Here is a 115,343-nt window from a genome sequence, read left to right as displayed (position 1 = left end):
GAACGCCGAGCGCAATTCCGGCGGCCGCGAGAACGCCGGCGGTCCTTCCGTACAGATAACTGTTGCGGACGGTCATCGCGAAATCCGCGCCGGGGCTGATGACAGCCAGAATGGTGATGACCGCCACGGCGATGAGCTGACCCATGTTCCCGACTTCCCGCCTTCTCGCTCACGTACTCACTCAAGGGGTGAGCGGGTGGGAGGGTCCGGGTCCGCGCGGACCCCGTCCCTCCCACCCGCCCCTGACATCACGGCTTGTGACGGTAGGTGATGACCAGCACGTCGCGCGAGGCCGGGGCGGCGGGGTCGATCTGCTCGATGGGCGAGACGCCGTGGTAGACGCGCTCGTCGTTGACGAGGGCCACGTCGAGCGGGTCGGTCAGGGAGAACTTCTCGACCGGCTGCTTGTCCAGGTTGAAGACGGTGCTCTCGCCGCCGGTGGCGTTCGAGCGGCCGACCATCGCCATCAGGACGAACGTGACACCGTCGCGGTGCACGCCCTCCGGCGTGGGCAGGCCGACCTCCTCGCCGTCGACCTCGATACGGAACTGGTGGGCCTCGATGTGCCAGCCCGAGTACGGGGCGAGGCGGCCGAAGATGTCGCAGCCGAGGGTGAGCAGGCTGTCCATGGTGCGGCCGCGCAGGATCTGGTCCTCGAACGGCTCGTAGTGCCGGGCCACGCCGCCGTTGAGGGTGTTGTAGTCGAGCCCCTGGTAGTGCGGCTGGTGCGGCTCGATGCGGTAGTCGGAGCTCGCGCGGGGCGCGCTCAGGGTGGCGTGCCGACGACGGCGGTAGCGTCCGCCGTCCGCCATGTAGCTGTCGAGCGGCATCCGCGACCAGCTGTCGCGGAAGGGCTCCAGGTCGTCGAGGGCGGTCTCGGAGCGCCGGTTGAGAAGGTCCTTCACCTTCTCGCCCGAGATCAGGTCGTAGCTCCGGGAGGAAAGTGACTCGGCGATTTCCTCGACACCGGACTGATACGTGGACATGGTTTTCCCCCTGATGAAAGCGTGGTCGTCGGCGAAGTAGATCGTGGTATTCGCGCCAGGGGTGTGTCAAAGTCTTTCGGCTCTGGCCGAATTGCCGTAGCTGCGCTTTCTTCGTGCATAGAGGCGGGGGTAATTGATGAACGGGATGTTACGGGGGGCTGGCGTGGCCCGGACCCGGGTGCTGAGATCGGGCGCATGGACCTCAGGGAACGCTTCGGCGGATACGCGGTACTGATCACGGGCGCGGCGCGCGGCATCGGCGCGGCGACGGCGCGACGGCTCGCGGCGGAGGGGGCGCGGGTCCTGGTCACGGACGGACGAGGCGGCGGCGCGGAAGACGGCGGAGGGGATTCCGGGCGCGGAGCACCGGCACTGCGACGTGGGCGACCAGTCGTCGGTGGACGAGGCGACGGCGTACGCGGTGGAGACCTTCGGGCGCCTGGACGTCCTCGTCAACAACGCGCTCGGCCCGGTGGCGCCCGACCGGGACCGCTTCGAGGACGAGCCGGACGCGGTGTTCACCGTCCAGCACGACGTCACCTTCATGGGCGCGGTCCGCTGCTCCCGGGCGGCGCTGCCGCACCTGGCGGCGGCCGGCGGGCGCGGGGCGATCGTGAACATCGGCTCGGTCAACGCCGAGACGGACTTCGGCAACCACGCCTACAGCGCGGCGAAGGCGGGCCTGGCGTCGCTGACCCGGACGCTCGCGGGTGACGCGGCGGCGCGCGGGGTGCGCGTGAACCAGATCAACCCGGGGACGATCGCGACGACGGCGTGGTCGGGCAAGGACCGCGAGCTGAAGACCCTGGCCGACCGGGTCTACCCCCTGTCGCGGGTGGGCACCCCGGAGGACGTGGCGGCGGCGGTCGCCTTCCTGGCCTCGGCGGACGCGTCCTGGATCACGGGCACGGTCCTGCGCGTGGACGGCGGCCTGCTGGCGGTGAACACGCACTTCGCGGAGGTTCTGGGGGAGTGAGACCGGCACGGCGCGGGCACGGGCGCAGGCAGGCAGGCAGGCACGGCGCGGGCACGGGCGCAGGCAGGCAGGCAGGCAGGCACGGGCGCAGGCGCGGGCAGGCGCGGGCAGGCACGGGCGCGGACGCCGGGCACGGGCCCCCGAGCCCGGCGTCCGCTCCCGTCCGGGCTACAGCCGCCCGGTCCTGACCGCGGCCACGAAGGACGTCCAGGCCCCGCCCCCGAAGGAGAGGTGGGGGCCGGCGGGGGCCGCCTTGCCGTCACGGACGGGGACGGTGCCGTGGGGGTCCTCCGCGACCTCCACGCACTGACCGTTCCCGCTGCTGTAGCTGCTGCTCCGCCACATCGGCTCGGCCGGGTCGTGCTGCACTGCGAACACCCTCTCTCGGTCCTACTCTTCCGCGACCCTGGCCAGCAGCCCCGCGCTGTCGTCCGGCCCGAGGGCCACCGCCTGGAGGTGCTCGAACATCGACTTGTAGCGCCGGATCTCCGTCTCCGACTCGAGGAACAGGTCGCCGGCCGGCGTGTCCAGATAGACCAGCCCGGGATCGTCCGCGTGGGGGAAGTCCATGTGGACGAAGCTGCCCGTCATGCCGGCGTGTGCGCCCTTCTCGAAGGGGATGACCTGGAACGTCACGTGCGGCTCCGCCATCAGTGCGAGCAGGTGCCGTGCCTGGCCGCGCATGACCTCGCGGCCTCCGACCGCGCGCCGCAGGGCCGCCTCGTCCACGATCGCCCGGAGCTGCAGGGGCCGTTCCCCGGTGAGGAGGGCCTGGCGCTCCATGCGCGCCTGGACGCGCTGTGCGACCTCCTTCCGGCTGGCCACCGGGAGGACGCCCCGGACGACCTCGGTGGCGTACTGCTCCGTCTGGGCGAGCCCGGGAACGAACAGCGACTCGTAGTTGCGGACCGTCCGCGCCTCGGCCTCGAAGCCGATGTACGCGGTGTACTCCTCGGGCAGTTCCGAGTGGTACGGCCGCAGCCAGCCCTGGTCGTTCGCCCCGCTCTGCAGGGCCAACAGGTCGGTGCGGTGCGCCTCGTCGGCCCGGTAGGTGTCCAACAGGCTGACCAGGGTGCGTCTTTGGGGTCGGGCCCGCGATCTCTCGATCCGGTAGAGCGTCGCCTCGTTGATCCCGGTCCGCCGCGTGACGTCCTCGCGCGTGAGTCCGGCCTCGGCGCGAAGCCTCCTCAACTCCGCTGCGAGACGCCGGAGTCGGACGGTCGGCGGGTGAGGGCGCTTGGCCGGCATGTGATGCGGTCCCTTCTCTGCCGGGCGGGTGTCCGCGCGAGTGTGCGCGGTCACCGTTCCGGTCCTCAACTCATGGAACGCCAAGGGGGAGTTCGCAAGCCTTGCATTCCTCCGGCGTGCGTGGGCATGCTGTGATGGCGATCACGTGCCGTACCCCGACCGTAACGGTGAGTTGATCTTGCTGGTCCGTACGAGAAACAGCAAGACCCCCGCGACCGCGCGAACGGCCGGGGCGTGGCCACCGCTTCGAAGGAGCGTCGACGTGAGCAACCCTGGCGTCCGCCGTGTCGGCCCGGTCCGCCGGCAGTTACCGCCCCCGCCGGGGCGCCGCCCGGGCGCAGGGGCACGACCGGTCCTGCCGGCCGCAGGCGGGTCGAGGTGAGCGCGGCGGGGGCGTACCACCGGACCGCCCGGCGGCCCCGGCTCTGGGCGTTACGGCCCGACCGGACGGGCAGCGGGACCATCACCGAGGCCGAGTGCACCACCTGCCTCGACGGCTCCGGCGCGGCGGACGACGGGCGGGGGCCCGCCGTCTGGTGCCTCTCCCACGCCCAGGCCACCGGTCACACCGGCTTCCGCCGCATCCGTACCGACTTCTTCCGCGCCTCCTGGGACGGCCCGGCCCCCGGCGCGGGCGTAGGCGTCGGCGTCGGTGGCTGACGCCACCCGCCCGTCACCCGCCCGTCCCCGTCTCACCCGGCGTGCAGCATCAGTCCGATGCCTGCCACCATCAGGCCCGCCGCCGCGACCCGCGGGCCGCCGAAGCGTTCCTTGAAGAACAGGGCTCCGATGGCCGCGCCCACGATGATCGAGGACTCGCGCAGCGCGGCGACCGGGGCCAGCGGCGCCTTCGTCTGGGCCCAGAGCACCAGGCTGTACGCGGCCACCGACAGCACCGCGCCCAGCAGACCCCGCCCCGCGTACGGGCGGAGCTGGGGGAGCAGGGCCGCCCGGCGGGTCCAGAGGGCGTACGCCGGGATCGCCAGGCCCTCCAGGACCATCAGCCACGCGATGTAGCCCAGCGGTGTGCCCGAGGCGCGGACGCCCACACCGTCCACCACCGTGTACAGGGCGATCGACAGGCCCGTCGCGCCCGCCGCGAGCAGCGCCGGCCAGTGGGGGCGCGCCCCCTTTCCCCGGATGCCCCACAGGGCCAGGCCCGTCAGACCCGCGGACGCCACCGCGACGCCCAGCAGCTGCCATCCGTCCGGTATCTCGTCCACGAAGACCGCCGCGAGCGCCGTCACGGCCAGCGGGGCCGTACCGCGCGCGATCGGGTACATCTGGCCGAAGTCGCCCAGCGAGAACGAGCGCATGAGCAGCACCATGTAGCCCACGTGCAGCAGCGCGGACGCCACCAGGTACGGCCACGCCTCCACCGCCGGCAACGGCACGAAGAAGGCCGTGACGAGGCCGATGAGGGCGCCGCCGCCGGATATCAGCGTGAACGAGAGCAGCTGGTCCTTGATGTGGTGCGCCAGCGCGTTCCAGCTCGCGTGCGTGACGGCGGCGACCAGGACGGCCAGGGTGACGAGCGGCGTCACGCCGAGGGCTCGCGGACGTCCACCAGGGTTCCGCCGGCGTGTGCCACCAGCGACTTCGGGTCGAGCGCGAACACCGTGTGCGGGTTGCCCGCCGCCGCCCACACCAGCGTGTGGTCGAGCAGGCCCCGGTCGGCGAGGACCCGGGTCCGGGTGCGGTGCCCGAACGGCGGGACGCCCCCGATCGCGTACCCGGTCGTCTCCCGGACCACCGTCGCGTCCACCCGGGTCACCTTCCCGGCGCCCAGCTCCACCCGTACCCGCTCGACGTCCACCCGCGAGGCGCCGTCCATCAGCACGAGGACCGGGACCCCGTCGGCCGCGAAGACCAGCGACTTCACGATCTCCGACACCTCGCAGCCGATGGCCTCGGCGGCCTGCTGCGCGGTGCGGGTCTCGTCCGGGAAGCGGCGGATCTCGACGTCGAGCCCCAGCTCCCGGAGTGCGGCGGCGAAGCGGGGGTGGGCGAGGGATGTGGTCTCGTCAGCGGTCATGGCCCGCACGCTAGCGGTAGTTGTACGGGCCATGCGACCGGGTTCCGAGGGGTGGGTCAGCCGGCCCGCAGCACCTTCGCCACCACCGGGCCCGCCGCGTCGCCGCCGTGGCCGCCGGACTGGACGACCGCCGCGGCCGCGAGGTCGCCGGAGTAGCCGGTGAACCAGCTGTTGGAGTCTTGCTGGTTGTCGACCTCGGCGGAGCCGGTCTTCGCGCCCTTCGGGGAGGCGAGCCCGGACATCGCGCGGACCGCGGTGCCGTCCGGTGCCGTCGCGGCCGCGTTCATCATCGTGCGCAGCCCCCTGGCGACCTCGCCGGAGAGCGGTTCGGCCTTGGCGAACTCGCGGTCGTCGAGGTCCCGCGCCACCAGGTACGGCTGGAGGAATCCGCCGTTCTTCACGGTCGCGGAGAGCGAGGCGACGTTCAGGGCGCTCATCGTGATCTTGCCCTGGCCGATGTACGAGGCGGGCGTATCGCTGCCGGCCGACTCGGGGACGCTGCCGTCCGCCGCGGTCACGCCCACCTGCCAGACCTGACCGATGCCGAAGGAGTCGCGGGCGGTGTCGCCGAGGGCGGTGTCCGCGATGCCCTTGTCGCTGAGGGTGCTGATCGCCTTGATGAAGGCGGTGTTGCAGGACCGGCGGAACGCCTGGGTGAGGGTGCCGTCGGTGATGCTGAACCTGTCGAGGTTCTCGAAGGTCTGGCCCCTCGACAGGACTTCGGAAGGACACTCGACCTTGGTGTCGGGCGTCGCCAGGCCGTTCTGCAGCATCATCGCCGCAGTGACGATCTTCATCGTCGAGCCGGGGGCCTGGGCTCCCTGGAACGCGACGTTGAACTCGGTGGCCGGGCTGTTGGCGACCGCCCGGATCGCACCCGTCGACGGCTCGATCGCGGCCACCGACGCGCTCCCGTAGGCCTTGACCGCCTTCTCCGCCGCTGCCTGGACGTCCGCGTCGATCGTGGTCTTCAGCGTGCCCGGCTTCCCCTTCGACAGGACGAGGAGAGTGGAGTCGGGCACGGACGCGCTGCCCGAGTCGATCCAGGTCTCGATGCCGCTCTCGCCGCCCGCCTTCGCCCCGTACCGCTGGCGCAGGGTGTCCAGGACGGGTCCCAGCGAGGGATACTTCGCGGCCGTCAGCTCGTCACCGTTCCGGTCGACCGCCTTCACGGGGGCCGTCTTCGCGACGCCCGTACGCAGCGTGGCGTCGGCGGTGAGGAGCTTCGGATGGAGCACGGACGGCGTCCACTTCACCAGCGCCCGGCCGGTGGTCTGCCCCCGGACGACGGTCAGCCGGGAGGTGTACGACCAGGGCTTCGACACGTCCTCGTACGTGAGCGTGGCCTTCACCGTGAACGGCACGGTCGTCCCGACCGGCGTCCCCGGCGTGATCACGGCCTTCGTGATGCCCGCGCCGTCGTGGTAGGCCGCCACGGCCGACCCCGCCGTGACCGGGTCGTTCGTCAGCTGCCCTGCCTTCTCCGGCTCCCCCGCGGCCCAGGCGGCGAGGAAGTCCCGTGCGGCGGTGGTGACTTCCTCATCCGTGACGGGCCCGGTTCTCGGCGCGTCGGCGGAGTTGGACCGCGGTGACGTCTCGCCGCCCATGACGCCGTTCCAGAGGTTGTAGCCCCCGTATCCGACCCCGCCCGCCACGACGACGAACACACCCCCGACGATTGCGACCTTGGCTCCACTGCGCATGGCTGCGCTCCCTCCCCGTGTGAACACACGAGTCAAGCAGCGCCCCATGCGTGTGTCGAGCACGTTCCGGCCTCTCCTTCACGCCGGGAGCCGGGGCGTCAGCCCTGGGGAACCGCGACGTACGCCTCCTTGGGCGTGGTGGTCGGCGTGTAACGGGACGCGGCGGGCGCCGTCGGGACCAGATCCCGGTGGATCACCTTGGCCACGGCCTGGATCGTGTTCACGCCGTAGCTCATCGTGCTGTTGCCGTCGGTGAGCACGGAGACGGTGTAGTCGTGGCCGCCGCCCTGGAACGTGCCGATGCTGTGCACGCGCCAGCCGCGCGTGGCGCGCTGCAGCCAGCCGTTCTTGACGTGCTTGGACACGGAGGAGGGCGCGCCGGCGGGGGTCCCCCACCTCTGCGAGGTGACGACCTGCCCCATGAGCTTGTGGATGTAGGCGCGGGAGTTGTCACTCAGGACGGTGTTCCTGGCGGTGATCAGTGAGAGCAGCCGCTGCTCGTCGGTGACGTTGATCCGGGTGAGCCCCCAGTAGCCGCCGGACCCCGGCACCGTCCGCGTCATGCCGGCAGCCGCCAGGAAGCCCTTCACCTTGGTGACGCCGAGCTGGTTCCACAGGGAGGTGGTGGCCGCGTTGTCGGACTTGGTGATCATGGCGGTGGCGAGGCTGGACTCGCGTGCGGTCAGGTACCGGTTGGTCTTCTTGGCGTCCCAGAGGAGCGTGGCGAGGACGGTCACCTTCACGACGCTGGCCGAGTCGTAGGAGACCGTGGCGCGCAGGGTGCAGGTGGTGTTCGTGGTGCGGTCGCGCAGGCCGACGGCGACGGTACCGGCGCGCGTGGCGAGGGCGGCGGTGATGTCCCGCTGAAGCTTGGCGGCGAGCCCGGCCTTGCCGGACGTGCAGCTGACCTGCGGCGCGGTGGCGGCGGCAGCAGGTGCCGCGCCCGCGACGACGGACACGAGCATTCCGGCGGCGGCCACGGCCGGAAGCACGCGGGCACGCAGAGATATGCGGTGAGTCATGTGGAGTCCCCCTGGAAACGAAACGAACACGCATACGGCGCACTCGTCTTACATGACTCCTGAGCGTGCGGATGGTTGTACGAATCCGGCGGACCGGGGTACGGGGCGCGCCCCGAGCCGGGCCGCCGATGGCCGCCGGCAGCCACTGGCGACAACCCGAGAGGGCGCGACCACCGGTCGCGCCCTCTCGCTGCGATTCCCCTGCTACACCCAGGTGCCGAGCCACATCCGGTGTCGCCATTGGTCAAGTGGAATCGGAGTGCCGGTGTAGATCGGCCAGAAATAGATGAAATTCCAGACGATGAGAAGAACGATGCAGCCCGCCGCCACCGCGCCGAAGGTGCGGCGTCTCTCCGAGGAACCCGCGGGACCGACGATCGCGCCCAGCATCATCGCCACCGCGAGACACAGGAACGGAACGAAGACCACCGCGTAGAAGAGGAAGATGGTGCGCTCCTGGTAGAGGAACCAGGGGACCCAGCCGGCCGCGATGCCGCAGGCGATCGCCCCCGCGCGCCAGTCGCGGCGGAAGGCCCAGCGCCACAGGATGTACAGGATCGCGAAGCAGGCGGCCCACCACAGGAGCGGGGTGCCGAGGGCCAGGACCTCCGCCGCGCACTTCTCCTTCGCGGAGGCCGGGCAGCCGCCGGTGCCGGGCGCGGGCGACTCGTAGAAGTAGGAGACCGGGCGGCCGAGGACGATCCACGACCACGGGTTCGACTCGTACGTGTGGGGCGAGGTGAGGCCCACGTGGAAGCTGTAGACCTCGGACTCGTAGTGCCAGAGGCTGCGCAGCCACTGCGGCAGCCAGCCCCAGGTCCCGCCGCCGTCCAGCTTGTCCTGGTCGGCGGCCCAGTTCCGGAAGTAGCCCTTGTCGCTGACGATCCAGCCGGTCCACGTCACCAGGTACGTGGCGATCGCGACCGGGACGACGGACACGAACGCCGGGACAAGGTCCTTCCTGATCACCGCGAGGTACGGGCGGACCGCGCCGGCCGTCCGGCGCCCGCCGACGTCCCACAGCACCGTCATCAGGCCGAAGCCCACCATGACGTACAGGCCGTTCCACTTGGTCGCCGCCGCGAGGCCCAGCATCACACCGGCCGTGATCCGCCACGGCCGCCACCCCAGGCGCAGCGTCTCCGCGATCTCCGCGTCCGGCCGCAGCACGCCCTCCTCGTCCTCCGGGAGTGCGCCCGCGAGCCGCTTCCGGGCCCGGTCGCGGTCCAGGACCAGACAGCCGAAGGCCGCCAGGACGAAGAACATCAGCACCTGGTCGAGGAGCGCCGTACGGCTCATCACGAAGTGCAGTCCGTCGACGGCGAGCAGCAGACCCGCCAGACAGCCCAGGAACGTGGAGCGGAAGAGACGCCGGCCGATCCGGCACAGCATCAGCACCGACAGCGTGCCGAGCAGCGCCACCATGAAGCGCCAGCCGAACGGCTCGAAGCCGATCAGCTTCTCGCCGACGCCGATGACCCACTTGCCCATCGGGGGATGGACGACATAGCCGGGGTCGGTCGGCACGAGGACCGCGCCGGGGTCGCTGAGGACCGTCTTGTCGATGTCCTTCGGCCACGACCCCTCGTACCCCTGGTTGATCAGGGCCCAGGAGTCCTTGGCGTAGTACGTCTCGTCGAATATCACCGCGTTCGGCTTGCCCAGGTTCCAGAACCTCAGCAGCCCCGCGACCGCTGTGACCAGGAGCGGACCGCCCCAGGCCATCAGCCGCCACAGCCGCTCGGACCGGTCGGGGCCGATGCCGAGCAGCGACATCACGCGCGGGGACGGGCGGACGTACGAGGGGACGAGCCGCTCCCGCAGCCCGATGGGGGCGGCGCTTCCGGCGGGCGGCACATAGCCGAAACGCCGAAGCCGCTGGTGCCACGAAGAGGGCTCTGCCACGGGCTCTGCCATGGGGTGCTGGCCTTCCAGGGCCTCGGGTGCGGTACTGGTCACCGCGCCATCGTAGGGAACGCGCCTGTGCGCGTCGCCTCTCCGGGCTGGGAGGATGGGCCGTGTGACAGGAACGCTGGTACTCGCAGGGACCCCCATCGGCGACATCGCGGACGCTCCGCCCCGACTCGCCACCGAACTGGAGAACGCGGACATCGTGGCCGCCGAGGACACCCGGAGGCTGCGCGGACTGACCCGTGCCCTGGGCATCCACACGACGGGCCGTGTCGTCTCCTACTTCGAGGGGAACGAGTCCGCCCGTACGCCGGAGCTGGTCGAGGCCCTGGTCGGCGGCGCGCGCGTGCTGCTCGTCACCGACGCGGGCATGCCGTCCGTGTCGGACCCCGGCTACCGGCTCGTCGCCGCCGCCGTCGAGCAGGACATCAAGGTGACGGCCGTCCCCGGTCCGTCCGCCGTCCTCACCGCGCTCGCCCTCTCGGGCCTGCCCGTGGACCGCTTCTGCTTCGAGGGCTTCCTGCCCAGGAAGGCGGGCGAGCGCCTCGGCCGGCTCCGTGAGGTCGCCGACGAGCGCCGCACCCTCGTCTACTTCGAGGCCCCGCACCGGCTCGACGACACCCTCGCCGCGATGGCCGAGGTCTTCGGCGCCGAGCGCCGTGCCGCCGTCTGCCGCGAGCTGACCAAGACGTACGAGGAGGTCAAGCGCGGCCCGCTGGCCGAGCTCGCGGCCTGGGCGGCGGAGGGCGTACGGGGCGAGATCACCGTCGTCGTCGAGGGCGCCCCCGAGACGGGACCGGCCGAACTCGACGCCGAGGAGCTGGTGCGCAGGGTGCGGGTGCGCGAGGAGGCGGGCGAGCGGCGCAAGGAGGCGATCGCCGCGGTCGCCGCCGACGCGGGGCTTCCCAAGCGCGAGGTGTTCGATGCCGTCGTGGCGGCAAAGAATGCGGCTGGACCGGGCCCCGGAAACGGTAAAGGACTAACCTGAAAGGCAAAGCCGAACCCGGCGCGGGGACCCAGGACAGGGCTCTTGGCAAGGGAAGTGCCAAATGCCTTCCATGGTTCGACCCGCGCTGATGCGCTCCGGCCCGAAAAGGCGTCCACTGGATCAGTGGAGAGGAGCTGGAATGTCCGAGATCACCGGCACCGGCATATCCGTCGCCCATGAGGCGTACGCCTTTGCCTGCATGCGCTGTGGATACGGCTGGGAGCAGGCGTACGAGATCGAGCACCACATCGACGCCGCAGGCCACAATTTCGTCGTCTACAAGGCTGACGGGGAGCGGGTTCCGTCCCCGCTGTCCAGCCCCACCTGCATGAACTGCGGCGGTCACGTCGTCCGGATCATGCGCGCGGGGCAGGTGTCGTCGGTGCTGGACCTGATCGCCGCGACGGAGAAGCACCGGCGGGGATCGAAGGAGACCAAGCCCGTCTCGCCGGCCGGACCCATCGGCCAGGAGCTGACCGAGGACGACTCCGAACAGCCCCCGGTGCCGCACCACTGGCACCTGTCCGACCTGCTGCACCCCTTCCGGCGTCACCAGTAGCTCCGGAGCGGCTCCGCCCCGGGCCGGCGGCCGGGCCGCCCCGGGCCCGGCATATCCGTGCCGCCCCGGGCCCGGCATATCCGTGCCGCCCCGGGCCCGGCATATCCGCGCGCGCCGGCACTCATGACCCTCGTACGATCGGGGTCATGAGTGCCAAGGACGCCCCGCCGCCGCTGCCCGAACCCCTCCTCGTGGAGGTCGCGGACTCGCACACCCACCTGGACCTCCAGTCCGGGACCGTCGAGGAGGCGCTGGTCAAGGCCGCCGCCGTCGGGGTGACCACGGTCGTGCAGGTCGGCTGCGACGTGAAGGGCTCCCAGTGGGCCGCGGAGACCGCCGCCGCCCACGAGCACGTGCACGCGGCCGTCGCCCTGCACCCCAACGAAGCCCCGCGGATCGTCCTGGGAGACCCCGACGGCTGGTCCCGGCAGGGGGCCCGCGAGGGGGGCGGCGACTCCGCCCTCGACGACGCGCTCTCCGAGATCGACCGGCTCGCCGCCCTCCCGTACGTCCGCGGCGTCGGCGAGACCGGCCTCGACTTCTTCCGTACGGGCCCCGAGGGCATCGCCGCGCAGGAGCGTTCCTTCCGCGCCCACATCGAGATCGCCAAGCGGCACGGCAAGGCGCTCGTCATCCACGACCGCGAGGCCCACGCCGACGTGCTGCGCGTCCTGGACGAGGAGGGCGCCCCCGAGCGGACCGTCTTCCACTGCTACTCCGGCGACGCCGCCATGGCCGAGATCTGCGCCGCCAAGGGCTACTACATGTCCTTCGCCGGCAACGTCACCTTCAAGAACGCCCAGCACCTGCGCGACGCGCTCGCCGTCGCCCCGCTGGAACTCGTCCTCGTCGAGACCGACGCCCCCTTCCTCACCCCGGCGCCCTACCGCGGCCGCCCGAACGCCCCCTACCTGATCCCGGTCACCCTGCGGGCCATGGCGGAGGTGCGCGGCATCGACGAGAACGAGATGGCCGAGGCGATCGCGGTGAACACGGCCCGCGCCTTCGATTACTGATCCATAACGGTTACGTGTCGTAGCCGGATCGAAGCACCGCGTGAGGGGCGCCCGGGTAGGGTCCCGGCCTCGTGAGCACTTCCCAGGGCAGTCACCGCGCCGGACGGCGGGGCGCGCCCCTGCCCGTGCACGATCAGCCGACCCAGGCCGCGCCGCTCGTCGTCCCCGCCCCGGGCGCCGTGCCGGGCCTCGTCCCCGGGCAGGGCTCCCGCGCCGGGTCCCGGCGGGCCGCCCGCCGCCGCAAGGCCTCGGGCCCCGCCGGGGAGGGGCTGCGGCGACTCGTCCCGCAGGCGCTCGTCGTCGCCTTCCTCGCCGGCGGCACCAGCGCCTTCGTCGCCGACGACAAGGCCGTCCGGCTCTCCGTCGACGGCGTCCCGCGCACCCTCCACACCTTCGCCGACGACGTCGAGGAGCTGCTCGCCGACGAGGGCCTGGCCGTCGGCGCCCACGACATCGTCGCGCCCGCCCCCGCCGAGGCCCTGGCCAGCGGCGACGCGATCGTCGTCCGGTACGGCCGCCCCGTCGCCCTCACCCTCGACGGGCAGCGCCGCCAGGTCTGGACGACCGCCAGGACCGTCGAGGGCGCGCTGCGCCAGCTCGGGGTCCGCGCGGAGGGCGCGTACCTCTCGGTCTCCCGCGGCGCCCCCATCTCCCGCGACGGGCTCGCCCTCGACGTACGGACCGAGCGGACGGTCACCTTCCTCGCCGACGGGCGCGAGCGGACCATCCGGACGAACGCCGCCACCGTCCGCGAGGCCCTCGCCGAGGCCGGGATCACCCTCTCCGCGCAGGACGCCACCTCCGTCGTCCCCGAGTCCTTCCCGCGCGACGGCCAGACGGTCACCGTGCTGCGGATCACCGGCTCGAAGGTGACGCGCGAGGAGGCCGTGCCGTACGCCGTCGAGCGGGCCCGCGACCCCGAGCTCTTCGTCGGCACCGAGGTCGTCGACCGGCAGGGCGCGGCCGGCGTCCGCCGTGTCACCTACAGCCTGCGGACGGTCAACGGCGTCAAGCAGAGGCCCCGCCGGATCGGCGAGGAGATCGTCCGCGACCCCGTCAGCCGGCGGGTCCGGGTCGGCACCAGGCCCATGCCGACCTCCGTCGCGGGCGCCGACGGCCTCGACTGGGGCGCGCTCGCCGCCTGCGAGTCCGGCGGCCGCCCGAACGCCGTCGACCCCTCGGGGACGTACGGCGGGCTCTACCAGTTCGACCCCGGCACCTGGCGCTCCCTCGGCGGCAGCGGAGTCGCCCAGAACGCGCCCGCCGCGGAGCAGACCTTCCGCGCGAAGAAGCTGTACGTGCAGCGGGGGGCGAGTCCGTGGCCCCACTGCGGACGGCGGTTGCAGGGGTGAGTCGTAGGAGGGCCCCACGGGTGCCCCGTAGGCTGTACCGGTGAGCACCACCACCGGCCCCGAAAGCCCCGACGCCCTCCTCGGCCCCGCCGACATCCGTGAACTGGCGGCCGCCCTCGGCGTACGCCCCACGAAGCAGAAGGGCCAGAACTTCGTCATCGACGCCAACACCGTCCGGCGGATCGTCCGCACGGCCGGGGTACGGCCCGACGACGTGGTCGTGGAGGTGGGGCCCGGACTCGGCTCCCTCACCCTGGCCCTGCTGGAGGCCGCGGACCGGGTGACGGCCGTCGAGATCGACGACGTGCTCGCCGCCGCGCTGCCCGCCACGATCGCCGCCCGCATGCCCGCCCGCGCCGACCGCTTCGCGCTCGTGCACTCCGACGCGATGCAGGTCCAGGAGCTGCCGGGCCCGGCGCCCACCGCGCTCGTCGCGAACCTGCCGTACAACGTCGCCGTGCCCGTCCTGCTCCACATGCTGGAGCGGTTCCCGAGCATCGAGCGGACCCTCGTCATGGTCCAGGCCGAGGTCGCCGACCGGCTCGCCGCCAACCCGGGCAACAAGGTGTACGGCGTGCCGTCGGTCAAGGCCAACTGGTACGCCGAGGTCAAGCGCGCCGGGTCCATCGGCCGCAACGTCTTCTGGCCCGCGCCGAACGTCGACTCCGGTCTCGTCTCCCTCGTCCGCCGCACCGAGCCGCTGGCGACCACCGCCACCCGGCAGGAGGTCTTCGCGGTCGTCGACGCGGCCTTCGCCCAGCGCCGCAAGACCCTGCGCGCGGCCCTCGCGACGTGGGCGGGTTCGCCCGCGGCGGCGGAGGAGGCCCTGGTGAAGGCCGGGATCTCGCCGCAGGCGCGCGGCGAGGGACTGACGGTGGAGGAGTTCGCCCGGATCGCGGAGGCGAAGGCATGACCGCGAAGAGAAGCGTCACCGTCCGCGTCCCCGCCAAGGTCAATGTCCAGCTCGCGGTGGGCGCTGCCCGCCCCGACGGCTTCCACGACCTGGCCAACGTCTTCCTCGCGGTCTCCCTCCACGACGAGGTCACCGCGACCCCGGCCGACGGGCTGACGGTCAGCTGCGAGGGCCGGGACGCCGACAAGGTGCCGCTGGACCGCACCAACCTGGCCGCGCGCGCCGCAGAGCTGCTCGCCGCCCGGCACGGCATCGCCCCCGACGTGCACCTGCACATCGCCAAGGACATCCCGGTCGCCGGCGGCATGGCCGGCGGCAGCGCGGACGGCGCGGGCGCCCTGCTCGCCTGCGACGCGCTGTGGGGCCTGGACTCCTCCCGCGAGGAACTCCTGGAGATCTGCGCCGAGCTCGGCAGCGACGTGCCGTTCAGCCTGGTCGGCGGGGCGGCGCTCGGTACCGGGCGCGGCGAGAAGCTGACGGAGCTGCCGGTCGGCGGTGGCTTCCACTGGGTGTTCGCCGTCGCCGACGGCGGGCTTTCGACCCCGGTGGTGTTCGGCGAGTTCGACCGGCTCACCGAGGGCGCCGAGGTCCCCGAGCCGGCCGCCTCCCCGGCCCTCCTGGACGCCCTGCGCACCGGCGACACGACCGCGCTCGCGGCCGCCCTCGCCAACGACCTCCAGGCGGCGGCGCTCTCCCTGCGCCCGTCGCTCGCCGAGACGCTGACGGCGGGTACGGAGGCGGGCGCGCTGGCGGCCCTGGTCTCGGGCTCGGGCCCGACGACCGCGTTCCTGGTGAAGGACGCGGAGTCCGCGGAGACGGTCGCCGCCGCCCTGATCGCCTCGGGCACCTGCCGCACGGCGCGGGTGGCGACCTCGCCGGCGCCGGGCGCCACGGTTCTCTAGAGCTTGTTCTTGGAGATCCGGGCCAGGAGCAGGTTCGGGTCCGGGTTCAGCGTGTTGAAGAAGGCCGCGCTGTTCACGTAGACGGTCTTGGCGCGCACCGCCACGGAGGTCGGGTTGTCGAGGCCGTCCGTGCGGGTGAGCACGGTCTTGTGGGTGCCGTCGGGGCGTACGAGCTCCAGCTTGTTGTCCTGGTTCAGCGCGGCGAGGACCGTGTCGCCGTGTCCGGTGAAGGCGAAGTCGTCGATGGACGTGAGCCCGGTCGCGCGGGTCTCGACCGGGCCGGCCGGGTGGTCGGGGCCGGGACCGATCGGGATGCGCAGCAGGGTCGCGCGGCCGGTGTTGGACACCCAGACGGCATCGTGGTGGACCTTGAGGCCGTTGGCGCCGAAGGGGATCTGCGCGGTGGGTTCGAGCGCGGCCCCGGTGGCCCAGGCCGTGGGCGTGCCGCCGGTCACCGGGAGGCTCCACACCGTGCCGAGCTGCGAGTCGGCGGTGTAGAGGGTGCCGCACTTCTCGTCGAGGGCGAGCCCGTTGGGGAAGGCGTCCGCGGGGAAGAACCCGATCTGCTCCGGCTCGCCACCGCCGGGCGCGATGCGCCAGACGCCGGTCTCCTCCGTGCCGGTGACGTAGGTGACGTACAGGGTGCCGTCGTGAGCACGGGCGATGCCCAGCGCGACGGCCCCGCCGACGGGCGTCTGCGCGTCGGGCACCTCGGGCAGGGTGGCGAGGATCGTGGTGTCGCCCTCCTTGGTGACGCGGGCGACCTGATGGGCGAAGGCGAAGGTGATGTCGGCGGAGCCGTCGGGTTCGAGGGCGATGTTCTCCGCGTTCTGCCCGGCGGCGAAGTCGAAGTGGGCGACGACGCGGGGATCGGACACGGTCGGATCGCCGGCGGACGCGGGGCCCGCCGCGAGCACGGCGAGGGCGGCGGTGGCGGTGGCGACGGCGGCGAGGCGTGGGTTTCTCGTCATGGGGGTCTCCTTCGAGGCGGCTTGGGGGCGGTGGCCCGAGGAGAACATGACGGTTCGTCAGCCGTGGGGTCCGGCAGCCGTGGCCGAGGGGTCGCCCACGTGGCCGACGGCATGGGGCCGGTTGGCACTGCGCCGGGGGTCCGGGAGGCGGGTCGGCCGGGCACCGCGCCCGCGTTCGGGACGCGGGTCGGTCGGCGCCGCGCCCGGGGGCCGGGAGGCCCGTACTCACACGCCGGTTGAGTATCAGCGCCCTGTCGGCCGCAGGGCCGCCCGCGGGACCGTACGGGCATGGGAATCAGCGCGCGTGAGCTCGCCGCCGCAACGCCGGCGAGCCGGGACCGGTACGTCGATCTGCTCCGGGTCGCCTCGCTCGCCGTCGTCGTGCTCGGGCACTGGCTGATGGCGGCCGTCACCACCGACGGGCAGGTCGGCAATCTGCTCGCCGTCGTGCCCGAACTCCAGGTGGTGACCTGGCTGTTCCAGGTGATGCCGGTGTTCTTCTTCGTCGGCGGCTTCTCCCACGCCCTCGCCCACCGCTCCCGCCCGCAGTACGCGGCCTTCCTGCGGGCCCGGCTCCAGCGGCTGCTGCGGCCGACGATGGTCTTCGTCGGCGTATGGGGCGCCGCCGCGCTCGTCCTCCAGCTGTCGGGGGCGGACGAGGGCCTCACCGGGGTCGCACTGCGGCTGGTCACCCAGCCGCTCTGGTTCATCGGGATCTATCTGGCGATGGTCGCGTTCACCCCGCCGCTGCTGCGGCTGCACGAGCGCTGGGGCTGGGGCGCGTTCGCGGCGCTCGCGGGCGGCGCGGTCGCGGTGGACGTGCTGCGGTTCGCGGCGGACGTGCCGTTCGTCGAGTTCCTGAACTTCGCCTTCGTGTGGCTGGCGGTCCACCAGCTCGGGTTCCTCCGCGCCGACGGCATGATCCGCCGCCCCGCCCTGCTCGCCGGCGCGGGCCTGCTCGGTGCGACCGCGCTCGTCGCCCTGGGGCCGTACCCGCTGTCGATGGTGGGGCTGCCCGGCGAGAAGGTGTCCAACATGGCCCCGCCGACCCTCGCCCTGCTCTGCCACGGCCTGTGGCTGGTCGGCGCGGTCGAGCTGCTCCGGGGCCCCGGGGCGCGGCTCGTGGCCCGCGCCTCGGTGTGGCGGGCGGTGGTCGCCGCGAACGGGATCGCGATGACGGCGTTCCTCTGGCACCTGACGGCGATGCTCGGGGTGTACGGGGCGATGCTCGGCCTCGGTGCCGAGCTGCCCGCCCCGGCGACGGGCGCCTGGTGGGCGCAGGTCCCCCTCCGCTTCCTCGCGGCGGGCCTCCTCACGGCGCTGCTCGTGGCCGCCTTCCGTCGCTTCGAGGCCCCGGTCCCGGCGGCCCCGGCGACCGGCGAGGGCGGCCCGGTGGCGGCGGTCGGCATCACGCTCGCGCTCTTCGGTGTCCTGGGCCTCTCCCTGACCGGCTTCGCGGGACTCCTCGACGGTCACTCGGCCACGTTGATAGCCGTCCCGGTCACGGCCCCGGCGGCCGTGGGCCTCGCCCTCGTGGGCTGGCTCCTGGTGGAGCGGGCGGGGCGGATCAGATCGCGATGACGGTCGCCCGGCCGCCGCAGAGGACGATGAGGTCCTCCGGGTCCGAGGTGAGCACGGAGACGGGGCCCGGTGCCGCGAGGGCCGTCGCGGCGACCACCGCGCCGATGGCGTGCTTGCGGCCGTGCAGCCCGTTCTCGGCGAGGAGGGCCGCCGCGCGACGCGCGACGGCGTCCGTCACGGGTTCGACGACGAGGCGGGACAGGGTCCATTCCAGGGCCGCGCGATTGATGCGCGGGTGCATCACCTCCACCAGAGTGGCGGCGCTCGTCACGACGCGCAGATCGTCCGCGCCGGCCAGCGTGAGCCAGGTGGTCACCTCGCGGTCACGCAGTACGGCCTTGGCCAGCCCCTCACCGTCGAGGACCAGCGTGCCGCCAGGAGCGGCCCCGAGGCGCGTCACGCCGCACTCGCCCCACTCGCCCCACTCGTTTCCGGGCCGCCCTGCTGCGCGCGGGCCCGGTGCAGCTGCTCGCGTCGTGCCTGGATCTCCGCGTCCGTGACCGGCCCGTGCTCGGCCTCGGCCACCGCGATGAGTTCGTTGAGGTCGTCGCGCTCGATCTGCCGGGCGACCGCAGCCGCCACGTAGGCCGAGAGTCCCGAGGGTCCGCTGCGGGCCCGTGCGGCCTCCGCGATGTCGCGCGGCATGCTGATCGAGTACTTCTGAGTAGGCTCACTCATGCCACTCATGCTACCGCCGGTACTACCCGTCGGCGCGGCGTACGCGGCAACGTACTCTGGGAGATCGATCGATCCCCGGTACAGGAGTCAAAGTGGCCGTCAATCTGGTCAATGTCGAGGCTGTCAGCAAGGTGTACGGCACCCGTGCACTGCTCGACGGCGTCTCGCTCGGCGTCTCCGAGGGCGACCGGATCGGCGTCGTGGGCCGCAACGGCGACGGCAAGACCACCCTCATCCGGATGCTCGCCAGGCTGGAGGAGGCCGACACCGGCCGCGTCACCCACAGCGGCGGGCTGCGCCTCGGCGTGCTCACCCAGCACGACTCGCTCGACCCGAAGGCCACCATCCGGCACGAGGTCATCGGTGTCATGGCCGACCACGAGTGGGCCGGCAGCGCCAAGATCCGCGACGTGCTCACCGGGCTCTTCGGCGGGCTCGACCTGCCCGGCTTCGAGAACGGCCTCGACACCGTCATCGGCCCGCTCTCCGGCGGTGAGCGCCGCCGCATCGCGCTCGCCAAGCTCCTCATCGACGACCAGGACCTGCTCGTCCTCGACGAGCCCACCAACCACCTCGACGTCGAGGGCATCGCCTGGCTCGCCAAGCACCTCCAGGAGCGCCGCTCCGCGCTCGTCTGCGTCACCCACGACCGCTGGTTCCTCGACCAGGTCTGCACCCGCATGTGGGACGTGCAGCGCGGTGACGTCCACGAGTACGAGGGCGGCTACTCCGACTACGTCTTCGCCCGCGCCGAGCGCGAGCGCATCGCCGCCACGGAGGAGTCCAAGCGGCAGAACCTGATGCGCAAGGAGCTGGCCTGGCTGCGGCGCGGCGCCCCCGCCCGTACGTCCAAGCCCCGCTACCGCATCGAGGCCGCCAACGAGCTGATCGCCGACGTGCCGCCGCCGCGCGACACGTCCGAGCTGATGAAGTTCGCCAACGCCCGGCTCGGCAAGACGGTGTTCGACATGGAGGACGTGACCGTCACCGCCGGTCCGAAGACCCTTCTCCAGCACCTCACCTGGCAGCTGGGCCCCGGCGACCGCATCGGCCTCGTCGGCGTCAACGGCGCGGGCAAGACCTCACTCCTGCGCGCACTCGCCGACGCCGCCGTCAGCCAGGGCGAGATCCAGCCCGCGGCCGGCAGCGTCACCGTCGGCAAGACCGTCCGGCTCGCCTACCTCTCGCAGGACGTCACCGAACTCCCCGGCACCCTGCGGGTCCTGGAGGCCGTCCAGCAGATCCGCGACCGGGTCGACCTCGGCAAGGGCCGCGAGATGACCGCCGGGCAGCTCTGCGAGCAGTTCGGCTTCTCCAAGGAGAAGCAGTGGACGCCCGTCGGCGACCTCTCCGGCGGTGAGCGCCGCCGCCTCCAGCTGCTCCGCCTGCTGATGGACGAGCCGAACGTCCTCTTCCTCGACGAGCCCACCAACGACCTCGACATCGAGACCCTCACCCAGCTGGAGGACCTCCTCGACGGCTGGCCGGGCTCCATGGTCGTCATCTCCCACGACCGGTTCTTCATCGAGCGCACCACCGACCGGACGCTCGCGCTGCTCGGTGACCAGACCCTGCGGATGCTGCCCCGCGGCATCGACGAGTACCTGGAGCGGCGCCGGAAGATGATCGAGGCGGCCGTCCCGACGCCCGCCGCCGCGCCCGCGCAGGCGAAGCCGGGCGTCTCAGCGGCCGACAGCCGCGCCGCCAAGAAGGAGCTGCAGAAGGTCGAGCGACAGCTCGACAAGCTCTCCGACAAGGAGGGCAAGCTGCACGCGCGGATCGCCGAGAACGCCACCGATTTCGAACTCGTGGCGAAGCTCGACGCGGAGCTCCGGGAACTCGCGGGCGAACGCGAGGAATTGGAGATGCGCTGGCTCGAACTGGCCGAGGACGCATAACAAGGGCATCACAGGCCGGTCCTCCCTTGGGTACAAGGGGCGGACCGGTCGCTTTTGCGCCGGGGCGCGAGTGGTAGAAAGAAAACCCGCTCACGTCAAGGGGGAACTGCTGATGACCCAGCCGCCCAGCAACCAGCCGCCGGGGGGCTTCGGAGCTCCCCAGGATCCGAACCAGGGCCCGCACCAGGGCACGCCGCCCGTGCCGCCCGTCCCACCGCAGACTCCGCCGCCGCCCGCCGGCCCGCCCGGCGTGCCCCCGGCGCCGCCCGCCGCGCCCGGACCGTACGGCCAGCAGCCGCAGCCCGGTTACGGATACCCGCAGCAGGGCCAGCCCGGTCAGCCGGGTCCGTACGGCCAGCCGGGCCAGCCGGGCCAGCCCGGACCGTACGGCCAGCAGCCCCCGCAGCAGCCGTACGGCTACCCGCAGCAGGGCCAGCAGCCCGGCTACGGCCAGCCGCAGCAGCCGGGACCGTACGGCCAGCAGCAGCAGAACCCCTACGGCGGGTACCCCACCCAGCCGATGTACCAGGGCGCCCCCACCCCGCCGCCCTCCGGCGGCGGCCTCAAGGGCCGCACCGGTCTCGTCGCCGCCGTCGCCGCAGGGGCCGTCCTGGTGGCCGCCGTCACCACCTGGGCCGTCGTCGGCGGAGACGACGACAAGGACCCGATCGCCGGTCCGACCGCCACCGCCAGCTCCTCCTCCAACGCCCCCAAGCCCACCGAGTCGGTGGACAAGGGCGACGGCTCGGGCGACGGATCCAAGGGCGGCGACGACGACCTCAACGCCGGCCGCCAGGCCGGCGAGGCCAAGGTCAACTGGCTGCTCCAGAACGACGTCGACCTGCCCCGCAACGGCGCCGACGTGCTCGGCCCGTGGATCGTCGGCGACACCGTCGTCAAGGCCATGTACAAGGGCGTCTCCGGCTACAACCTGAGCGACGGCGCCCGGAAGTGGCACGTCGACGTGCCGTTCGAGCTGTGCGCCGCGCCCGCGGAACCCTCGGCGAACGGCGTCATGGTCTTCGCCTACGCCGAGAGCGCCAAGGACGGCGCCAAGTGCACCTCGCTCCAGCAGATCGACCTGAAGACCGGCAAGGCCGGCTGGAAGAAGGCCGTACCGAAGCCCAAGGGCCTCTTCGCCTTCTCGGACAACACCCTGGCCATCAGCGGCAACACGCTGACCGTCTCCGGCACCAGCAGCTCCTACGGCTTCTCGCTGATCGACGGCAAGCAGCTCTTCACCGGCGCGACGACCGGCTGCAAGCCCTTCGCGTACGCCGGCGGCAGCAAGCTGATCGCCGCCGTGGACTGCCCGTCGGGCAGCACCACCAAGAAGGTCCAGGGCGTCAGCCAGGTCGACCCGAACACGGGCAAGCCCAAGTGGACCTTCAAGCTGGAGACCGACTGGGAGGTGGACCGGGTCTACTCGATCGACCCGCTGGTCGTCTCCGCCACCCAGCGCGAGCAGAAGAAGTGGACCATCTTCGCGCTCAACCCGAACGGTTCGCTCCGCTCGCAGATCCAGGGCGGCAAGGACAAGTTCGCCCCCTCCTGCGGCGGCGGGTTCGTCATCTTCGGCAAGAACCTCCAGGGCTGCACGGGAGTCGCGGCCGACGCGAACACCTTCTACATGGCCACCGAGACCGCGTACGGCACCCCCAACGAGGTCGTCGCCTTCGACCTGAAGAACGGCAAGGCCAAGTGGCGCTCCAAGGCGCCCGGTGAGCAGTCGATGCTCCCGCTCCGGATGGAGGGCGGCCAGGTCCTGGTCTACGTGGACCCGTCGTACGACAAGGGCGGCGCCGTCGCGACGATCGCCCCCACCGGCGGTGCGCCGAAGATCGTGCTCCAGCACCCGGCGTCGACGGCCCAGGTCGAGAACAACTTCTACAGCCCGGGCTACGCGTACGGCGCCGGCACCTTCGTCGTGACGAGCGGGCGCGTCTCCGCGTCGAACGACAAGGAAGAAAAGCTGGTCAAGACGATGATGGCCTTCAGCAAGTGAGGTACACGGACCGATGACGCAGCCACCCCCACCGCCGCCGAACCAACCCCCCGACCCGCAGGGTGGCTTCGGCGCGCCGACGCCGCAGCAGCCGGAGCCCGGTTACGGCTACCCGCAGCAGGCGCCGCCGCCGCAGGACCCGGGGTACGGGTACCCGCAGCAGGCGCCGGACCCGGGCTACGGCTATCCGCCGGGGGCACCTCCCGGGCCGCAGGGACCAGGGGGACAGCCCTCGGCGACGCCGCCGCAGCAGCCCTACGGCTACCCGGCGCAGCCGCCCACGCAGCCGCAGCAGCCCTACGGCGCCGGCTACCAGCAGCCGGCCCAGCCCCCGTACGGCTATCCGCAGCAGCAGCCCTACGGCGGGTACCAGCAGCCCACCACGGCCGCGGCGCCTGTCGCGGCGCCGGGCGGCGGCAAGAAGCTGTCGGCACAGCTCCAGATCGTCATCGCGGCGGTCGTCGCCGTCGTCCTGATCATCGGCGCCGGCATCTGGTACGCCAACTCCGGTGACGGCGGTGGCAAGGCCGACGAGTCGAAGGGCACCGGCGGCGCCTCGCAGGGTGCCGACGGCGGGACCGGTGGCAGCCAGGGCGTCGGTGGCGACGGCAAGGAGAAGCCGGGCGGGAACACCAAGGCGAAGCCGGCGTTCCAGCTCGACGTGCCCAAGGTCCCCGACACCACGCCCGTCGCCGGCTCGTGGGTCACCGACAAGGTCTTCGTGAAGACCGGCGTCGACTCGGTGGTCGGCTACGACCTCGACAAGGGCACGGTCGTCTGGACCCTGCCGCTGACCGGTCAGGTCTGCGGCGCCTCCCGGTACATGACCGCCGACCACAAGGTGCCGATCCTCTTCGAGGCGGCCAAGCGCGTGGCGCCCCGGTACTACCGGGAGTGCACCGAGGTCGGCGTGGTCGACCTCGACACCGGGAAGCTGGTCTGGTCGACCGCTGTCACCGGTGGCGCGGCGGGCGACGGAAAGGTGCGGTTCGGCGAGGTCACGCTCAGCGGCAAGACGGTCGCGGCCGGCGGCGCCGACGGCGGCGCCGCCTTCGACGTCGCCAACGGCAACCCGCGCTGGAAGCCGCAGGCCAACGACCAGGGCTGCTACGACCTGGGATACGGCGGCGGCGAGGGTCTCGTCGCGGTCCGCAAGTGCGGCACGTTCGACGCCCAGTACGTGATGATCCAGAACCTCGACCCGATGTCGGGCGCCCCGGTCTCGCAGTTCAGGATGCCGACCGGCGTCGAGTACGCGTCCGTGGTCTCCACCAAGCCGCTGGTCGTCGCGGCCGACGTCGGCGACAGCGCCGGCGACGGCAGTGGCATCTCGGACTTCTTCTCCGTCGACGAGAAGACCGGGAAGCTGAAGGCGAAGATCACGGCGGACGCCGACCAGTACGCGGCCCGCTGCCGCTCGACCAAGGTCGAGTCCTGCACGCAGGTGCTCGTCGGCAACGGGCGGCTGTACGTGCCGACCGAGGAGCACGAGGGCTCCACCGGCGAGTTCGGCGACGAGACGAACGAAGTGATCGCCTTCGATCTGGCCACCGGGAGGACGATGCCGGAGAAGGCGGACGCGGGCGACAAGTACACGCTGATCCCGCTCCGCATGGACGGGGGCGACCTGATCGCGTACAAGGAGCCCCCGTACGACAAGGGCGGGCAGATCGTGTCCATCAACGGGGGCACGATGAAGGAGACCCTGCTCCTGGAGAACCCGTCGGACAAGGTGAACCGGGAGAAGGAGAACAGCTTCTCCATCAACGGCGCCGAGTTCCTCTACGAGGCCGGTCGGCTCTTCATCTCGCCGGTGAACGTGAGCAAGACGCGCGAGTCCGACTCGGCGTACGACAAGCGGTACCTCGCGGTGGCGTACAGCACCAAGGGCTGAGGCGCGCCGCGACGGAGACGAGGAGGGCCTCCCCGGGAAACCGGGGAGGCCCTCCTCTCGCGTGTGCGGGGGCGCGGCGGATCAGCGGCCCGAGGCGACGGAGTCGTCGATCGGGTCGTAGGGAGGTTGACGGGCTGTGAGGAGGGGGAGCGTGTAGCTTGCCGGGCGGGGTGGCCGGTGGACGGCGGCCCGGAGGATGGGGGATGACCGGGATGGGCGTACGGCTCGTGGTGGTGGACGATCACCGCCTGCTCGCGGAGGCGCTCGCCTCGGCGCTGAAGCTGCGTGGGCACCGGGTGCTCGCGGCGGCCGCGCCGGTGGCGGGGGCGGCGGAGCTCGTGGTGAGCCGGGCGCCGGAGGTCTGTCTCCTGGGCACGGCCGCCCCGGCCGAGCCGGGGGCCTTCGACGTGGTCGTACGGATCAAGCGCGAGCGGCCGCAGGTGGCCGTGGTGGTGCTCGGCCCGGTGCCCTCGCCGCGCGGGATCGCGGCGGCGTTCGCCGCCGGGGCCTCGGGGTACGTCCGGCACGACGAGCGCATCGAGGGCGTCGAGCGTGCCCTGGTGAAGGCGAGGGCGGGGGAGTCGGCGGTGGCGCCGCAGCTGCTCCAGTCGGCCTTCGCGGAGCTTTTGCACCCCTCGGCGCAGCCGGACGACGAGGGTCAGCGGCTGCTGCGGCTCCTGACGCAGCGGGAGGTGGAGGTCCTCGTCCGGGTCGCGGAGGGGGACGACACCCGGCTGATCGCGGAGGGCATGGGGATCGCGCCGAGCACGGCCCGGACGCATGTGCAGCGGGTCCTGATGAAGCTGGGGGTGGGGTCGCGCCTGGAGGCGGCGGCCCTCGCGGCCCGTACGGGGCTGCTCGACCGCGCGCTGCCGGTGCAGCGGGGTCCGTCCTTCTGACGTTCCGGCCTCCGGCGCTCGGGCCTTCCGGGGCCCGGGCTTTCCGACGTTCGGGCGAAGCCCGGTCCCTTCGTTCGTGGGAGGGGCCGGGCTTCGCCGTTGACGGTGATGTTGGAATGTGATTCCTTGTGCGTGGTTATGTTTGAATCGCCGGAGGGCACCCCGTGAAGAAGACCGTCACCACGCTCGCCGACGGGCGCGAGCTGATCTACTACGACACCCGGGACGACGCCGTCCGCACCGCCGTCGACACCCGGCCGCTCGACCCCGTCACCTCCGCCACCGAGCTCCGGTACGACGTGCTCCTCGGGGACTCCGTCGCCGTCGCCTCGCACCGGCAGGGCCGGACGTACCACCCGCCGGCCGGCGAGTGCCCGCTCTGCCCCTCCGGCGACGGACGGCAGAGCGAGATCCCGGCCCCCGACTACGAGGTCGTCGTCTTCGAGAACCGCTTCCCCACCCTCGCCGGGGAGTCGGGCCGCTGCGAGGTCGTCTGCTTCACCGCCGACCACGAGGCCTCCTTCGCCGACCTCACCCCCGAGCGGGCCGCCCTCGTGCTCGACGCCTGGACCGACCGCACCACCGAACTCGCCGCCCGCCCCGGCGTCGAGCAGGTCTACTGCTTCGAGAACCGCGGCGCCGAGATCGGCGTCACCCTCGCCCACCCCCACGGGCAGATCTACGCCTACCCGTCCGCCACCCCCCGCACGGCCCTCATGCAGCGGCACGCGGCCGAGCACCGGGCCCGCACCGGCGGCAACCTCTTCGACGACGTCGTCGCCAGGGAACGCGCCGACGCCGAGCGGATCGTCCTGGAGACCGAGCACTGGACCGCCTTCGTGCCCTACGCCGCCCACTGGCCGTACGAGGTCCACCTCTACCCGACCCGCCGGGTGCCCGACCTGCGCGCGCTCGACGAGGGAGCCCGCACAGAGTTCCCACAGATCTATCTGGAACTCTTGAGGCGCTTCGACCGGATCTTCGGACCGGAGGAGCCGCCGACGCCGTACATCTCCGCCTGGCACCAGGCGCCGTTCACCGGTGCGGACCGCGAGGAGTTCGCCCTGCACCTGGAACTCTTCACCGTCCGCCGGACGTCCGGCAGGCTCAAGTACCTCGCGGGCACGGAGTCCGGCATGAGCGCGTTCAGCAACGACGTGCCGCCGGAGTCGGCGGCCCGGCGACTCCGAGAGGTGGCAGGCAAGTGACCGAGGCAGTGCAGAGGTACCTGGTGACCGGCGGGGCCGGATACGTGGGCAGCGTCGTCGCCGCCCACCTCCTGGAGCGGGGCCACCGGGTCACCGTCCTCGACGACCTCTCCACCGGCTTCGCCGAAGCCGTCCCGGCGGGCGCCGAGTTCATCGAGGGCCGCATCCAGGACGCCGCGCGGTGGCTGGACGACTCCTACGACGGCGTCCTGCACTTCGCCGCCTTCTCCCAGGTCGGCGAGTCCGTCGCCAAGCCCGAGAAGTACTGGGAGAACAACGTCGGCGGCAGCATGGCCCTGCTCGCCGCCATGCGCTCCGCCGGCGTCCGCAGGCTGGTCTTCTCCTCCACCGCAGCGACCTACGGCGAGCCGGAGACCGTCCCGATCACCGAGACCGCGCCGACCGCCCCCACCAGCCCCTACGGGGCGAGCAAGCTCGCCGTCGACCACATGATCGGCGGGGAGTGCACCGCCCACGGCCTCGCCGCCGTCTCGCTGCGCTACTTCAACGTCGCCGGGGCGTACGGCTCCCTCGGCGAGCGACACGAACCCGAGTCGCACCTCATCCCGCTCGTCCTCCAGGTCGCCCTCGGCGGCCGCGAGGCGATCTCCGTGTACGGCGACGACTACCCGACCCCCGACGGCACCTGCGTCCGCGACTACATCCACGTCGCCGACCTCGCCGAGGCCCACCTCCTGGCGCTGGACGCGATGACCGCGGGCGAGCACCTGATCTGCAACCTCGGCAACGGCAACGGCTTCTCCGTCCGCGAGGTCGTCGAGACCGTACGGAAGGTCACCGGGCACCCGATCCCGGAGATCACCGCCCCGCGCCGGGCCGGCGACCCCGCCGTCCTCGTCGCCTCCGCCGAGGCCGCCCGCGAACGGCTCGGCTGGACGCCGTCCCGCCCGGACCTCGCGGACGTCGTCGCCGACGCCTGGGACTTCGCGCGGGCCCGGCACGAGGGGGGTCTCGCATGAGCGTCGCCGCCGACTTCGAGGCGCTGTACGGCGCCGCTCCCGACGGTGTCTGGGCCGCCCCCGGCCGGGTCAACCTCATCGGCGAGTACACCGACTTCAACGACGGGTTCGTGCTGCCGCTCGCACTGCCGCACACCACCGTCGCCGCCGTCGCCCGCCGCGACGACGGGGTGCTGCGCCTGCACTCCGCCGACATCGACGGCGGCATCGTCCAGCTCGCGGTCGACTCCCTCGAACCGCTCTCCGGCGGCGGCTGGGCCGCCTACCCGGCCGGCGTCGTCTGGGCGCTGCGCGCGGCCGGGCACCCGGTCACCGGCGCGGACGTCCACCTCAGCTCGACCGTGCCGACCGGCGCCGGGCTCTCCTCGTCGGCCGCCCTCGAGGTCGTCACCGCGCTCGCCCTGAACGACCTGTTCGGGCTCGGGCTCTCCCGGCCCGAGCTCGCCCGGCTCGCCCAGCGCGCCGAGAACGCCTTCGTCGGCGTCCCCTGCGGGGTGATGGACCAGATGGCCTCCGCCTGCGCCGAGGAGGGCCACGCCCTGTATCTCGACACCCGGGACCTCTCGTACCGTCAGGTCCCCTTCGACCTGGCGCGGGAGGGGCTGCGGCTGCTCGTCGTCGACACCCGGGTGAAGCACGCGCTCGGCGACGGCGCGTACGCCGAGCGGCGCGCCGGTTGCGAAGCCGGTGCGCGGGCGCTCGGAGCCCGGGCCCTGCGCGACGTGAGCGTCGTGCAACTGCCCGAATCCCTCGCACTGCTGGGCGACGAGACGGTTCTGCGCTATGTGCGGCACGTCGTCACCGACAACGCCCGCGTGGAGCGGACGATCGCGCTGCTCGACGCCGGGGACACCCGGGCCGTCGGTCCCGTCCTCACCGAGGGGCACGCCTCGCTCCGGGACGATCTGCGGGTCTCCTGCCCGGAGCTCGACCTGGTCGTCGAGGCGGCGAACGCCGCCGGGGCGCTCGGTGCCCGGATGACCGGCGGCGGCTTCGGCGGCTCCGCCGTCGTCCTCGTCGACGCCGACCGGGCGGACGCGGTCGCCGCCGCCGTCGAGAAGGCCTTCGCCGAGGCCGGCCACGCGGCCCCCGGCATCTTCCCGGCCGTCCCCTCGGCGGGTGCGCGGCGCCTCTGACCGTCCCGCGGACACTCCCGTACGGTGCCCCGGTCGGCCCGTACGGGGCCGCTGACACCCCCCGTACTCCCGTACGACTTCGGACAGTTCCGTGAATCGGCCCCCGCCGTGACGCCCCGCCCCTACTCTGAGGGGCAGCGCCGGTGGGGGCCGGTGCTGTTCAGGGGGCGAGACCCGGTCGGGTACGGCGCCGGAAGCGGGGGTAACAGTCAACGCACGGCGGCGGCCGCGCGGATGACGGACCCGCCTCCGACGCCGTGCCCGCGTCGGTTTTCCCGTTCCTCGACACTTGGGGGTGTCCGTGGCACGTATCCGTGTCCTCGTGGTGGACGACCACCGCGTCTTCGCCGAATCGCTGGCCGCCGCACTCGCGGCCGAGCCCGATGTCGACGTCGCCGCCGCGGGAAGCGGCCCGGCCGCCCTGCGCTGCCTGGAGCGCGGCGCCGCGGAGGGCCGCAGGTTCGACGTGCTGCTCGTCGACGCCGAGCTGGGCGCCGGTCCCGCGGGGTCCGTGGCGCGCGCGGTGCCGGACGACGCCGAGGGCGTCGTCGACGGGATCTCCCTGGTCGCGGGGGTGCGCAGGGTTCAGCCCGCGGTCCGTACCGTCGTCCTGGCGGAGAAGGACGACCCGCACAGGGCCGCCCTGGCGCTCCAGGCCGGGGCCTCCGGCTGGGTCGCGAAGGACTGCTCGCTCCAGCGCCTCCTCGCGGTGGTCCGCGGGGTGCTGCGGGACGAGACGCATCTGCCGCCCGCGCTGCTCACGGGTGTCCTGCGGGAGCTGACGGCCGCCCGCAAGCACCGCACGGACAGCGAGCGGCTCGTGGAGGCGCTGACCCCGCGCGAGCGGGAGGTGCTGCGCTGCATGGTGGCGGGCCTGGGGCGCAAGGCCGTCGCCGAGCGCCTCTTCCTGTCCCCGCACACCGTCCGTACGCATATGCAGAACGTGCTGGGGAAGCTGGGCGTGCACTCGACCCTGGCGGCGGTCGCCCTGGCCAGGCGGGCGGGGGTGGGGCCGGCCCAGCTGGGCGAGGTGCCGCTGTCCGGACTCTCGGGGGCCGGACTATCCGGGGACGTTGTCGAACGGGGCGGTCAGCTGGCGTAGCAGCGCGGCCAGTTCGCCGCGCTGGCCCCGGGAGAGCTGGGCCAGGATGGCCCGCTCCTGGGCGAGCAGCCCGGCGAGCGCCTCGTCGGCGCGGTCGCGGCCCTCGGGGGTGAGCCGGACCAGGACGCCGCGCCGGTCGCTGGGGTCGGGGAGCCGCTCGACGAGGCCCTTCTTGGTGAGCCGGTCGATGCGGTTGGTCATGGTCCCGGAGGTGACCAGGGTCTGGGTGAGGAGCTGGCCGGGGGAGAGCTGGTACGGGGCTCCGGCGCGGCGCAGGGAGGTGAGGACGTCGAACTCCCAGGGCTCCAGCTGGTGCTCGGAGAAGGCGAGCCGACGGGCGCGGTCGAGGTGCCGGGCGAGCCGCGAGACGCGGCTGAGCACCTCGAGCGGTTCCACGTCGAGGTCGGGGCGCTCGCGGCGCCATGCTGCGACCAGTCGGTCGACCTCGTCCTCCATGACGATCAGTGTAGAGGGTCTGTTGACATAAAGTCTCTTGGGGTCAAGTTTCTCCATGTCGAGTATCTTGGAATCAAGATATATTTCCCTGGACTGTGGGGAAGGGACCCGGCCGGAACTCCGTTCCGCTTCGGCAACTCGTTCCAGCAAGGGGGCTTCGAACATGCATTCCGTGGAATCCGCCGCACCATCCGCGCCGACATGGGATCCACAGCAGTACCTCCGTCACTCGGGCCACCGCACACGGCCCTTCCTCGACCTGCTCACCCGAATACCGCACCTGCCCGCACAGGACCGGCCGGCCCGAATCGCCGACATCGGGTGTGGCCCCGGAAACGTGACGGTCCTCCTCGCCGACCGCTGGGCCGACGCCCACATCAGCGGCTTCGACCTCTCGCCCGACATGCTGCAGCAGGCCGAGAAGGACTGGTCCGGCACCACCCGCGGCGGCGGCTGGATCGACTTCCGGCCCGCCGACGCCGCGCACTGGACCCCCACCGAGCCCTACGACCTGATCGTCTCCAACGCAGCCCTCCAGTGGGTGCCCAACCACCCCGAGTCCTTCGCCGCCTGGATCGACGGACTCCGGCCCGGTGGCACCCTCGCCTTCCAGGTCCCCGGCAACTTCACCTCGCCCAGCCACGCCCTGCTCGGCGAACTCTGCGAGACCCCCGAGTGGCGCGGCCGCCTGGGCGACCAGGGCCGGCGTTTCGTCCACATCCTCGACGCCTCCGACTACCTCACCCGCCTCACCGACCTCGGCTGCGAGACGGATGTCTGGGAGACCACGTACTGCCAGCTGCTCCAGGGCGAGGACCCCGTCCTCGACTGGGTCAAGGGCACGGCCCTGCGGCCCGTCCTCACCACCCTGGGCGACGACCAGGAGGCGATCGACGCCTTCCTCGGCCAGTACCGTGACCTCCTCCGCGAGGCCTACCCCCAGGGTCCGCACGGCACGGTGTTCCCGTTCCGCCGGATCTTCGCCGTCGCCCGCAAGCCGGACTGACCCGCGCGGCCCGGCACGCGCGGCCCGGCGGGAGCGGCCCGTACACGCGGGCCGTACACGCGGGCGCCCCGCACCGGAACTCCGGTGCGGGGCGCCCGCGTCTGCGGTGGGACGGCGCTCACGCCGTCACGGTGCGACGGGTCACGACATGGCGTTGTAGACCTGGAAGCCGTACCCGATCTTGGCCCGGGTGGTGAACTTGCCCGGGCTGGTGTTCAGGTAGCTGTAGAGATCGCCGCCCGAGGTCACCCCCAGGAGGTCGGCCTTGCCGTCGGCGTTCAGGTCGCCCGGGGCGAGCACCTTGGAGTACGCGTTCCAGCCGTAGCCGACCTTCAGCCGCGCCGCGAAGGGCGTGGCCGCGGAGCCGGTGCCCGTGTGCAGGTAGAGGTCGCCGCCCGAGGTCCGGGCCAGGATGTCGGCGCGGCCGTCGCCGGTGTAGTCGCCGGCGCCGAGGATCCTGTCGTAGCCGTTCCAGCCGGCGCCGATCCGGATGCGCGCCGCGAACCCCGTGCCCAGGCCGTTGCCCCGGTGGAGGTACAGCACGCCGGAGCTGTCACGGGCCAGCAGGTCGCCCTTGCCGTCGCCGGTCAGGTCGCCCGGGCCGACGAGCGCGCTGTAGATGTTCCAGCCCGCACCGATGTAGGCGCCGTCGATGTAGAGGCCGTTGTCGAAGATCTGCGCGATGTCGGACGAGCCGTCCGGGTCCAGCGTGGACAGGTGCGTGTAGTTCGCGCCGCGCCAGCCGCCCGCGTCGCCGTACTGGCTGCGCTTGGTGAGCAGACCGGTGGTCCGGCTGCCGTACCAGAACATCGTGCCGGCCGTGTCGCGTGCCAGGACGCCTTCCTTGGTGCCGGCGACCGGGTTGTTGCTCGCCCCGCCGAACTGCGGGACGCCTTCCCAGCCGCCCACCGTGCTGGCCTGCGTACGGCCCGACAGGGTGCCGTTGCCCTTGCCGGTGTAGTACCAGAAGGTGCCCTTCGCGTCGCGGGCGAGGAGCTCACCGTTGCCGTCGCCGTTGTCGTCGCCCACGGGAACGATCGTGTTGTAGGCGTTCCAGCCGGGGCCGAGGGCCACCCGGCTCGGGAACGGCCCGGCCTTGTCGCCGCTGCCCGCGAAGAACCACAGGGTGCCTGCGGTGTCGCGGGCGTACAGGTCGGCCCAGCCGTCGCCGTTGTTGTCGCCGATGCCGACGAGCTGGTCGTAGATGTTCCAGCCGGCGCCGAGGCGCACCCGTGCCGAGAACGGCGCGCTGCGCTTACCGGTGGCGTAGAAGAGGTACAGGTTGCCGCTGGTGTCGCGGGCGAGCAGGTCCGCCAGGTTGTCGTCGTTCACGTCGCCGGGCGAGAAGAGCTTGTTGTAGATCTGGAAGCCCTTGCCCTGCCACGCGTACGCCGCCGAGGTGGGCGTGGCGTCCGCGTACATCGTGAGCGTGCCCTGCCCCGAGAGCATCAGGACCTCGGGGCTGCCGCCGACCGCGTCCTGGTTGCCGATCGGAATGATGTCCTTCGGGGGCTCGTTGTGGCTCCCGTTGAAGGTGCCGCCCCCGCTCGCGGCCAGCGAGGTGTAGACGTTGCCGTCCCAGCCGCGGTAGATCAGGTCGCTCACTCCGTCGCCGTCGAAGTCCGACAGCGGAGCGGGGACCCTGGACCCCTCGGCGGCGGCCGCGGAGGCACGGGCGGAGTCGCCCGCACGGGCCGCGCCGGGCACCGGCCGCGTCAGCGGCGGCGGGGTGAACCCGGCCGTCGGCTTCTCGACGGCGGGGTGCGGCGGTGCGGGCCGCTCGGCCGAGGCCGGGGTCGCGAGCAGCATGCCCGCGGAGAGAACGAGAGCGGTCGCGGCCGCGAGGCGGGCACGCGTGAAGTGCACAGAACGCAAGAGATCCCCCCCAGGGATCAGGTGTCATCGGACCGGGAACAGGGGTCCGCGACACCGCCGCACGGCAGAGAGCGCGTGAGACGGGCGAACACCCCCCGGGATGCTCGGGAGCTTACCGCCCCCGGGTGACAGCGGTTCCTACGCGGAACGCCCCGCACCGAGGTTCCGGTGCGGGGCGCGTCCTGTGGTGCGCGGTACGACTAGTACAGGCCGTTGTAGGCCTGGTAGCCGTAACCGATCTTGACGCGCGGGGCGAAGTAGCTCTTCGCCGCGCCGCCGTCGAAGCGGTACAGGTCGCCGGAGGGCGTGGCCGCGACGAAGTCGCCCTTGCCGTCACCGGTCAGGTCGCCGGTGCCGACGAGCTTGGTGTAGGCGTTGAAGCCCTCGCCCAGCTTGATCCGGCCCTTGAACGGCGCGGTCCGCGAACCCGTTCCCGGGAACAGGTAGAGCGTGCCGGTCGTGGTGCGGGCCAGCAGGTCGCTCCGGCCGTCGTTGGTGTAGTCACCGGCGCCGAAGAACCAGTTGTACGTCTGCCACCCACCGCTCACCAGGGTCCGGGCGTGGAACGAGGTGCCGGTGCGCGTCGTCGGGTACAGGTACAGGTTGCCGGACCGGTCCCGGGCCAGCAGGTCGCCCGTGGCGTCGCCGTTCAGGTCACCGGGGCCGGCGAGCAGGTTGAAGGCGTTCCAGCCGCCGCCCACGTCCTTGCCCTCGACGTACAGGCGGCCGTTCCAGATCTCCACGAGGTCCGCCTCGCCGTTCGGGTCGAACGAGGAGACGTTGGTGATGTTCGCCCCGCCCCAGCCGGTGTCGAGGTGCTGGCGCAGGCTGAGCAGTCCGTTGTTGCGCGCGTAGTACCAGTACAGCGAGCCCGCCTTGTCGATCGCGAGCATCTCCTCCTTGCCGTGGGCGGGCATGTTGCCCGCGCCGCCGAACTGGGAGACCCAGGCCCAGGCGCCGGAGTCGCTGATGTTCTCGCGGGTGTCGTAGCTGCCGGTGCCGGAGCCGCCGTACGCCCGCATCGTGCCGCTCTTCAGGCGCGCCCAGATCTCGGTGTCGCCGTCGCCGTCCTGGTCGTCCACCGGCAGGATCTGGTTGTAGATGTCCCAGCCGAAGCCGATGGACCTCGGAGCCTTGAAGGGCTTGAGCGCGTCGCCGGTGCTGCCGTGGAAGCTGACGTCCCCGGCGGGCGTGCGGGTGAGGACGTCGCCCTTGCCGTCGCCGTCGTTGTCGCCGATGCCGACGATCTGGTCGTAGACCTGCCAGCCGGAGCCGACCTGGACCCGGCCCATGAACGGCGACGTCCGGTCGCCGGTGGCCAGGAACACGAACAGTTCACCGGTGTGAGCGCGGGCCATGAGGTCCGCGCGGCGGTCGCCGTTCACGTCGCCCGGCGAGAAGACCTTGTTGTAGACGTGGAAGCCGCCTCCGATGGCCGTCCAGCGGCGCTGCGCGACCTCGGTCGTGGAGACGTCGCCGAACATCTCCAGGCTTCCGAGCACCGACAGCGTCAGGATCTCCGGCCTGCCGCCGTTCAGATCCTGGTCGCCGATCGGGATGATGTCCTTGGTGAATTCGTCCTTGCCGCCGGTCCGGAGGAACTCCGTCGCCTCGGTCTGCGTGACCAACGACAGCGTGCCGTCGCTCTCGCGGACGACCAGATCGCTCAGGCCGTCGCCGTCGACGTCGGAACGGGGCCCGGCGCCCGCCAGGGCGGCGCCCTCGGTCCCCGCCACCCGGGCGTCGGTCTTCGCGGCGGTGGGAGTGCTCGGCATCAGCGGCTGCTCGGCGGCCGACCGGTCCGTCTCGACACCCGGACGCGGAGCCGGGGAACCGGCCGACGCGGGAGTCGCGAGCAGCATGCCCGCGGAGACGGCGAGAGCCGTGCACGCCGCCAGGCGGCGCGCACGGGTGAAACGCGAAGAGAACAAGATGGATCCCCCCAGGGACCAGAGTGCAGACGGAACCCGGGTCGGGGCTCACGCGAGCGCCGGACGGCGTCAGGGCGCGTGAGGACACGCGCGGAGACGACCTCGCCCGAACGGCGGAAACCCCCCGGATGTTGAACGCGAGTCTACCTGTGGGGAATATCCATGCCAGAGCTTTACTCTCCGGAATTCTCCCGTCAGTTCTTCCGGTGCCCTATCAACCGCGGCTTCGGCTCCAGACCGTCCAGACCGTGCCACGCCAGATTCACCAGATGCGCCGCGACCTCCGCCTTCTTCGGCCTGCGGACGTCCAGCCACCACTGACCCGTCAGCGCCACACTGCCCACCAGCGCCTGCGCATAGAGCGGTGCCAGCTTCGGGTCGAAGCCCCGGGCCTTGAACTCCAGGCCCAGGATGTCCTCCACCTGCGTGGCGATGTCGCTGATCAGCGACGCGAACGTGCCCGTCGACTGCGCCACCGGGGAGTCCCGTACGAGAATCCGGAAACCGTCCGTGTAGTTCTCGATGTAGTCGAGCAGCGCGAACGCCGCCTGCTCCAGGAGCTCCCGCGGATGCCCCGCCGTCAGCGCGCCCGTCACCCCGTCGAGGAGCTGGCGCATCTCCCGGTCGACCACGACCGCGTACAGCCCCTCCTTGCCCCCGAAGTGCTCGTACACCACCGGCTTGGAGACCCCGGCCTTCGCCGCGATCTCCTCCACCGACGTGCCCTCGAAGCCCTTCTCGGCGAAGAGCGTCCGGCCGATGTCCAGCAGCTGCTCCCGGCGCTCCGCGCCCGTCATCCGCACCCGGCGGCCCCGCCGGGGCTTCTGCTCGCCGCTGCCGGTGCCACTGGTCCTGCCGTCGATCGCCACGTCTTCCATCATGCCGCGTCTGCGGGCGCGCTCTGGCGGCGGGCTTCGATGCGCTCCTTCGCCGGCCAGCGCACGTCGTACGCCCAGCCCGCCAGCTCGAACCAGCGGATCAGCCGCGCGCTGGAGTCGACCTGGCCGCGCAGCACCCCGTGCCGCGCCGACGTCGGGTCCGCGTGGTGCAGGTTGTGCCAGGACTCGCCGCAGGACAGCACCGCAAGCCACCACACGTTGCCCGAACGGTCCCGCGACTTGAACGGACGCTTGCCCACCGCGTGACAGATCGAGTTGATCGACCAGGTCACGTGGTGCAGCAGCGCGACCCGCACCAGCGAACCCCAGAAGAACGCGGTGAACGCGCCCCACCAGGACATCGTCACCAGACCGCCCACCAGCGGCGGGATCGCGAGCGACAGCATCGTCCAGAAGATGAAGTCACGGGAGATCCGCCGGATCGCCGGGTCCTTGATCAGATCGGGCGCGTACTTCGCCTGCGGCGTCCGCTCCTCGTCGAACATCCAGCCGATGTGCGCCCACCACAGGCCCTTCATCAGGGCCGGCACCGTCTCACCGAAACGCCACGGCGAGTGCGGGTCGCCCTCCGCGTCCGAGAACTTGTGGTGCTTGCGGTGGTCCGCCACCCAGCGCACCAGCGGACCCTCCACCGCCAGCGAGCCCATGATCGCGAGCGCGATCCGCAGCGGCCGCTTGGCCTTGAACGAACCATGGGTGAAGTAACGGTGGAAGCCGATCGTGATGCCGTGGCAGCCGATGTAGTACATCGCCACCAGCAGACCCAGATCGAGCCACGACACGCCGCCCCGGCTCCAGGCCAGCGGCACCGCCGCGATCAGGGCGATGAAGGGCACCGTGATGAACAGCAGCAGCGTGATCTGCTCGATCGATCGCTTCTTGTCCCCGCCGAGCGTGCCGGAGGGCAGGGGGTCCTGTTCGGTTTCGAGCAACTCAGGGCTGGTGGTCATGGGTGTCCCCTGGGGATGAAGGGATGAGGGATGAAAGGGAGCGGAACGGTATGAAACGAGCGCGAGGCTACGCGTCCGTAACCTACGGCGTCGTAAGTATGGCAGCGCCGGGGCGCGCGGCAAGGGGGCACAAGAGGGGCCTGCCCGCCGACCACAATGTGGACACCTATCCTGGGTGCGTCGGACAGCGCGGTCCGCAAGCCTCCAGTACCCCTCCAGACGTGCTCAAACACTGCAAGGAGCCGCACCTGTGAGCAGTGCCGACCAGACCCCCACCGCCAGCGCCGAGCTGCGCGCCGACATCCGCCGACTGGGCGATCTCCTCGGCGAGACCCTCGTCCGCCAGGAGGGCCACGAGCTCCTCGACCTCGTCGAGCGGGTCCGCAGCCTCACCCGCGAGGACGGCGAGGCCGCCGCCGAGCTGCTCCGCGGCGTCGAACTCGAGACCGCCGCCAAGCTGGTACGCGCCTTCTCCACCTACTTCCACCTCGCGAACGTCACCGAGCAGGTCCACCGCGGCCGCGAGATGCGCGAGAAGCGCGCCGCCGAGGGCGGCCTCCTCGCCCGCACCGCCGACATGCTCAAGGACGGCGACCCCGAGCACGTCCGCGAGACGGTCAAGAACCTCAACGTCCGGCCCGTCTTCACCGCGCACCCCACCGAAGCCGCCCGGCGCTCCGTCCTGAACAAGCTGCGCCGCATCGCCGCGCTCCTGGAGACCCCGGTCATCGAGGCCGACCGGCGCCGCCACGACCTGCGGCTCGCCGAGAACATCGACCTCATCTGGCAGACCGACGAGCTCCGGGTCGTTCGCCCCGAGCCCGCCGACGAGGCCCGCAACGCCATCTACTACCTCGACGAGCTGCACGCCGGCGCCGTCGGCGACGTCCTGGAGGACCTCGCCGCGGAGCTGGAGCGCGTCGGCGTCGAACTCCCGGCCGGCACCCGCCCGCTCACCTTCGGCACCTGGATCGGCGGCGACCGCGACGGCAACCCCAACGTCACCCCCCAGGTGACCAGGGACGTCCTGATCCTCCAGCACGAGCACGGCATCACCGACGCCCTCGAACTCGTCGACTACCTGCGCGGGCTCCTCTCCAACTCCATCCGCTACGCCGGAGCCACCCAGGAGCTCCTGGACTCCCTCCAGCGCGACCTGGAACTCCTCCCGGAGATCAGCCCCCGCTACAAGCGCCTCAACGCCGAGGAGCCGTACCGCCTCAAGGCCACGTGCATCCGGCAGAAGCTCGTCAACACCCGCGAGCGCCTCGCCTCCGGCACCCCCCACCAGGACGGCCGCGACTACCTCGGCACCGCCGAGCTCGTCCACGACCTCACCCTGATCCAGACCTCGCTGCGCGAGCACCGCGGCGCGCTCTTCGCCGACGGCCGGATGGACCGCACCATCCGCACCCTCTCCGCCTTCGGCCTCCAGCTCGCCACCATGGACGTCCGCGAGCACGCCGACGCCCACCACCACGCCCTCGGGCAGCTCTTCGACCGCCTCGGCGAGGAGTCCTGGCGGTACGCCGACATGCCGCGCGACTACCGGCAGAAGCTGCTCGCCAAGGAGCTGCGCTCGCGCCGCCCGCTCGCCCCGACCCCGGCCCCGCTGGACGCCGCCGGCGAGAAGACCCTCGGCGTCTTCCACACCATCAAGCAGGCCTTCGAGCGCTTCGGCCCCGAGGTCATCGAGTCGTACATCATCTCGATGTGCCAGGGCGCCGACGACGTCTTCGCCGCCGCCGTCCTCGCCCGCGAGGCCGGCCTGATCGACCTGCACGCCGGCTGGGCCAAGATCGGCATCGTGCCGCTCCTGGAGACCACCGACGAGCTCAAGGCCGCCGACGTCATCCTGGACGGCATGCTCGCCGACCCCTCCTACCGGCGCCTCGTCTCGCTCCGCGGCGACGTCCAGGAGGTCATGCTCGGCTACTCGGACTCCTCCAAGTTCGGCGGCATCACCACGAGCCAGTGGGAGATCCACCGCGCTCAGCGTCGCCTCCGCGACGTCGCCCACCGCTACGGCGTGCGCCTCCGCCTCTTCCACGGCCGCGGTGGCACCGTCGGCCGCGGCGGCGGCCCCTCGCACACCGCGATCCTCGCCCAGCCCTGGGGCACCCTCGAGGGCGAGATCAAGGTGACCGAGCAGGGCGAGGTCATCTCCGACAAGTACCTGATCCCGTCCCTCGCCCGCGAGAACCTCGAACTGACCGTCGCGGCCACGCTGCAGGCCTCCGCCCTGCACACCTCCCCGCGCCAGTCCGACGAGGCCCTCGCCCGCTGGGACGCGGCCATGGACACCGTCTCGGACGCCGCGCACACCGCCTACCGCAAGCTCGTCGAGGACCCCGGCCTGCCGGCGTACTTCCTCGCCTCCACCCCCGTCGACCAGCTCGCCGACCTGCACCTGGGCTCACGGCCCTCCCGCCGCCCCGGCTCCGGCGTCTCCCTCGACGGACTCCGCGCCATCCCCTGGGTGTTCGGCTGGACCCAGTCCCGCCAGATCGTCCCCGGCTGGTACGGCGTCGGCTCCGGCCTCAAGGCCCTGCGCGAGGCCGGTCTCGCCCCGGTCCTCGGCGAGATGTACGAGAGGTGGGGCTTCTTCGGCAACTTCCTCTCCAACGTCGAGATGACGCTCGCGAAGACCGACCTGCGGATCGCCCGCCACTACGTCGACACCCTGGTCCCCGACGACCTCAAGCACGTCTTCGACACCATCGAGGCCGAGCACGCGCTGACCGTCGCCGAGGTCCTCAAGGTCACCGGCGGCGAGAAGCTCCTGGACTCCAACCCGGTCCTCCAGCAGACCTTCGCCATCCGCGACGCCTACCTGGACCCGATCTCCTACCTCCAGGTCGCCCTCCTCGCCCGCCAGCGCGGCGCCGCCGAGCGCGGCGAGGACCCGGACCCGCTGCTCGCACGGGCCCTGCTCCTCACCGTGAACGGCGTCGCGGCGGGCCTGCGCAACACCGGCTGACGCCCGGCCGTACACAGGAAGGTGCCCCCGTGGAGATTCCTCCACGGGGGCACCTTCATGACGGGGTACGTCGGTACCGCCGGCCCTTAGTGCTGCTGGGCCTTGCGACGGCGGGTCACCAGGAACGCGCCGGCACCCGCGAGGGCCACGGCGACGGCGGCGAGAACGCCGACGGGGGCGCCGGCGCCGGTCTCGGCGAGGTCGCCGCCGGTGCTGCCGGTGCCACCGTTGCCGCCGGTCTCACCCGCGGGGGTGGAGGCGGACGGCGACTCGGTGCCACCGGGGGTCTCCGAGGCGCCGGGGGTCTCGGAGGCACCGGGGGTGGTCTCCGACGGAGCGGGAGTCCCGGTACCCGGGGTCTCCGTGCCGGGCGTCTCGGTGCCGGGGGTCTCCGTGCCCGGGGTCTCCGTACCGGGAGTCTCCGTGCCGGGGGTCTCGGTACCAGGGGTCTCCGTGACGGGAGGGGTGGTCTCGGAGACGGGGGTGGCCGGGCAGGTGTGGGACAGGTTGAACCAGCCCTGCTTGACCGGGGCGGAGACCTCGGCCGAGGCGGAGACCAGCTTGGCGCCCGGCTCGGAGGTCGCGTAGGCGTGCTTGTCGCTCGGCGGGCCGAAGGTCGTGATGGTCTGGATGCCACCCGGCTGGAACTCCACCGTCAGCTTGGTGAAGACGGCGGAGTCGCCCTTGCCGCTGCCCGGCAGCACGAAGTGCCAGCCGTCCTTGCCGGCCGGCACCGTCGGGCAGTCGCCCTTCTCGCCGAACTCCTCGGCGGTCAGGGGAAGGTCTTCGACCTGGTGGAGGGGCAGCGGCGCGGGCTTGGGGGCCTCCGACGCGGAAGCCACCGGGGCCAGGACGAGGGAGCCTGCCATGGCCGCGACAAACGCGGCGGCGGGTATGAGAGAACGTCGCATGTGCAGTCGTCCATCTATGGGATGAGGGATGCCGTGGGGGGTGGCAGGAGGGCAGCCTATCCATCGCTTTATGTCAGCCTTAAGCCAGAGCTCCATAACAATCGCGCCAGGAACTAGTGGAATCCGGCCACAACCCTCAGAGCGCGAAGAACGCCGCCACGAGCAGCGCCGCGCCCGCCCCGGCTGCCGACCACGCCGTCCTCGGCAGCCGCAGACCGCCACCGATCAGCGGCGCCGCGAGCAGTAGCGCCCCGCCCAGCGGCAGCCACGCGTGCAGACCGCCGCCCCAGCCCGTCCGTACGCCCTCGTCCGTGCCCGGCTTCACCACCACCGGGATCGTCACGCCCCGTTCCGCCGCCACCGAACGCGCGATCGTCAGCGTCCGGCGCGTCGAGGAGGCGTCCTCCGGGGCGTACCGGCCGCTGCACGTGTCATCGGTGCAGCCGGTGACCGTCAGCGTGCCGTGCTCCCGCCCCTTGGCGAGCAGGACGTGCTGGGCCGAGTTCCAGGAGGTCCAGGCGCCCGCGACCACGAGAAGGAGGGCGACCAGGGCCATGGCGGCGTTACGGACGTGCGTCATGACCCGCGATCGTACAGTCGTACCGCGAGAGCCCCACCGGCCTCAGGAGTTGTACGCGGACTGCGCCCGCTCCAGACCCTCCGCCACCAGGCACTCCACCGAGTCCGCCGCCCGGTCCACGAACCAGTCCAAGTCCTTGCGCTCCGTCGACGAGAAGTCCTTCAGCACGAAGTCCGCCACCTGCATCCGGCCCGGCGGGCGCCCGATCCCGCACCGCACCCGGTGGTACTCCGCACCCATCGCCTTCGTCATCGACTTCAGACCGTTGTGCCCGTTGTCGCCGCCGCCGATCTTCAGCCGCAGCACCCCGTAGTCGATGTCCAGCTCGTCGTGGATCGCCACGATGTTCGCCGTCGGCACCTTGTAGAAGTCGCGCAGTGCCGTCACCGGGCCGCCCGACAGGTTCATGTACGACATCGGCTTCGCGAGCACCACCCGACGGCTCGCCGGTCCCGGCGGGCCCATCCGGCCCTCGACGACCTGCGCCTGCGCCTTCCCCGCCCGCTTGAACGAGCCCCGCATCCGCTCGGCGAGCAGGTCCACCGCCATGAACCCGATGTTGTGCCGGTTGGCCGCGTACTCCGGCCCGGGATTGCCGAGGCCGACGATCAGCCAGGGCGCGTTCGCGTCATCGGTCATGTGCGTCGGGTCTCCTCGTCCAGATACGTCCAGATACGAAAAACGGGGTGACGGGCCGTGCGGCCCGTCACCCCGTCACGTCAAACAGAGCCTACGGCTCAGGCCTCCGCGCCCGCGGTGGCCTCGGCCTCGGCGGCCGGCTCCTCGGCCTGCGCGGCCAGGACCTGGAGGACGACGGCCTCGGCGTCGGTCACCAGGGTCGAGCCCTTCGGCAGGGTGATGTCACCGGCGAGGACGGAGGAACCGGCCTCCAGGCCCTCCACGGAGACCGTGACGGCCTCGGGGAGGTGGGTGGCCTCGGCCTCGATGGAGAGGGTGCTCAGCACGTGCTCGAGCAGGTTGCCACCGGCGGCGAGCTCGCCCTCGGCCTGGACCGGGATCTCGACCGTGACCTTCTCGCCGCGCTTGACGAGCAGCAGGTCGACGTGGACGAGGTAGCCCTTGATGGCGTCGCGCTGGATGGCCTTCGGGATCGCCAGCTCGTTCTTGCCGTCGACGTCCAGGGAGAGCAGGACGTTCGGCGTACGAAGCGCGAGGGCGAGGTCGTGGGCCGGGAGGGTCACGTGCGCCGGCTCGGAGCCGTGGCCGTAGACGACGGCGGGAACCTGGTTGTTGCGGCGGATCGCCCGGGCGGCGCCCTTGCCGAACTCGGTACGGACGGCAGCGGCGAGCTTGACCTCGGACATGGTGCACTCCTCGTAGAAAGGTGACGAAAAACCTGGGTCACCCGGCCACGACTGGCGATGGCCTGCTACGAAGAGCGCGTCGATAACGGACCGCCGTGACCCTGTACATCCGTACGGGTACGGCCTCCCTCGCCGAGCAACTACGGCAGTCTACCGGCCCGCCGCCCTACCACCCAATTCGATCACCCGAACACGACGGAGGGCCGCTCCCCCGAACGGGGAAACGGCCCTCACGCCCACTGCCTACTGCCTGCCGCTCACTGTGCCGCTACGGCTCAGTGCTCCTCGAAGAGGCTCGTCACCGAACCGTCCTCGAACACCTCGCGCACCGCACGCGCGATCGTCGGCGCGATCGACAGCACCGTGATCTTGTCCAGCTCCAGCGCGCCCGGTACCGGCAGCGTGTCCGTGAACACGAACTCGCTCACCTTGGAGTTCTTCAGGCGGTCCGCCGCCGGACCCGACAGGATGCCGTGCGTGGCCGTCACGATGACGTCCTCCGCGCCGTGCGCGAACAGTGCGTCCGCCGCGGCGCAGATCGTGCCACCGGTGTCGACCATGTCGTCCACCAGGACACAGACGCGGCCCTTCACGTCACCGACGACCTCGTGCACGGTGACCTGGTTGGCGACGTCCTTGTCACGACGCTTGTGCACGATCGCCAGCGGCGCGTCCAGCCGGTCGCACCAGCGGTCGGCGACCCGCACGCGGCCCGCGTCCGGGGAGACGATCGTCAGCTTGGAACGGTCGACCTTCGCGCCCACGTAGTCCGCGAGCACCGGCAGCGCCGACAGGTGGTCCACCGGGCCGTCGAAGAAGCCCTGGATCTGGTCCGTGTGCAGGTCCACCGTCAGGATGCGGTCCGCGCCGGCCGTCTTCAGCATGTCCGCGACCAGACGCGCCGAGATCGGCTCACGGCCGCGGTGCTTCTTGTCCTGACGGGCGTAGCCGTACGACGGGATGATCACGGTGATGCTCCGGGCCGAGGCCCGCTTCAGAGCATCGATCATGATCAGCTGTTCCATGATCCACTTGTTGATCGGAGCCGTGTGGCTCTGGATCAGGAAGCAGTCCGCGCCACGGGCCGACTCCTGGAAGCGGACGTAGATCTCACCGTTGGCGAAGTCGAACGCCTTGGTCGGAACGAGGCCGACGCCCAGCTGGTGCGCGACCTCCTCGGCCAGCTCGGGGTGGGCGCGGCCGGAGAAGAGCATCAGCTTCTTCTCGCCGGTCGTCTTGATCCCGGTCACAGCACTGTCTCCTCAGACGTGTTGTCTGGCCGCGTTCCACGAGCTGTCGTGCGCGTGTGCGAGCCAGCCGAATTTGTGTGCACGTATCACGGTACGCCGAGTTCGACGCACCCGTTTCCGGTCAGCTTTCGCCGGCGGAGTCCTCCGAGGCGGCCTGAGCGGCCTGCGCGGCAGCGCTGCCGGGACGCTTCCGGGCCACCCAACCCTCGATATTCCGCTGCTGGCCCCGGGCGACGGCGAGCGAGCCGGCCGGCACGTCCTTCGTGATCACGGACCCCGCGGCGGTGTACGCGCCGTCCCCGATCGTGATGGGAGCCACAAACATGTTGTCCGACCCGGTCCGGCAGTGCGACCCGATCGTGGTGTGGTGCTTCGCCTCACCGTCGTAGTTCACGAAGACGCTCGCCGCGCCGATGTTCGTGAACTCGCCGATCGTGGCGTCACCCACGTACGACAGATGGGGGACCTTGGTGCCCTCGCCGACCGTCGCGTTCTTCATCTCGACGTACGTGCCGGCCTTGGACTTCCGGCCGAGGTTGGTGCCCGGACGGAGGTACGCGAACGGCCCCACGGAGGCGCTCTCGCCGATGACGGCGGAGTCGGCGACGGTGTTGTCCACCCGGGCGCCCTTGTCGACGCGGGTGTCCTTCAGGCGCGTGTTCGGGCCGACCACGGCGTCCTCGCCGATGTGCGTCGTCCCGAGGAGCTGCGTACCGGGCAGGAGGACGGCGTCGGGCTCGAAGGTCACGGTGACGTCCACGAAGACGGACGCGGGGTCGACCACGGTCACGCCGGCGAGCATGGCCCGCTCGATCAGCCGCCGGTTCAGCAGGGCGCGGGCCTCGGCGAGCTGCACGCGGTTGTTGATCCCGAGGATCTCGCGGTGGTCGTCGGCGACGGAGGCGCCGACGCGGTGTCCGGCCTCGCGCAGAATGCTCAGCACGTCGGTGAGGTACTCCTCGCCCTGGCTGTTGTCCGTCCGGACCTTGCCGAGGGCGTCGGCGAGCAGCTGCCCGTCGAAGGCGAACACGCCGGAGTTGATCTCCCGGATGGCCCGCTGCTCGTCGGAGGCGTCCTTGTGCTCGACGATCTCGGTCACGGCCCCGGTCGCCGGGTCCCGCACGATCCGCCCGTACCCGGTGGAGTCGGGGACCTCGGCGCTCAGCACGGTGACGGCGTTGCCGTCGGCGGCGTGGGTGTCGGCGAGGGCGCGCAGCGTCTCACCGGACAGCAGCGGGGTGTCGCCGCAGACGACGACCACGGTCCCCTCGGGCGCCTGCCCGAGCTCCTCCAGGGCCATCCGTACCGCGTGCCCGGTGCCGTTCTGCTCCTCCTGGACGGCGGTCCGGGTCCCGGCGTAGTGCTCCTCCAGGTGCCCCTTCACCAGTTCGCGGGCGTGCCCGACGACCACGACGAGGTGCTCGGGCTCCAACTCCCGGGCAGCGGACACGACATGCCCGACGAGCGACCGCCCGGCGATCTCGTGGAGGACCTTGGGGGTCTTCGACTTCATACGGGTGCCCTCACCCGCTGCGAGGACGACGACGGCTGCCAAGGGGGCCTCCCCTGTTCGAGCGGAGCCGAGAACTTGGGGGCGGTTGGCGCTCACGGGAATGCCCTTCGGCTTTGGGTGGTGGACGCACGAAGGATACCGGGGGGCAGGGTGGCGGACATGAGTGCGGGTCCTGACCGCGACGGTCAGGACCCGAGTGAAGAAGCTCCCCCGCCAGGACTCGAACCCGGACATAAGGCACCAAAAGCCTCAGTGCTGCCAATTACACCACAGGGGATGGTGTACGGGGTGGAAACGGACAAAGCGTCGGTCTCGTGCCCCGGCGGCCTCCACTATGCCGTACCAAGTGGCTTCGATGCGACGGTGTTCGCCGCGGCGACGCCGGGGCTCGCCCGTAGGGTGGTGGGTATGACCACAACGGGGGCAGACCGGGGCGCCGTGGGCGTCGGGAATTGGTGGTGGTGGGGGAGACGGCGGAGTGCCGTGCTCGATGGGGGGCTCGCCCTCGTGTCCGCCTTGGAGTGCGCGCTCGAAGGGATCGGCTTCGCCGAGAAGGCCTCACTGCCCGTGCCCGTCGGGGTGCTGTTCGGGCTGATGGTCGGCTCCGTACTGCTCGTACGGCGGCGATGGCCCATCGCGGTCGTGCTCGTGTCGATCGCGATGACGCCCGCCGAGATGGGCTTCCTCATGGGGATCGTCGGGCTCTACTCGCTCGCCGCCTCCGAGGTGCCCCGGCGGATCACCGCCCTGCTCGCCGGGATGTCGACGGTCGCCGTGTTCGTCGTGACCGCGGTGCGGATGCGACAGGACCTCGCCCAGGCCGACGTCGGGCAGCCGGACATCGACCCGAGCGGCTGGTACGTGCCGGTCGTCGCGCTCTTCATGACCCTCGGGCTCAACGCGCCGCCGCTGCTCTTCGGCCTCTACATAGGGGCGCGCCGCCGGCTCATGGAGAGTCTGCGGGAACGGGCGGACAGTCTGGAGCAGGAGCTGTCGCTGCTTGCGGACCGGGCGGAGCAGCGGGCGCAGTGGGCGCGGCAGGAGGAGCGGACGCGGATCGCCCGTGAGATGCACGACGTGGTGGCGCACCGGGTGTCGCTGATGGTGGTGCACGCGGCGGCGCTGCAGGCGGTGGCGCTGAAGGACCCGCAGAAGGCCGTGCGGAACGCCGCCCTGGTGGGGGACATGGGGCGGCAGGCGTTGACCGAGCTGCGGGAGATGCTGGGGGTGCTGAGGGAGGGGACCGCTCCGGTGGCCCCCGCTCCCGTGCCGCTGGCGGCCGTCGGTCGGGCCGCCGCCGCTGCCGCCGAGGCCGCCGCCGAGGACGGGCCCTGTCTGGACGCGCTGGAGGGACTGTGCGAGCAGTCCCGGCTCGCGGGGGCGGTGGTGGAGTTCGTCGTCATCGGTGACGCGCGGGCCTATCCGCCGGAGGTGGAGCGCACGGCGTACCGCGTGGTGCAGGAGGCGTTGACCAACGTCCACAAGCACGCGGCGGGTGCCGAGGTCGTGGTGCGGCTCGCGCACCGGGAGGTCGAGGTCGCGATGCAGGTGGAGAACGGTCCGTGTCCTTCGGACGCGGGCGTCGCCGACGTACGGCTGCCGAGCGGCGGGAACGGGCTCGTCGGCATGCGGGAGCGCGTGCTGCGGCTCGGCGGGGTGTTCGTCTCCGGGGCGACCGATGAGGGCGGATTCAAGGTGTCGGCGGTGCTGCCGACGGTCACCCCGCCGTCAGGCGGGTCGGCTGCGCGCCCGTGACGAGGGTCGAGAGCGCCGCGTCGATGTCCTTCCCGAGGTACCAGTCGCCCGCGTGGTCGAGGCTGTAGACCCGCCCCTCCATGTCCATGGCGAGGATCGCCTGGTGGTCGCCCTCCTCGCCGAGCGGCGCGAGCTCGGTGTCCAGGGCGCGGCCGAGGTCCGCGAGGGTGCGGGAGAGATGGAGCCCGGCGAGCGGGTCGAAGCGGACGGCCGCGGGTGCTATCTGGCGGCCGTGGCCGGGCGCGGTGATCCGCAGCCCGCCGAATTCGGCCCAGGCCTCGACGACGGCGGGGAAGACGCTGTGCCGGTGTCCCGCCGGGGAGAGGTGGGCGCGCAGGGTGTCGGCCCATTCTTCGGCGAGCTTGATGTCCCAGCGGCCGGGCTGCCAGCCGGCCTCGCGGAGGGCGGCGTCGACGTTGACCGGGAACCGGGTGGTGCTGAGGTGGTCGGGCATGTGGGTGCGGTCAGCCGTTCTCGACAGGCGTGGTGGGGTCGACGGTGCGGACACCGAAGTGGGCGAGCATCGCGGTACAGGAGCGGCAGGGTGCGGCGTAGCTGCCGTGCAGGGGGTCGCCGTCCTCGCGGATGTGCCGTGCGGTGAGCTTGGCGTGCTTGAGGGAGCGGCGGGCCTCGCCCGGGGTGAGCGGTTTGCGCTGGGCGCGTTTGGAGCGGGCGTTCTCGGTGGCGGTGAGGTGCCGGGAGAGCAGGATCGCCTCGGGACATCGTCCGGTGAAGCGTTCGCGCTGGCCGCTGGTGAGGGTGTCGAGGAAGTCCTGGACGAGGGCGTGCAGGGCGGGCGGCCGGTCGCCGCGGCCGGCGGTGCAGGTGAGGGTCGTCTCGCCGCGGACGGAGAGAGCGGCCCCGACGGTGGGAAGGATGCCGTCGCGGCGCTGACGCAGTAACGGCGCGCGTGTGGTGTCGGCGCTGCTGCTCCAGTTGAGGCGTGGGTCACCCTGTGTGGGTGTCGGTGCTGCGTGCATGGTGCTGGTCTTCCCCTCCTGCAATCCCCCGAGTTGCGTGGACAGCCTGCCAAATAGGGAGCCATATGGGGAAGCTGGGGCGCCGAAACGCGGCTTCGGTGTGTCGCAATCATGGTGCACCTGTCATGGCGTCGTGACAGTTGGTCACCGTCGGATCGGGCCGGTTCGGGCTCTTGTGGCAGCGCATAGGCTGTGCGGCATCAGTCAGGAGCAGCCAGCGGCTGCGGGTAGTAGCAGTCAGCGACGCCAGTGCAGGGGGCAACCGCCATGACGACAGGTCGGCTCGGGCAGGACACCGCGCCACCGAACGCGGCCTATGCCGGGCAGGTCGTGCACTTCCCGGACCCGGTCCGGGCCTCCCGGCACCCGCGAGGGGTGCGGGTGGACGAGTTCGGTCACCCGGACTTCTCGCCGTACGCGCGTGCGGCGGCGGAGATCGCCGACCCGCCGGAGGGCTTCGGCGTCGACGAGCTGCGGCTCACGGACTACGTGTCGGCGAACGCGGCGATGGCGGCGACCGGTCATGAGCTGTGGGACACGATCCCGTCGGTGGCGACGCCGCACGGCTGGACCTGGCACCACGTGGCCCGCAGTCGCCGGATGGAGCTGGTCCCGGTCGAGGTGAAGGCGTTGCTGCGCCATCACGGCGGGGTGGCGACGGCCGCCGTGGACCATGCGAAGCGGGGCACGCGCCCCTTGCAGGAGACCCGGCCGGCGCACTTCGGGCTGCCGAAGGGCCTGGTGTCGGTGTCGGAGCAGCAGCTCCAGGGCGTCGAGGAGGATCTCGGCTACCGGCTTCCGGGGGCGTACCGCTCGTTCCTGCGGGCGGCCGGCGGCTGCGCTCCGGTGGGTGCGGCGCTCGACGCGGAGCTGGGGCTCCTGGTCGACCAGCCGTTCTTCACGGTGCGGGAGGAGGCGGGGGTCAATGACCTCGTCTACGTCAACAAGTGCCTCCGGGACCATCTGACCAAGGACTATCTGGGCGTGGCGTTCGTCCAGGGCGGCCTGATCGCGCTGAAGGTGCGGGGTGAGGGGGTCGGTTCGGTGTGGTTCTGCGCGTACGACGACGCCCGGGACTCCGGCGAGGTGGCGGCGGGCTGGTCGGTGGGTGAGCGGGTGGAGCGGCTGCTGCTGCCCTGTGGTGCGGACTTCGACGCGTTTCTGCAGCGGCTCGCGGGCAATCCGCCGGAGCTGGAGACGGTGGCGAACCTGATGGTGGACGGTGGCTTCGCGCGTGCGGTGCCGGTCGTCCCGGTGGGGGAGTGAGTGGGCTGTGGTGACGTTCGCGCAGGCGCAGGAGCGCGCCGAGGAATGGATCAACGGCGACCTGCCGTCGTATCAGCACCGTGAGGTGCGGGTGCGGGAATTCGAGCTGGGGTTCGTGGTGTGGGCTGAGGACCGCGAGGGCGGTCCGACGTCGGACGGCGGGCGTCAGCGGCTGGTGATCGCCCGGGACAGCGGTGAGGCGACGCTGTGGCCGGGGCTGCCGGTGGGTGAGGTGATCCGCCGGTACGAGGAGGAGTACGGGGCCTCGGAGGAGGTCCCGGCGCAGGCGGCCGTGCCGGCGGCGCGGATCGATCTGAACCAGACGTCGTTCCTGTTGAGTCCGCCGGAGTGGCTGCAGGACGCGGCGGACCGGATCGGGCTGCCGAAGCAGCCGAACGCCTCGCAGGAGAGCGGGAGCGCGACGGCGTCGACGGACGACGCGTCGGAGCCGGTGGCGGCGGCGGAGACGGCCCCTTCGGCCTCGGTCGCCTCGTCGTCCTCCTCGTCGGAGGGCGCGGGGGTGTCCGCGATGGCGGGTGCCGTCGCGTACGAGCCGACCGCGATGGACGGGGTTCCGGCGGAGACGCCGGGTGCGGGTGCGGCTTCGGCCCCTGCGGCTCCGGTGGCCCCCGCTCCGGTGGCCCCGGCTCCTGCCGCTGCGGCCCCCGTCGCTCCTGTGGCGCCTCCGGCTCCGCCCGCGCCGGCGCCCGGTCCCGTACCCGCGTCGACTCCGCCGCCCGCGCCGAGTCCGTGGGCCGACGCCAACGCGAGTTCCGGCGGTGCGGACGGCGCGGTGCCGCTGCCCGCGACCGTGTTCGCGCCGGCGCTGTCCGGGACGGACGACGAGGACACCCCGCTGCCGCAGGTGGGTGCCGACGCGCCGACCGCCCTGATGAAGGGCGGCAGCGCGCTGCCGCCGACCGCCGTGGCGCCCCGGCTCGACCCGTCCGCGCCGCCGCCGGGCGGCGCTCCGGCGGGCCCGCCCGCGCCGGTCACGCCGTCCGCGCCTCATGCTCCCGTGCCTCCGCAGGCCGCCGGTCCCGGTGTGCCGCCGCCCCCCGCGCCCTCGGCGCCGGGTGCCCGGGACATCGCGGACGCGGCGACCAGCAAGGCCGCGCTGCCGCCGAAGAACGGGCGCGGTCCGGCGGCGCCCCCGCCGCCGCCGGGAGCCCCGGGTGTCCCCGGTGGCTCGTCGGGCGCCGGTGCGTACATCCCCACACAACTGGTGTCGCAGCTCGGGCCCGAGGGGCCCAGGCCGCCCGCGCAGCCGGGTCCGCCCGGTCCGCCGCCCGCTCCGGCCCCGCCCGGTCCGCCGACGCCGCCGCAGCCCGTGCACCACGCGGCGACGATGCTGGCCCACCCGAACCAGGGCGGTCCGGGCGCGCCTCCGCCGCCCCCGCCGCCGCCGGGTGTGCCGGGTACGCCCGCGGGCGGCATCGAGCACGCCGCGACGATGCTGGCCCACCCGGGTCCGGCCGGTCCGACGGCGCCGCAGCCCCCGGGGCCGCCGGCTCCGCCGCCGCCGCTGCACGGCGGTCACGTACCGCCGCCCGCGCCCGCGCCCGGTCCCGTACCCGGTCCGGTTCCGGGTCCCGGTCCCGTGCCCGGGGCCGTACCCCCCGCGTACGGCTATCCGCAGCCGACGGGTCAGCCGACGGTCGGTCCCGGCTACCAGGCGGTGCTGCGCTATCGCGCGCCCGACGGTTCCGAGGCGCAGATCATCCGGCGTTCGGCGCCGGGCACCCCGCACCCGGAGTGGCAGATCCTGCACGAGCTGCGCGCGATGAACGTGCCGCCGCAGCAGGTGCTCGAGCTGCACACGGAGCTGGAGTCCTGTGAGCTGCCCGGCGGTTACTGCGCGCGGATGATCCGGGAGACCTGGCCGCAGGCGCGGATCACCAGCATCGCCCCGTACGGTCGTGATCACGCGGGCCGCCAGCAGGGCATGCGGCAACTCATCACCCACCAGGGCGAGTTGCACCAGGTCGCGGACGGTCCCGCGCGCCCGGCGCCGGTGCGGGCGCCGCTGCCGCAGGTGCAGCCGGCGCCGCCGGTTCCGCCGGAGGCGATCGCGCAGGAGCTGGCCGGGGCGTTCGGTCCCGGCATCCTCCGCTTCGACCAGCGCGCCGTGTCGCGGCAGGGCGTGCCGGAGCTGGTGGCGCGCACGCTGGTGTGGGCGGGTCTGCCGGCGGACTTCGGGCCGTTCTTCTGGGCGCAGCCCGCGGTGCCGGTGGTGCCGACGCTGGCGGAGCTCGCGGCGCAGCGGCAGGTCCAGGCCGCACCGGACGCGGGTTCGTACCTGGTGCTCGGTTCGGACTTCGGCCGGGCGATCTGCGTCCAGTACGGGACCGCGCACATCGTGGCGGTGCCGGTGGAGGCCGGTCCCGGCGGGCAGCCGGTGCCGCCGCAGTTCGTGAACACCGGACTGCCGGAGTTCACGCGCGCGATGGCGCTGCTCGGCCGGATGTGGCGGCTGCGGTTCGGGCTGAACCCGGAGCAGGCGGGCCGCTGGACGGTCGACTTCCAGGCGCAGTTGGCGATGCTGGACCCGGCGGCGCTGTCGTCGCCGGAGAACTGGTGGTCGGTGCTGCTCGAGCAGATGTGGGACGGCCTTCTGTAGAAGGTGGGGCCGGGGTTTCCCGCTGACGCCGCTGGACAGACTCTGCTGGACAGAATGTGATGAAAGGCGCTCGACGTGTATGCACGTTGGGCGCCTTTTGTCCGTTCTGATGCAGCATCCTGGATGTTCGGGTCGGGCACAGGGAAGGGGCGCCAGGGATGAGTTTCGCTGTCGGACGGGGGCGCGGGTATCGGCCCGAGCAGGTCGACCGCCATCTCGTCGCGCTCTCCGAGGACCGTGACGGCGCCTGGGAGCGGGCCGCGCGGCTCACCGTCCTCGCGAAGGAGATGGAGGCCGAGGCGGCCCGGCTGCGGGCGGCCGTGGAGGCGTTGGTGCCGCACCGGTACGAGGCCCTCGGCGACCGGGCGGGGGAGATCCTGGCGCTGGCGGAGCTGGAGGACGAGACGCTCGTACGGGCCGCCGAGGCGGAGGCGCAGTCCCTCGCGGAGGCGGCGGAGGCGGCGGGCCGGGAGGCGGCGGAGGCGGCGCGGGCTTATGCGGAGGGCGTCCGGGCGGCGACCGACGCGGCGGCGGGCGCGACCCTGGCGACGGCGCGGGCGCGGGCCGAGGAGCTGACGACGGAGGCGCGGCGCGAGGCGGAGGAGCGGCTGACCGGGGCGCGGCAGGTCTTCGAGGAGACCGAGCGGCGCGCGGCGGAACTCCTCGCGGAGCAGGGCGCGGAGCAGACGGCCGTACGGGAGGAGGCGGAGCGTACGGCGGAGGGCCGGGCGGCCGTCCTGGACGCCCACCACGAGGAGCTGACCGCCGCGGCGGAGACGAGGCTCGCGGAGGCGCAGCGGTCCCTGGCGGAGACCGAGGAACAGGCCCGGCACGGCCAGGAGGACGCGGAGGCGAGAGCGGGCGGGCTGCTCGCGGAGGCCCGGATGAAGGCGGAGCGGGCCGAGCGCGAGACGGAGCGGGTGCTGCGGGAGCACGAGGAGGCCCGGGACGAGATCCACGGCCACATGGACCACATCCGCAACTCGCTGGCGGCGCTGACGGGCCGCGCGGGGGCGACGGGGGAGGGCGAGGAGTAGCGGCCTGCCCCCCGGGGCCCGCGCAGCCCCGCCCCCGACCCCGCCCCGCCCCAACTGTCTAAGCTCACTCGTATGTTGATGCGACCGACCGCCGTCAATCTCGACTGTGCCGACCCCCTGGCCCTTGCCGACTTCTACCGCCGGGCCACCGGGCTGCCGCTCCACGAGCGGTCGGACGGGGAGTTCGCGGGGGTCGGCGGGGGTGAGGGCGAGCTGATCCTCGGCTTCCAGCGGGTCGACGGCTACCGGCCGCCGACCTGGCCCGGCCCGGACGTGCCGCAGCAGTTGCACCTCGACTTCGACGTCGACGACCTGGACGATGCGGTGGCCCGGCTCGTGGAGTGGGGCGCGACGGTGCCGACGGCCCAGCCGAGCCCCGACCGGTGGCGGGTGGTCCTGGACCCGGCGGGGCATCCGTTCTGCATCTCGCCCCGGAAGCGGGCGGGCGGCGCGTGACCGAGGCGGGGCTCCTGGCGGAGACCGGGTTCCTGGCGGAGGCCGGTGGCGGCCGGACGCCGTCCGTCGGCTAACCTCCCCTTTCCCAGGGGAGGGAACACCTACGTGAACTACGCACGCACGCGCGGCCGCCGTCTCGCGGCCGCCGCCGTCACCATCGTCCTCGCCGCCACGGGCGGCACGCTCACCGCACTCCCGGCCGCGGCCGCGCCGGGGGCCGCGCAGGAGGACCAGCAGACCACGGTGACGTTCCCGCGCAACGCGGACGTCGTCGGCGCAGGACCGAGCGGCTTCCTCTCGAAGTCCCGGGGCAGCACCCCGGAGTTGCGCTGGACCCGGTACGCGGACGGGTCCTCGACCGTGCTGTCCGGGGTCTCCGCCGGAGCGTCCTCGGACCTCGTCGTCACGGGCGACCGGACCTACCTGTCGGAGAGCCGCGTCCTGAAGCTCCACGACATGTCGACGCCGGCGTCGGCGGCGGCCGGCCCGGTCGTGGTGGACCTCGACGACCTCGGCACCGGATACGGCCTCGCCGGGGTGTTCGGTTCCACCCTCGCCATCCTCGTGCCGACCGGGGAGGACAGCTTCCGGACGCGCCTCTTCACCCTCGTGGACGGCAAGTTGACCGACCGCCCGATCACCGGGCTGCCCGAGGACTGCATCCCCGGCGACACGGGAGGCTACAGCTCCGGTGCCGCGGTCTTCGACTGCTGGGACCGTGAGGACAGGCCGTGGACCAAGGCGGTCGTCGACCTCACCACGGCGACCGCGGTGTTCTCGCAGACCCTGGACGCCGGGAGCGAGCCCCGGTGGCAGAACGCGATCTCCGACACGTACGCGGTGTGGCGGGAGCACGACAGGACCACGGAGTGGTTCGGTGTGCACCGGCGCGGCACGTCCGAGCGGAAGCTGATCAAGGCGAGCGGCGACTCGTACGACGCGCTCCACCTCGTCGGCGGCTGGATCGTCCAGGGCCAGCAGGTCCACATCGACGACACCGGCAACCCCAACGGTGCGTCCGAGCGCCCGCTGCGGCCGTTCACCGCCGAGTCCGTCGAGACGCGCGAGAAGGTCCAGCTCCTCACCGCCCACTCGTCCGCCGTCGCCGGTCCCGGCGGCACCCTTCTGGTGCGCGGTGGCACCCCCGAGCAGGGGGAGGGCCTCTACCGGATCTCGCCGCGCGCCGACGGCGGCAGGCCGGTTGTCGAACTGGTCGCCTCGACCCAGCAGTCGACCTTCGTCACCCTCACCGGTTCCGTCACCCCGAAGGCGCTCTCCGGCGCCCAGGTCGCACGCGGGGTCGACTTCAGCTGGGACCTGTCCCGGGCGGACAGCCATGTGCGGCTGTCCGTGACCCACGTGCGCAGCGGGAAGAGTGTGTCCCACCAGTGGCCTGCCCCCTTCGGTGTCACCGCCGGGACGCCGCGCCGGATCACCTGGCGCTGGGACGGCAGGGACCTGGAGGACTCCTACCGGGCGGGGCCCGCCCGCAACGGCGAGTACGAGTGGAAGCTCACCGCCCTTCCGGACGAGGGCATCGGCCCCGAACTGGTCACCACTGGCCGGTTCACCGTGACCCGGCCCGCCGCACCGCACGACTACGACGACGACGGCGCGGCCGACCTCCTCGTCCGGGACACCGGCGGCGTGCTGTGGCGCTTCGGTACGCGGCCCACCGCCCCGGGCGGCTCCCTGACGGACACCGGGGTCTCGCGGGTCAGCGGGGGCTGGCAGGTCTACGACCGGATCGAGACCGCCGGGAACATCGCGGGCACCACCGCACCCGACGTCCTCGCCCGGGACCGCGTCGGCGGCCTCTGGCTCTACCAGGGCACGAACGACCGGGACAGGCCGCTCTCGGGGCGGACGTGGGTCGGCGGCGGCTGGCAGATCTACGACCGGATCGCGGGCGGCGGCGACGTCACCGGTGACGGCCGGACGGATGCCGTCGCCACCGACAAGGCCGGCGTCCTGTGGCTCCACCCCGGCACGGGGAAGGCCACCGCCCCCTTCTCCGCCCGTAAGCGGGTCGGCGGCGGTTGGGGCGTCTACAACGAGGTCTCCGCCGTGGGGAACCTCGCCGGAGGCCCGGCCGGTGACCTCCTCGCCCGGGACAGGAACGGTGTCCTCTGGCTGCACCTCGGCAAGGGCGACGGCACCTTCGCCGCCCGCACCCGGATCGGCGGCGGCTGGGGCGGCTTCACCGGCCTCGTCGGTGTCGGCGACGCCAACGGCGACGGCCGCGCCGACCTGATCGCCTCGTCGGCCGCCGGCACCACCTTCTACGCCGGCACGGGCGACTGGAAGGCGCCCTTCAAGCCCGGCGTGAAGACCGACGTCGCGAGCGGGGTCCCGTACGACACCGTCTTCTAGCCGGTCCCGTCGGGCGGAGGCGTACTCCGCTTCGATCGGCCGACGGCAACACCCGGCCCCCGTCCGGCAGTTCCGGACGGGGGCCGGGGTGTGCGGGTGGACCCGCACGGCCGGGCGCGGCCGTGCGCCCGGTTCACCCTGGCGGCGGCAGCGGTCAGGCGGAGTCGTCCCCCGCCGCCTCCCGCAGCACGGGGAAGCGACGCGGTGCCAGGGTGAGGAGGACCAGGAGCGCGAGGGCCGCCGCGCCCGCCGCGCCCACGAAGACGTAGTCGACCGCCGCGTCGACCGCGCGCCGCAGACCGTCCATCGTCCCGGCCGACAGCGAGCCGGGCGCGTCGAGTGCGCGGGCCAGGGTGTCCAGGTCGCCGCCGCCCAGGCGGGCGGCCAGGACGGCGTTCGCCACGGCGCCGAACAGTGCCGCGCCCACGCTCTGGCCGACCTGGCGGCAGAAGAGGACCGACGCGGTGGTCGTGCCCCTCTCCTCGTACGGGACGGTCGACTGCACGCCCACGATCAGCGGCAGTTGGAAGAGGCCGAGCGCCCCGCCCAGGAGCAGCATGACCAGGGCGGGTTGCCAGGGCTCCCCGGGGAACGGCAGGAACGGGAAGGCCAGGAGCAGCAGCAGTGCCAGGGAGATGCCGATGACGGCGGTGAGGCGGAAGCCGATCCGGCCGTAGATCCGGTTCGAGAACGCCGCGCTGATGGGCCAGCTCAGGGTCATCACCGAGAGGACGAACCCGGCCGCGATCGGGCCGAGGCCCAGGACGGACTGCGCGTACGTCGGCAGGAAGACCGTCGGCGCGACCATGAGCAGGCCCAGCGCGCCCAGCGCGAGGTTGACGGCTGATATCGTGCGGCGGCGCCAGACCCAGCCGGGGATGATCGGTTCGGCCGCGCGCCGTTCCACGAAGACCGTGACCGCGCCGAGGACGGCCGCCCCGGCCAGGAGGCCGAGGGACGGGGCCGACAGCCACGGCCAGGCGACGCCGCCCTGGACCAGTGCGGTCAGGAGCAGGGCTCCGGTGGCGAAGACGGCGAGCGCGCCCGCCCAGTCGATCCGTACGCGCGCGCGTGGCTCACGGGGTGCCGCCCGCTCCGGCTCCACCAGGTGCCTGACGATCAGCCACAGCGCCACCAGACCCACCGGCAGGTTGATCAGGAAGATCCAGCGCCAGTCCGCGTACCCCGCGAGGAGTCCGCCGGCCGCCGGGCCGGCGACCGAGGACGCGGCCCACACGGAGGAGAGCTTCGCCTGGATCTTGGGGCGTTCCTTCAGTGGGTACAGGTCGGCGGCGATCGTCTGGATCGTGCCCTGGAGCGCGCCGCCGCCGAGGCCCTGGACGACGCGGAAGGCGATGAGGGAGGCCATGTTCCAGGCGGCCGCGCACAGCAGGGAGCCGATCAGGAAGAAGACGACCCCGGCGATCAGGACCGGCTTGCGGCCGAAGGTGTCGCTGAGCTTCCCGTACACCGGCAGGGTGACCGTCACGGCCAGCAGATAGCCGGAGAACAGCCAGGAGAAGACGGCGAGCCCGCCGAGGTCGCCGACGATCTGGGGGACGGCCGTGGACACGATCGTGCCGTCGATGGCGGCGAGCCCCATGCCGAGCATGAGGGCGGCCACGACGGGGCCGCGGCGGCGGGGGGTCGGCGAGCCGGGTGTGGCGGCGGTTCCGGCCTTTCCGGCGGGTGTGCCCGCCGGTGTCGTGGAGGACTCGGTCACCGCGAGAATCCTTTCTTTGTACACCTAAATGTTCGTTCGACAGGGTCTCACCCGTACCCGAGGTGGAGGAACCCCCAAGGCGTTCCGTTCCGTGTCCTGTGCCTCCGGAGCGCGACGGACGGCGGGCGCCTTCTGTGTGAGATGAGGGCCTCCACCTCAGGGTGGAGGCCCTCACGCATGTCCGGCGCGGCGGCCGGAAAGGACGGTGGCGCAGGTGGAGGCGTCGGCGCCGCGGCCGGAGGCGTGGGGGTGCGGCCGGAGACGCGTCGGCGGTATGGCGACGGATGAGCCTCGGGTGGACGTCCCTTAGGGGGATCTCCCCCTTACGGCCCAGGGGTTGTTCGTCCCGCCGGAGGAGGAGGAGAGCCGCTCCGGCTCCTTAACTTGAACTTACAAACCCACCCACTGCTCCACGCCATCGCTAGGAGAAAACCGTGACCACGGCTGTGACCATCCCCAGGCACGGGGGAGACGATGAAGGTGCGGCGCGCGGCGCCTCGTTGGGGGGCGGTGGTCGGGCGGCGGGTGGGCGTACGGCCGTCGCCGCGCGGGCGCGTCAGGTCGTCAAGGCGTACGGCTCCGGGGAGACCCGGGTCGTCGCGCTGGACTCCGTCGACGTCGACATCGCCCGCGGACAGTTCACCGCGATCATGGGACCCTCGGGTTCCGGCAAGTCGACGCTGATGCACTGCCTCGCCGGGCTCGACACCGTCACCAGCGGCGAGATCTTCCTCGACGAGACCGAGATCACCCGGCTCAAGGACAAGAAGCTCACGCAGCTGCGCCGGGACCGGATCGGCTTCATCTTCCAGGCGTTCAACCTGCTGCCGACGCTGAGCGCCATCGAGAACATCACGCTGCCGATGGACATCGCCGGCCGCAAGCCCGACGCCGAGTGGCTGCGCCGCGTCGTCGACACCGTCGGTCTCTCCGAGCGCCTCAAGCACCGCCCGAACGAGCTCTCCGGCGGCCAGCAGCAGCGGGTGGCCGTGGCCCGCGCCCTCGCCGCCCGGCCCGAGATCATCTTCGGTGACGAGCCGACCGGAAACCTGGACTCGCGGGCGGGCGCCGAGGTCCTCGGCTTCCTCCGCACCTCGGTCGACGAGCTGGGCCAGACGATCGTCATGGTCACGCACGACCCGGTCGCCGCCTCCTACGCGGACCGGGTTCTCTACCTCGCCGACGGACGGATCGTGGACGAGATGCTCCGGCCGACCGCCGACGCCGTCCTCGACCGCATGAAGGACTTCGACGCGCGCGGGCGGACGTCATGAGCGTCCTGAAGACCTCGCTGCGCAACTTCCTCGCGCACAAGGGACGTATGGCGCTCTCCGCCATCGCCGTCCTGCTCTCCGTCGCGTTCGTCAGCGGCACCCTCGTGTTCACCGACACCATGAACACGACGTTCGACAAGCTGTTCGCGTCGACCGCCTCCGACGTCACCGTCAGCCCCAAGGACACCGACCCCGGCGAAGTGTCCCAGGGCGGCCGTCCCGAGGCCTTCCCCGCCTCGCTGGTCGAGCAGGTCCGGAAGACCGACGGCGTCCAGGCCGCGCAGGGCGCGGTCGTCTCCACCGGCGTCACCGTCGTCGACGCGAAGAACAAGAACGTCGGGCCCACCAGCGGCGCGCCGACCATCGCCGTCAACTGGACTCCCAACGAGCTCCGTTCGGTGGAGATGGCCTCCGGCCACGAGCCGCGCGGTCCCACCGAGGTGGTCGTCGACGGCGACACCGCCGAGAAGCACGGCCTGAAGCTCGGCGACGAGCTGCGGACGATCTCCGTCGTGGGTGACTTCACCGCGCGGATCTCCGGCATCGTCGAGTTCAAGGTCACCAATCCGGGCGCCACGGTCGTCTACTTCGAGACGCCCGTCGCGCAGCGCGAACTCCTCGGCAAGGAAGGCCTGTTCACCCAGATCGCGGCCGACGCCAAGACCGGGGTCAGCGACGACACCCTCAAGGCGAGCATCGCCGCCTCGATCGGCGACGGCTACACGCTGCAGACGGCCGCCGAGGCCGCCGACGCGGGCCGCGAGGACGTCGCCGGCTTCCTCGACGTCATGAAGTACGCGATGCTCGGCTTCGCCGGGATCGCCTTCCTCGTCGGCATCTTCCTCATCGTCAACACCTTCTCGATGCTGGTCGCCCAGCGCACCCGCGAGATCGGCCTCATGCGGGCCATCGGCTCCAGCCGCAAGCAGGTGAACCGTTCCGTCCTCATCGAGGCGCTGCTGCTCGGACTCGTCGGCTCCGTCGCCGGAGTCGCCGCCGGCGTCGGACTCGCCGTCGGACTGATGAAGCTCATGTCCTCGATCGGCATGGAGCTCTCCACCGACGACCTCACCGTCAAGTGGACGACCCCGGCCGTCGGCCTGGTCCTCGGCATCGTCGTCACCGTCCTCGCCGCCTACATCCCGGCCCGCCGCGCCGGGAAGATCTCCCCGATGGCAGCCCTCCGCGACGCGGGCACCCCCGCCGACGGCAGGGCCGGCCGGATCCGCGGCGGCATCGGTCTCTCCCTCACCGCCGCCGGAGCGGCCGCGCTCGTGGCGGCGTCCCGCGCCGAGGAGGCCGGCCCCGGCTCCCTCTGGCTCGGCCTCGGCGTCTTCCTCTCCCTCCTCGGCTTCGTCGTCGTCGGCCCGCTCCTCGCGGGTGCGGTCGTCCGCGCCCTCGGCGTCGTCGTCCTGCGGATCTTCGGCCCGGTCGGCCGGATGGCCGAGCGGAACGCGCTCCGCAACCCGCGCCGCACCGGCGCCACCGCCGCGGCCCTGATGATCGGCCTCGCGCTCGTCGCAGCCCTGTCGGTCGTCGGCTCCTCGATGGTCGCGTCGGCCACCGACGAGCTGGACCGGTCCGTCGGAGCCGACTTCATCGTGCAGTCCGGCACCGGGCAGCCGATCGTCCCGCAGGCCCAGGCGGCCCTGGAGAAGGCCCCGGGCCTGGACCACGTCACCGAGTACCGGTGGGTCGACGCCACCGTCACCGACCCGCACGGCAAGACCACGACGGCCGACCTGGCCGCCACCGAACCGTCGTACGTGAAGGACCTGCGCCGGGAGACCACCGCAGGCACCCTCACCGACGCGTACGGCAAGGGCGCGATGTCGGTCGGCAGCGACTACGCCACCGAGCACCGGGTGAAGGTCGGCGACGTGCTGACCGTCGCGTTCAAGGGCGGCGAGAAGGCGAAGCTGAAGGTCGCGGCGATCACCGCGGACACGGGCCAGGTCGACAACGGGGCGATGTACACCAACGTCACCACCCTCGCCGAGTACGTCCCCGCCGACCGCATGCCGCAGAGCCTGCTCCTGCTCGCCAGCGCGAAGGACGGCCAGGAGACCGAGGCCTACCAGGCCCTCAAGGACGCGCTCGTGCCGTACCCGCAGTACAAGGTGAGCAACCAGGCCGACTACAAGGAACAGCTGCAGGACCAGGTCGGACAGCTGCTCAACATCGTGTACGGGCTCCTCGCCCTGGCGATCGTCGTCGCGATCCTGGGCGTCGTGAACACCCTGGCCCTGTCGGTCGTCGAGCGGACCCGGGAGATCGGCCTCATGCGGGCCATCGGCCTCTCCCGCCGCCAGCTGCGCCGCATGATCCGCCTGGAGTCGGTGGTGATCGCCCTGTTCGGTGCGCTGCTCGGCCTCGGCCTGGGCATGGGCTGGGGCACGGCCGCCCAGAAGCTCCTCGCCCTGGAGGGCCTCGGGGTCCTGGAGATCCCCTGGCCGACGATCCTGACGGTCTTCGTCGGCTCGGCCTTCGTGGGTCTGTTCGCGGCGCTGGTCCCGGCCTTCCGGGCGGGCCGCATGAACGTCCTGAACGCGATCGCGAGCGAGTAGCGCGGTCGCGGGACGGAACGGGGGAAACGGGGGAGTACGGCCCCGGTGCGCACGCGCACCGGGGCCGTACCGGTCCCAGGAGCGGCCCGGAGCCGGCCGCGTCACTCTCCCGGGTGGCCCCTTTCCTTCGGGCGAGTGACAGTGGCACGTCGTAGGCTGGGGGACGACCGGGCCGTACGCGCCCGGGACCACCCCGGCCCGTGCGACGTGTCGGGCTGTTCGCGTTGCCCGCCCCCGTCACCCCTCGGGATGGAAAGCTTCATGAGCCTGCACGGTCTGCTCGATGTCGTCGTCAAGGACGCGGCCCTCACCGAGGCCGTGAAGGCCGCCGCCGACGGGAACCGCCCGCACGTGGACCTGGTCGGTCCCGCGGCCGCCCGGCCCTTCGCCGTCGCCGCGCTCGCCCGGGACTCGGGGCGGCCGGTGCTCGCGGTGACCGCGACCGGGCGGGAGGCCGAGGACCTCGCCGCCGCGCTGCGGTCACTGCTCGACCCGGACACGGTCGTCGAGTACCCCTCCTGGGAGACCCTGCCGCACGAGCGGCTCTCGCCCCGCTCCGACACCGTCGGCCGCCGTATCGCCGTACTGCGCCGTCTCGCGCACCCGCGGGACGACGACCCGGCGGCCGGCCCGGTGAGCGTCGTCGTCGCCCCCATCCGCTCCGTCCTCCAGCCCCAGGTCAAGGGACTCGGCGACCTGGAGCCGGTGGCGCTGCGGAGCGGGCAGACGGCCGACCTGAACGAGATCGTGGAGGGCCTCGCGGCCGCCGCGTACTCCCGGGTGGAGCTGGTCGAGAAGCGCGGCGAGTTCGCCGTGCGCGGCGGCATCCTGGACGTCTTCCCGCCGACCGAGGAGCACCCGCTCCGGGTCGAGTTCTGGGGCGACGACGTCGAGGAGATCCGGTACTTCAAGGTCGCCGACCAGCGGTCCCTCGAAGTGGCCGAGCACGGACTCTGGGCGCCGCCCTGCCGCGAGCTGCTGCTCACCGCGGACGTACGGGAGCGGGCGGCGGCGCTCGCCGAGGAGCACCCGGAGCTGGGCGAGCTCCTCAACAAGATCGCGGAGGGGATCGCGGTCGAGGGCATGGAGTCCCTCGCGCCGGTCCTCGTCGACGACATGGAGCTGCTGCTCGACGTCCTCCCGAAGGGCGCCATGGCCGTGGTCTGCGACCCGGAGCGGGTGCGGACCCGGGCCTCGGACCTGGTGGCGACGTCGCAGGAGTTCCTCCAGGCGTCCTGGGCGGCCACGGCCGGCGGCGGCGAGGCCCCGATCGACGTCGGCGCGGCCTCCCTGTGGGGGATCGCGGACGTCCGGGACCGGGCGCGCGAACTGGGGATGTCCTGGTGGTCGGTGTCGCCGTTCGCGGCGGACGCGACGGCCGACGGCGCCGACGGGGACACCCTCACGCTCGGCATGCACGCCCCCGAGTCGTACCGCGGCGACACCGCACGCGCGCTGGCCGACACCAAGGGCTGGCTGGCCGACGGCTGGCGCACGGTCTACGTCACGGAGGCCCACGGCCCCGCGACGCGTACGGTCGAGGTCCTCGGCGGCGAGGGCATCGCGGCCCGCCTCGACGCGGACCTGACGGAGATCGCCCCCTCGGTCGTGCACGTGTCGACCGGCTCCATCGACTACGGCTTCGTCGACGCGGCCCTCAAGCTGGCCGTCCTCACCGAGACCGACCTGTCCGGCCAGAAGGCGGCCGGCAAGGACGGCCAGCGGATGCCGGCCAAGCGCCGCAAGACCATCGACCCGCTGACCCTGGAGGTCGGCGACTACATCGTGCACGAGCAGCACGGTGTCGGCCGGTACGTGGAGATGGTCCAGCGGACCGTGCAGGGCGCGACCCGCGAGTACCTCCTTGTCGAGTACGCCCCCGCCAAGCGCGGCCAGCCCGGCGACCGGCTGTACATCCCGACCGACCAGCTGGAGCAGGTCACCAAGTACGTGGGCGGCGAGGCGCCGACCCTGCACCGGCTCGGCGGCGCGGACTGGACGAAGACGAAGGCGCGCGCGAAGAAGGCCGTCAAGGAGATCGCGGCCGACCTCATCAAGCTGTACTCCGCGCGGATGGCGGCCCCCGGGCACGCCTTCGCCCCGGACACCCCGTGGCAGCGCGAGCTGGAGGACGCCTTCCCGTACGCGGAGACGCCCGACCAGCTCTCCACCATCGCCGAGGTGAAGGAGGACATGGAGAAGACCGTCCCCATGGACCGTCTGATCTGCGGCGACGTGGGCTACGGCAAGACGGAGATCGCGGTCCGCGCGGCCTTCAAGGCGGTGCAGGACGGCAAGCAGGTCGCGGTCCTCGTACCGACGACGCTGCTCGTGCAGCAGCACTTCGGGACCTTCTCCGAGCGGTACTCCCAGTTCCCGGTGAAGGTACGGGCGTTGTCCCGCTTCCAGACGGACACCGAGGCGAAGGCGACCCTGGAGGGCATGCGGGAGGGCTCGGTCGACATCGTCATCGGCACCCACCGGCTCTTCGCCTCCGAGACCAGGTTCAAGGACCTCGGCCTGGTCATCGTCGACGAGGAGCAGCGCTTCGGCGTCGAGCACAAGGAGCAGCTGAAGAAGCTCCGTGCCAACGTCGACGTGCTGACCATGTCGGCGACCCCGATCCCGCGCACCCTGGAGATGGCGGTGACGGGCATCCGCGAGATGTCCACGATCACCACCCCGCCGGAGGAGCGCCACCCGGTCCTCACCTTCGTCGGCCCGTACGAGGAGAAGCAGATCGGCGCCGCGATCCGGCGTGAACTCCTGCGCGAGGGCCAGGTCTTCTACATCCACAACCGGGTCGACTCGATCGACCGGGCGGCGGCGCGGCTGCGCGAGATCGTCCCCGAGGCGCGGATCGCGACGGCTCACGGCCAGATGTCCGAGACGGCCCTTGAGCAGGTCGTCGTCGACTTCTGGGAGAAGAAGTTCGACGTCCTCGTCTCCACGACCATCGTCGAATCGGGCATCGACATCTCCAACGCCAACACCCTGATCGTCGAGCGCGGCGACAACTTCGGTCTCTCGCAGCTCCACCAGCTGCGCGGCCGCGTCGGCCGTGGCCGGGAGCGCGGCTACGCGTACTTCCTGTACCCGCCGGAGAAGCCGCTCACCGAGACCGCGCACGAGCGGCTCGCGACGATCGCCCAGCACACCGAGATGGGCGCGGGCATGTACGTGGCGATGAAGGACCTGGAGATCCGCGGCGCGGGCAACCTGCTCGGCGGCGAGCAGTCCGGCCACATCGCGGGCGTCGGCTTCGACCTGTACGTCCGGATGGTCGGCGAGGCGGTCGCGGACTACCGGGCGCAGCTGGAGGGCGGGGTGGAGGAGGAGGCCCCGCTGGAGGTCAAGATCGAGCTCCCGGTCGACGCCCACATGCCGCACGACTACGCCCCGGGCGAGCGGCTCCGCCTCCAGGCCTACCGCTCGATCGCCTCGGCGAACTCGGAGGAGGACATCAGGGCGGTCCGCGAGGAACTCACCGACCGCTACGGCAAGTTGCCGGAACCGGTCGAGAACCTCCTGCTGGTGGCGGGCCTGCGCATGCTGGCGCGCGCGTGCGGCGTCGGCGAGATCGTCCTCCAGGGCCCGAACATCCGCTTCGCGCCGGTGGAGTTGAGGGAGTCGCAGGAGCTGCGCCTGAAGCGCCTCTACCCGCGTACGGTGATCAAGCCGGCCGTCCACCAGATCCTGGTGCCGCGCCCGGCGTCGGGCAAGATCGGCGGGAAGCCGGTGGTCGGGCGTGAACTCCTGGCGTGGACCGGCGAGTTCCTGACGACGATCCTGGGGTCGTGACGCGCTGACCCGACCGGCCCCGGGCGGCTGCCCGGGGCCGGTCGGGTCTCCGCTGTCAGAGCTCGTCGAGGTCGAGCGCTCCGGCCATCGCCTCGTAGCCCGCGTCGTTCGGGTGGAGGCCGTCGCCCGAGTCGTACGCGGGGAGGATGCGGTCCGGGTCCGCGGGGTCCGCGACCGTGCGGTCGAAGTCGACGACCGCGTCGTACGCGCCGGACGTGCGGATCCAGTCGTTGACGGCGTCCCGCTTGGCCTCGTTGGCCGGACTGTCGTAGAAGGAGCCCTTGATCGGCGTGAGGGTCGCGCCGACGATCTTGAGGCCCTTCGCGTGGGCCTCGCGGATCAGCGTGCGGTGGCCCGCGATCAGCTGCGCGGCGGAGACGTCGGGGGTGGGCGCGGAGGGGAAGGTCGCCGTGCTGCCGCCGATGTCGTTGATGCCTTCGAGGACGATCACGGTCCGGACGCCGGGCTCCGCCAGTACGTCCTGCCGGAAGCGCTTGAGGCCCTTCTCGCCCGCCCAGGTGGTGTCGTTGACGACCTGGTTGCCCGCGATGCCGTGGTTGACGACGGCGCGCGGACGCCCGGCCTCGGCGAGGCGCTCGGCCAGCGCGTCGGGGTAGCGGCGGTCGGTGTCGACCGTGGAGCCGACGCCGTCGGTGATGGAGTCGCCGAAGGTCACGACGCCGTTCCGGCGTCCGGACTCGCGGCCGCCGGTGACCTCGACTCCGGAGAGGAAGTACCAGGACGCGCTGGTCTCCTGGAAGGCCGCGCCGGTCAGGTCGGCGCGGTGGTCGCCGTCGGCCCGGTAGCTGGTGGCCGAGGAGATGTGGTGGAAGGTGGCCGGGCCGGTCTTCTCCGCCAGGTAGAGGGTGACGGTGAGCGAATCGAAGGCCTCGACGGGGACGTTCGCCGCGTCGCTGAGGAGCGTGCCGCCGGCGGGAATCGTCACGGCCGTCTGCCCGTCGAAGCGAAGTCGGCGCACGGAGCCGGGGCGTACGGCGCTGCCCTCGGCGGTACGGGCGACGGTCGCGCCCGCGATCCGCAGCGGAGTGGAGCCGTAGCGGTTCGTCAGCTCGATCCGGGCCCGGTTGCCGCTGGTGGTGACCCGGACGACCTGGCGGACGGTGTGGTTGTCGAAGCCCTGCTGTGACCAGTTGGCGGTGAACGGCGCGGTCGGCGACTGCGGCGACGCGGCCCAGGCGGCGCGCCAGGAGGGGCCCTGGTGGCCGGTGTCGGCGAGTGCGGTGGGGGCCAGTCCGAGGGCGGCGGCGGTGAGGAGGGCTATGGCGGAGCGGCGCAGGGTGTTCGTCGTTTCCATGCTTGCGTCAATTACGTGCCGACGCGGGGTATTCCCGGACGGCCGAGATGATGTGCCGTCTAGTCGCGTGACCCCGTCGCGAGTTGGCCGGTGAAGAGCAGGCCGGTCAGGGAGCGGAAGTACTCCTCCGGGCCCTGATCGCCCAGTGCCGCCGTGATGTTCCGCGTCAGGAGCAGGGTCGCGAAGCCGTGGGCGAGTGACCAGGCCGCGATGCCGGCCGCGCGGGCGTCGGGGACGTCCGGCAGGTCGGCCACGCCCGCGCGGAGTTCGGCGGAGGCGCGCTCCTTGGCGGCGACGAGGTCCGGGTCGTCGGTGCGCAGCAGCTCCGGCTGGAACATGACCTGGAAGTGGGCGGGGTGGTCCGTCGCGAACCGCACATACCGCACGCCGCGTTCGCGCAGCTCGGGCGTCCCGGCCAGGGCCGCGGCCAGGAGGTCGTACCCCTCGGCGGCGATCGCGGTGAGGAGTCCGGTGCGGTCCTTGAAGTGGTGGGCGGGCGCGGCGTGCGAGACGCCCGCGCGGCGCGCGAGGTCGCGCAGGCTGAGCGCCCCGGGGCCCTCGGCGGCGATGACGTCGAGGGCGGCGTCGAGGACGGCCTGCCGCAGGTCGCCGTGGTGGTAGGTCTTCCGGCTCGTCATGGCAGCAGCCTAGCCGGTATCTAGGCATTGACAAGTTTGCGGGGCCGGAGCAATCTAGTCAGTGACAAGTCGATGGGTGGGTCGGTACTCGATCACTAGGGAGACCGCTGTGGAAACCGGACGCGTACGTCAGATGTGGCACCTGCTCGAACCGCTGCACGCCCTGCTCTACTACGCCCCCGAGGCCTTCGACGAGGCCGCGGCCCTCGGCTTCGACACCGCCGAGCGCTGGCCCTCCTACTTCGCCTGGCGCTCCGCCCCGCTGGGCGCGCCCGGACCGGCCCGGGTGGCCTCGGCGTTCTACAGCTTCAGTCCTGCGATGGTCGCGCGGTATGTGCCGGAGGCCGGCGAGGGCTCCGCGGAGACCTCCGCGGACGACCCCGCAGCCGTCCCTGCCGCCGTACTCGCCGCCCGCCTCCGGGCCGTCGACCGTACCTACCGGGCCGTCCTCGGTGAGGACACGGTCAAGAGCCCCGAGCTCGCCGAGGCCGCCGCCCTCGCCCGCCGCGCCGCCGAGGCGGCCGGGACGGCGGGGCGAACCCTCGCCGCCGCCAACGCCGCCCTGCCCTGGCCCGAGGCCCCGCACCTCGTCCTCTGGCAGGCCGCGACGATCCTGCGCGAGCACCGCGGCGACGGCCATCTCGCCGCGCTCCTCGTCGCCGGGCTCGACCCGGTCGAGGCGCTCGTCTCCTTCGCGGCGATCGGCGCCGCCCCCGAGCCGGTCTTCGAGAGCCGGGGCTGGAGCACGGCCGAGTGGGCGGCCGCCCGCGAGCGCCTCACCGCCCGCGGGATCCTGGACGCGGACGGGGCAGTCACCGACGAGGGCCGCGCCCTGCGCGCCGAGGTCGAGCAGCGTACGGACGAACTGGCCGCCGCGCCCTGGACCGCCCTCGGCCCCGAGGACACGGCCCGGCTCGCCGAACTCCTCGGCGGCCCCTGGCTGTCGGCGATCGGCTCCGGCCTGCTCCCCGCCGAGAACACCCTCGGCATCGGCAAGGTGTGAGGCCGGAGCGTCAGGTGATGCGGAAGAGCTGTTCGCCCGATCAGAAGAGCAGCTCGCCCGAGGAGAAGCTCGAACCGATCTTCACGCGCGGGGCGTAGCCTCCGGCGCCGTCGCCCTCGTAGGAGTAGAGGTCACCCCCGGCCTCGCGGCCGACCAGGTCCGGCCTTCCGTCGCCGTCCAGGTCGCCGGGGGCGACGAGGACGTCGTAGACGGTCCAGTTGGTGCCGATGGCCTGGCGCGCCGAGAACGTTCCGTCGCCGTTCCCCCGGTGGAACCAGAGCCGGCCGCCGGCGTCGACCGCGAGGAGGTCGGCGGCCTTCGGGCCGGTGAGGTCCCGGTCGAAGTCGACGGCGACCACGGACCGGTAGCCGCCCCAGGTGCCGCCGTCGCCGTCGATGTCGGCGATGCGGGTGCGCGGGGCGTAGCCGTGCGGGCCGGTCCCCTTGTGGAGCCAGAGCGCGCCCGTGGAGTCGCGGGTGATCAGGTCGGCGACGCCGTCACCGTCGGCGTCCCCGGGGGCGAGGAGCAGGTCGTCGTTCCCGAACCCGGTCCCCGCCGCCGTACGGCCGGAGCCGCCGGAGTACGAGCCGTCGGAGGCGGCGGCCTCGTAGTGCCACAGGTCGCCGACCGCGTCGACGGCGGCGAGGGTCGTGCCCTGGCGAGCCACCCGCTTCATCCCGGACCAGCCGGTGCCGACCTTGCACGGCTTGGCCACGCCGGCGCCGGCGCCGTCGGCCCGGCCTTCGTAGCGGTACAGCCCGCCGGCCGCGTCCCGCCGGAACACGGCGCCGGGGCCGGCGCCGTAGGCGACGCAGTCCTCCCAGTAGGCCGCGCCGCGGATCGGCAGGTGGTCGGAGATCCACTTCCCTGCGGTCGGCGTCCTCGGCTCGGGAGGCACGTCGCCCACCTCGCCGCGGAAGTACCGGGAGCTGAAGAAGGTGTAGTCGAGCTTCTGCGTCCGCGCCGTGTGTGCCGCGTCGAGCTTGGTGAGCTGCCCGCTGCGGCAGCGTGCGGCCGGGGCGGCGCAGAGGGTGCCGCGCATCCCGAAGCGGTCGGCGTCGGTCTCGTCGGCCTCGGCGAACGTGCCGTGGCCGCCCTCACCGGCACCGGCCTCGTAGAAGCGGTCGAGGACGTCGCCCCACGGGGAGGAGTTGAAGTCGCCGCCGAGGACGACGGGGATGCCCGCGTCCTCCCAGGTCCTGGCCTGGGCGGCCAGCTTGTCGGCCTCCCTGGTCATCACCGCGTGCATCGCCTGCTGCTGGGTGGTCGGGTTGGCGGGGAGGGTGGGGAGGCCCCACCAGAGGTGCACGGAGCACGCCCAGGTCAGGCGGGACTGCACCCAGGCCTTGACGCAGGGGGCCTTGATGTCCTCCGCGTTCGACCCCGGGACGGTCGCCAGGATCGCGGCCCGGGTGTCCAGGGTGAGGTCGACGCCGTCGACGACGAGGCCCCTGACGAAGGTGGCCATGCCGTAGCTCGGGGTGGTGGTCCCGACCGGGTCCTTGCAGAGCGACCCGAGGTTGCCGGCGGGGACGGTCTCGACGTACCGGCCGGTGTATCCGCGGCTGCCGAGACGGGCCTTCAGGTCGTCGAACTGGTACCTGCAGACCTCGACGAGGAAGAGGTGGTCGGCGTTCCAGACGCCCGCCGCCGTCTCGCCGACGATCGCGTCGTACCGCGCCTCGTTGCCCGCGGCGCTGACGTCGCACCCGCCGGTCCCGCCGCTGCCGCACATGTTGTACGTGTACGTCCTCACCGGCGGCGCGGCCGACGGGCCCACCACGTCGGCCTGCGCCTGAGGTGCTGTCAGCACCAGCCCCGCGCACATGAAGGCCAGTACGGCCGTCAGCGCCCGGAGCACTCCGGACCTTTGCATGCGTCCCCCCTGAGGAGTCGTCTCTCGGAAGGTCGGAACGCTACCTTCCGGCGCGAATCACGTCGGACCCACGAGTGATTCGCGCGGGAATCAAGGGGGACGAAGTGGCCCGTATCCACCCAGCCTAGGATTCCAGGGTGCTGACGTATCGAAAGACTCTCACTGCGACCGCCCTCGCCGTCACCGCCCTGGTGACCGCCGCCTGCACGCCCGGCACCGGCGCCGGCTCCTCCCCTTCCGGACCGCCCGGCGGCGGCTCCGGCGGCAAGCCCGCCGCGCGCGGGTCCGCGCTCGCCGCCGTGGACACCCTCACCGTCAAGGGCCGGGCCCCGAAGACCGGGTACGAGCGGGAGAGGTTCGGCCGGGCCTGGGTGGACGTCGACGGCAACGGCTGCGGGACCCGGGACGACATACTCAAGCGCGACCTGACCGGCGTCCGGTTCACCGACGGTCGCTGCAAGGTCGCCTCCGGAACGCTCACCGACGACCCGTACACCGGGACCACCGTCCGCTTCGTCCGCGGGCGCAGCAAGGTCGACATCGACCATGTCGTCGCGCTCTCCGACGCCTGGCAGAAGGGCGCGGGCACGTGGGACGGGGAGACCCGGCGCCGGTTCGCCAACGACCCGCTCAACCTGCTCGCCGTCGACGCCTCCACCAACCGCCGCAAGTCCGACGGCGACGCGGCGACCTGGCTGCCGCCGAACAAGGCGTACCGCTGCACGTACGTGGCCCGGCAGATCGCCGTGAAGAAGAAGTACGGGGTGTGGGTGACGGGCGGCGAGCGGGACGCGATGAAGCGGGTCCTCGCCACCTGCCCGCAGCAGAAACTTCCGTAGCGCTCCCCGCGGAGGGGAAAACCTCTTGGTGTGGGGGTAAACGATCTTTACTCTGCCCTCATGGACCTGAACATATCGACCCTTGCCGAACGCCCCGAACTGGAAGGGCCGATGTGGGGCATGCGCGACCTCTGGCCCGAGTTCATGATGTACGACCCGGTGGGCTGGGCGAACATCGGGCGGATCGTGCGTGAGCTGCCGGAGTACGTGCTCGTCGCCACCGACGCCGAGGGCAAGGTCGTCGCCCGTGGCTTCAGCGTTCCCTTCCGCCTCGATGTCGACGGGCGCCGCGAGCTGCCCGCGCGCGGCTGGGACGAGGTGCTGCTCTGGGCGTTCTCCGACCTGAAGCACGGCCGCGAGGCCGACACCGTCAGCGCCATCGAGATCACGGTCGACACGAGCGCCCTGGGCCAGGGACTCTCGCACCGGATGCTGGCCGCCATGCGGGACAACGCCGGGCGGCTCGGCTTCTCCGAGCTGGTCGCCCCGGTCCGCCCCAACGGCAAGCACCTGGAGGCCGCGTCCTCCATCCACGAGTACGCGTTCCGTACCCGGGAGTCCGACGGCCTGCCGCACGACGCCTGGCTGCGCGTCCATGTGCGCGCGGGCGGTGTCATCGAGGCGGTGGCCCCGGCCTCGATGACCGTCTCCGGCTCGGTCGAGCAGTGGCGCAAGTGGACCGGCCTGCCCTTCGACGCGGACGGCCCGGTCGAGGTCGAGGGCGCGCTCGTGCCCGTCCACTGCGACGCCTCGCGCGGTTACGCGGTCTACGTCGAGCCCAATGTGTGGGTGCGGCACCGCATCTGAGGCGTAGGGGTGCCCCCCGGGGGGAGCGGGACCCCGGGGGTGATCTTCGCGGCGGGGGATGTACCGTACGGCGTCCCCTGTCGTACACCCGTGCGCCCCGACCCCGGCGTGCGCCTCCGTGAGAGGTCCCGCGAATCGTGAACCAGGCCGTCCGCTTGGAGAAGGGCGCGGAGTCCCCGCGCCCCAAGGAGCTGCCGGGCCGGCCGGCCCGTGTCGGGCTCGCGCTGGTGCCGCTGCTGAGTCTCGGAGTCCTCGGGTTCGTCCCCTCGCTCACGCTCGCCCTGCGGCGCGGGACGCGGAGCGACTGGCTCGCCGCGCTGCTGTTCACGGCGGCCTCGGTCGGCTGGTGCTTCCAGATCGCGCTGACGCCCGAGGAGACCCACGGCTTCGCGTACCTCCTCGACGTGGTGCTGCTCGCGGCCTCCACCCTGGGGGCGGCGGCGCACTGCCTCACCGCCAAGGAGGCCGGCCGGTGAAGACCCGTCGCGCCTGGCGCGTCGCCGAGCGGGAGGCGGCCAAGAGGGAGGCGGCGGAGTCCGGACCGGTCCGGATCCCCGGGCTGCTGGCCGCCGGTGCGGGGGCGCTGCGCGGCCGGGCCGGCTGGGCCCTCGGCTCGGTCCTGGTCCTCGCCCTCGGTCTCGTCGGTGCCTGGCTGTTCGCCGGGTCGGAACGTCCGGGCACCCCGCCCGACACCCGGGCCCGTGCCTATCAGGACTACGACGCCTGTCTGCTGACCGACGAGCGGGGCATCGTGACCGGGGCGCCGGCGGCCCCCGTCTGGGAGGGGATGCAGGCGGCGTCCCTGGACAAGCGCATCCGCGTGACGTTCGTACCGGTGATGGGCGAGAAGTCGGTGGAGAACGCCCGCCCGTTCCTCAACGGTCTGGTGCAGCGCGACTGCGAGATCGTCGTCGCCTCGGGTGCCCCGCAGGTGGCGGCCGTCGAGGCGGCGGTGGAAAAGAACCCGAAGGTTCGGTTTGTGACGGTCGGTGAGGCGGGCGGTACGGCCCACGACAACCTGGTCCGGGTGGCACCCGGGGCGTCCCTCAAGGACGACATCACGGCGACGGTGAAGCGGCTGACCCGCGAGGACTGACGGGTCGCCCGGCGCCCTGTCCGGGCACCCCGGACGGAGTTGTCCGGAAGGGTTCCCTCCATTAAGTAAAGCCAGAGTAAAGTTCGGCACCCTGGTGTGAACTGGTGATCTGCCATCGGGCAGGCTCGCGAAGCTTTGTAAGCAACGCGTTAGTAAAGGCTGGCCCATGCGTATACGCCGGGTCCGTAGCCCTCGCCTGTTCCCACCGGGTCGCACCGGAAAACGCAGGCTGAGGGCTACGGCTCTTTCCGTACTCATCTCACTGTTCCTCATGCTCACCACCGAGTCGGCGCTCGCCGCGGGCGTCACGCTCGAACCGGTGAAGATGCCCAGACTCTCCCTCTCGGGGTTGTGGAAGTGGGTGAGCGAGAGCCCTCTCGACACCCCTGACCAGCAGGGCGGCACGGCCCGAGGCAAGAGCCATCACGCCTCCTCCGACGCCACGAGCCTCGAGGGCGAGGCAGGCCGCAAGCCCGGCAAGGGCAAGGGCGAGCTCCCGCTGTTCGAGCGGGAGACCGACGACCCCGCCGAGGCCCGCACCGGCAAGGCGCCGGGCAGCGCCAAGAGCTTCGACGCGCGCACCAGCAAGCGCGACGCGAAGAAGTCCACGGCCACCTCGGACCACTACGTCAACGCCGACGGCTCCACCACCGTCCGCCACTACGCCGGCCGCACCAACTTCAAGGGCGCGGACGGCACGTGGAAGGCCATCGACACGAGCCTGACCGAGGACAAGGACGGACGTCTCCAGCAGACGGCCAACTCCCTCGACGTCGAGTTCGCGCCGACCGCCGCCGACAAGGCCCTCGCCTCCGTCGACTTCGGCAAGGGCCGTTCCCTCGCCTACGCCCTGCGGGACGCGGCGAAGACCGAGCCCACCGTCGACGCAGACGGCACCCTCACGTACGCCGGGGTCCTCCCCGAGACCGACGTGCAGCTCGTGCCGCTCGCCGAGGGCTTCAAGGAGAACGTTGTCCTGCGCTCCCCGCAGGCCGGGAACTCCTGGGTCTTCGCGCTCGACCTCAAGGGCCTCACCCCCCGCGTCGCCGCCGACGGCGACGTGGAGTTCACCGACGCCGACGGCAAGGTCACCGCGACCATCCCGCACGCGTACATGGAGGACTCCGAGATCGACCCGCGCTCCGGCGACCGCGCCCAGTCCCGGGCCGTCACCTACGAGCTGACGACCGTCGACGGCAAGGCCGACGGGCAGCCCGCCCTGCGGATGACCGCCGACCGCGCCTGGCTCGACGACCCCGCGCGGGTCTACCCGGTGACCGTCGACCCGACGGTGACCGCGTCGAACTCGACGTACACGCAGAACACCATCGGCGGGGACCACTCCACCGAGACCCAGATCAAGGTCGGCTCGTACGACTCGGGCACCAACAAGACGAACTCGTTCCTGCAGTTCGGCTCCCTCGGCACCACGCTCGCGGGGCAGCGGGTCACCGCCGCCACCCTGAACGTGTACGCCCTGTGGTCCTCGACCTGCGCGGCCCAGTCGTTCTCGGTGCACCCGATCACGCAGTCGTGGACGCCGTCCGCCGTCACGGCGTACCCCGGCCCGTCCTTCGGCGCCGCGATCGGCACCGCCACCCCGGCGCCCGGAGCCTCCTGCTCCAACAGCTCCGGCTCGGCGAGCGTCGGCGCGCGCATGCCGGTCTCCCTCAACACGACGTGGTTCAACAACGTCGCCGGCGGGGCCGCGAACTACGGTCTGGCGCTCACCGCGCCGACCAACGACATGCTCCACTGGAAGAAGTTCCACTCGGACAACTCGGCGACCGCCGGCTTCCGCCCGGCCCTGGACCTGACCTACACGCCGAACTCGGCGCCGCAGATCAACGCCCAGTACCCGCCGGCCAACTTCCAGGCCAACAGCCTCCAGCCGGAGCTGGTCGCCGTCGCGACCGACGCCGACAAGGGCCCGAACCCGCTCTCGTACACCTTCGAGGTCTACGACGGCGACGCCACCGGCACCCCCGCCCTGATCGCCACCTCCGGTGCGATCACCAAGGGCAGCTGGAAGGTTCCCGCCGGCAAGCTGAAGTGGTCGAAGAACTACGACTGGTACGTGGAGGCCAGCGACGGCACCTCGGCCGTCGTGGAAGGCAGCCGCTTCACCACGGCCGTGCCGCAGCCGCCGGTCACCTCGGGCCTGTCGATGAACACCGACGGTCACGAGTTCGACCCCTCGGACGGCAACTACACGACCGAGGACACCGACGCCGACGTGCCGGTGATCGGCCCGTCGCTGGAGATCGAGCGCTCCTACAACAGCCTCGACCCCCGCGTCGACTCCGCCTTCGGCGCCGGCTGGTCGACGATCGTCGACATGAAGGCCGTCGAGGTCAAGGACGGCACCGGCGCCCTCACCAGCGTGATCATCACCTACCCGGGTGGTGAGCAGGTCGCCTTCGGCCGGAACTCGGACGGCACCTTCGTGCCCCCGCTGGGCCGCTACGCGCGCCTCGCAGGCGTCACCGGCGGCTACGCGCTCACCGACAAGGACTTCACGGAGTACGCCTTCACCCAGGCGACCGCGAAGGCCGGCACCTACGCGCTGAAGACCATCAAGGACTACGCGGGCCGCACCGAGACGTTCACGTACGACGCCAACAAGCGCCTCACGAAGATCACGAACGAGGTCTCCAAGCGGAACCTGGGCCTGACCTGGTACCAGCCGGCCTCGGCCACCGCCTGGCACGTCCAGACCGTCTACACCGACCAGGCCACGGCCGGCGACGCGAACTCGGTCCAGACCTGGCAGTACACCTACACCGGTGACCAGCTCACCAAGGTGTGCCCGCCTGCCGACTGGTCCAAGTGCACGACGTACACCTACGCCACCGGCAACCACTACCGCACCACGGCCCTCGACGCCGACCCGTTCGCCTACTGGCGACTCGGCGAGACCTCGGGCACGGTCGCGAAGGACGCCCTCGACGCGAACCAGGGCCAGTACAACGGCACGTACAAGAACGTGACGCTGGGCGGGACGGGCCCCCTCGCGGGCTCCACCCAGAAGGCGGCCACCTTCAACGGCACCACCTCGTACGTCGAGATGCCGGCCGCGCCGGGCGCCACGCCCTCGTACGCCTCCGTCTCGCTGTGGTTCAAGACGAGCACCGCCGGAGGCGTGCTCTTCTACTACGGCGACAAGCCCCTCAGCGACCCCGACCCGGTGACCAACACCACGAAGAACACCCCCGCGGTGTACGTGGGCACCGACGGCAAGCTGCGCGGCTGCTTCGCGATGGCGCCGAACTGCGCGACGACCATCGTGTCCTCGCCGGTCGTCACCGACGGCAAGTGGCACCAGGCGGTCCTGACCGCCGCCGCCACCAGCCAGACCCTGTACCTCGACGGTGCCCCGGTGGGCTCGCTCACGGGTGCCATCAACGACTGGGTCCAGCCGTACATCGCCCTCGGCGCGGGTGTGAACACCCGTGGCTGGCCGGCCATGAACGCGAACGACAAGCTCGGGCACTTCACCGGCCAGATGGCCGAGGTCGCGCTCTACTCCGAGCCGCTGCCGGCCGACGCGATCACCACCCAGTACCAGGCCGCGACCCGCTCCGCCGGGCTGCTCCAGAAGATCACCACGCCCGGTCAGAAGACCCAGGCGTCGGTCGTCTACGACACCACCGACGACCGCGTCCTCCAGGCCACCGACGGCAACGGCGGCACCTGGAAGCTCAACCCGCCGACCATCACCGGCTCGTCCCAGGTCTACCGCTCCGCCGTCATGGGCTCCGCCCCGGCCGGCTACTGGCGCATGGACGACACCCAGGGCGCGGCGCAGGCCGCGAACCAGGTGAACACCGGCTTCGGCACGTACAACAACGTCATCCAGGGCGCCGAGGGCCCCTTCGGCCCGGGTGACGCGAGCGCGGCGACGTTCGACGGCTCGACCTCCTTCGTGGAGGTGCCGCACAACGGCTGGCACCAGACGCAGGACCGGTCCGTCGGACTGTGGTTCAAGACGGCCGAACCCGGCGTCATCATGGCCGACCAGGCCAGGGCGCTGAACGACCCGGCCGGTGTCGGCGGCGCGTACAGCGACGTGATGTACGTCGGTGCCGACGGCAAGCTGCGCGGCCACTGGTGGGCCAGCACCTGCGGCAGCAACGGCGTCCTGAACTCCACCGCGACGGTGACGGACGACAAGTGGCACCACGCGGTGCTGTCCGCGACCGGAACGACGCAGACGCTCTACCTGGACGGCGTCAAGCAGGGCACCTGCACCGGCGCGGCCAACGGCCAGGCAACGGGCCGCACCTACATCGGTGCCGGTTTCGCCGCCAACTGGACCAGCTCGCCGGGCGCGCTCAGCTACTTCACCGGCTCGCTCGCCGAGGTCGAGGTCCACTCCAGGGGCCTGGCCGAGGCCGAGGTCGCAGCCCAGTGGGCCGCCTACAAGGCGTCCTCCGGCATCGCCCCCGTCAAGACGGTCAAGCTGACCGACCCGACGGACAAGACCCTCACCTATGTGTACGACGCGGAGATGGGCAACCGCCTGCTCGCCGCGATCGACACCGAGGGCGACCGCACCACCTACGGGTACGACACCGGCGGCTTCCTGCACACCATCACGGACGCCAACGGCAACCGCTCGATCACCGGTCACGACGTGCGCGGCAACGCGGTCTCCCAGACCACCTGCCAGGACACGGCCGCGAACAAGTGCTCGACCGAGTACTACACCTTCTACCCGGACTCGACCACGGCCTTCCCGCCGATGGACCTGCGCAACGACCTGCTCCTGACGGAGCGGGACGGGCGCTCGTCCGGTCCGGCGGACAACGCCTACCTCACGAGCTACTCCTACGACGCGGGCGGCAGCCTGCTGTCGGTGACCACGCCCCCCGTGGCCGGTCATCCGAACGGCCGGACCGCCTCGACCACGTACACCACCGCCACCACCCCGGCGGCGGAAGGCGGTACGGCGGTCACGCCGGCGGGTCTCGTGTCGCAGGTCGTGACGCCGGGCGGCAGGAAGACCACGTACACCTACTTCGCCAACGGCGATCTGGCGAAGATCACCGACGCCAACGGCGCCACGGTGGAGTACACGTACGACAAGCTGGGCCGCGAGATCTCCAAGAAGGAGGTCTCGGACGCGAACCCGGCCGGTCTGGTCACGAGCCAGACGTACGACAAGAACGACCAGGTCCTCACCGAGACGACCCCGTCCGTCACCAACCGGGTCACCGGCGCCAAGCACCAGGCGAAGACGACCACGGGCTACGACCCCGACGGCAACATCCTGTCGCAGACGGTCCAGGACCTCACCGGCGGTGACACGGCGCGCGTCACGTCGATGACCTACGACGCCACCAACCAGCTGGCGACCAGGACGGACCCGGGCGGCGACACCACGTCGTTCGAGTACGACGTCTACGGCAACAAGGTGAAGGAGACGGACCCCGCGGGGACCGTCAACACCTACACCTTCGACGGCGAGCAGCGTCCGCTCACCACCAGCCTGCTCAACCACACCGGCGACCCGTTCAACCCGACGGCTCCGACGACGCTCGTCCAGGAGTCCCGGGCCTACGACCCGGCCGGCCGCCTCGCGTCGATCACCGACTCGCTGGGCTGGCAGACGGCGTACACCTACACCGACGACGGCCTGTCGGCCACCGTGTCCCGCAAGGACCCGGGAACCGGCAAGTCCTTCACGGAGCAGGCGAACACCTACGACGCCGCGGGCAACCTGATCGAGCAGGTCACCAACGACGGGCAGACCCGCTCCACCTTCACGGTGGACGCGGCCGACCGTACGGTCTCCGAGATCCTCGACCCCAACGGGCTCGCCCGGACCACGCAGACCAGCTACGACCCGGACGACAACGTGGTGTCGGAGACGGACCGCGACCCGGCGACGGGTGACGTGTCCACCACGGACACCCGGTACGACGCCCTGGGCAGCATCACCGGAACCACCAGCCACGACGGCACCACGGCCCCGGTGGCCCGCTACAAGCTGGACGAGACGACGGGCTTCGGCCTGGCCGACTCCTCCGGCGCCAACAACACCGGCAGCCACGGCACCGGCATGCACTGGAACACCGACCGCGGCGGCAGCGCCGTCTTCGACGGTGACGCCAACTCGTGGGCGCAGACCACCGGGCCGGTCGTGAACACGACCGGCAGCTTCACGGTCTCCGCCTGGGTCAAGCTGACCTCCACGGCGGTCAACCGGACCTTCGTCGCGCAGGACGGCAAGGAGGCCTCCGGGTTCCAGCTGTACTACTCGACGGCCTCCGGCTGGACCTTCAACCGGCACGCCACCGACACCTTCGACCCCGCGATCGTGCGCGTGTCCTCGGGAACGGCCGCGGTCGCGGTCAACACCTGGACGCACCTGACCGGTGTGTACGACCAGGCGACGGCGAAGCTGCGCCTGTTCGTGAACGGCACGGAGGTCGGCACCGCCGCGACGTTCTCCACCCCGTGGGAGGCCACCGGGCCCCTCCAGCTGGGCCGCCGCTGGTACAAGGGCACCTATGCGGAGAACCACCTCGGCGGCCTGGACGACGTCCAGGTCTACGGCGAGGCGCTCACCCCGGCGCAGATCACCGCCCTGAAGGGCGGAACCCTGCCGGCGGCGGGCAGCTCGGTCCGCACGACCTCGTGGAAGCTGGACCAGCGCGGTCTGCCGGTGTCCCAGACGGACACCGCGGGCAACGTCACGGACTACGGCTACGACGAGCTCGGCCAGCAGACCTCGGTCACCGAGCCGGCCGTCATGTCGGAGCAGAACGGGGGGACGCCGGTCTCCGTCCGGCCCGTCACGATGACCGGGTACAACACCTTCGGCGAGGCGACGGAGTCCTCGGACCCGCTCGGCAACGTGGTGACGACGGCGTACGACGCGGAGGGCCAGGAGCTGTCGACGACGTCTCCCGAGTACCTCGCGCCGGGTGCGTCGGCCCCGATCCGCGCCACCTCGTACAACGAGTACAACAAGCTCGGCCAGGTGACGGCGGAGGTCGACTCGCTCGGCAACCGCACCACGTACACCTACACGCAGCTGGGCGACCTGGCCTCGGTCACCGAGCCCGGCGGTGGTACGACGAAGTACACGTACTCCACCAACGGCGACCAGCTGTCGGCCACCCGGCCGAACGGCGCCCGCCAGGAGATGACGTACGACTACCTGGGCCGCGAGCTGACCAGCACGGACATCGTGCGCCAGCCGACCCAGCGGGCGTACACGGCGATCAACGAGTACAACGCGCCGGGCGGCGAGCTGTCCCGGATCGTGTCGCCGCAGGGCGTCACGGAGTCGTACAAGTACAACGCCGAGGGCGAGGTCATCGAGGTGACCGACGGCGCGGGCAAGGTCTCGCGCTTCACGTACGACATGGACGGGCAGCCGCTCACGGCCACCGAGCCCGACGGCACCGGCACCCGCAACACGTACGACGGCTTCGGCCAGCTGGTGAAGACGGACGACCTGGACGAGACGGGTGCCGTGCTGCGTACGGCGAGCACCGGTTACGACCGGGGCGGCAACATGGTCTCGGCCACCGACCACCGCGGTCACACGAAGACCTTCACGTACGACTCCTCGGGTCTGATCACGAAGGTCGTCGAGCCGGTCTCCGCAACCGAGTCGATCACCACGACCTACGGGTACGACGCGGCGGGCAACCAGACCCGCTTCACCGACGGACGGGGCAACCCGTTCCTGACGACGTACAACACGTGGGGCATGCCGGAGTCGCAGATCGAGCCGTCGACGCCGACCCATCCGAACCTCGCGGACCGGACGTTCACGGCCGTCTACGACGGTGGGGGCCGGATCAAGGAGTCCCGTTCTCCGGGTGCGGTGAACGTCTCCTTCGAGTACGACGCGAAGAGCCGACTGGTCCGCCAGTCGGGTACGGGTGCGGAGGCCGCCACGGTCGACCACACGTACGACTACGACGCCGACGACCAGGTCACGGCCGTCGCCGGTCTCGGCACGGAGAAGAACACCTTCTCCTATGACGACCGGGGTCAGCTCCTGACGGCGAACGGGCCCTCGGGTTCCTCGTCCTTCGCGTACGACGGCGACGGCGGGATGACCTCCCGCACCGACGCCTCGGGCACGTCGACCTTCGGCTACGACACCGCCGGCCGCCTGAAGACGGCCAACGACGGTCTGACGGGCTCGACGGCGACGTACGGCTACGACGTCAACAGCAATGTGACGTCGGTCGACTACGGCACGGGCAAGGCGAAGCGCAGCTTCGGCTACGACAAGCTGGAGCGCCCGACCACCGACACGCTGACCTCGCCGACCGGCAAGACGCTCGCCTCCTTCACCTACGGGTGGGACGCGAGCGACAACCTGACGTCGAAGACGACGACGGGGCTCGCCGGTTCGTCGGCCAACACGTACACGTACGACTGGGCCGACCGCGTCATGTCCTGGAACAACGGGACGACGAACGAGGTCTACGGCTACGACGCGTCCGGCAACCGGACCCGGGTGGGTGGCGACACCTACACCTACGACGCCCGGAACCGGCTCACGTCGGACGGCCACAGCGCCTACACCTACACCGCGCGCGGCACGCTGAGCTCGGTGACGGACGAGGCCAGCCGGGTCACGACCATGAAGGTGGACGCCTTCAACCGGGTCATCCAGGAAGGGAACCGCACCTACACCTACGACGGTCTCGACCGGGTGCTGAACGCGAAGGACGAGACGGGCACCGAGCTCTACTCCTTCAAGTACGGCGGCGCCGGCAACGAGGTGGCCTCGGACGGTCTGTCGACCTACAGCCGTGACGCCGGGGGCGCCGTGGTCGGTGTGAAGAACGCCGTCAGCTCCGCGCTGGCGCTGACGGACCTGCACACGGACGTGGTGGCGCAGTTCACCACCACGGGCGAGGCGCTGACCGGATCGACGACCTACTCGCCGTTCGGCAAGGTCGTCCAGTCCGCGTCGATGCTCGGCTCGCTGGGCTACCAGTCCGGCTGGACCGACCCGGAGACGGCGAAGGTCAACATGGCCGCGCGCTGGTACTCGCCGGAGACCGGCCAGTTCAACAGCCGTGACACGGTCTCGCTCAGTGGGGTCCCGAACTCGATCTCGGCGAACCGGTACGCGTACGCGGACGGCAACCCGATGACGGGCATGGACCCGACCGGCCACTGGCCGGGCTGGGCCGACAAGATCGTCAAGAAGGTCACGAAGAAGGTCAAGAAGACCGTCAAGTCGGCCTACAAGCACGTCAAGAAGGCCGTCAAGAAGGTCGCCAAGGTCGTCAAGAAGGCCGCCAAGAAGGTCAAGCGGGCCGTCAAGAAGGTGGTGAAGCGGGCCAAGCGGGCGGTGAGAAAGGCCGTCCGGTACGTGGCCGACAGCGTCAGAAAGGTCAAGAGATACGTCAAACGTGTCTACAAGACCGTGAAACGCGTCGCCCACAAGGTCGTCAAGCATGTGAAGAAGGCGGTCCGCAAGGTCGCCAAGGCCGTCAAACACGTCGCCAAGAAGGTGGTCAAGGCAGCCAAGAAGGTCGGCAGAGCCGTCAAGAAGGCGGCGAAGGCGACAGCCAACTTCGTCAAGCAGCACGCCTCGACCATCGCGTCGGTCGCCGTCGGAATCGCCGTCTTCGCGGGCTGCACCGCGATCACGGCCGGCGTCGGAGCCATCGGCTGCGCCGCCCTCGCGGGCGCCGCGGGCAATGCCGTCGGCTACGCGATGAGTGACGGTCCGAAGTCGGTCGGCGGATTCCTCGGCGCGGTCGCCATCGGCGCCGTGACCGGTGCCGCCGGTGGCGTCGGCGGTCGTCTCGCGGCGAGCGCCGCGGGCAAGCTGCTCTCCGGCACGGCCGGCAAGATCGCGACGAACGTCGCGGAGAGCGCCGGCGAGGAAGCCCTCGCGGGCGCGGTCGAGTACGGCACCTCCTGTGTGAACAGCGAGGAGGGCTGCTCGGTCGCCGGGGCGGCGAAGGCGGCGACGATCGGTGCCGTCATGGGCGGCGCGTTCGGAGCCAAGGGCAAGGGCAACGGCCCGAAGGCGAAGGACTCCCCGGGCGCCTCGTCCGGTCCGGGCTGCCCGATCCGTCGCGGCGGGACCCCGCACAGCTTCACCGGCAAGACGCCGGTGCTGCTGGCGGACGGTACGACCAAGGAGATCTCCAAGGTCAAGGCGGGCGACAAGGTCCTCACGGCCGAGCCCGGCAAGAAGACCAGGGAGATCCACGAGGTCAAGCAGGTCATCGTCACGAAGACCGACCGCGACTACGTCGACGTCACCATCGTCGCGAAGGCCGGCCGGAAGACGATCGAGACCACCAAGCACCACCAGTTCTACGAGTCCACCCGCAACGCCTGGACGCAGGCGGGCGACCTCCAGGTCGGCCAGAAGCTCCAGAACGGCGAGGGTGCCCCGACGGCGATCGTCGAGGTCACGTCGTACAAGGCCGACAGGACCACGTACGACCTGAGCATCGAGGGCCTGCACACGTACTTCGTGTTCGCGGGTGACACCGTCATGGCGGCCGATCCGAGCGACGCGGTGCTGGTGCACAACTGTGGTGGCAGCCAGCGTGGCCACTCGAGCGTCTGCGAGTGCAACCCGAACAATCCGAGGAGCGAGGTGACCCTCGACAGGGACTCCTTCGAATCCGCGCGGAACACCGGTCTGGACATCGTCGGTTCGCTCGACACCGGTACCCGAAAGACCCTTCGGGGCCGACTGGAGATCGCCGTCGAAACCTTCGGCAAGGTGACCGGATTCACCGGGAAGAGCGACGGCGACTACAGGGAGTTCCGCCTGGACGTCGACGGTAAGAAGGGTGCGCACATCAACGTCATGACGGGCAGGGGCGCGAACGTTCGCAAGTACGCGATCCGCTGGCCGTCCGACACCGTCGCCCCTTGGCTCAGGAAGCTGCAGAGATGACCGAGACCAATGCCTACGGAAGCCGGCCGGACTACCTTCCGGCTTTCATGAACGACCCGCAGGACGAGGACGGTCGCCATGTCGTGCGACTGGACCATGCCGAGAGCCGGGAGCTGGAAGCAGTGACCGTCAACAGGTTCCCGGCCGCCTCCGGTGACGTCCTCGATTTCGATGCCGCCTCGTACGACGAACGCCTCTGGTGGGACGACGAGGAGCACTGGACGAGGATGGCGGCGGAGCTGCTCGCACCGTACGTGCAGCGTGAGGAGCGGGTGGCCGTCATGTGGGGAAACCTGCTGATGCCGACCGTGATCATGCCCGCGAGCGTCGCGGTGCGGCACGCGCGGGACATCCTCGACGCCGGACCGCACTTCTGGATCCACCCCCTGGATGGTTCCGTCCTCATCGAATGCCTGATGGACGGGCAGGTGACGGTCGCGACGATCCCGTCGGAATAGTTCCCCACCGCACCCCATCAGAGGCTCCGCCGGCACACGCGCCGGCGGAGCCTCTCCGCGTCTAGGTTGGTGCCTCTGACCGTTCGAGGAGCCCCCATGAACCGCACGCCCCCGTCCCGCCCCGCCGACGTCGATGTGGAGCGAGCCGTGCTGGACATTCCCGGGGTGGAGGAATTTCCTGGCCTCGCGCGCGCGTGGCGCTGGTCGCCCATGTTCCGGTTCGTGTTCTCGCTGGCGATGAACGCGGAGGGGACGCGCATCCACCAGGTGAACGCCCGAGACTCCTTCGACGAGGACCTGGCCCGGGCGGTGCTCACGTTCGCGCGTGAGCATCGTGCCGGGCTCGGCGAGAACCCCCGCCCGTTCGAGGTCGTTCCCGGGTTCTCCCACCCGGGCTACGGCTTCGACGCCGTGGTGGCCGTCCAGCCCGAGATCCACGGCTACTACGTGGGCCGCAACGAAGAGCTCAACGAGGTCGTGGTCGGGGTCTTCCCGGCGTACGTCCGGGAGTTCTCCGGGAACGAGACGCCCGAGGAGGCGCTCTTCCGCTTCAAGCGGATGCTGAACGCGGCGGACATGACCCGCGAGGCCGCTCCGTTCCTCCGGATGAAGTTCGACAACACGAGGACCGGCGGAGGAAGCGAAGGCGGCCTCCGTGGTTTCACCACCCCCGACGTGCTGCTCCGGGAGCTGGAGCTCCTGGAGGGCGCGCCCGGCAGCTTCGTGGAGTACGAGAACCGTCACGGGCGGGTATGGCGGATCGAGTGGAACGGCTCGTGGACCGTCGACGGCGAGGTCCGGGAGCACGCACCGGCCCCCGCCGAGGTCCTGGAGACCCTGAACTGACCTAGGTCGCGTCCTGCCGCCTCCGAGGGGCTCCTTGTACGGTGAGCAGCGCCGGGCCCGCGGCCCCGTCGGCCGGGGTTCCCAGACGTTTCGCGGCGGACCGGCGCTTCGCCGAGGTCTTGTCGCCCAGGCGGGTGACGGCCTCCTCCAGGGGGGGGCGGCGCCATGTCCGTCCTCCCGCTGTCCTCCCGCGTTCTCGCGGCCCGTCGGCCCGTCGGCCCGTCAGCCCGTCTTGGCCCAGTCGCCGCAGCCCGAGGACTTGAAGTATGCGTCGGAGGCGCTGACCTTGACGATGGCCGTGCCCGTCACGTTGTCGTTCGCCAGGATCGAGTCCGTGTCGTGGCTCGCGTCCTTCGAGCGCTCCCAGTAGCACTCCGCGTCCTTGTTGCCCGTCGACTTGTACGTGCCCGGGGCGATGTCGACGCCCACCTTGAACATGCCGCCGTCGCCCTTGAGGGTCGTCCCGGGCGTGCCCTTCGCCTTCAGGTCGACGGCCTCCCAGGTGCCGCAGCCCGAGGACTTGAAGAGCTTGTCCGAGGCCTTGATCTCGACGTACGACGTGCCCGTCACGTTGTCGTTGGCGAGGATCGAGTCCGTGTCGGCCGAGGCGTTCTTCGCGCGCTCCCAGTAGCAGCCGGCGTCCTTGTTGCCCGTGGAGCGGTAGAGGCCGGGCTTCACGTCGCCGCCGACCTCGAAGTCCCCGTCTCCGTCGATCGTGACGGCCTTCTTCTCCGGGGCCCCGGACTGCGGGGCCTTCTTGTCGCCGCCCTGCTTCGCGGGCTGCTCCTGCTTCGCGTCCGCCTTGGGGGACTCGGTGTCGCCGCCCCCGCCCATCGCTGCGCCGATCGCGATGACCGCGACGACCGCGCCGGCCGCGGTGAGGACCTTGTGGCGGGCGAACCAGTTGCGCTGCTGCTGCTGAGACATGGCTGTGGCACCTTCCGGGCGCTGTGAGGACTCCGCTTTCGGGACTCCGTGTTCCGATGGAGTAATCACAGCAGAAGCTGTGAACCGAGTCAACACCGTTCACGGGTTTCGAGTTCGCTCACGCCGTGAATCGGTTCGAGCGCTATGCTCGGTGTGTTCACACACGTACGAGGGGAGACGGACAGGTGCCCGAAGAGAGCACGGCAGAGGTCACCGCCGCCGGTATCGCCCGGCTCGCCGGGGTCGGCAGGGCCGCCGTCAGCAACTGGCGCCGGCGACACGCCGACTTCCCCAAGCCCGTCGGCGGCACCGAGACCAGCCCCTCCTTCTCCCTCGCCGACATCGAGCAGTGGCTCCGTGACCAGGGAAAACTCGCCGAAGTGCCGCTCCGTGAGCGCGTCTGGCAGCAGCTCGCCGGCCACCCCTCCGGCACCGTCGCCGGCCTCGTGCACACCGGCTGCGTCCTGCTCCTCCTCCGCGCCCGCCCGGGCGCCTGGACCGAGCTGGCCGCGCTCCCCGACGACCGCCTCGGTGAACTCCTGCCCGGCGTCTTCGAAGAGGTCCTCACCGCCCGCTTCGGTCTGCCCAGGTCTGTTCACACCCCCACCCCGGCCGACACGCTCCCCGCCGTGCCCCTCCTCCGCGCCGCCGTCGAGCTGGCCGTCGAGCTGGGCGGCGCCCGCCAGGCCTTCGAGTTCCTGCTCGGCCGCCACCTCGACGCCAACCCCCGCCAGTACACGCTCACCCCGCCCCCGCTCGCCGAGCTCATGGCGGCCCTCGCCGCCGCCGCGGCCCCCGAGGGCCGCCCCGTGGCCACCGTCCTCGACCCGGCCTCCGGCACCGGCGGCCTGCTGCGCGCCGTCCCGCACCCCACCGCGCTCTACGCCCAGGACGCCGACCCCGACCTGGCCGCCCTCTCGGCCCTCCGGCTCGCCCTCCACGGCGACGCCGACATCCGCGCCGCCACCGGCGACACCCTCCGCGCCGACGCCTTCCCGACCCTGAACGTCGACGCGGTCCTGTGCCACCCCCCGTTCAACGAGCGGACCTGGGGCCACGACGAACTCGCCTACGACCCCCGCTGGGAGTACGGCTTCCCGGCCCGCACCGAGTCCGAGCTGGCCTGGGTGCAGCACGCCCTCGCCCGGCTCCGCGACGGCGGCGCCGCCGTCCTCCTCATGCCGCCCGCCGTCGCCTCCCGCCGATCCGGCCGCCGCATCCGCGCCGACCTGCTGCGCCGCGGCGCGCTCCGGGCCGTCGTCGCCCTCCCGGCCGGCGCCGCGCCCCCGTACGGCATCCCGCTCCACCTCTGGGTCCTCGTCCGCCCCGGAGCCGACCAACGCCCCCCGGCGGAGACCCTGTTCGTGGACACCGCCGGGCTCGTCCCGGACGCAGGCCGCGACAGACTCCCCTGGACCACCCTGCGGAACGCGGTGCTCGACGCCTGGGCCGGCCGCGGCGGCGAGGAGTCCGTCGCCCGCGCCGTTCCCGTCATCGAACTCCTCGACGACGAGGTCGACCTCGCCCCCGCCCGCTATCTCACCGCCCCCGCCGCCGGCGGCACCGCCCCCGAACTCGCCGCCGTCCGCGACCGCCTGGACGAGACCCTGCGCCGCACCCAGGGCCTCACCCCCACCCCCGTCCCCGCGCGCCCCGCGCCGCGCCCCCTCACCACCGTCGGCGAACTCGCCCGCACCGGCGCCCTCCAGCTCCGTACGGGCGGCTCGGGCACGGCCCCCGCCGGCGGCGGCGTACCCGTCCTCACCGAGCACGACGTCCTGTCCGGCGGCGCGCCGTCCGGCACCCTCCCCGCCGGCGGCGGTCCGGGCGAGGAACGCGAGGAGCCCGTCCTCGTCGCCGAGGGCGATGTCGTCGTCCCCGTCCTCGGCGGCGGCGCCGTCGCCCGGGTCGTGGACGCCGCCACCGCGGGCGCGGCCCTCGGCCGCAACCTCCAGCTCCTGCGGCCCGAATCGGCCGCCCTCGACCCCTGGTTCCTCGCCGGATTCCTGCGCGGCACCGCCAACAACCGGCAGGCCAGCAGCTTCGCCTCGACTGCGACCCGGCTCGACGTGCGCCGTCTCCAGCTGCCCCGGCTGCCGCTGGCCGACCAGCGCCGCCACGGCGCCCACTTCAAGTCGCTCGCCGAGTTCGAGGAGGCCCTGCGGCTCGCCGCCCGCCTCGGCGAGCAGCTGGTTCAGGGGCTGTACGACGGTCTCGCGGACGGAAGTGTGGAGCCCGCGTGAAGGCCGTCATACTCTCTTGGTCCGACTTGGTCCGGTCAACCGCAGAGGCCTGATCGTCCGTCCTGGGGGAGCGTCGTATGTACGGTCAGGTGCCCACACCCGCGGCCACACCCGCACCCGCACCGCCGCGTGCGGCCGGCCCGTCGGCGGCCACGATCACCGTCCGGGTCCTCATCACGGTCCTGGTGGTCCTGTCGCTCGGCTTCCTCGCGTGGGTCGCCATGCTCCGGATCGCGATCATGCGGCGCACCGGGCGTGACTGGGCGCTCTTCTGGGCCCAGTTGGTGCTGAACATCGGCTGCGTGGTGCCGCTGGAGCAGCGGTTCGCCGACACCTGGATGAACACCGCCGGCATGATCGTGCTGCTCGTGCAGATGGCGATCGTGACCTGCTACTTCCTGGTGGTCGACATCCGCCACCACCAGCCGGCGCCGGTCGTGATCATGGTCCCGTCCCCGCAGCCGCAGCAGGCGTACCCGTACGGCACGCCGCCGCACGGGTACGCCACTCCCGGATACGCCACGCCGGGGTACGGCTACCCGCCCGCCGCCGTCACGGCCCCGAGCCCGGGCCAGGCCCCGGGCCAGGCCCCTGCGCCGGGCCCGATCCAGGGCTCGGCCCCGAGTCCGTACGTCCCCACCCCGCCCCCGGGCCAGGCCCCGCCGCCGCTTCCCGGCCACGCCCCCCGCATCGAGCAGGTCCGCGCCGAGCTCGACGAGCTCAGTGACCTGCTCCGGCAGACCGGGGAAGACGACGGTCGGGCATGAACGGGCGGGTGATCGGCGGGCGTTACGAGCTCGCCACCGTCATCGGGCAGGGCGGCATGGGCCAGGTCTGGACGGCGTACGACCGCAGGCTCGACCGCCGGGTCGCGGTGAAGCTGCTCCGGCCGGCCACCATGACGGGCCCGGCCACCGCCGCCGACGAGCTGCGCCGCCGCTTCGTGCGTGAGTGCCGGGTGACCGCGCACGTCGACCACCCCGGCCTCGTCACCGTCCACGACGCGGGCAGCGAGGGCGAGGACCTGTACCTCGTCATGCAGTACGTGGAGGGCGCCGACCTCGCCGACCATCTCGCCGAGCACGACCCGTACCCCTGGGAGTGGGCGGTCAGCGTCGCCGCGCAGCTGTGCGCCGTGCTCGCAGCCGTCCACGCCGTGCCGATCGTGCACCGCGACCTCAAGCCGCGGAACGTGATGGTCCGTCCCGACGGGTCCGTCATCGTCCTCGACCTCGGTGTCGCCTCCGTCCTGGACAGCGACACCACCCGCCTCACCCACACCGGTTCGCCCATCGGCAGCCCCGCCTACATGGCGCCCGAGCAGGCCATGGGCGGCGCCGTCGGACCCTCCACCGACCTGTACGCACTCGGCGCGCTGCTGCATGAACTCCTCAGCGGGAACGTGCCCTTCGCCGGTTCCACCGCGCTCGGTGTCCTCCACCGCCATCTGTACGAGCCTCCCGTGCCGCTCCGTCAGCTGCGGCCCGAGGTCCCCGAGCCCCTCGAAGCGCTCGTCCTCCGGCTGCTCGCCAAGGACCCGCGGGAGCGGCCGTCCGGTGCGCACGAGGTGTACGAGCACCTGCTGCCCCTGCTCCCCGCGCGCGGAGCCCCGGCCGGGCCGATGGACCCGACCCGGCCGTTCCTCCGCCCGCACGCGCCCTGGCCGGACCGCCCGGCGTCCGCCGCACCGGTGGCGCCACTCGCACCGGCGGTTCCGGCGCAGGCGCCGTCGCCCCTGCCCGTGACCGCTCCCGTGACCGCTCCCAGGAGTGACCCGAGGGCCTCGTATCCGCCACCGGTCCCGACCGCCCTCGTGCCCCCGACCGCTCCCGCCCGCCCCGACGTCGCCGCCGCCGTCGACGAGGTCAAGCGACTGCTGGGGGAAGGGGCGCTCACCCAGGCCGTCGACATGCTCGGCGGGATCCTGCCCGCCGCCGCGGCCGAGCACGGCGAGCGGTCGCCGGTCGTCCGCATCCTGCGGAAGCAGTACGCGTCCACGCTGATGGACGACGGCCAGTACCGGCGTGCGCTGCCCGAGTTGCGCCGGCTCGCGGCGGACCGCGACGCGGAGGCCGGGCCGGCGGATCCGCAGGCTCTTCAATTCCGATATGACGCCGCCCTGTGCCTGGAGCAGCTGGGGGAGACGGCCGCCGCGCTCACCGAGTTCCGTGCGGTCCTGCCGTACTACGAGGGCGATCCGGCCCGGGCCTTCGACATCCGGCAGCGGATCGCACTGCTCCTCGTGGCGACGGGGGAGCACGCGGCCGGACAGGACCTGCTCCAGCGGCTGTTGTTCGACGCGGAGCGCGCGTTCGGGCCGTATCACCCGCTTCCGGCGGAGTTGCGGCGGGTCCTGGAGCACCAGCGTCAGCTGGGGCCGCACTCCTGACGGAGCGCCAGAGTCACGACTCGACAACTGATCGGTCAATGGATCTCCTTGATCCTTTTTGCCCTTTTTGGCGCATGTAGCGTTCGCGTCAGATCATGTTCACGTCCCCAAGGAATCCCTCATGACGACGCCGCCCGCGCCCTTCACCCCCGAGCAGCCCGCCGCTCCGGAGCAGCCCGCCCCCGCGAAGAAGGGCAGCCGCATCCTGAAGAAGGTCGGCGGTGTCGTCCTCGCGATCGCCATCGCCCTCGGCGTGAAGCTCGGCCTGCCGTACCTCACCGGCGACGCCCCCGTGCACGCCAAGGCCGGCGAGTGCGTCACCGTGACGGGCCCGGACAACGACCCCAAGGTCGACACCACGGACTGCTCCTCGGGCAAGGCCGACCTGTTCAAGGTCGTCAAGGTCATCGACAACACCTTCGACGTGAACAAGTGCGGCGCGGAGCTGTCGGCGCTCGCGCAGCAGCTGGAGTCGGACAAGTTCGTGCTGTGCCTGGAAGAGGTCGCCGCGAAGTAGCTCGCGCGCACCCGCACGTCCGAGAAGGGCCGGACCCCCGCAGGGGTTCCGGCCCTTCTCGCGTGCCGGGCCCGACGCGCCGGCTACGGCCGGCCGAGGGGCCCCGGGTCCGCCGGAGGCGTCGGATCGGCGTCGGGCGTCGGATCGGCCCCGGGTGTCGGATCGGCGTCGGGTGTCGCTTCGTCCCCCTGCTTCGGATGCGCTCCGGGCTGTGGCGGAACCGTCCCCGCCGCCGGCTCCGCCCCGGGCTTCGGCGCCGCCCCCGGCTTCGGGCCGCCCCCGGAAGGCCGCACCGCCCCCGGCTCGGGTGCCGCGCCCGGCCCGGTCACCGACGGGGCGACCGGAGAGGGGGTGGGCGTGACCGGGGACTTGCTGACGCCCGGAGGCCGGGCGGGCGGCGCCGGAGTGGGGGAGACCGTGCCGGCGGGCACCAGGAAGAGCAGGTACGCGGCGGCCACGCCCGCGGCGGCGGCGACGGCCCCCAGCGACGCGAAGGCCACGCCGCGCACCCGCCGCAGCCCCCAGCTCCGCCCCTCCGGGGGCTCGTCACGGCGCAGGTCCCGGTACGTGACGAGGGCCGCGCGCGCGGCGAACGCGGCGCGCAGCCGCTCCTCGGTGACGGTGAGGGGGTCCTCGGCACGCGGTCTCATCGGCCCGCCTCCAGCTTCTTCTCCAGGGCGTCGAGCGCGCGGCTCGCGGTCGACTTCACCGTGCCGCGCGAGAGCCCGAGCGTCTGCGCGATCTGCGCCTCGGTCAGCTCCGACCAGTAGCGCAGGACGAGGACCTCGCGCTGGCGCCGGGTCAGCTGCGCGAGCGCGTCGAGCACGTGCCGGTGCTCCTCGGCGAGCAGCAGCCCCTCGTCGACGGGCGGCTCGGAGACCGGATGGGGCGGGGTGTACGCGCGCGCGGTGCGGCGCCTGCGCAGGACGGAACGGGCGGCGTTGACCACGGCCGTGTGCAGGTACGCGCCGGGGTCCTGGAGCCCGTGCAGGGAGGTGCCGTACGTCCGGCACACGGCGGCGAACGCGTCCTGGACGACGTCCTCGGCGGTGTGCAGGTCGTCGACGAGGAACAGCGCGAGCCGCACCATGTCGAGCCGCCGGGCCCGGTACAGCTCGGTGAGGGTGGGCGGCGGCCCCTGGTCCTCCGGGGCGTCCACCGCACGCAGATGCCGTCCCCGTACGGTCCCGGGGGCGTCGTCGGCCCGGGTCCGGGTCCGGGGCATACGGGCGAGCAGCCGGGCCCACCAGGGCGACGGCCGGTCCGGGTGTCCGGGTACGGGTACGGGTACGGGTATGGCGTACGACAACTGCACGGTCCTCGATCCGTTGCGGGACGGAGGGGCGGCCCGGCCGGACCTGCGCAAGCCCGGCCGGGCCACCCGCTCCTCGGTGCTACCGCGTGCTGCTACTTCTGGACGCGGGGCGCGGCACCGGCCGGAGCCGGGGCGGGCGCGGGGGCGGCCGTCGGCTTGACCGCCGGGGCCGGGGCGGGGGCGGGGCGAGCTCCCTGGTCGACGGCGGGCGCGGGCGCGGGTGCGGCGGCCGGGCCGGGCTTGCCGGGCGAGACGACCTTCGGGGCGACGCCCGGAGCCGGGGCGGCGACGGGCTCGGCCGCCGGGGCGGGCGTGCGGGGCGCGGCGGCCTTCGGAACGGCCTTCGGGGCGACGGCCGGAGCGGGGGCGGCAGCCGGAGCAGCCGGGGCCGCGTCCGGGACCGAGACCTTCGGCGCGGCCGGCGCGGGCTGCGGACCGGAGTCGGCGATGGCCTGCGCGGCGAAGCCGCCGCCACCGAGGAGGAGCGCGGCACCGGTGATGACGCCCAGGATGCGGGGGCGGGGGCGGAAGTTCCGCTTGGCGTGGCTGGACATGGGGTTCTCCCGAGGAAGGGGACGGACACGGTCGGGTGGAGCGGGTGAAGGGCGCCTTCACACCACCAGACGTGCGTCACCCCGCGAGGTTGCGACCGGCCTCGAGAAAGTTTCCGCAGGGGGCGGGACGGCAGCGGTGTGCGGCCGCCCCCCGCCCGCCGTCCCGCCCACCCGCCCGCCGTCCCGCCCCCCGCGGCTCCTAGTCGCCCAGCAGGCGCCACGCCGTCAGGGCCACGCGGGCTCTGGTCAGGCCCGTCGGGGTGGTGAGGTCCACGGACAGGGCCCTGCCGATCAGGTCGATGCGGCGGGCCACGCTGCTGTGGTGCAGGTGAAGGACGTCGGCGGCCCGGCGCAGCGACCCCGCCGCGCAGTACGCCTCCAGCGTGTCCAGGGTCTCCCGGGTCTCCCGGGTCTCTCGGGCCTCGTCGTCGGGATCCCCCGGGGCTCCGGCCACCCGGACGAGCGCCGCGACGTCGGGGTTGCCCCGTAGTACCTCCCTCGGCACCTCCGCGAGCAGCGCCAGCGCGCCCAACTCCGCGTGGTCGAGCACGGGTTCGCGCGCGGTGGTGAGGCGCAGGGCGGTGCGGGCCTCGCGCCACGCCAGTTCGGGCCCGTCCGCCGTGCCGATGCCCGCGCGTACGCCCGCGGGGAACCGGGCCCGGTCCACGGCGGAGGCCAGGATCACGCCGACCCCGCCGATCCGCGCCGCCTTCACGGGCCGCCCGGGGCAGACGACCCCGCCCACCTGGTCGAGCGGCAGCCGTGGCGACCGTACGGCGGCCACCCGGACCGGCGGCCCGGCGGCGAAGCCGAGGAGCCGCAGTGCCCGCGCGCGGGCCGCCTCGTCGGTCTCGGCGCTGATGACCAGCTCGACGAGCGCGGGGTCCGCCATGGTCGTACGGGCCGGACCGTACCGTTCGACGGCCCCCGCCACGGCGAGGGCCAGCCGGTCGAGCAGCACCTCGTCGAGCGGTCCGGCCGGGCCGGACCGCTCCAGCCACACCGTGCCGATCTCCTCCTCGTCGAGGACGACCGGGGCCGTGCCGGACGCGGGCCCGGCCGGGCCGGGGGCCTCGCGGCCGTCGGGCGCGACGCGGATCGTCCGCCCGGTGCCGTGGAGTCCGACGCCGGTGACGCACTCGGCGAGACCGGCCGAGGCCCGGGCGAGCGCGGGAAGGTCCACGCGCCTGCGCATCAGGGTGTCGTAGAACGCGACGATGCGGAGCGCGCCCTCGACGTGCGGATCGAGCCCGGACAGTCGTACGGCCAAAGCCTCCATGGCAGCAGGATAGGAGGACGGGCCAGCGGGACCCGGGCGCCGATCGGCGCGCGATCGGCCCCCGATGCCCGACGGACGGCGGACGACCCGGCGCGGGCGGCTCCCCGAGGATGACCGTCATGGACCCCGAACTCGAAGCCTTCGTACCGTTCTTCCCCCGCACCGACCTCACCGACCCGGTCACCGCGCGGAAGAACTTCGCCCAACTGGCCGCCGCCGTACCGGCCCCCGACACCACGGACATGGACGTCGAGGACCACACGGTTCCCGCCGACCCGCCCGTGCCGGTACGGGTCTACCGCCCGCACGGGGCCCGGGGCGCCGTCGTCTGGCTGCACGGCGGCGGATTCCTGATGGGCGATCTGGACACCGAACACCCGTGGGCCGGCCGGATCGCGGCCTCTTCCGGCGCGGTGGTGATCTCGGTGGGCTACCGGCTCGCCCCCGAACACCCCTACCCGGCCGCCCTGGACGACGCGTACGCCGTGCTGGAGTGGGCCGTCGGACACGCGGCCGAACTCGGCGTCGAGCCGGACCGCATCGCGATCGGCGGCCACAGCGCCGGCGCCAACCTCGCTGCCGCGGTGACCCTGCGGGCCCGCGACCGGCAGGGGCCGGCGATCCGTTTCCAGCTGCTCAACCAGCCGGGGCTCGACGACCGGCAGGACTCCTGGTCGGCGGTGAACTTCACCGACACACCGTGGTTCTACCGGGCCAAGGGCCTGGCCTCGTGGCAGCACTACCTGGGCGGCGGCCCCGCCACCCCGTACGCCGCCCCGGCCCGCGCGGAGGACCTGACCGGCCTGCCGCCGGCCTACCTCGCCACCGCCGAGTTCGACCCGAACCGCGACGAGGGCCTCGCGTACGCGCTGCGCCTGCTCCAGGCGGGGGTGTCGGTCGAGATCCACCAGTGGCCCGGCACCTTCCACGGTTCGCAGGCGATCCTCTCCGCCGAGGTCTCGCAGCGGCAGAACGCCGAACTCGGCGCCGTCCTGCGCCGAGCCCTGGCCGGATGAGCCCCGGCCGGATGAGCCCCGGCCGGATGAGCCCCGAGCGCACCCGCCCCCGCACCACCCGCATCCCCCGCACCACCCGCATCCCCCGCACCCCCCGCACCCCGTCCCGCACCTCCGAAGGAGTACGTACGCCGTGACACTCCGATCGAAGATCCGCCTCTCCCTGATCGCGGGAGTGGCCGCGCTCACCGCCTGCGCCGGCACGGTGGCGGCCGCCCCCGCCCCGCACACGACGACGGCCGGGACGACGGCCGGGACGACGGCCGGGACGACGGCCGGCACGACGGCCGGGACGAAGGCGACGCCGACCCGCGTCGAGCCCGCACGGCTGCGCACCGCCATGGACGACGTCCACCGGGCGGGCGTCCCCGGCGTGTTCGGCGAGGTGCGGGACGCCGGCCGGACCTGGCGCGGGGCCTCCGGGGTCGCCGACCTCGCCACCGGACGGCCCGTGAGTCCCGACATGCGCCAACGCGTCGGCAGCATCACCAAGACCTTCACCGCCGCGGCCGTCATGCAGCAGGTCGAGCGGGGCCGGATCCGGCTCGACGCGCCCGTCGGCGCCTATCTGCCCGACCTCGTACCGGGGGAGCGGGGGAGGAGGATCACCGTCCGGATGCTCCTCAACAACACGAGCGGCATCCCCGACTACATCCCGTACGCCTTCCCCTCCCTCCAGCGGAACTCGCCCACCAGCCTGGACGACAACCGGTTCCGCGAGTTCCGGCCGGCCGAGCTGATCGCGCTGGGACTCGCGGCGCCGCCCGCGGGCGAGCCCGGCGGCCCCACGGGCGTCTACTCCAACACCAACTGGCTGCTGCTCGGCCAACTCCTGGAGCGGGTCACCGGAACCACCGCCGAGCGCTACATCACCCGTCACGTCATCGACCGCGCGGGGCTGCGGCACACCGGGTTCCCGGACGGGCCGACGATCGACGGGCCGCACGCGCGCATGTACGAGTCGCTGTGGGGCCTGCTCGAACCGCCGCGCGACTACAGCGTCTACAACATGTCGTGGACGGGCACGGGGGCCGCCCTCGTCTCCACCATGGACGACCTCAACCGCTTCTACGCGCGGCTGCTCGACGGCCGGATCGTCAGCCGGTCGTCCCTGGCGCAGATGCAGCGCACGGTCCCGGTCCGCGCCCTGGACGGGACGATGATCGAGTACGGACTGGGCCTGCACAAGGTCGTCGTCCCCGGCTGCGGCACGTTCTGGGGCCACGACGGCTCGGTCTGGGGAGCCGGCACGATCTCCCTGACCCGGGCGGACGGCGGCCGACAGATGTCGATGGCGGTCAACCTCCAGCGCTGGAACCCCCGGAGCGCGGAGGGAACCCCGCAGCCCCACCCCATCGACACGGCCCTGGAGACGCTGTACGACCGGTCCCTCTGCGGTACGTAGCCGTGTGCGGCGGAAGGACGCCGAGCCGCCCCGGGAATTCCGGTGCGCCTCCCCGGGCGCCCGCATAGCCTCCCCAGCATGTCCCTTGAGATGAACGACGCCGTACGCGGCCTGCTCGACGCCCCGCACATGGCCGTGCTCGCCACCCTCAACCCCGACGGCGCACCGCAGAGTTCGGTGGTGTGGGTCGGCCGCGACGGCGGGGAGCTGCTGATCTCCACCACCCAGGGCCGGCGCAAGGCGCTGAACATGCTCCGGGACCCGCGCGTCGGCCTGACGGTCTTCGACCCCGCCGACCCCGACCTGTACGTCGAGATACGCGGCACGGCCACCGTCACCGAGGACACCGGCCGGGCGGTGGCCGTCCGCATCGCCGAGGAGTACCTCGGTCCGGGCGGCGGCAAGGAGTACGCGGAGGCTCCGCCGGAAGAGGTCCGCGTGGTCGTCCGCATCACGCCGACCAAGATCCTCGGCAGCGCCACCAGGGCTGCCGGGCCGCCGGAGGCGCCCGCCGACCGGCAGGACGGCCGGCGGGACGGCCGGCCCGTGGTCCTGGAGGAGATCACGGACGAGAACTGGCGGGGCGTCGCCGACGTCGCTCCCGCCGACGACCAGCGCAGGTTCGTCGCGGCGCTCGGCGCGCGCTATCTGCTGCTCTCCCAGCGGGGCGGGCTCTGGAACTCCCTCGCGGTCCGCGCCGGGGACGAGGTCGTCGGCCACCTCATGTGGGCGTACGACGACGAGGACGGCACCCACTGGATCGGCGGCATGGTCGTCGACGCCGCCGAACAGGGCAAGGGCATCGGCCGCGCCGCGCTGCGGGCCCTGCTCGGTCGCCTCGCCGCGCTCCCGGACTGCCGGGAGATACGGCTCTCGTACCACCCCGCGAACACCCCCGCCGCGCGCCTCTACGCGGGCCTCGGCTTCACGCCCACCGGTGACCGCCAGGACGAGGAGATCGTGGCGGCGCTGGGCGTGGAGGCCGCCGCCGCTGCCGCCGCCTAGGCCCGGTCCGGGGCGGTGGAGGTGTACTGGGCGGCGTACTCCCCGGTCGGCGGGGTCGTGGTGATGACGTCGATCAGTACGCCGTCGGGCGCGCCGAGGATGAAGTGGCGCTGGCCGAAGTCCTCGGTGCGGAGGGGGAGGAGCTCGGGGAGACCGGCCTCGCCGATCAGGCGGCGGTGCTCCGCGTCGACGTCCTCGACCTCGAAGTTGAGGAGCAGACCGCCCCGGGTGGGGATGCGGTGGCCCTCGGGGAGGGTCGGGTGGCTGTGGTCGAGGAGCGCGAGCTCGTACTGGGGCGCGTCGGGGCGGTGCAGGCTCACGTACCAGTCGGCCTCGAAGGTCGTCGTGAAGCCGAGGTGGCGGGTGTAGAAGTCGCGGGAGGCGGCGACGTCGCGGGTGCAGATCACGGGGTAGAAGCTGCTGAGTCGTCCGGTCGTCATGGGGTGGCTCTCCTCGTCGTGCGTCGCTCGCTCCGGTTTCACATACTCAGGGTATGTGAGTGATGAGAGCTAACATACCCCGGGTATGCGGAAGAGGAAGGGTGGTGTGCGGCGATGCCGGACGAGCAGGCGGCGGGCGACCGGGCGGCAGCCGGCGGTGCGGCAGGACCTGGCGGCGCCCAGGGCCTCCGGGCCGAGCAGCGGGCGGCGACGAGGCGGGCGCTCCTCGCGGAGGGACGGCGACGGTTCGCCGAGGACGGGTACCACGGGGTGGTGCTCGCGGAGGTGGCCCGGGCGGTGGGGGTCACCAAGGGGGCGGCCTACCACCACTTCGAGAGCAAGGCGGGACTGTTCCGGGCGGTGGTCGCCGAGGTCCAGGGGGAGTTGGGGGACCGGGTCGCGGCGGCGGCCGACGAACAGGCCGACCTCTGGGAGCAGCTGCGGGCCGGCTGCCGGGCCTTCCTGGCGGCCGGTTCCGACCCGGCCGTACGGCGGATCGTGCTGGTCGACGCGCCGACGGTCCTGGGGTGGGAGGAGTGGCGTGCCCTGGACGAGGAGTCCTCGGCGCGGCACCTGACGGAGGCGCTGGAGGGGCTCGTGGAGGCGGGCATCGTCGCCGAGCAGCCGGTGGAACCGCTGGCGCGGCTGCTGTCGGGCGCGATGAACGAGGCGGCACTGTGGCTGGCGAGGGGCGACAGCGCGACGTCGGCGGAGGCGCTGGAGCGGACGGTGGCGGCGCTGGACGGGCTGCTGGCGGGGATGCGCCGCGCGGGGGCGTGAGCGCGCGGGGGCTTCGCCGCCCGGTCGGGAAGCCGCCGGGTCGGGAAGCCGCCGGGTCGGGAAGCCGCCGGGTCGGGAAGCCGCCGGGTCGGGAAGCCGCCGGGTCGGGAAGCCGCCCGGTCGGGAAGCCGCCCGGCCGGGGAGTCGCCGGCCGGTCGTCATGCGGCCACCCTGCCGGTGGGCGTGCGAGCATGCCCCGGTGCCTGAACTGAGCGAGTTGATCGAGGTCGAGGACCCGGCATGGCCGGTCCTCGGCGAGAAGCTGCGAGCCGCGCCCGTGCCCGTCGAGGTGCTGGACGCCGACGCGACGCGGGGCGCGGCCGCGCTGCTGCGGACGCAGGTGACCGTGCGGTCGTTCCTGGGGGCGTTCGTCTTCCACAGCGGTGGGGCGTTCGTCGACGACGGCTGGCTGCGGGTGTACGGCAGCCCGGCCGCCGACAACGACCGACGGCTGCCGTCGCTCGCCCGGGTCAACGACTTCCCCGCGGACGCGACGGCCGATCCGGGGTGGCGGCCCGACGCCGGGCTCGTCGTGGCCCACGACGTACTCGGCGGGGTGTTCGTCCTCCAGGGCGGGCCCGCGGACCGGGTCGGGCTGCCGGGGCAGCCCGGCGAGATGGTGTACTTCGCGCCGGACTCGCTGAGCTGGGAGGCGTTGGGTGCCGGATACGGGGCCTGGCTGTCGTGGATGCTGTCCGGCGGCACGGAGGAGTTCTACGCGGATCTGCGCTGGCCCGGCTGGCAGGACGAGGTCCGCCGGCTGGACGGTGACCGGGGGCTCACCCTCTACCCGCCGCTGTGGTCGGCGGAAGCGCACCAGGACCTGGCCGCGACCAGCCGCCGCGTCGTGACGATGACGGAACTCCTGGATTTCGAGCGGGAGACGAGCGTGGGGCTCGACGAGAGCGACCCCGGCTTCCTGGGGAACGTATGACCGCGGGGGAGGGGAGCGGGGTGACCGCACGTACGGTACGGACCTCCCGCCTGGACCTCGTCCCGCTCGCCGTCGCGCACGCCGAGGAGATGGCGGGGGTCCTCGCCGACCCCGCCCTGCACACCTTCATCGGCGGCGCCCCGCTGACCCCGTCCGAACTGCGCGCCCGGTACGAGCGGTTGGCGGCCGGCTCGCCCGACCCCGGGACGCTCTGGGGTAACTGGGTGGTCCGCCTCCGCGCCGAGGACCGGCTGACCGGGACCGTACAGGCGACGGTCACGGAGGACGGACGGGTCGCGGAGGTCGCGTGGGTGATCGGCACGGAATGGCAGGGCCGGGGCATCGCACGGGAGGCGGCCGAGGGCCTGGTCGCCCTGCTCGTGGAGCACGGAGCGCGCACGATCGTGGCCCATGTCCACCCGGACCACACGGCGTCGGCGTCCGTCGCCGCCGCGGCCGGCCTCACCCGCACGGACCGGGTAGAGGACGGCGAGGTCAGGTGGGAGAGGCGGGTGTCGGACTGACAGCCGCCGCCGGTTCCTCAACTCTTCCTCAGAGAAGTCGAATTGCCTTTCGTCGGCCACGGGATGTGACCTAACGTCGCTGGTCGGGAACGTTCGACCACGGGGAGACCACTGATGACCAGAATGCGCGCGTATCTGTCGACGGGGGCCGCGCTCGGGCTTCTTTCGATCGGGGCCGTCGGGTGCACCGGGCCGGGGCCCGCCCCGGCATCGACCCAGCCCGCCTCGCCCACCGCTTCCACGCCCACGAGCCGCGGCACAGCGGCGGCCGCCGCGCAGGAGAAGCGCGTCAAGGACGTCCTGGACACGGTCTCCCCGGACGCTGCCGAGTTCGTGGAGTCCGGGGTCGAGCGGGTGGAGGACGGGGTGCACCACCGGTCCCGGCTGACGAAGGGGTCCGCCTACCAGCTGGCCGTCGTCTGCGCCGGCGAAGGCACGGTCGTGCCCGTCGTCGGCGGCGAGGAGACCAAGGCCGTGCCCTGCGACGGCGTTCCCGTGACGCACCGGATCACGAGCGCGCCCGCCGAGCTCCCCCTCGCCGTCACGGGCCGGGCCGGAGCCTCGGGTGCGGTGGGCTGGCGCATCGTCGCGGTCACGGGCTGAGCGGCGTCGACCCCTCCGCCCTCCGGCGGGTCCTGGCGCCGAGCCACAGGGACGCGGTGAGCAGCAGCGCGCCCGCCGCCCCCGCCGCCGGGCCCGCCCGTAGGCCCGGCGGGCGGAAGTCGCAGGTCACGGTGGTCGTACCCGGACGGACGTCGAGGGCAAGCAGGCCGCCGTACGAACCCGCCTTGCCGCCCTCGCACCGCCAGCCCGCGATCCTCGGGGCGGCCACCACCGCCGTGCCCTTCGTGCCCGGCGGCAGCGTGGCCGTCAGGCCGTCGGAGCGGACGTCGACCCTCGTCGCCGCCCGGGAGCGGAGCCCCGCCACGGCCGTGCGCAGGCGGTCGTGGTCCAGGCAGCCGATCTCGGCCTTCCCGCCGCGCGGTACCTGGGGCTTCGCCCCCTCCCGCTGCTGCGTGCCCAGGGACGTCAGCGCCGCCAGCCGCTTCGGCCGGCCGCCGAGCAGCCGCGTCTCGTACGTGCCGAGGCGGGCCGTGCCCGTCGCGTCCGGGGCCCAGAGGAAGACCTCCGTGCCGACCCGGCACGCACCGCCCGCCCGCGGAGCCTCGTACACCCGCGTGCCCAGCAGGAGTTCCTGGTTGCGGAAGGGGGACCTGCCGTACGCCGGGGCCGGGCCCGGCGGCCGTACGGTCACCAGCGGCAGCGGTGGCGCCGACGGCTCCGCGCGGACCACCTCCCCGTCCCGCCACCTCGCCCCCACCCCGAACAGCGCGTCCGTCACCGGGTTGTCCAGGCTCAGCAGGTTCCGGCCCCGTGACGTCCAGCCGCCGCCCAGCGCGGTCAGCGTCTCCGTCAGGACCGCCGGGGTGTGGCTGCTGTAGTACGCGGCGCCCTGGCCGCCCAGGAGCAGCGGATCGTTGCCCGCCACCCGGGGCAGACCGGCGTCCGTGCGGTACGCGGGCCAGCCGTCCGCCTCCGCCAGGGCGTCCGCCCGCCGCTGCTGCTCGGCGCCCCACGGCGGGTAGTCGTCGAGCCGGGCCGGCCGCTCGCGGTCGGCGTACGCGGTCGTCGCCGCCGCCTGGCCGACCACGGTGCCGACGACCAGCAGCGCGGCGAGTACCCCGTACCGGCCCCGGCGCGGGAGCAGCAGCGCGCCCGCCACCGCCACCAGGCCCACGGCCGTGAGGACGAGTGCCCAGGGAGTGAGGAAGGGGCTCGGGAGCGATCCCAGGGACAGGGCCGTGACCACCGCCGTCCCGCCGAGCAGCGCCCGGCGGTCCGGGAGGCCGTGGGCGAAGCCGGTCCACGCGGCGAGGACGAGGACGCCGGAGAGGACGAAGGTCTGGCGGTACGGGCTGCCGTTCGGGGTGGCGAAGGCGTGCCACAGGAGGTGCGTCGGACCCCACTGCATCGAGGCCAGGACGGCCACGCACAGGCCCGCCCACAGCCACCGTTCCCGGCCGGGGATCTCACGGCGGAACAGCAGCGCGGCGACGAGCAGCAGCACCGCCGTGGAGACGAAGGCCGCCGGGGTCGAGAAGCTGTACGTCACGGGGAGCAGCCGGGCGAGGACGTCCGTGGCGGGCGCCGGGTCGAACTCCCTCACCAGGCCCGGGTGGGCGTGACGCGAACCGAGGAAGACGGGGACCAGGACGGGCGCCGCGAGGGCGATCCCGATCCCGGTCGTCAGCCCGGCCCGCAGCAGCGTACGGACGGCACCGCGCCCCGCACCGCCGCCGGCAGCGGTGCCGGTGGCGGCCTCCCGCGCCGGGGACGTCAGGACGTCCGCCGGCCGGTCCGCCGTCGCGAGCCGCACCACCAGGACCAGTGCCGCCCCGATCGTCGCCATGTACGCCGTGTAGAAGTTCGCCACCCAGCAGACCGCGACCACCAGCGGCCCGAGCAGCGGCCGTCTGGCCTCCCGTACCCACTCGCCCACCAGGCAGAGCAGCGGGAAGGCGATCAGACCGTCCAGCCACATCGGGTTGTACGTGCCCTCCGCGAGCGACCAGCCGCAGAGCGCGTACGAGGCGCCGAGGACCGAGGCCCACCACCAGGTGCCGGGGCCGAGGCGGCGCAGGAGGTACGTCATGGCCGCCGCCGCGACCGCCGTCTTCAGGACGGTGATCGCGTACACCGCGTACTCGATGTCCCCCCGCGGGAAGAGCGCGACCAGCGGTGCGAAGGGGCTCGACACATAGGTGCCGTAGTCGGGGAGGAAGCTCGTGCCCCAGCCCGCCTGCCAGTCGAGCAGCAGACCGCCGTCCGCCCGGCCGCGCAGCAGGTCCCACAGGTGCGCGTGGAACGGCACGAACTGGTTCGCGAGGTCGTTGACGGCCCGGTGGCGCGGCCCGAAGGGGAAGACCCGGGCGACGGCGTCGCCGCCGCAGACGGCGAGCACGGTGAGCAGCGCGGCGAGGAGCAGGGAGCGCGGGCCCTCGGCCGTGAGCCGGGTCGCGGTGCCCACGGTGGTGGGCGTGAGGGCGGGTGGCGTGGAGCCCGGCGTTCGAGTGGCGTTCGGCATGACCCGTCGAATATGCCAGCGCCCGACCGGGAAAAACCGTTCCCCGCGACCCAGTTCATGCAATGGTCGCCTGAACGCCATTCATGGGGACCGACCGGGACACCGGACTCCGTTGTCGTGGTCGGCGTGCTGCTCTCGATCGTCGTCCCGTGCTTCAACGAGGAAGACGTCCTCGCCCGCTTCCACGACCACGTGACCACTGAACTCGCCAAGCTGGACGGCGAGTTCGAGATCGTCTACGTCGACGACGGAAGCCGGGACGGGACGCTCCCGCTTCTCCAGGAGCTCGCCGCGCGCGACTCCCACCACGTCCGGTACGTCTCCTTCAGCCGGAACTTCGGCAAGGAGGCGGCGATGCTGGCCGGCCTCCGCAAGGCGGCCGGCGACGCCGTCGTGATCATGGACGCCGACCTCCAGCACCCGCCCGAGCTCGTGCACCGCATGGTCGCGCTGCACTCCGAGGGGTACGACCAGGTCGTCGCCCGCCGCACCCGCGAGGGCGACCGCGTCACCCGCACCCTGACCGCCCGCCTCTACTACTGGGCGATCAACCGGCTCGTCGACGTCGAGCTCGTCGACGGCGTCGGGGACTTCCGGCTCCTGTCGCGCCGTACCGTCGACGCGATCCTCGGCCTCGGCGAGTACAACCGCTTCTCCAAGGGCCTCTTCTCCTGGGTCGGCTTCCGGACGACCACGTTCTCGTACGAGAACGCCGTCCGCGAGGAGGGCCGCTCCAAGTGGACCTTCGGCAAGCTCCTCAACTACGGCCTCGACGGTCTCCTCTCCTTCAACAACAAGCCGCTCAGGGCCGCCGTCCACCTCGGCTTCCTGCTCGTCCTCGTCGCCCTCGGCTACGCGGCCTGGATCGTCGGGGACGCGCTGGTCAACGGCGTCGACACTCCCGGCTACGTGACCCTCCTCGTCGCCGTCACCGCCCTCGCAGGCGTGCAGATGGTGATGGTCGGACTGATCGGCGAGTACGTCGGCCGCATCTACTACGAGGTCAAGCGACGGCCGCACTACCTGGTCAAGGAGACCCACGAGGGGGCGTACGAAGGGACGTACGAAGGGGCGTACGAAGGGACGTACGAAGGGGCGCGCGAGGGGGCGGACACGGGACCGGTACCGGCCGACACCCGGCGTGCCGGTGAGTCGTTGTGGGAATCAGTCGCACCGAAGTAGTGGCTCCGGCCCGGGCGACTCCCTAACATCGATCACCGCAAGGTCGTTCAACTGACGCACGACCAGCCCGGGAGGCTCCTTTGCACCGCCGCACTGCGCTCACCGTCTCCGCCGCACTGCTCGCCGCGGCCCCGCTGCTCACCGCCTGCGGCAGTGACGCCCACCCAGGAGCGGCGGCCGTCGTGGGCGGCGAACGGATCGACGTCTCCAGCCTGCAGGCACAGGTGAAGGACGTGCGCGCCGCCCAGGAGCGCTCCCCGCAGGCCGCCCAGCTCGTCCAGGCCACCGGTGACCTGCCCCGCCGCAAGCTCAACGTCATGATCTTCGACCGGGTCGTCGACAAGGTCGCCGCGGACAACGGCGTCGGGGTCACCCGCGCCGAGCTCCAGGAGACCAGGACCGCGTTCGTCCGCGAGAGCGGCGGCGAGGACCGGCTCGCCGACGTCCTCCTCCAGGAGCAGGGCGTGGCGCCCGGCCAGATCGACGACGTCGTCCGCCGCAACGTCCTCATGAACAAGATCGCCGCCAAGCTGGGCGTCACGGACACCCCCGAGGGCCAGCGGAAGCTGACGGAGGTCTTCTCCGCCGCCTCCAAGGACCTCGCCATCGATGTGAACCCGCGCTACGGCGCCTGGGACGACGCCCAGGTCCGGCTCGGCAACACCACCGCGCCCTGGCTGCGGCAGCTCACCCAGGACCCGGGGGCCGTCCCGGCCGGTGCGTGAGGCGGAGTAGGTTCAAGGGGTGACATCTGAGAGCCCCGGCCGCATCGTTCTGCTCACCGCCAGCCACCGCGTGGCACCCGGACTGCTGTCCTGGCCCGCCTGGCAGGCGCTGGGCGCCGCGGACCGGGTGCTCTGCCCCGACGAGCACCACCCCCAGCTGCCGTACCTGCGGGAGGCCGGGATCGCCGTCGAGCACCTCCGGCCCACCGCCGAGGAGCTCGTCGAGGCGTGCGCAGGAGGCCGTACGGTCCTGCTGCTGCCCTCCGGCGAGGGCGACCGGGCGCTGACCGACGGTCTCGCCCGGCTCGCCGGCTCGGGCCGCCTCACGATGCCCGACCTGGAACTGCTGCCCGGCTCGTACGACCTGCCCGGCGCCCGGCTCCTCGACCTCGTGCAGATCATGGACCGCATCCGGCGCGAGTGCCCGTGGTCCTCGCGGCAGACGCACAAGGAGCTCATCAAGTACGGCATCGAGGAGGCGTACGAGCTCGTCGAGGCGATCGAGGACGATGACCGGGACGCGCTGCGCGAGGAGCTCGGGGACGTCCTCCTGCAGGTGGTCTTCCACGCCCGGATCGCCGAGGAGGACCCGGACGATCCCTTCTCCGTGGACGACGTCGCCGGCGCCCTCGTCGAGAAGCTGATCCACCGGCACCCGCATGTCTTCGGGGACGCGACGGCGGAGACGCCGGATGACGTACGGGCCCACTGGCTGCGTACCAAGGCGATCGAGAAGCAGCGGGAGTCCGTGACGGACGGTGTGCCGCTGGGCCAGCCGGGGCTCGCGCTCGCCGCGAAGCTCGGCGGCCGGGCGCGGGCGGCGGGTCTCGACGTGGCCCTCCCGGCGGAGCGGGGCATCGGCTACGACCTGCTCGCCCTCGCGGTCCGCGCGGAGGCGGAGGGCGTGGACCCGGAGGCGGCGCTGCGCGCGGCGGCCCGGGCGTACCGGGAGGCGATCCGCGCGGCGGAGGGTGTGAAGGCGTAGCCGTTCGCGGCCGGCTCAGGGCGCCGGCGGCAGGCGTTACAGCTCGCGCGGCACCCGGGCCCCCGGGTTGTGCCAGAGCGGGGGCGGCGGGCCCAGGAGGCGTTCCGCCGCGGTGTTCGGGCGGGCGGTGAAGCGGCCCACGGGCTGCAGGGTGTCGTGGCGGATCCGGTACGGGTCGGTGCCCAGCTCCATCAGCGTCTCCGCGACCTCCGTCAGGAAGCCGGGCGGGCCGGCGAGGTAGACGTCGTGCGAGGGCCAGTGGACGCAGGCCCGCAGTGCCTGGAGGAGCCGTTCGGTCGCCTGGTCCTTGCGGTGGCCGGGGGCCGAGGTGATGTAGGTGACGCTGAGTCCGCTGAGACGTTTCTTCAGTCGCTCCGCGTCCCGCCGGCCGTACAGATGTTCCTTCGCGCGCGCCACCACGAACAGCCGGCCCTTCAGCTCCGGCTCGGCCTCCGCCGCCTCGGAGAGGAGCGCCTTCACCGGCGCCCAGCCCGTACCCGCGCATATGTACGTACGGAGTCCGCCCGGCTCCGTGCACGCGGTGAGGCCGCCGCCGGGCGCGCTCAGCCGCAGCGTCTCGCCCGGACCCGTCTCGTCGACGAGGGCCGTGCTCATCGCGCCGCCCGGGATCCGGCTCACATGGAGTTCGACCGTGCCGTCGGGGCGGGGCGCGTCCGCGAGGGAGTAGGTGCGCCAGACGCGCGGGACGCGCAGCGAGCTGACGCTGACGTACTGGCCGGGGAGGAAGGGCAAGGGCTGCCGGGGCCGCAGGGTGAGGACGGCCAGGTCCTCGCCGTACCGCTCGTGCCGGACGACGTCCGCGTCCCACCAGGCCGGCTCCCCGGCCCCGGCCGCCTCCTCGGCGCCCGCCAGCATCAGATCGGCGACGTGCCCGTACGCCTCGGTCCAGGCCTTCTCGGCCTCCAGGCTCCAGGCGGCCCCGGCGGCGTGCGCGAAGGCGGCGAGCAGGCTCGACCCGACGGCGGCGTAGAGCGCGGGGGAGGCGAGGAACTTGCGGTGGTCGCGGCCCAGCTGCCCCAGGTACTCGGCGAGGCCCGGAGACTCCAGATGGGTCACCACATGGGTGAGCGCGGCGAAGAGCCGGTCCCGCTGGGGCTGCATGTCCTCGGGGAACAGCTCGCGCATGGCGGGGTTGTTCCAGAAAAGATGCGAGTAGAAGAAGGTGACGGCGTGTTCGGCCCGTCTCTCGACGACCGCGAACGTGCTTCTGAGCATCTGAGGATCCACTGACAAGAATCTAGGGCACCACCCCCTTCTTGATCACAGGATCCGACAGACCTCACCTTCCGGACCGCCCTGTACGGTCGGGGAGTGAGCACCACCCCCGGAACCGGTCCCGCCTCCTGCCCCGTGTCGCCCCCCGCGCCCGAGCTCTTCACCTGGGAGTTCGCGAGCGATCCGTATCCCGCGTACGCCTGGCTCCGCGAGCACGCGCCCGTGCACCGGACGACGCTGCCCAGCGGGGTGGAAGCCTGGCTGGTGACGCGGTACGGGGACGCCCGGCAGGCCCTCGCCGACCAGCGGCTCTCCAAGAACCCCGCGCACCACGACGAGTCCCCGCACGCCAAGGGGAAGACGGGCATTCCGGGCGAGCGCAAGGCCGAGCTGATGACGCATCTGCTCAACATCGACCCGCCGGACCACACCCGGCTGCGGCGGCTCGTCTCGAAGGCCTTCACCCCGCGCCGGGTCGCCGAGTTCACCCCGCGCGTGCAGGAGTTGACCGACCGGCTCATCGACTCCTTCGTGGAGAAGGGGAGCGCGGACCTCATCCACGAGTTCGCCTTCCCGCTCCCCATCTACGCGATCTGCGACCTGCTCGGCGTGCCCGAGGAGGACCAGGACGACTTCCGCGACTGGGCCGGGATGATGATCCGGCACGGCGGCGGCCCGCGCGGCGGGGTCGCGCGGTCGGTGAAGAAGATGCGCGGCTATCTCGCCGAGCTGATCCACCGGAAGCGTGAAGGCCTGCGGCAGGAAGGGGCCGACGACCTCATCTCGGGGCTCATCAAGGCCTCCGACCACGGCGAGCACCTCACCGAGAACGAGGCCGCCGCCATGGCCTTCATCCTTCTCTTCGCCGGCTTCGAGACGACCGTCAACCTCATCGGCAACGGCATGTACCAGCTCCTGCGCCACCCCGCGCAGCGCGAGCTGCTCCAGACGTCGATCGCGGCGGGGGAGACCGGGCTCCTGGAGACCGGGATCGAGGAGCTGCTGCGGTTCGACGGGCCGGTGGAGATGGCCACCTGGCGGTACGCGACCGAGCCGCTGACCATCGGCGGGCAGGACATCCCGGCGGGCGACCCCGTCCTCGTGGTGCTCGCCGCCGCGGACCGGGACCCGGAGCGGTTCGACGGGCCGGACACCCTGGACCTGGCCCGGCGCGACAACCAGCACCTCGGGTACGGGCACGGCATCCACTACTGCCTGGGCGCGCCGCTCGCGCGGCTCGAAGGACAGACCGCGCTCGCCACCCTGCTGACTCGGCTGCCGGACCTGCGACTTGCCGCCGATCCGGAGGAACTGCGGTGGCGCGGAGGGCTCATCATGCGCGGATTGCGCACGCTTCCGGTGGAGTTCTCCCCTTCCGCACGACCTCCACGAAGTGACGAGCCATCAGAACTGTGATCTTCACGTGATCGCGGGTGCATCGACTTGTGATGAGCGTTCGAATACGGCTACCTTCCCCGTCAGCCCGGTTCGTCAACGTGGTTGAGTAATTCGGCCACGTTCGGCAACTCGGGTCGTCCACACAGTCGTCACGCGAAAGGCGCTCCTATGCGTTCCGGGAACGGACGTCACCGTCGCCCCCGTCAGGCCCCCGCAATCGTCGTCGCCGCGGGTGTGACCGGCTCCGCCATGGCGCTGCCGCTGCTCGCCACCGGGTCCGCCTCCGCCGCCGACGCAGCCACCTGGGACCGGGTCGCCGAATGCGAGTCCGGCGGCCAGTGGAGCGCCAACTTCGGCAACGGCATGTACGGCGGGCTCCAGTTCACCCAGGACAGCTGGGAGCGGAACGGCGGCCTGACGTACGCGCCCAGCCCCGACCTGGCCAGCCGTGCCCAGCAGATCGCGGTGGCCGAGAAGGCCCTTGCCAAGGGCTCCACCGAGTGGGCCACCTGCGCGCCGATCGCCGGCCTGACGAACGACGGCACCTCGCCCGGCGTGGACCCCGGCCCCGCGAGCGTCCCCAAGGCCCCCACGGGGCCGGTTCCCGAGTCGAACTGGACCACCGGCCTTCCCGGGACCTCCGAGGGATCCTCGGCGGAGGCGAAGGAGTCCAAGGAGTCCAAGGACGCGAAGAAGGCCACGGAGACGGCTTCGCCCACCGCGCCCGCCACTCCCGTCTCGCCGACCGCTCCCGTCGCGCCGACGACCCCGGCGAGCCCCTCCGTGTCGACCGACCCGGGCCACCCGACCGTGCCCACCACTCCGGGCACGCCCGATCAGTCCGTTACGCCGGTTACGCCCGGTACGCCCGGTGCCCCGGGAGCCCCCACGCCCGGCGGGCCGACGGATGACGTGTCGTCGGCCACTCCCGGAACCGGGAAGCACCGGGGCGACGCCGCCCCGGAGGAAACCGGCAACCCGGACAGTTCTGTCGATTCAGGTAGACATGCTTCATCTGATAGCAAGCTGACTGAAAACCCCCTGAAGAAGTCTCCGGCTGACGCCTCGAAGGAATCGGACGCAACGGACAGTCAGGGCAACTCGGACTCCTACCTCGTACAGCCGGGCGACAATCTGTCCGACATTGCACAGGAGAACGAACTCCCCGGAGGCTGGACCGCCCTCTACGACGCCAACCGGCAGACCGTGGGCCTCGATCCGGACCTCATCCTCCCTGGTCAGGCCCTCGACCTGACGAACGGTTCGACCGCGTCGGCGGAGTGATTCGGGGGCGTATGTCCGGTTCTGGGCAAGTGAGACATGGGTCTCTTCGCCCCAACTGGCGTGTTCCGCCCGCAAACTTTGCTTCCGTCGCCTCTCACCTGCACAAACACCCCCCACCGGAAGGCAAGTAGGGGCGTTATTTCCGCAATACGCCTCTTTGAACTTCCGGTGGGTCTGTGTCTACGGTCGTCACCGCTCGCCACCGCGGGCCCCGTCGACCGAAACGCCGAATCCTGCCGTCGGCCGATGGGAACAGTCGTCGCGCAAGCGCCGAAGGCAGGAGTGGGGGACCCAAGGTAAGTGCCGGTCCCGGCCGTTGAGACAGACGGCCGGTGAACGGCTTGGGGTGAAGCCGCGTGCTAGGACACGCGGCCGGGCAACTTTCCGGCCCGAACCCGACAGCTCACCTCACAGGCGTCGGTGAGGAGAATCTCCATGCTGTTTTCCGGTAAGGGCAAACACCGTCGTCCCTCCAAGGCCACCCAGGTCGTCACGCTCGTCGGCGTCACCGGTGTCGCCGTGGCCGCCCCGCTGATGACCGCGGGCACCGCCTCGGCCGCCACGGCCTCCGAGTGGGACACCGTCGCCGCGTGCGAGTCCGGCGGCAACTGGTCCATCAACACGGGCAACGGCTACTACGGCGGCCTGCAGTTCTCGGCCTCCACCTGGGCCGCGTACGGCGGCACCGCCTACGCCCCGACCGCCAACCAGGCGTCGAAGTCCCAGCAGATCACCATTGCCGAGAAGGTCCTCGCGGGCCAGGGCAAGGGTGCCTGGCCGTCCTGTGGCGTGGGCCTCTCCGGTGCCTCGTACGACGGTGGCGCCGCCGAGAGCGCGCCGCAGCAGAGCACCCAGCAGCCGCAGCAGCAGGAGCGGAAGGCCGAGCAGCCGACCACCCGCAGCGAGCAGCGCCAGGCCCCGAAGAAGGCCACGCAGCAGCAGGCCGCTCCGCAGGCCGCCGCGAAGAAGACCGTCACCACCCCGACCGGCAAGAAGGTCAAGAAGGGTGACGGCGAGTACAAGGTCGTGGCCGGCGACACCCTCAGCAAGATCGCCCAGGCGCACGGCGTCAAGGGCGGCTGGGCCAAGCTCTTCGAGCTGAACAAGGACGTCGTCGAGAACGCCGACCTCATCTACCCGGGCCAGCAGCTTCACCTGAAGTGAGCCCGGCGGCTCGCGTGAGTCCGGCGGCTCACGCGGCCCCTCCGACCCTCCCGCGGTGACCACCCCGGCCCGACGCGCCCATCCCCCGTGCGCGTCGGGCCGGGGTTCCCCCGTTTCCGGAGGGCGTACGGAGGTATAGGGGGAAGGGCTTACGGGTGGGCCGGGCGGTCAGTACTGTTACCGGCCGGTAGATCTGAGGCCCTTCGTCCCGAGATGCATGCCCTTGGGTCCTTTTTCGTCCCAGGGGGCGGGCGCCCGGCTGGCCGGAGCCCCCGAGCCGGTTAGGCTCTTGTCGCAAGGCCAAGCGACCCTGCACCGACCTTGCGTCACATCCAGCGTCACATCCCAAAAAGGAGATGCTCGTGCCGTCCATCGACGTCGTCGTAGCCCGGGAAATCCTGGACTCCCGAGGCAACCCCACGGTCGAGGTCGAGGTCGGCCTCGACGACGGCAGCACCGGTCGTGCTGCTGTTCCGTCCGGCGCCTCCACCGGTGCGTTCGAGGCCATCGAGCTTCGCGACGGTGACCCGAACCGCTACCTGGGCAAGGGTGTCGAGAAGGCCGTCCTCGCCGTCATCGAGCAGATCGGCCCGGAGCTCGTCGGCTACGACGCCACCGAGCAGCGCCTGATCGACCAGGCCATGTTCGACCTGGACGCCACCGAGAACAAGGGCTCCCTCGGCGCCAACGCCATCCTCGGCGTCTCCCTCGCCGTCGCGCACGCCGCGTCCGAGGCCTCGGACCTCCCGCTCTTCCGCTACCTCGGCGGCCCGAACGCGCACCTGCTGCCCGTTCCGATGATGAACATCCTCAACGGTGGGTCGCACGCCGACTCCAACGTGGACATCCAGGAGTTCATGATCGCCCCGATCGGCGCGGAGTCCTTCTCCGAGGCCCTCCGCTGGGGCGCCGAGATCTACCACACCCTCAAGGCCGTGCTGAAGCGCAAGGGCCTCTCCACCGGCCTCGGCGACGAGGGCGGCTTCGCGCCGAACCTCGAGTCGAACCGCGCCGCCCTGGACCTCATCGTCGAGGCCATCAAGGAGGCCGGCTACACCCCGGGCTCCGACGTCGCGCTCGCGCTCGACGTGGCCGCGTCCGAGTTCTACAAGGACGGCAAGTACGAGTTCGAGGGCAAGTCCCGCTCGGCCGCCGAGATGACCGAGTACTACGAGGAGCTCGTCTCCGCGTACCCGATGGTCTCCATCGAGGACCCGCTGTACGAGGACGACTGGGCCGGCTGGAAGGTCCTCACCGACAAGCTGGGCTCCAAGGTCCAGATCGTCGGCGACGACCTCTTCGTCACCAACCCGGAGCGCCTGGCCCGTGGCATCGAGGAGGGCACCGCGAACGCCCTCCTGGTCAAGGTCAACCAGATCGGCTCGCTGACCGAGACCCTCGACGCCGTCGAGCTCGCCCAGCGCAACGGCTTCAAGTGCATGATGTCCCACCGCTCCGGCGAGACCGAGGACGTCACCATCGCCGACCTCGCGGTCGCCGTGAACTGCGGTCAGATCAAGACCGGCGCCCCGGCCCGCTCGGACCGCGTCGCCAAGTACAACCAGCTGCTGCGCATCGAGGAGATCCTCGACGACGCCGCGGTCTACGCCGGCCGCAGCGCCTTCCCGCGCTTCAAGGGCTGATCACCCCGCAAGGCTGATCGACGGCTGAGCCCCTCCGCAGGGCGGCTTCCGTACGTCCCCGTACTCGGTCCCGTACCGTGTGCGGGGACGTCCGCGTGAACAGGGGAGGCGACACGACATGGCCGCGAAGGACCGGGACCGGTTCTCCACCGCGACCCGGATCAGACTGCTCGGCGAGCAGACCGCCGCCCGTGTCTACCGCTCCCAGACCCGCCGCCAGGCCCGCCGCTCCCGGCTCACCGGCCGCGCGGCCTTCCTCGCCCTGGTCGTCTGCTCCCTCGTCGTGGCGCTCGCCTACCCGATGCGGAGCTACGTCTCCCAGCAGGGCGAGATCGCCGAGCAGGAGCGCAGGGCCGCCGAGGCCGCCCGCCGGGTCGAGGAACTCAGGGACGAGAAGGCCCGCCTCCAGGACCCGGCCTACGTCCGCCGCCTCGCCCGCGAGCACCTCCACTACGTGCTGCCCGGCGAGACCGGCTTCACCGTGAACGACCCCGACGCGGAGCAACGGCCCCGCGGCGACCAGGGCGCGGCGGACCGCCCCTGGTACGACAACCTCTGGGACGGCGTCGACCACGCCGACCGCCCCTGACCCCTCCTCCGCACCAGACGAGCAAGGCAACCGAAACACACATGGAAACGCCCCCTCCGCAGACCGAACGCACCGAGCCCACCGAGCGGGACATCGCCGCCTTCGAGCTCCAGCTCGGCCGGCCGCCCCGCGGCCTGCGCGCCATCGCGCACCGCTGCCCGTGCGGCAACCCGGACGTCGTCGAGACCGCGCCCCGGCTCCCCGACGGCACGCCGTTCCCGACCACGTACTACCTGACCTGCCCCCGGGCGGCCTCGGCCATCGGGACCCTGGAGGCCAACGGGGTCATGAAGGAGATGCAGGCCCGGCTCGCCACCGACCCGGAGCTCGCCGCCGCCTACCGGGCCGCGCACGAGGACTACATCGCGCGCCGTGACGCCATCGAGGTCCTCAAGGGCTTCCCGAGCGCCGGCGGCATGCCGGACCGGGTGAAGTGCCTGCACGTCCTCGTCGGCCACTCGCTGGCCGCCGGACCGGGTGTGAACCCGTTCGGCGACGAGGCGCTCGCGATGCTGCCGGAGTGGTGGGCGAAGGGCGCCTGCGTCACGCCGTGCGTGGACAAGGACGAGGAGAAGAAGGAGGGGGCGGAGTGACCCGGGTCGCCGGAATCGACTGCGGTACGAACTCCATCCGCCTCCTCGTCGCCGATGTCCACCCCGACACGGGTGACCTGATCGAGCTGGACCGGCGGATGACGATCGTCCGGCTCGGGCAGGGCGTCGACAAGACCGGCCGGCTCGCCCCCGAGGCCCTGGAGCGGACCTTCGCCGCCTGCCGCGCGTACGCCGAGGTCATCAAGGAGCTGGGCGCCGAGAAGGTGCGCTTCGTCGCCACCTCCGCCTCCCGCGACGCCGAGAACCGCGCGGACTTCGTGAACGGGGTCGTGGAGATCCTCGGTGTCGAACCCGAGGTGATCACCGGCGACCAGGAGGCCGCGTTCTCCTTCACCGGCGCCACCGGCGAGCTGCACGGCGACGACCGCCGTCTGGTCGTGGACATCGGCGGCGGCTCGACCGAGTTCGTCGTCGGCAACCGGCACGTCGAGGCGGCCCGCTCCGTCGACATCGGCTGCGTCCGGCTCACCGAGCGGCACGTCCGGCACGACCCGCCGACCGCCGAGGAGGCCGACGCGATCCGCGCCGACGTCCGGGCCGCGCTCGACCTGGCGGCCGAGACCGTCCCGATCGACACCGCCGAGACCCTCGTCGGGCTCGCCGGCTCTGTCACCACGGTCGCCGCCATCGCCCTCGGGCTCCCGGAGTACGACTCCGAGAAGATCCACCACGCCCGGATCTCCGCCGCCCAGGTCGCCGAGGTCACCGACCGGCTGCTCGCCTCCACCCACGCCGAGCGGGCCGCGATCCCCGTCATCCACCCCGGTCGGGTCGACGTGATCATCGCCGGCGCGATCGTCCTGAGGGAGATCGTCGAGCGGGTTGGAGCCCA

93 protein-coding genes, 1 tRNA gene, 2 pseudogenes and 1 riboswitch (2 of these 97 running past the window's edge) are annotated in these 115,343 nt (G+C 72.3%); of the genes and pseudogenes, 58 read left to right on the top strand and 38 right to left on the bottom strand.

Annotated elements, in window-relative coordinates:
- A protein-coding gene (locus E0F75_RS28505) for a LysE family translocator (RefSeq protein ID WP_229313818.1) crosses the window boundary here: on the bottom strand, positions 1 to 145 show its 5' end (the start). Its footprint begins 473 nt before the window's first position; only the first 145 of its 618 coding nucleotides appear in the window; its start codon is at positions 143 to 145; its stop codon lies off the left edge, out of view.
- A gap of 103 nt (positions 146 to 248) precedes the next feature.
- Positions 249 to 986 carry a 2OG-Fe dioxygenase family protein gene (locus E0F75_RS28500; RefSeq protein WP_229313817.1) on the bottom strand — a complete coding sequence of 246 codons (738 nt, stop codon included), beginning with the start codon at positions 984 to 986 and terminating at the stop codon, positions 249 to 251.
- Positions 987 to 1,181: 195 nt separating this feature from the next.
- Here E0F75_RS28500 and E0F75_RS28495 point away from each other — a divergent pair.
- Positions 1,182 to 1,962 (top strand): annotated as a pseudogene (locus E0F75_RS28495) (SDR family NAD(P)-dependent oxidoreductase).
- Positions 1,963 to 2,130: 168 nt separating this feature from the next.
- Here E0F75_RS28495 and E0F75_RS28490 read toward each other — a convergent pair.
- On the bottom strand, positions 2,131 to 2,340 hold the full coding sequence (locus E0F75_RS28490) for a DUF397 domain-containing protein (protein WP_308189616.1): 210 nt from the start codon (positions 2,338 to 2,340) through the stop codon (positions 2,131 to 2,133).
- 12 nt (positions 2,341 to 2,352) lie between these two features.
- On the bottom strand, positions 2,353 to 3,210 hold the full coding sequence (locus E0F75_RS28485; protein WP_229313816.1) for a helix-turn-helix transcriptional regulator: 858 nt from the start codon (positions 3,208 to 3,210) through the stop codon (positions 2,353 to 2,355).
- 378 nt (positions 3,211 to 3,588) lie between these two features.
- Here E0F75_RS28485 and E0F75_RS28480 point away from each other — a divergent pair, with 378 nt between their 5' ends.
- The gene (locus E0F75_RS28480) at positions 3,589 to 3,870 is read left to right on the top strand and encodes a hypothetical protein (protein WP_229313815.1); all 282 of its coding nucleotides are present in this window, start codon (positions 3,589 to 3,591) and stop codon (positions 3,868 to 3,870) included.
- Positions 3,871 to 3,902: 32 nt separating this feature from the next.
- Here E0F75_RS28480 and E0F75_RS28475 read toward each other — a convergent pair whose 3' ends face one another.
- From E0F75_RS28475 to E0F75_RS28455, 5 genes are all read right to left on the bottom strand, one after another.
- Positions 3,903 to 4,754, bottom strand: a complete 852-nt coding sequence (locus E0F75_RS28475; RefSeq protein ID WP_229313814.1) for a DMT family transporter — start codon at positions 4,752 to 4,754, stop codon at positions 3,903 to 3,905.
- On the bottom strand, positions 4,751 to 5,245 hold the full coding sequence (locus E0F75_RS28470) for a YbaK/EbsC family protein (RefSeq protein WP_229313813.1): 495 nt from the start codon (positions 5,243 to 5,245) through the stop codon (positions 4,751 to 4,753). The genes E0F75_RS28475 and E0F75_RS28470 overlap by 4 nt, the downstream gene beginning before the upstream one ends.
- Before the next feature lie 56 nt (positions 5,246 to 5,301).
- Positions 5,302 to 6,948 (bottom strand): penicillin-binding transpeptidase domain-containing protein, encoded by a 1,647-nt coding sequence (locus E0F75_RS28465; protein WP_229313812.1) that lies wholly within the window; start codon positions 6,946 to 6,948, stop codon positions 5,302 to 5,304.
- A 98-nt stretch (positions 6,949 to 7,046) separates the two neighbouring features.
- Positions 7,047 to 7,970: a serine hydrolase gene (locus E0F75_RS28460; RefSeq protein ID WP_229313811.1), complete on the bottom strand. Its 924-nt coding sequence runs from the start codon at positions 7,968 to 7,970 to the stop codon at positions 7,047 to 7,049.
- Positions 7,971 to 8,174: 204 nt separating this feature from the next.
- The gene (locus E0F75_RS28455) at positions 8,175 to 9,929 is read right to left on the bottom strand and encodes a dolichyl-phosphate-mannose--protein mannosyltransferase (RefSeq protein WP_229313810.1); all 1,755 of its coding nucleotides are present in this window, start codon (positions 9,927 to 9,929) and stop codon (positions 8,175 to 8,177) included.
- Positions 9,930 to 9,981: 52 nt separating this feature from the next.
- Here E0F75_RS28455 and rsmI point away from each other — a divergent pair, with 52 nt between their 5' ends.
- The 6 genes from rsmI (at position 9,982) to E0F75_RS28425 (ending at position 15,611) form a co-directional block, all read left to right on the top strand.
- Positions 9,982 to 10,869: a 16S rRNA (cytidine(1402)-2'-O)-methyltransferase gene (gene rsmI / locus E0F75_RS28450; RefSeq protein WP_189833481.1), complete on the top strand. Its 888-nt coding sequence runs from the start codon at positions 9,982 to 9,984 to the stop codon at positions 10,867 to 10,869.
- A gap of 139 nt (positions 10,870 to 11,008) precedes the next feature.
- Positions 11,009 to 11,428: a hypothetical protein gene (locus E0F75_RS28445; RefSeq protein WP_229313809.1), complete on the top strand. Its 420-nt coding sequence runs from the start codon at positions 11,009 to 11,011 to the stop codon at positions 11,426 to 11,428.
- A gap of 146 nt (positions 11,429 to 11,574) precedes the next feature.
- Positions 11,575 to 12,444 (top strand): TatD family hydrolase, encoded by an 870-nt coding sequence (locus tag E0F75_RS28440; protein WP_229313808.1) that lies wholly within the window; start codon positions 11,575 to 11,577, stop codon positions 12,442 to 12,444.
- 71 nt (positions 12,445 to 12,515) lie between these two features.
- Positions 12,516 to 13,796, top strand: coding sequence for a resuscitation-promoting factor (locus E0F75_RS28435; RefSeq protein WP_229313807.1), 1,281 nt, complete (start codon positions 12,516 to 12,518; stop codon positions 13,794 to 13,796).
- A gap of 40 nt (positions 13,797 to 13,836) precedes the next feature.
- A complete protein-coding gene (gene rsmA / locus E0F75_RS28430) occupies positions 13,837 to 14,709 on the top strand; it encodes a 16S rRNA (adenine(1518)-N(6)/adenine(1519)-N(6))-dimethyltransferase RsmA (protein WP_229313806.1) in 873 nt (290 codons plus the stop codon).
- Entirely contained in the window at positions 14,706 to 15,611 is a 906-nt protein-coding gene (locus E0F75_RS28425; RefSeq protein ID WP_229313805.1) for a 4-(cytidine 5'-diphospho)-2-C-methyl-D-erythritol kinase, read from the top strand. Before rsmA ends, E0F75_RS28425 begins: the two co-directional genes overlap by 4 nt.
- Here the strand turns inward: E0F75_RS28425 and E0F75_RS28420 are convergent.
- Entirely contained in the window at positions 15,608 to 16,582 is a 975-nt protein-coding gene (locus tag E0F75_RS28420) for a hypothetical protein (protein WP_229313804.1), read from the bottom strand. The genes E0F75_RS28425 and E0F75_RS28420 overlap by 4 nt on opposite strands.
- Before the next feature lie 288 nt (positions 16,583 to 16,870).
- Between E0F75_RS28420 and E0F75_RS28415 the strand changes: the two genes are divergently transcribed.
- A complete protein-coding gene (locus E0F75_RS28415) occupies positions 16,871 to 18,163 on the top strand; it encodes an acyltransferase (RefSeq protein ID WP_229313803.1) in 1,293 nt (430 codons plus the stop codon).
- On the opposite strand, the gene E0F75_RS28410 is transcribed toward E0F75_RS28415, so the two are convergent.
- Both E0F75_RS28410 and E0F75_RS28405 read right to left on the bottom strand, forming a co-directional pair.
- The gene (locus tag E0F75_RS28410) at positions 18,150 to 18,563 is read right to left on the bottom strand and encodes a DNA-binding protein (RefSeq protein WP_229313802.1); all 414 of its coding nucleotides are present in this window, start codon (positions 18,561 to 18,563) and stop codon (positions 18,150 to 18,152) included. The two genes, E0F75_RS28415 and E0F75_RS28410, sit on opposite strands and share 14 nt — an antisense overlap.
- Positions 18,560 to 18,841, bottom strand: a complete 282-nt coding sequence (locus E0F75_RS28405; protein ID WP_229313801.1) for a CopG family transcriptional regulator — start codon at positions 18,839 to 18,841, stop codon at positions 18,560 to 18,562. The genes E0F75_RS28410 and E0F75_RS28405 overlap by 4 nt, the downstream gene beginning before the upstream one ends.
- 92 nt (positions 18,842 to 18,933) lie before the next feature.
- Here E0F75_RS28405 and E0F75_RS28400 point away from each other — a divergent pair, with 92 nt between their 5' ends.
- From E0F75_RS28400 to E0F75_RS28365, 8 genes are all read left to right on the top strand, one after another.
- On the top strand, positions 18,934 to 20,739 hold the full coding sequence (locus E0F75_RS28400; RefSeq protein ID WP_229313800.1) for an ABC-F family ATP-binding cassette domain-containing protein: 1,806 nt from the start codon (positions 18,934 to 18,936) through the stop codon (positions 20,737 to 20,739).
- Positions 20,740 to 20,851: 112 nt separating this feature from the next.
- Positions 20,852 to 22,744, top strand: a complete 1,893-nt coding sequence (locus E0F75_RS28395) for a PQQ-binding-like beta-propeller repeat protein (protein ID WP_229313799.1) — start codon at positions 20,852 to 20,854, stop codon at positions 22,742 to 22,744.
- Between the two features lie 13 nt (positions 22,745 to 22,757).
- Positions 22,758 to 24,638 carry a PQQ-binding-like beta-propeller repeat protein gene (locus tag E0F75_RS28390; protein WP_229313798.1) on the top strand — a complete coding sequence of 627 codons (1,881 nt, stop codon included), beginning with the start codon at positions 22,758 to 22,760 and terminating at the stop codon, positions 24,636 to 24,638.
- 212 nt (positions 24,639 to 24,850) lie between these two features.
- Complete coding sequence (locus E0F75_RS28385) at positions 24,851 to 25,537, top strand: response regulator transcription factor (protein ID WP_229313871.1); 687 nt, start codon at positions 24,851 to 24,853, stop codon at positions 25,535 to 25,537.
- Between the two features lie 164 nt (positions 25,538 to 25,701).
- Positions 25,702 to 26,745 carry a galactose-1-phosphate uridylyltransferase gene (galT, locus tag E0F75_RS28380; protein WP_229313797.1) on the top strand — a complete coding sequence of 348 codons (1,044 nt, stop codon included), beginning with the start codon at positions 25,702 to 25,704 and terminating at the stop codon, positions 26,743 to 26,745.
- Positions 26,746 to 26,753: 8 nt separating this feature from the next.
- Entirely contained in the window at positions 26,754 to 27,725 is a 972-nt protein-coding gene (galE, locus tag E0F75_RS28375; RefSeq protein ID WP_374115448.1) for a UDP-glucose 4-epimerase GalE, read from the top strand.
- Positions 27,722 to 28,861, top strand: coding sequence for a galactokinase (gene galK / locus E0F75_RS28370; RefSeq protein WP_229313795.1), 1,140 nt, complete (start codon positions 27,722 to 27,724; stop codon positions 28,859 to 28,861). Before galE ends, galK begins: the two co-directional genes overlap by 4 nt.
- A gap of 301 nt (positions 28,862 to 29,162) precedes the next feature.
- A complete protein-coding gene (locus E0F75_RS28365) occupies positions 29,163 to 29,963 on the top strand; it encodes a response regulator transcription factor (protein ID WP_229313794.1) in 801 nt (266 codons plus the stop codon).
- Here E0F75_RS28365 and E0F75_RS28360 read toward each other — a convergent pair.
- Positions 29,922 to 30,419, bottom strand: coding sequence for a MarR family winged helix-turn-helix transcriptional regulator (locus E0F75_RS28360; protein WP_030315385.1), 498 nt, complete (start codon positions 30,417 to 30,419; stop codon positions 29,922 to 29,924). The two genes, E0F75_RS28365 and E0F75_RS28360, sit on opposite strands and share 42 nt — an antisense overlap.
- Before the next feature lie 163 nt (positions 30,420 to 30,582).
- Here E0F75_RS28360 and E0F75_RS28355 point away from each other — a divergent pair, with 163 nt between their 5' ends.
- Entirely contained in the window at positions 30,583 to 31,425 is an 843-nt protein-coding gene (locus tag E0F75_RS28355; RefSeq protein ID WP_229313793.1) for a trans-aconitate 2-methyltransferase, read from the top strand.
- A gap of 141 nt (positions 31,426 to 31,566) precedes the next feature.
- Here the strand turns inward: E0F75_RS28355 and E0F75_RS28350 are convergent, their stop codons facing one another.
- From E0F75_RS28350 to E0F75_RS28335, 4 genes are all read right to left on the bottom strand, one after another.
- Entirely contained in the window at positions 31,567 to 33,291 is a 1,725-nt protein-coding gene (locus tag E0F75_RS28350) for an FG-GAP-like repeat-containing protein (RefSeq protein ID WP_229313792.1), read from the bottom strand.
- Positions 33,292 to 33,500: 209 nt separating this feature from the next.
- Entirely contained in the window at positions 33,501 to 35,231 is a 1,731-nt protein-coding gene (locus E0F75_RS28345) for a VCBS repeat-containing protein (RefSeq protein ID WP_229313791.1), read from the bottom strand.
- A 194-nt stretch (positions 35,232 to 35,425) separates the two neighbouring features.
- Complete coding sequence (locus E0F75_RS28340; protein ID WP_229313870.1) at positions 35,426 to 36,109, bottom strand: TetR/AcrR family transcriptional regulator; 684 nt, start codon at positions 36,107 to 36,109, stop codon at positions 35,426 to 35,428.
- Positions 36,109 to 37,080, bottom strand: coding sequence for a fatty acid desaturase (locus E0F75_RS28335; protein WP_229313790.1), 972 nt, complete (start codon positions 37,078 to 37,080; stop codon positions 36,109 to 36,111). The genes E0F75_RS28340 and E0F75_RS28335 overlap by 1 nt, the downstream gene beginning before the upstream one ends.
- A 250-nt stretch (positions 37,081 to 37,330) precedes the next feature.
- On the opposite strand from E0F75_RS28335, the gene ppc reads away from it, so the two are divergent.
- Complete coding sequence (ppc, locus tag E0F75_RS28330) at positions 37,331 to 40,060, top strand: phosphoenolpyruvate carboxylase (protein ID WP_229313789.1); 2,730 nt, start codon at positions 37,331 to 37,333, stop codon at positions 40,058 to 40,060.
- An 86-nt stretch (positions 40,061 to 40,146) separates the two neighbouring features.
- On the opposite strand, the gene E0F75_RS28325 is transcribed toward ppc, so the two are convergent.
- The 7 genes from E0F75_RS28325 to E0F75_RS28295 all read right to left on the bottom strand — a co-directional run bounded on the left by E0F75_RS28325 (position 40,147) and on the right by E0F75_RS28295 (position 45,916).
- Entirely contained in the window at positions 40,147 to 40,971 is an 825-nt protein-coding gene (locus E0F75_RS28325) for an LPXTG cell wall anchor domain-containing protein (RefSeq protein ID WP_229313788.1), read from the bottom strand.
- 136 nt (positions 40,972 to 41,107) lie between these two features.
- Complete coding sequence (locus E0F75_RS28320; protein WP_229313787.1) at positions 41,108 to 41,551, bottom strand: hypothetical protein; 444 nt, start codon at positions 41,549 to 41,551, stop codon at positions 41,108 to 41,110.
- A 42-nt stretch (positions 41,552 to 41,593) separates the two neighbouring features.
- Positions 41,594 to 42,190, bottom strand: coding sequence for an aminoacyl-tRNA hydrolase (pth, locus tag E0F75_RS28315; RefSeq protein WP_229313786.1), 597 nt, complete (start codon positions 42,188 to 42,190; stop codon positions 41,594 to 41,596).
- 98 nt (positions 42,191 to 42,288) lie between these two features.
- Positions 42,289 to 42,876, bottom strand: a complete 588-nt coding sequence (locus E0F75_RS28310) for a 50S ribosomal protein L25/general stress protein Ctc (protein WP_229313785.1) — start codon at positions 42,874 to 42,876, stop codon at positions 42,289 to 42,291.
- 275 nt (positions 42,877 to 43,151) lie between these two features.
- Positions 43,152 to 44,126 carry a ribose-phosphate diphosphokinase gene (locus E0F75_RS28305; RefSeq protein ID WP_030315367.1) on the bottom strand — a complete coding sequence of 325 codons (975 nt, stop codon included), beginning with the start codon at positions 44,124 to 44,126 and terminating at the stop codon, positions 43,152 to 43,154.
- Between the two features lie 121 nt (positions 44,127 to 44,247).
- The gene (gene glmU / locus E0F75_RS28300) at positions 44,248 to 45,735 is read right to left on the bottom strand and encodes a bifunctional UDP-N-acetylglucosamine diphosphorylase/glucosamine-1-phosphate N-acetyltransferase GlmU (RefSeq protein WP_374115443.1); all 1,488 of its coding nucleotides are present in this window, start codon (positions 45,733 to 45,735) and stop codon (positions 44,248 to 44,250) included.
- Between the two features lie 109 nt (positions 45,736 to 45,844).
- Positions 45,845 to 45,916: transfer RNA gene (locus E0F75_RS28295), tRNA-Gln, on the bottom strand.
- Between the two features lie 131 nt (positions 45,917 to 46,047).
- Between E0F75_RS28295 and E0F75_RS28290 the strand changes: the two genes are divergently transcribed.
- Positions 46,048 to 47,394: a sensor histidine kinase gene (locus E0F75_RS28290; RefSeq protein WP_229313784.1), complete on the top strand. Its 1,347-nt coding sequence runs from the start codon at positions 46,048 to 46,050 to the stop codon at positions 47,392 to 47,394.
- Here E0F75_RS28290 and E0F75_RS28285 read toward each other — a convergent pair.
- Positions 47,357 to 47,848, bottom strand: coding sequence for an SUKH-3 domain-containing protein (locus tag E0F75_RS28285; RefSeq protein ID WP_229313783.1), 492 nt, complete (start codon positions 47,846 to 47,848; stop codon positions 47,357 to 47,359). The genes E0F75_RS28290 and E0F75_RS28285 overlap by 38 nt on opposite strands.
- 10 nt (positions 47,849 to 47,858) lie before the next feature.
- Positions 47,859 to 48,374: a YwqJ-related putative deaminase gene (locus tag E0F75_RS28280; RefSeq protein WP_229313782.1), complete on the bottom strand. Its 516-nt coding sequence runs from the start codon at positions 48,372 to 48,374 to the stop codon at positions 47,859 to 47,861.
- A 267-nt stretch (positions 48,375 to 48,641) separates the two neighbouring features.
- Here E0F75_RS28280 and E0F75_RS28275 point away from each other — a divergent pair, with 267 nt between their 5' ends.
- The 5 genes from E0F75_RS28275 to E0F75_RS28255 all read left to right on the top strand — a co-directional run bounded on the left by E0F75_RS28275 (position 48,642) and on the right by E0F75_RS28255 (position 56,126).
- The gene (locus E0F75_RS28275) at positions 48,642 to 49,640 is read left to right on the top strand and encodes an SMI1/KNR4 family protein (RefSeq protein WP_030315356.1); all 999 of its coding nucleotides are present in this window, start codon (positions 48,642 to 48,644) and stop codon (positions 49,638 to 49,640) included.
- A 7-nt stretch (positions 49,641 to 49,647) separates the two neighbouring features.
- Positions 49,648 to 52,260: an SUKH-4 family immunity protein gene (locus E0F75_RS28270; RefSeq protein ID WP_229313781.1), complete on the top strand. Its 2,613-nt coding sequence runs from the start codon at positions 49,648 to 49,650 to the stop codon at positions 52,258 to 52,260.
- Positions 52,261 to 52,418: 158 nt separating this feature from the next.
- Positions 52,419 to 53,297, top strand: coding sequence for a cellulose-binding protein (locus E0F75_RS28265; protein ID WP_229313780.1), 879 nt, complete (start codon positions 52,419 to 52,421; stop codon positions 53,295 to 53,297).
- Positions 53,298 to 53,369: 72 nt separating this feature from the next.
- Positions 53,370 to 53,753: a VOC family protein gene (locus E0F75_RS28260; protein WP_229313779.1), complete on the top strand. Its 384-nt coding sequence runs from the start codon at positions 53,370 to 53,372 to the stop codon at positions 53,751 to 53,753.
- A gap of 105 nt (positions 53,754 to 53,858) precedes the next feature.
- Entirely contained in the window at positions 53,859 to 56,126 is a 2,268-nt protein-coding gene (locus E0F75_RS28255) for a VCBS repeat-containing protein (protein ID WP_229313778.1), read from the top strand.
- Positions 56,127 to 56,280: 154 nt separating this feature from the next.
- On the opposite strand, the gene E0F75_RS28250 is transcribed toward E0F75_RS28255, so the two are convergent.
- On the bottom strand, positions 56,281 to 57,849 hold the full coding sequence (locus E0F75_RS28250) for an MFS transporter (protein WP_229313777.1): 1,569 nt from the start codon (positions 57,847 to 57,849) through the stop codon (positions 56,281 to 56,283).
- Between the two features lie 434 nt (positions 57,850 to 58,283).
- On the opposite strand from E0F75_RS28250, the gene E0F75_RS28245 reads away from it, so the two are divergent.
- The 3 genes from E0F75_RS28245 (at position 58,284) to mfd (ending at position 65,491) form a co-directional block, all read left to right on the top strand.
- On the top strand, positions 58,284 to 59,123 hold the full coding sequence (locus tag E0F75_RS28245; RefSeq protein ID WP_374115442.1) for an ABC transporter ATP-binding protein: 840 nt from the start codon (positions 58,284 to 58,286) through the stop codon (positions 59,121 to 59,123).
- The gene (locus E0F75_RS28240; RefSeq protein ID WP_229313776.1) at positions 59,120 to 61,690 is read left to right on the top strand and encodes an ABC transporter permease; all 2,571 of its coding nucleotides are present in this window, start codon (positions 59,120 to 59,122) and stop codon (positions 61,688 to 61,690) included. Before E0F75_RS28245 ends, E0F75_RS28240 begins: the two co-directional genes overlap by 4 nt.
- Positions 61,691 to 61,951: 261 nt before the next feature.
- Complete coding sequence (gene mfd, locus E0F75_RS28235) at positions 61,952 to 65,491, top strand: transcription-repair coupling factor (RefSeq protein WP_229313775.1); 3,540 nt, start codon at positions 61,952 to 61,954, stop codon at positions 65,489 to 65,491.
- Between the two features lie 55 nt (positions 65,492 to 65,546).
- Here mfd and E0F75_RS28230 read toward each other — a convergent pair whose 3' ends face one another.
- Both E0F75_RS28230 and E0F75_RS28225 read right to left on the bottom strand, forming a co-directional pair.
- Positions 65,547 to 66,806 carry an SGNH/GDSL hydrolase family protein gene (locus E0F75_RS28230; protein ID WP_229313774.1) on the bottom strand — a complete coding sequence of 420 codons (1,260 nt, stop codon included), beginning with the start codon at positions 66,804 to 66,806 and terminating at the stop codon, positions 65,547 to 65,549.
- Between the two features lie 59 nt (positions 66,807 to 66,865).
- The gene (locus tag E0F75_RS28225) at positions 66,866 to 67,444 is read right to left on the bottom strand and encodes a TetR/AcrR family transcriptional regulator (RefSeq protein WP_229313773.1); all 579 of its coding nucleotides are present in this window, start codon (positions 67,442 to 67,444) and stop codon (positions 66,866 to 66,868) included.
- A gap of 133 nt (positions 67,445 to 67,577) precedes the next feature.
- On the opposite strand from E0F75_RS28225, the gene E0F75_RS28220 reads away from it, so the two are divergent.
- Positions 67,578 to 68,447, top strand: a complete 870-nt coding sequence (locus tag E0F75_RS28220) for a hypothetical protein (RefSeq protein WP_229313867.1) — start codon at positions 67,578 to 67,580, stop codon at positions 68,445 to 68,447.
- Between the two features lie 40 nt (positions 68,448 to 68,487).
- Here E0F75_RS28220 and E0F75_RS28215 read toward each other — a convergent pair whose 3' ends face one another.
- Complete coding sequence (locus tag E0F75_RS28215; protein ID WP_229313772.1) at positions 68,488 to 70,323, bottom strand: VCBS repeat-containing protein; 1,836 nt, start codon at positions 70,321 to 70,323, stop codon at positions 68,488 to 68,490.
- Positions 70,324 to 70,460: 137 nt separating this feature from the next.
- Here E0F75_RS28215 and E0F75_RS28210 point away from each other — a divergent pair, with 137 nt between their 5' ends.
- From E0F75_RS28210 to E0F75_RS28180, 7 genes are all read left to right on the top strand, one after another.
- Positions 70,461 to 71,162 (top strand): HNH endonuclease family protein, encoded by a 702-nt coding sequence (locus E0F75_RS28210; protein WP_229313771.1) that lies wholly within the window; start codon positions 70,461 to 70,463, stop codon positions 71,160 to 71,162.
- Positions 71,163 to 71,222: 60 nt separating this feature from the next.
- On the top strand, positions 71,223 to 71,969 hold the full coding sequence (locus E0F75_RS28205; RefSeq protein WP_229313770.1) for an N-acetyltransferase: 747 nt from the start codon (positions 71,223 to 71,225) through the stop codon (positions 71,967 to 71,969).
- A 137-nt stretch (positions 71,970 to 72,106) separates the two neighbouring features.
- A complete protein-coding gene (locus E0F75_RS28200; RefSeq protein ID WP_229313769.1) occupies positions 72,107 to 72,445 on the top strand; it encodes a hypothetical protein in 339 nt (112 codons plus the stop codon).
- Positions 72,442 to 73,065 carry a BMP family ABC transporter substrate-binding protein gene (locus E0F75_RS28195; protein WP_229313768.1) on the top strand — a complete coding sequence of 208 codons (624 nt, stop codon included), beginning with the start codon at positions 72,442 to 72,444 and terminating at the stop codon, positions 73,063 to 73,065. The genes E0F75_RS28200 and E0F75_RS28195 overlap by 4 nt, the downstream gene beginning before the upstream one ends.
- A 271-nt stretch (positions 73,066 to 73,336) precedes the next feature.
- Positions 73,337 to 83,974 (top strand): LamG-like jellyroll fold domain-containing protein, encoded by a 10,638-nt coding sequence (locus E0F75_RS28190; protein ID WP_229313767.1) that lies wholly within the window; start codon positions 73,337 to 73,339, stop codon positions 83,972 to 83,974.
- Complete coding sequence (locus tag E0F75_RS28185; protein ID WP_229313766.1) at positions 83,971 to 84,432, top strand: hypothetical protein; 462 nt, start codon at positions 83,971 to 83,973, stop codon at positions 84,430 to 84,432. The genes E0F75_RS28190 and E0F75_RS28185 overlap by 4 nt, the downstream gene beginning before the upstream one ends.
- A gap of 96 nt (positions 84,433 to 84,528) precedes the next feature.
- Positions 84,529 to 85,278: a hypothetical protein gene (locus E0F75_RS28180; RefSeq protein ID WP_229313765.1), complete on the top strand. Its 750-nt coding sequence runs from the start codon at positions 84,529 to 84,531 to the stop codon at positions 85,276 to 85,278.
- 222 nt (positions 85,279 to 85,500) lie between these two features.
- Here E0F75_RS28180 and E0F75_RS28175 read toward each other — a convergent pair whose 3' ends face one another.
- Positions 85,501 to 86,205, bottom strand: coding sequence for a hypothetical protein (locus E0F75_RS28175; protein WP_229313764.1), 705 nt, complete (start codon positions 86,203 to 86,205; stop codon positions 85,501 to 85,503).
- 185 nt (positions 86,206 to 86,390) lie between these two features.
- Here E0F75_RS28175 and E0F75_RS28170 point away from each other — a divergent pair, with 185 nt between their 5' ends.
- The 4 genes from E0F75_RS28170 to E0F75_RS28155 all read left to right on the top strand — a co-directional run bounded on the left by E0F75_RS28170 (position 86,391) and on the right by E0F75_RS28155 (position 91,354).
- Positions 86,391 to 88,448, top strand: a complete 2,058-nt coding sequence (locus E0F75_RS28170) for an N-6 DNA methylase (protein WP_229313763.1) — start codon at positions 86,391 to 86,393, stop codon at positions 88,446 to 88,448.
- Between the two features lie 77 nt (positions 88,449 to 88,525).
- A complete protein-coding gene (locus tag E0F75_RS40145; protein WP_267499660.1) occupies positions 88,526 to 89,215 on the top strand; it encodes a hypothetical protein in 690 nt (229 codons plus the stop codon).
- Positions 89,212 to 90,837, top strand: coding sequence for a serine/threonine-protein kinase (locus E0F75_RS28160; RefSeq protein ID WP_267499659.1), 1,626 nt, complete (start codon positions 89,212 to 89,214; stop codon positions 90,835 to 90,837). The genes E0F75_RS40145 and E0F75_RS28160 overlap by 4 nt, the downstream gene beginning before the upstream one ends.
- 121 nt (positions 90,838 to 90,958) lie before the next feature.
- Positions 90,959 to 91,354 (top strand): hypothetical protein, encoded by a 396-nt coding sequence (locus tag E0F75_RS28155; protein WP_229313762.1) that lies wholly within the window; start codon positions 90,959 to 90,961, stop codon positions 91,352 to 91,354.
- 83 nt (positions 91,355 to 91,437) lie between these two features.
- On the opposite strand, the gene E0F75_RS28150 is transcribed toward E0F75_RS28155, so the two are convergent.
- The 4 genes from E0F75_RS28150 to E0F75_RS28135 form a co-directional block, all read right to left on the bottom strand.
- Positions 91,438 to 92,004, bottom strand: coding sequence for a hypothetical protein (locus E0F75_RS28150; RefSeq protein WP_229313761.1), 567 nt, complete (start codon positions 92,002 to 92,004; stop codon positions 91,438 to 91,440).
- Positions 92,001 to 92,663, bottom strand: a complete 663-nt coding sequence (locus tag E0F75_RS28145; protein WP_374115447.1) for an RNA polymerase sigma factor — start codon at positions 92,661 to 92,663, stop codon at positions 92,001 to 92,003. The genes E0F75_RS28150 and E0F75_RS28145 overlap by 4 nt, the downstream gene beginning before the upstream one ends.
- A 98-nt stretch (positions 92,664 to 92,761) precedes the next feature.
- The gene (locus E0F75_RS28140) at positions 92,762 to 93,223 is read right to left on the bottom strand and encodes a hypothetical protein (RefSeq protein ID WP_229313759.1); all 462 of its coding nucleotides are present in this window, start codon (positions 93,221 to 93,223) and stop codon (positions 92,762 to 92,764) included.
- A 199-nt stretch (positions 93,224 to 93,422) separates the two neighbouring features.
- Positions 93,423 to 94,502, bottom strand: coding sequence for a helix-turn-helix domain-containing protein (locus E0F75_RS28135; protein WP_229313758.1), 1,080 nt, complete (start codon positions 94,500 to 94,502; stop codon positions 93,423 to 93,425).
- Positions 94,503 to 94,621: 119 nt separating this feature from the next.
- On the opposite strand from E0F75_RS28135, the gene E0F75_RS28130 reads away from it, so the two are divergent.
- From E0F75_RS28130 to E0F75_RS28115, 4 genes and pseudogenes are all read left to right on the top strand, one after another.
- Positions 94,622 to 95,518 carry an alpha/beta hydrolase gene (locus tag E0F75_RS28130; RefSeq protein ID WP_229313757.1) on the top strand — a complete coding sequence of 299 codons (897 nt, stop codon included), beginning with the start codon at positions 94,622 to 94,624 and terminating at the stop codon, positions 95,516 to 95,518.
- A 133-nt stretch (positions 95,519 to 95,651) separates the two neighbouring features.
- Positions 95,652 to 96,923, top strand: coding sequence for a serine hydrolase (locus tag E0F75_RS28125; RefSeq protein ID WP_229313756.1), 1,272 nt, complete (start codon positions 95,652 to 95,654; stop codon positions 96,921 to 96,923).
- A 78-nt stretch (positions 96,924 to 97,001) separates the two neighbouring features.
- A pseudogene (locus E0F75_RS28120) lies at positions 97,002 to 97,337 on the top strand (PPOX class F420-dependent oxidoreductase); the annotation flags it as partial.
- A gap of 132 nt (positions 97,338 to 97,469) precedes the next feature.
- Positions 97,470 to 97,928, top strand: coding sequence for an N-acetyltransferase (locus E0F75_RS28115; protein WP_229313865.1), 459 nt, complete (start codon positions 97,470 to 97,472; stop codon positions 97,926 to 97,928).
- Here the strand turns inward: E0F75_RS28115 and E0F75_RS28110 are convergent.
- Positions 97,925 to 98,368, bottom strand: coding sequence for a VOC family protein (locus tag E0F75_RS28110; RefSeq protein WP_229313755.1), 444 nt, complete (start codon positions 98,366 to 98,368; stop codon positions 97,925 to 97,927). The two genes, E0F75_RS28115 and E0F75_RS28110, sit on opposite strands and share 4 nt — an antisense overlap.
- A gap of 114 nt (positions 98,369 to 98,482) precedes the next feature.
- Here E0F75_RS28110 and E0F75_RS28105 point away from each other — a divergent pair, with 114 nt between their 5' ends.
- The 4 genes from E0F75_RS28105 to E0F75_RS28090 all read left to right on the top strand — a co-directional run bounded on the left by E0F75_RS28105 (position 98,483) and on the right by E0F75_RS28090 (position 101,209).
- The gene (locus E0F75_RS28105; RefSeq protein ID WP_229313754.1) at positions 98,483 to 99,148 is read left to right on the top strand and encodes a TetR/AcrR family transcriptional regulator; all 666 of its coding nucleotides are present in this window, start codon (positions 98,483 to 98,485) and stop codon (positions 99,146 to 99,148) included.
- 199 nt (positions 99,149 to 99,347) lie between these two features.
- On the top strand, positions 99,348 to 100,082 hold the full coding sequence (locus E0F75_RS28100; RefSeq protein ID WP_229313753.1) for a DUF2625 domain-containing protein: 735 nt from the start codon (positions 99,348 to 99,350) through the stop codon (positions 100,080 to 100,082).
- The gene (locus tag E0F75_RS28095) at positions 100,079 to 100,606 is read left to right on the top strand and encodes a GNAT family N-acetyltransferase (protein WP_229313752.1); all 528 of its coding nucleotides are present in this window, start codon (positions 100,079 to 100,081) and stop codon (positions 100,604 to 100,606) included. Before E0F75_RS28100 ends, E0F75_RS28095 begins: the two co-directional genes overlap by 4 nt.
- Before the next feature lie 114 nt (positions 100,607 to 100,720).
- Complete coding sequence (locus E0F75_RS28090) at positions 100,721 to 101,209, top strand: hypothetical protein (protein ID WP_229313751.1); 489 nt, start codon at positions 100,721 to 100,723, stop codon at positions 101,207 to 101,209.
- On the opposite strand, the gene E0F75_RS28085 is transcribed toward E0F75_RS28090, so the two are convergent.
- Complete coding sequence (locus tag E0F75_RS28085; protein WP_229313750.1) at positions 101,199 to 103,691, bottom strand: YfhO family protein; 2,493 nt, start codon at positions 103,689 to 103,691, stop codon at positions 101,199 to 101,201. The genes E0F75_RS28090 and E0F75_RS28085 overlap by 11 nt on opposite strands.
- A 126-nt stretch (positions 103,692 to 103,817) precedes the next feature.
- Between E0F75_RS28085 and E0F75_RS28080 the strand changes: the two genes are divergently transcribed.
- The 3 genes from E0F75_RS28080 (at position 103,818) to E0F75_RS28070 (ending at position 106,583) form a co-directional block, all read left to right on the top strand.
- On the top strand, positions 103,818 to 104,873 hold the full coding sequence (locus E0F75_RS28080) for a glycosyltransferase family 2 protein (protein ID WP_229313749.1): 1,056 nt from the start codon (positions 103,818 to 103,820) through the stop codon (positions 104,871 to 104,873).
- A gap of 80 nt (positions 104,874 to 104,953) precedes the next feature.
- On the top strand, positions 104,954 to 105,598 hold the full coding sequence (locus E0F75_RS28075; protein WP_229313748.1) for a SurA N-terminal domain-containing protein: 645 nt from the start codon (positions 104,954 to 104,956) through the stop codon (positions 105,596 to 105,598).
- 19 nt (positions 105,599 to 105,617) lie between these two features.
- Positions 105,618 to 106,583 (top strand): nucleoside triphosphate pyrophosphohydrolase, encoded by a 966-nt coding sequence (locus E0F75_RS28070; protein WP_229313747.1) that lies wholly within the window; start codon positions 105,618 to 105,620, stop codon positions 106,581 to 106,583.
- Between the two features lie 36 nt (positions 106,584 to 106,619).
- On the opposite strand, the gene E0F75_RS28065 is transcribed toward E0F75_RS28070, so the two are convergent.
- Positions 106,620 to 107,819, bottom strand: a complete 1,200-nt coding sequence (locus E0F75_RS28065) for a globin domain-containing protein (RefSeq protein WP_229313746.1) — start codon at positions 107,817 to 107,819, stop codon at positions 106,620 to 106,622.
- Between the two features lie 96 nt (positions 107,820 to 107,915).
- Here E0F75_RS28065 and E0F75_RS28060 point away from each other — a divergent pair, with 96 nt between their 5' ends.
- The 7 genes from E0F75_RS28060 to E0F75_RS28030 form a co-directional block, all read left to right on the top strand.
- Positions 107,916 to 109,235 (top strand): cytochrome P450, encoded by a 1,320-nt coding sequence (locus E0F75_RS28060; protein ID WP_229313745.1) that lies wholly within the window; start codon positions 107,916 to 107,918, stop codon positions 109,233 to 109,235.
- 150 nt (positions 109,236 to 109,385) lie between these two features.
- Positions 109,386 to 110,501, top strand: coding sequence for a transglycosylase family protein (locus E0F75_RS28055; RefSeq protein WP_229313744.1), 1,116 nt, complete (start codon positions 109,386 to 109,388; stop codon positions 110,499 to 110,501).
- A gap of 258 nt (positions 110,502 to 110,759) precedes the next feature.
- Positions 110,760 to 110,933: riboswitch (cyclic di-AMP (ydaO/yuaA leader) on the top strand.
- Positions 110,934 to 110,936: 3 nt separating this feature from the next.
- Positions 110,937 to 111,665 carry a transglycosylase family protein gene (locus tag E0F75_RS28050; RefSeq protein ID WP_229313743.1) on the top strand — a complete coding sequence of 243 codons (729 nt, stop codon included), beginning with the start codon at positions 110,937 to 110,939 and terminating at the stop codon, positions 111,663 to 111,665.
- 356 nt (positions 111,666 to 112,021) lie between these two features.
- A complete protein-coding gene (gene eno / locus E0F75_RS28045; protein ID WP_055599385.1) occupies positions 112,022 to 113,308 on the top strand; it encodes a phosphopyruvate hydratase in 1,287 nt (428 codons plus the stop codon).
- A gap of 118 nt (positions 113,309 to 113,426) precedes the next feature.
- Positions 113,427 to 113,897: a septum formation initiator family protein gene (locus tag E0F75_RS28040; protein WP_015034100.1), complete on the top strand. Its 471-nt coding sequence runs from the start codon at positions 113,427 to 113,429 to the stop codon at positions 113,895 to 113,897.
- A gap of 41 nt (positions 113,898 to 113,938) precedes the next feature.
- The gene (locus tag E0F75_RS28035) at positions 113,939 to 114,490 is read left to right on the top strand and encodes a DUF501 domain-containing protein (RefSeq protein WP_229313742.1); all 552 of its coding nucleotides are present in this window, start codon (positions 113,939 to 113,941) and stop codon (positions 114,488 to 114,490) included.
- A protein-coding gene (locus E0F75_RS28030; protein ID WP_229313741.1) for a Ppx/GppA phosphatase family protein crosses the window boundary here: on the top strand, positions 114,487 to 115,343 show its 5' portion. 58 nt of this gene lie beyond the right edge of the window; the window shows 857 of its 915 coding nt (coding positions 1–857); it begins with the start codon at positions 114,487 to 114,489; its stop codon lies beyond the right edge, outside the window. Before E0F75_RS28035 ends, E0F75_RS28030 begins: the two co-directional genes overlap by 4 nt.

This window comes from Streptomyces sp. CB02980, assembly GCF_014451325.2.
Classification (GTDB): domain Bacteria; phylum Actinomycetota; class Actinomycetes; order Streptomycetales; family Streptomycetaceae; genus Streptomyces.
This window is presented reverse-complemented; position numbering and strand designations above follow the sequence as displayed.

Excerpts from the sequence above, each read along its gene's own strand:
- E0F75_RS28500 (WP_229313817.1), bottom strand. The coding sequence starts at position 986 with ATGTCCACGTATCAGTCCGGTGTCGAGGAAATCGCCGAGTCACTTTCC.
- E0F75_RS28485 (WP_229313816.1), bottom strand. The coding sequence starts at position 3,210 with ATGCCGGCCAAGCGCCCTCACCCGCCGACCGTCCGACTCCGGCGTCTC.
- E0F75_RS28470 (WP_229313813.1), bottom strand. The coding sequence starts at position 5,245 with ATGACCGCTGACGAGACCACATCCCTCGCCCACCCCCGCTTCGCCGCC.
- E0F75_RS28465 (WP_229313812.1), bottom strand. The coding sequence starts at position 6,948 with ATGCGCAGTGGAGCCAAGGTCGCAATCGTCGGGGGTGTGTTCGTCGTC.
- E0F75_RS28460 (WP_229313811.1), bottom strand. The coding sequence starts at position 7,970 with ATGACTCACCGCATATCTCTGCGTGCCCGCGTGCTTCCGGCCGTGGCC.
- rsmI (WP_189833481.1), top strand. The coding sequence starts at position 9,982 with ATGGGCCGTGTGACAGGAACGCTGGTACTCGCAGGGACCCCCATCGGC.
- E0F75_RS28445 (WP_229313809.1), top strand. The coding sequence starts at position 11,009 with ATGTCCGAGATCACCGGCACCGGCATATCCGTCGCCCATGAGGCGTAC.
- E0F75_RS28440 (WP_229313808.1), top strand. The coding sequence starts at position 11,575 with ATGAGTGCCAAGGACGCCCCGCCGCCGCTGCCCGAACCCCTCCTCGTG.
- E0F75_RS28425 (WP_229313805.1), top strand. The coding sequence starts at position 14,706 with ATGACCGCGAAGAGAAGCGTCACCGTCCGCGTCCCCGCCAAGGTCAAT.
- E0F75_RS28420 (WP_229313804.1), bottom strand. The coding sequence starts at position 16,582 with ATGACGAGAAACCCACGCCTCGCCGCCGTCGCCACCGCCACCGCCGCC.
- E0F75_RS28415 (WP_229313803.1), top strand. The coding sequence starts at position 16,871 with ATGGGAATCAGCGCGCGTGAGCTCGCCGCCGCAACGCCGGCGAGCCGG.
- E0F75_RS28405 (WP_229313801.1), bottom strand. The coding sequence starts at position 18,841 with ATGAGTGAGCCTACTCAGAAGTACTCGATCAGCATGCCGCGCGACATC.
- E0F75_RS28395 (WP_229313799.1), top strand. The coding sequence starts at position 20,852 with ATGACCCAGCCGCCCAGCAACCAGCCGCCGGGGGGCTTCGGAGCTCCC.
- E0F75_RS28390 (WP_229313798.1), top strand. The coding sequence starts at position 22,758 with ATGACGCAGCCACCCCCACCGCCGCCGAACCAACCCCCCGACCCGCAG.
- E0F75_RS28385 (WP_229313871.1), top strand. The coding sequence starts at position 24,851 with ATGGGCGTACGGCTCGTGGTGGTGGACGATCACCGCCTGCTCGCGGAG.
- galK (WP_229313795.1), top strand. The coding sequence starts at position 27,722 with ATGAGCGTCGCCGCCGACTTCGAGGCGCTGTACGGCGCCGCTCCCGAC.
- E0F75_RS28360 (WP_030315385.1), bottom strand. The coding sequence starts at position 30,419 with ATGGAGGACGAGGTCGACCGACTGGTCGCAGCATGGCGCCGCGAGCGC.
- E0F75_RS28355 (WP_229313793.1), top strand. The coding sequence starts at position 30,583 with ATGCATTCCGTGGAATCCGCCGCACCATCCGCGCCGACATGGGATCCA.
- E0F75_RS28340 (WP_229313870.1), bottom strand. The coding sequence starts at position 36,109 with ATGGAAGACGTGGCGATCGACGGCAGGACCAGTGGCACCGGCAGCGGC.
- E0F75_RS28335 (WP_229313790.1), bottom strand. The coding sequence starts at position 37,080 with ATGACCACCAGCCCTGAGTTGCTCGAAACCGAACAGGACCCCCTGCCC.
- E0F75_RS28325 (WP_229313788.1), bottom strand. The coding sequence starts at position 40,971 with ATGCGACGTTCTCTCATACCCGCCGCCGCGTTTGTCGCGGCCATGGCA.
- E0F75_RS28320 (WP_229313787.1), bottom strand. The coding sequence starts at position 41,551 with ATGACGCACGTCCGTAACGCCGCCATGGCCCTGGTCGCCCTCCTTCTC.
- pth (WP_229313786.1), bottom strand. The coding sequence starts at position 42,190 with ATGACCGATGACGCGAACGCGCCCTGGCTGATCGTCGGCCTCGGCAAT.
- E0F75_RS28310 (WP_229313785.1), bottom strand. The coding sequence starts at position 42,876 with ATGTCCGAGGTCAAGCTCGCCGCTGCCGTCCGTACCGAGTTCGGCAAG.
- E0F75_RS28290 (WP_229313784.1), top strand. The coding sequence starts at position 46,048 with ATGACCACAACGGGGGCAGACCGGGGCGCCGTGGGCGTCGGGAATTGG.
- E0F75_RS28285 (WP_229313783.1), bottom strand. The coding sequence starts at position 47,848 with ATGCCCGACCACCTCAGCACCACCCGGTTCCCGGTCAACGTCGACGCC.
- E0F75_RS28280 (WP_229313782.1), bottom strand. The coding sequence starts at position 48,374 with ATGCACGCAGCACCGACACCCACACAGGGTGACCCACGCCTCAACTGG.
- E0F75_RS28275 (WP_030315356.1), top strand. The coding sequence starts at position 48,642 with ATGACGACAGGTCGGCTCGGGCAGGACACCGCGCCACCGAACGCGGCC.
- E0F75_RS28265 (WP_229313780.1), top strand. The coding sequence starts at position 52,419 with ATGAGTTTCGCTGTCGGACGGGGGCGCGGGTATCGGCCCGAGCAGGTC.
- E0F75_RS28260 (WP_229313779.1), top strand. The coding sequence starts at position 53,370 with ATGTTGATGCGACCGACCGCCGTCAATCTCGACTGTGCCGACCCCCTG.
- E0F75_RS28240 (WP_229313776.1), top strand. The coding sequence starts at position 59,120 with ATGAGCGTCCTGAAGACCTCGCTGCGCAACTTCCTCGCGCACAAGGGA.
- mfd (WP_229313775.1), top strand. The coding sequence starts at position 61,952 with ATGAGCCTGCACGGTCTGCTCGATGTCGTCGTCAAGGACGCGGCCCTC.
- E0F75_RS28230 (WP_229313774.1), bottom strand. The coding sequence starts at position 66,806 with ATGGAAACGACGAACACCCTGCGCCGCTCCGCCATAGCCCTCCTCACC.
- E0F75_RS28225 (WP_229313773.1), bottom strand. The coding sequence starts at position 67,444 with ATGACGAGCCGGAAGACCTACCACCACGGCGACCTGCGGCAGGCCGTC.
- E0F75_RS28220 (WP_229313867.1), top strand. The coding sequence starts at position 67,578 with ATGTGGCACCTGCTCGAACCGCTGCACGCCCTGCTCTACTACGCCCCC.
- E0F75_RS28215 (WP_229313772.1), bottom strand. The coding sequence starts at position 70,323 with ATGCAAAGGTCCGGAGTGCTCCGGGCGCTGACGGCCGTACTGGCCTTC.
- E0F75_RS28205 (WP_229313770.1), top strand. The coding sequence starts at position 71,223 with ATGGACCTGAACATATCGACCCTTGCCGAACGCCCCGAACTGGAAGGG.
- E0F75_RS28190 (WP_229313767.1), top strand. The coding sequence starts at position 73,337 with ATGCTCACCACCGAGTCGGCGCTCGCCGCGGGCGTCACGCTCGAACCG.
- E0F75_RS28185 (WP_229313766.1), top strand. The coding sequence starts at position 83,971 with ATGACCGAGACCAATGCCTACGGAAGCCGGCCGGACTACCTTCCGGCT.
- E0F75_RS28180 (WP_229313765.1), top strand. The coding sequence starts at position 84,529 with ATGAACCGCACGCCCCCGTCCCGCCCCGCCGACGTCGATGTGGAGCGA.
- E0F75_RS28175 (WP_229313764.1), bottom strand. The coding sequence starts at position 86,205 with ATGTCTCAGCAGCAGCAGCGCAACTGGTTCGCCCGCCACAAGGTCCTC.
- E0F75_RS40145 (WP_267499660.1), top strand. The coding sequence starts at position 88,526 with ATGTACGGTCAGGTGCCCACACCCGCGGCCACACCCGCACCCGCACCG.
- E0F75_RS28160 (WP_267499659.1), top strand. The coding sequence starts at position 89,212 with ATGAACGGGCGGGTGATCGGCGGGCGTTACGAGCTCGCCACCGTCATC.
- E0F75_RS28155 (WP_229313762.1), top strand. The coding sequence starts at position 90,959 with ATGACGACGCCGCCCGCGCCCTTCACCCCCGAGCAGCCCGCCGCTCCG.
- E0F75_RS28150 (WP_229313761.1), bottom strand. The coding sequence starts at position 92,004 with ATGAGACCGCGTGCCGAGGACCCCCTCACCGTCACCGAGGAGCGGCTG.
- E0F75_RS28140 (WP_229313759.1), bottom strand. The coding sequence starts at position 93,223 with ATGTCCAGCCACGCCAAGCGGAACTTCCGCCCCCGCCCCCGCATCCTG.
- E0F75_RS28135 (WP_229313758.1), bottom strand. The coding sequence starts at position 94,502 with ATGGAGGCTTTGGCCGTACGACTGTCCGGGCTCGATCCGCACGTCGAG.
- E0F75_RS28130 (WP_229313757.1), top strand. The coding sequence starts at position 94,622 with ATGGACCCCGAACTCGAAGCCTTCGTACCGTTCTTCCCCCGCACCGAC.
- E0F75_RS28110 (WP_229313755.1), bottom strand. The coding sequence starts at position 98,368 with ATGACGACCGGACGACTCAGCAGCTTCTACCCCGTGATCTGCACCCGC.
- E0F75_RS28105 (WP_229313754.1), top strand. The coding sequence starts at position 98,483 with ATGCCGGACGAGCAGGCGGCGGGCGACCGGGCGGCAGCCGGCGGTGCG.
- E0F75_RS28095 (WP_229313752.1), top strand. The coding sequence starts at position 100,079 with ATGACCGCGGGGGAGGGGAGCGGGGTGACCGCACGTACGGTACGGACC.
- E0F75_RS28090 (WP_229313751.1), top strand. The coding sequence starts at position 100,721 with ATGACCAGAATGCGCGCGTATCTGTCGACGGGGGCCGCGCTCGGGCTT.
- E0F75_RS28085 (WP_229313750.1), bottom strand. The coding sequence starts at position 103,691 with ATGCCGAACGCCACTCGAACGCCGGGCTCCACGCCACCCGCCCTCACG.
- E0F75_RS28065 (WP_229313746.1), bottom strand. The coding sequence starts at position 107,819 with ATGCTCAGAAGCACGTTCGCGGTCGTCGAGAGACGGGCCGAACACGCC.
- E0F75_RS28055 (WP_229313744.1), top strand. The coding sequence starts at position 109,386 with ATGCGTTCCGGGAACGGACGTCACCGTCGCCCCCGTCAGGCCCCCGCA.
- E0F75_RS28050 (WP_229313743.1), top strand. The coding sequence starts at position 110,937 with ATGCTGTTTTCCGGTAAGGGCAAACACCGTCGTCCCTCCAAGGCCACC.
- eno (WP_055599385.1), top strand. The coding sequence starts at position 112,022 with ATGCTCGTGCCGTCCATCGACGTCGTCGTAGCCCGGGAAATCCTGGAC.
- E0F75_RS28040 (WP_015034100.1), top strand. The coding sequence starts at position 113,427 with ATGGCCGCGAAGGACCGGGACCGGTTCTCCACCGCGACCCGGATCAGA.
- E0F75_RS28035 (WP_229313742.1), top strand. The coding sequence starts at position 113,939 with ATGGAAACGCCCCCTCCGCAGACCGAACGCACCGAGCCCACCGAGCGG.